The organism is Thiocapsa imhoffii, assembly GCF_016583985.1.
GTDB lineage: Bacteria > Pseudomonadota > Gammaproteobacteria > Chromatiales > Chromatiaceae > Thiocapsa > Thiocapsa imhoffii.
Genome location: NZ_NRSD01000004.1, coordinates 115,344 through 230,686 on the forward strand (window position 1 = coordinate 115,344; position 115,343 = coordinate 230,686).

The 115,343-nt window shown below is 62.9% G+C and carries 102 protein-coding genes and 1 riboswitch (1 of these 103 only partly in view); of the genes, 55 read left to right on the forward strand and 47 right to left on the reverse strand.

All coding sequences use genetic code 11. From position 1 onward, the window contains the following. Both CKO25_RS05760 and CKO25_RS05765 read left to right on the forward strand, forming a co-directional pair. On the forward strand, nt 1–221 hold the final stretch of the coding sequence (locus tag CKO25_RS05760) for a glycosyltransferase (protein WP_200386965.1). It extends 2,434 nt beyond the left edge of the window; only the last 221 of its 2,655 coding nucleotides appear in the window; its start codon lies beyond the left edge, outside the window; the stop codon is at nt 219–221. Nucleotides 222–519: 298 nt separating this feature from the next. Further along, on the forward strand, nt 520–915 hold the full coding sequence (locus CKO25_RS05765) for a septal ring lytic transglycosylase RlpA family protein (RefSeq protein ID WP_200386966.1): 396 nt from the start codon (nt 520–522) through the stop codon (nt 913–915). A gap of 74 nt (nt 916–989) precedes the next feature. On the opposite strand, the gene CKO25_RS05770 is transcribed toward CKO25_RS05765, so the two are convergent. Both CKO25_RS05770 and CKO25_RS05775 read right to left on the reverse strand, forming a co-directional pair. Beyond that, a complete protein-coding gene (locus CKO25_RS05770; protein WP_200386967.1) occupies nt 990–2,015 on the reverse strand; it encodes an ABC transporter permease in 1,026 nt (341 codons plus the stop codon). A gap of 28 nt (nt 2,016–2,043) precedes the next feature. Next, complete coding sequence (locus tag CKO25_RS05775) at nt 2,044–2,925, reverse strand: ATP-binding cassette domain-containing protein (RefSeq protein ID WP_200386968.1); 882 nt, start codon at nt 2,923–2,925, stop codon at nt 2,044–2,046. A 233-nt stretch (nt 2,926–3,158) separates the two neighbouring features. Between CKO25_RS05775 and CKO25_RS05780 the strand changes: the two genes are divergently transcribed. From CKO25_RS05780 to CKO25_RS05790, 3 genes are all read left to right on the forward strand, one after another. Continuing rightward, the gene (locus CKO25_RS05780; RefSeq protein ID WP_242467442.1) at nt 3,159–4,049 is read left to right on the forward strand and encodes an alpha/beta hydrolase; all 891 of its coding nucleotides are present in this window, start codon (nt 3,159–3,161) and stop codon (nt 4,047–4,049) included. Between the two features lie 340 nt (nt 4,050–4,389). Beyond that, the gene (locus CKO25_RS05785) at nt 4,390–5,046 is read left to right on the forward strand and encodes a thiol:disulfide interchange protein DsbA/DsbL (RefSeq protein WP_200386970.1); all 657 of its coding nucleotides are present in this window, start codon (nt 4,390–4,392) and stop codon (nt 5,044–5,046) included. 19 nt (nt 5,047–5,065) lie between these two features. Next, the gene (locus CKO25_RS05790) at nt 5,066–7,690 is read left to right on the forward strand and encodes a PEP/pyruvate-binding domain-containing protein (RefSeq protein WP_200386971.1); all 2,625 of its coding nucleotides are present in this window, start codon (nt 5,066–5,068) and stop codon (nt 7,688–7,690) included. Nucleotides 7,691–7,811: 121 nt separating this feature from the next. On the opposite strand, the gene gdhA is transcribed toward CKO25_RS05790, so the two are convergent. From gdhA to CKO25_RS05820, 6 genes are all read right to left on the reverse strand, one after another. Then, nucleotides 7,812–9,161, reverse strand: a complete 1,350-nt coding sequence (gene gdhA / locus CKO25_RS05795; protein WP_200386972.1) for an NADP-specific glutamate dehydrogenase — start codon at nt 9,159–9,161, stop codon at nt 7,812–7,814. Nucleotides 9,162–9,424: 263 nt separating this feature from the next. Then, the gene (locus CKO25_RS05800) at nt 9,425–10,744 is read right to left on the reverse strand and encodes a TldD/PmbA family protein (protein WP_200386973.1); all 1,320 of its coding nucleotides are present in this window, start codon (nt 10,742–10,744) and stop codon (nt 9,425–9,427) included. Beyond that, on the reverse strand, nt 10,741–12,183 hold the full coding sequence (locus CKO25_RS05805) for a TldD/PmbA family protein (protein ID WP_200386974.1): 1,443 nt from the start codon (nt 12,181–12,183) through the stop codon (nt 10,741–10,743). Before CKO25_RS05805 ends, CKO25_RS05800 begins: the two co-directional genes overlap by 4 nt. Before the next feature lie 99 nt (nt 12,184–12,282). Then, complete coding sequence (locus CKO25_RS05810; protein ID WP_200386975.1) at nt 12,283–13,665, reverse strand: DUF945 family protein; 1,383 nt, start codon at nt 13,663–13,665, stop codon at nt 12,283–12,285. Beyond that, on the reverse strand, nt 13,662–15,647 hold the full coding sequence (gene dxs, locus CKO25_RS05815) for a 1-deoxy-D-xylulose-5-phosphate synthase (RefSeq protein ID WP_200386976.1): 1,986 nt from the start codon (nt 15,645–15,647) through the stop codon (nt 13,662–13,664). The genes CKO25_RS05810 and dxs overlap by 4 nt, the downstream gene beginning before the upstream one ends. Before the next feature lie 222 nt (nt 15,648–15,869). Continuing rightward, a complete protein-coding gene (locus tag CKO25_RS05820; RefSeq protein WP_207162026.1) occupies nt 15,870–17,168 on the reverse strand; it encodes a glutaredoxin family protein in 1,299 nt (432 codons plus the stop codon). A gap of 193 nt (nt 17,169–17,361) precedes the next feature. On the opposite strand from CKO25_RS05820, the gene CKO25_RS05825 reads away from it, so the two are divergent. Further along, entirely contained in the window at nt 17,362–17,775 is a 414-nt protein-coding gene (locus CKO25_RS05825) for a DUF2177 family protein (RefSeq protein ID WP_200386978.1), read from the forward strand. 73 nt (nt 17,776–17,848) lie between these two features. Here CKO25_RS05825 and CKO25_RS05830 read toward each other — a convergent pair whose 3' ends face one another. From CKO25_RS05830 to rpoE, 5 genes are all read right to left on the reverse strand, one after another. Then, nucleotides 17,849–19,267, reverse strand: coding sequence for a DegQ family serine endoprotease (locus CKO25_RS05830; RefSeq protein ID WP_200386979.1), 1,419 nt, complete (start codon nt 19,265–19,267; stop codon nt 17,849–17,851). 65 nt (nt 19,268–19,332) lie between these two features. After that, nucleotides 19,333–19,797 (reverse strand): SoxR reducing system RseC family protein, encoded by a 465-nt coding sequence (locus tag CKO25_RS05835; RefSeq protein WP_200386980.1) that lies wholly within the window; start codon nt 19,795–19,797, stop codon nt 19,333–19,335. 15 nt (nt 19,798–19,812) lie between these two features. Beyond that, entirely contained in the window at nt 19,813–20,778 is a 966-nt protein-coding gene (locus CKO25_RS05840) for a MucB/RseB C-terminal domain-containing protein (RefSeq protein ID WP_242467444.1), read from the reverse strand. Beyond that, nucleotides 20,762–21,340 carry a sigma-E factor negative regulatory protein gene (locus tag CKO25_RS05845; protein ID WP_200386982.1) on the reverse strand — a complete coding sequence of 193 codons (579 nt, stop codon included), beginning with the start codon at nt 21,338–21,340 and terminating at the stop codon, nt 20,762–20,764. The genes CKO25_RS05840 and CKO25_RS05845 overlap by 17 nt, the downstream gene beginning before the upstream one ends. Nucleotides 21,341–21,517: 177 nt before the next feature. Next, nucleotides 21,518–22,096, reverse strand: a complete 579-nt coding sequence (gene rpoE, locus CKO25_RS05850; protein WP_200386983.1) for an RNA polymerase sigma factor RpoE — start codon at nt 22,094–22,096, stop codon at nt 21,518–21,520. A gap of 273 nt (nt 22,097–22,369) precedes the next feature. On the opposite strand from rpoE, the gene nadB reads away from it, so the two are divergent. The 5 genes from nadB (at nt 22,370) to CKO25_RS05875 (ending at nt 30,748) form a co-directional block, all read left to right on the forward strand. Then, nucleotides 22,370–24,013 carry an L-aspartate oxidase gene (gene nadB, locus CKO25_RS05855; protein ID WP_200386984.1) on the forward strand — a complete coding sequence of 548 codons (1,644 nt, stop codon included), beginning with the start codon at nt 22,370–22,372 and terminating at the stop codon, nt 24,011–24,013. A gap of 268 nt (nt 24,014–24,281) precedes the next feature. Further along, the gene (gene ppsA, locus CKO25_RS05860) at nt 24,282–26,657 is read left to right on the forward strand and encodes a phosphoenolpyruvate synthase (protein ID WP_200386985.1); all 2,376 of its coding nucleotides are present in this window, start codon (nt 24,282–24,284) and stop codon (nt 26,655–26,657) included. Between the two features lie 421 nt (nt 26,658–27,078). Then, entirely contained in the window at nt 27,079–27,936 is an 858-nt protein-coding gene (locus tag CKO25_RS05865) for a cytochrome c3 family protein (protein WP_242467445.1), read from the forward strand. Beyond that, nucleotides 27,933–28,586 carry a cytochrome b/b6 domain-containing protein gene (locus CKO25_RS05870; RefSeq protein ID WP_200386987.1) on the forward strand — a complete coding sequence of 218 codons (654 nt, stop codon included), beginning with the start codon at nt 27,933–27,935 and terminating at the stop codon, nt 28,584–28,586. The genes CKO25_RS05865 and CKO25_RS05870 overlap by 4 nt, the downstream gene beginning before the upstream one ends. Continuing rightward, nucleotides 28,583–30,748 carry a nitrite reductase gene (locus CKO25_RS05875; RefSeq protein WP_200386988.1) on the forward strand — a complete coding sequence of 722 codons (2,166 nt, stop codon included), beginning with the start codon at nt 28,583–28,585 and terminating at the stop codon, nt 30,746–30,748. The genes CKO25_RS05870 and CKO25_RS05875 overlap by 4 nt, the downstream gene beginning before the upstream one ends. A gap of 32 nt (nt 30,749–30,780) precedes the next feature. On the opposite strand, the gene CKO25_RS05880 is transcribed toward CKO25_RS05875, so the two are convergent. From CKO25_RS05880 to CKO25_RS05895, 4 genes are all read right to left on the reverse strand, one after another. Continuing rightward, nucleotides 30,781–34,995 carry a response regulator gene (locus CKO25_RS05880; protein ID WP_200386989.1) on the reverse strand — a complete coding sequence of 1,405 codons (4,215 nt, stop codon included), beginning with the start codon at nt 34,993–34,995 and terminating at the stop codon, nt 30,781–30,783. Beyond that, on the reverse strand, nt 34,992–37,442 hold the full coding sequence (locus CKO25_RS05885) for an ATP-binding protein (protein WP_200386990.1): 2,451 nt from the start codon (nt 37,440–37,442) through the stop codon (nt 34,992–34,994). Before CKO25_RS05885 ends, CKO25_RS05880 begins: the two co-directional genes overlap by 4 nt. A gap of 147 nt (nt 37,443–37,589) precedes the next feature. Continuing rightward, nucleotides 37,590–37,751 (reverse strand): hypothetical protein, encoded by a 162-nt coding sequence (locus tag CKO25_RS05890; protein ID WP_200386991.1) that lies wholly within the window; start codon nt 37,749–37,751, stop codon nt 37,590–37,592. 103 nt (nt 37,752–37,854) lie between these two features. Further along, a complete protein-coding gene (locus CKO25_RS05895) occupies nt 37,855–39,315 on the reverse strand; it encodes an NAD(P)/FAD-dependent oxidoreductase (protein ID WP_200386992.1) in 1,461 nt (486 codons plus the stop codon). 270 nt (nt 39,316–39,585) lie between these two features. Between CKO25_RS05895 and CKO25_RS05900 the strand changes: the two genes are divergently transcribed. Further along, the gene (locus tag CKO25_RS05900) at nt 39,586–41,319 is read left to right on the forward strand and encodes a potassium/proton antiporter (protein ID WP_200386993.1); all 1,734 of its coding nucleotides are present in this window, start codon (nt 39,586–39,588) and stop codon (nt 41,317–41,319) included. Nucleotides 41,320–41,348: 29 nt separating this feature from the next. On the opposite strand, the gene CKO25_RS05905 is transcribed toward CKO25_RS05900, so the two are convergent. Then, nucleotides 41,349–41,612 (reverse strand): ferredoxin, encoded by a 264-nt coding sequence (locus CKO25_RS05905; protein ID WP_200386994.1) that lies wholly within the window; start codon nt 41,610–41,612, stop codon nt 41,349–41,351. Nucleotides 41,613–42,032: 420 nt separating this feature from the next. Here CKO25_RS05905 and CKO25_RS05910 point away from each other — a divergent pair, with 420 nt between their 5' ends. The 7 genes from CKO25_RS05910 to CKO25_RS05940 all read left to right on the forward strand — a co-directional run bounded on the left by CKO25_RS05910 (nt 42,033) and on the right by CKO25_RS05940 (nt 47,995). Beyond that, nucleotides 42,033–42,533 carry a hypothetical protein gene (locus CKO25_RS05910; protein ID WP_200386995.1) on the forward strand — a complete coding sequence of 167 codons (501 nt, stop codon included), beginning with the start codon at nt 42,033–42,035 and terminating at the stop codon, nt 42,531–42,533. Nucleotides 42,534–42,793: 260 nt separating this feature from the next. After that, nucleotides 42,794–44,284 (forward strand): ribonucleotide-diphosphate reductase subunit beta, encoded by a 1,491-nt coding sequence (locus CKO25_RS05915; RefSeq protein WP_371829699.1) that lies wholly within the window; start codon nt 42,794–42,796, stop codon nt 44,282–44,284. Beyond that, nucleotides 44,284–44,922 (forward strand): hypothetical protein, encoded by a 639-nt coding sequence (locus tag CKO25_RS05920; protein ID WP_200386996.1) that lies wholly within the window; start codon nt 44,284–44,286, stop codon nt 44,920–44,922. Before CKO25_RS05915 ends, CKO25_RS05920 begins: the two co-directional genes overlap by 1 nt. Nucleotides 44,923–44,987: 65 nt before the next feature. Beyond that, nucleotides 44,988–45,257, forward strand: a complete 270-nt coding sequence (locus CKO25_RS21060; protein WP_242467446.1) for a nucleotidyltransferase family protein — start codon at nt 44,988–44,990, stop codon at nt 45,255–45,257. 66 nt (nt 45,258–45,323) lie between these two features. Beyond that, nucleotides 45,324–46,595, forward strand: coding sequence for an RNA-binding domain-containing protein (locus CKO25_RS05930; protein ID WP_200386997.1), 1,272 nt, complete (start codon nt 45,324–45,326; stop codon nt 46,593–46,595). Further along, the gene (locus CKO25_RS05935) at nt 46,592–47,299 is read left to right on the forward strand and encodes a hypothetical protein (RefSeq protein ID WP_200386998.1); all 708 of its coding nucleotides are present in this window, start codon (nt 46,592–46,594) and stop codon (nt 47,297–47,299) included. The genes CKO25_RS05930 and CKO25_RS05935 overlap by 4 nt, the downstream gene beginning before the upstream one ends. Nucleotides 47,300–47,629: 330 nt before the next feature. Beyond that, complete coding sequence (locus tag CKO25_RS05940; RefSeq protein WP_200386999.1) at nt 47,630–47,995, forward strand: hypothetical protein; 366 nt, start codon at nt 47,630–47,632, stop codon at nt 47,993–47,995. Nucleotides 47,996–48,075: 80 nt separating this feature from the next. On the opposite strand, the gene CKO25_RS21585 is transcribed toward CKO25_RS05940, so the two are convergent. The 4 genes from CKO25_RS21585 to leuS all read right to left on the reverse strand — a co-directional run bounded on the left by CKO25_RS21585 (nt 48,076) and on the right by leuS (nt 52,561). After that, a complete protein-coding gene (locus CKO25_RS21585; protein WP_276569014.1) occupies nt 48,076–48,207 on the reverse strand; it encodes a hypothetical protein in 132 nt (43 codons plus the stop codon). 38 nt (nt 48,208–48,245) lie between these two features. Then, nucleotides 48,246–49,280: a DNA polymerase III subunit delta gene (gene holA / locus CKO25_RS05945; protein WP_200387000.1), complete on the reverse strand. Its 1,035-nt coding sequence runs from the start codon at nt 49,278–49,280 to the stop codon at nt 48,246–48,248. A gap of 24 nt (nt 49,281–49,304) precedes the next feature. After that, nucleotides 49,305–49,820: an LPS-assembly lipoprotein LptE gene (locus CKO25_RS05950; protein ID WP_338115074.1), complete on the reverse strand. Its 516-nt coding sequence runs from the start codon at nt 49,818–49,820 to the stop codon at nt 49,305–49,307. A gap of 89 nt (nt 49,821–49,909) precedes the next feature. Next, nucleotides 49,910–52,561, reverse strand: coding sequence for a leucine--tRNA ligase (gene leuS / locus CKO25_RS05955; protein WP_200387002.1), 2,652 nt, complete (start codon nt 52,559–52,561; stop codon nt 49,910–49,912). 229 nt (nt 52,562–52,790) lie between these two features. On the opposite strand from leuS, the gene CKO25_RS05960 reads away from it, so the two are divergent. From CKO25_RS05960 to CKO25_RS06035, 16 genes are all read left to right on the forward strand, one after another. After that, nucleotides 52,791–53,330, forward strand: a complete 540-nt coding sequence (locus CKO25_RS05960; protein ID WP_200387003.1) for a zinc ribbon-containing protein — start codon at nt 52,791–52,793, stop codon at nt 53,328–53,330. A gap of 161 nt (nt 53,331–53,491) precedes the next feature. Beyond that, nucleotides 53,492–53,593: riboswitch (glycine riboswitch) on the forward strand. Nucleotides 53,594–53,912: 319 nt separating this feature from the next. Further along, nucleotides 53,913–55,013 (forward strand): glycine cleavage system aminomethyltransferase GcvT, encoded by a 1,101-nt coding sequence (gene gcvT / locus CKO25_RS05965; protein WP_200387004.1) that lies wholly within the window; start codon nt 53,913–53,915, stop codon nt 55,011–55,013. An 87-nt stretch (nt 55,014–55,100) separates the two neighbouring features. Then, a complete protein-coding gene (gcvH, locus tag CKO25_RS05970; RefSeq protein WP_200387005.1) occupies nt 55,101–55,493 on the forward strand; it encodes a glycine cleavage system protein GcvH in 393 nt (130 codons plus the stop codon). 198 nt (nt 55,494–55,691) lie between these two features. After that, complete coding sequence (gene gcvPA / locus CKO25_RS05975) at nt 55,692–57,059, forward strand: aminomethyl-transferring glycine dehydrogenase subunit GcvPA (protein ID WP_200387006.1); 1,368 nt, start codon at nt 55,692–55,694, stop codon at nt 57,057–57,059. A gap of 167 nt (nt 57,060–57,226) precedes the next feature. Beyond that, on the forward strand, nt 57,227–57,724 hold the full coding sequence (gene tpx, locus CKO25_RS05980) for a thiol peroxidase (RefSeq protein ID WP_200387007.1): 498 nt from the start codon (nt 57,227–57,229) through the stop codon (nt 57,722–57,724). Between the two features lie 154 nt (nt 57,725–57,878). Next, the gene (gene gcvPB / locus CKO25_RS05985; protein ID WP_200387097.1) at nt 57,879–59,330 is read left to right on the forward strand and encodes an aminomethyl-transferring glycine dehydrogenase subunit GcvPB; all 1,452 of its coding nucleotides are present in this window, start codon (nt 57,879–57,881) and stop codon (nt 59,328–59,330) included. 15 nt (nt 59,331–59,345) lie between these two features. Continuing rightward, on the forward strand, nt 59,346–59,717 hold the full coding sequence (locus CKO25_RS05990) for a diacylglycerol kinase (protein WP_200387008.1): 372 nt from the start codon (nt 59,346–59,348) through the stop codon (nt 59,715–59,717). A 104-nt stretch (nt 59,718–59,821) separates the two neighbouring features. After that, a complete protein-coding gene (hslV, locus tag CKO25_RS05995) occupies nt 59,822–60,367 on the forward strand; it encodes an ATP-dependent protease subunit HslV (protein ID WP_200387009.1) in 546 nt (181 codons plus the stop codon). 170 nt (nt 60,368–60,537) lie between these two features. Next, nucleotides 60,538–61,869, forward strand: coding sequence for an ATP-dependent protease ATPase subunit HslU (gene hslU, locus CKO25_RS06000; protein WP_200387010.1), 1,332 nt, complete (start codon nt 60,538–60,540; stop codon nt 61,867–61,869). A gap of 53 nt (nt 61,870–61,922) precedes the next feature. After that, a complete protein-coding gene (locus tag CKO25_RS06005; protein ID WP_200387011.1) occupies nt 61,923–62,285 on the forward strand; it encodes a gamma-butyrobetaine hydroxylase family protein in 363 nt (120 codons plus the stop codon). 272 nt (nt 62,286–62,557) lie between these two features. Further along, nucleotides 62,558–63,307: a bifunctional demethylmenaquinone methyltransferase/2-methoxy-6-polyprenyl-1,4-benzoquinol methylase UbiE gene (ubiE, locus tag CKO25_RS06010; protein ID WP_200387012.1), complete on the forward strand. Its 750-nt coding sequence runs from the start codon at nt 62,558–62,560 to the stop codon at nt 63,305–63,307. Then, a complete protein-coding gene (locus CKO25_RS06015; protein ID WP_200387013.1) occupies nt 63,304–63,945 on the forward strand; it encodes an SCP2 sterol-binding domain-containing protein in 642 nt (213 codons plus the stop codon). Before ubiE ends, CKO25_RS06015 begins: the two co-directional genes overlap by 4 nt. Next, entirely contained in the window at nt 63,942–65,603 is a 1,662-nt protein-coding gene (gene ubiB / locus CKO25_RS06020) for a ubiquinone biosynthesis regulatory protein kinase UbiB (RefSeq protein WP_200387014.1), read from the forward strand. The genes CKO25_RS06015 and ubiB overlap by 4 nt, the downstream gene beginning before the upstream one ends. 58 nt (nt 65,604–65,661) lie before the next feature. Beyond that, the gene (gene gshB / locus CKO25_RS06025) at nt 65,662–66,645 is read left to right on the forward strand and encodes a glutathione synthase (RefSeq protein WP_200387015.1); all 984 of its coding nucleotides are present in this window, start codon (nt 65,662–65,664) and stop codon (nt 66,643–66,645) included. 267 nt (nt 66,646–66,912) lie between these two features. Beyond that, nucleotides 66,913–68,010, forward strand: a complete 1,098-nt coding sequence (locus CKO25_RS06030; RefSeq protein ID WP_200387016.1) for an FAD:protein FMN transferase — start codon at nt 66,913–66,915, stop codon at nt 68,008–68,010. Between the two features lie 8 nt (nt 68,011–68,018). After that, a complete protein-coding gene (locus CKO25_RS06035) occupies nt 68,019–69,074 on the forward strand; it encodes an energy transducer TonB (RefSeq protein ID WP_200387017.1) in 1,056 nt (351 codons plus the stop codon). A gap of 138 nt (nt 69,075–69,212) precedes the next feature. Here the strand turns inward: CKO25_RS06035 and CKO25_RS06040 are convergent, their stop codons facing one another. Both CKO25_RS06040 and CKO25_RS06045 read right to left on the reverse strand, forming a co-directional pair. Next, nucleotides 69,213–69,608 carry a HEPN domain-containing protein gene (locus tag CKO25_RS06040; RefSeq protein WP_200387018.1) on the reverse strand — a complete coding sequence of 132 codons (396 nt, stop codon included), beginning with the start codon at nt 69,606–69,608 and terminating at the stop codon, nt 69,213–69,215. Further along, complete coding sequence (locus CKO25_RS06045; RefSeq protein ID WP_200387019.1) at nt 69,601–69,921, reverse strand: nucleotidyltransferase domain-containing protein; 321 nt, start codon at nt 69,919–69,921, stop codon at nt 69,601–69,603. Before CKO25_RS06045 ends, CKO25_RS06040 begins: the two co-directional genes overlap by 8 nt. 351 nt (nt 69,922–70,272) lie before the next feature. On the opposite strand from CKO25_RS06045, the gene CKO25_RS06050 reads away from it, so the two are divergent. The 7 genes from CKO25_RS06050 to waaA all read left to right on the forward strand — a co-directional run bounded on the left by CKO25_RS06050 (nt 70,273) and on the right by waaA (nt 77,111). Next, the gene (locus tag CKO25_RS06050) at nt 70,273–70,836 is read left to right on the forward strand and encodes a YqgE/AlgH family protein (protein ID WP_200387020.1); all 564 of its coding nucleotides are present in this window, start codon (nt 70,273–70,275) and stop codon (nt 70,834–70,836) included. A gap of 94 nt (nt 70,837–70,930) precedes the next feature. Continuing rightward, the gene (ruvX, locus tag CKO25_RS06055; protein ID WP_200387021.1) at nt 70,931–71,350 is read left to right on the forward strand and encodes a Holliday junction resolvase RuvX; all 420 of its coding nucleotides are present in this window, start codon (nt 70,931–70,933) and stop codon (nt 71,348–71,350) included. Beyond that, nucleotides 71,347–71,934: a bifunctional pyr operon transcriptional regulator/uracil phosphoribosyltransferase PyrR gene (gene pyrR / locus CKO25_RS06060; protein ID WP_200387022.1), complete on the forward strand. Its 588-nt coding sequence runs from the start codon at nt 71,347–71,349 to the stop codon at nt 71,932–71,934. The genes ruvX and pyrR overlap by 4 nt, the downstream gene beginning before the upstream one ends. Next, the gene (locus CKO25_RS06065; RefSeq protein WP_200387023.1) at nt 71,931–72,938 is read left to right on the forward strand and encodes an aspartate carbamoyltransferase catalytic subunit; all 1,008 of its coding nucleotides are present in this window, start codon (nt 71,931–71,933) and stop codon (nt 72,936–72,938) included. Before pyrR ends, CKO25_RS06065 begins: the two co-directional genes overlap by 4 nt. Then, nucleotides 72,931–74,274 (forward strand): dihydroorotase, encoded by a 1,344-nt coding sequence (locus tag CKO25_RS06070; protein WP_200387024.1) that lies wholly within the window; start codon nt 72,931–72,933, stop codon nt 74,272–74,274. Before CKO25_RS06065 ends, CKO25_RS06070 begins: the two co-directional genes overlap by 8 nt. Before the next feature lie 139 nt (nt 74,275–74,413). Further along, nucleotides 74,414–75,775 carry a bifunctional D-glycero-beta-D-manno-heptose-7-phosphate kinase/D-glycero-beta-D-manno-heptose 1-phosphate adenylyltransferase HldE gene (gene hldE / locus CKO25_RS06075; RefSeq protein ID WP_242467458.1) on the forward strand — a complete coding sequence of 454 codons (1,362 nt, stop codon included), beginning with the start codon at nt 74,414–74,416 and terminating at the stop codon, nt 75,773–75,775. Between the two features lie 7 nt (nt 75,776–75,782). After that, nucleotides 75,783–77,111: a lipid IV(A) 3-deoxy-D-manno-octulosonic acid transferase gene (gene waaA, locus CKO25_RS06080; protein WP_371829700.1), complete on the forward strand. Its 1,329-nt coding sequence runs from the start codon at nt 75,783–75,785 to the stop codon at nt 77,109–77,111. A 147-nt stretch (nt 77,112–77,258) separates the two neighbouring features. Here waaA and CKO25_RS06085 read toward each other — a convergent pair whose 3' ends face one another. From CKO25_RS06085 to CKO25_RS06095, 3 genes are all read right to left on the reverse strand, one after another. Further along, nucleotides 77,259–77,846: an isochorismatase family protein gene (locus CKO25_RS06085; protein ID WP_200387026.1), complete on the reverse strand. Its 588-nt coding sequence runs from the start codon at nt 77,844–77,846 to the stop codon at nt 77,259–77,261. 183 nt (nt 77,847–78,029) lie between these two features. Continuing rightward, complete coding sequence (locus CKO25_RS06090) at nt 78,030–78,350, reverse strand: rhodanese-like domain-containing protein (protein ID WP_200387027.1); 321 nt, start codon at nt 78,348–78,350, stop codon at nt 78,030–78,032. A gap of 51 nt (nt 78,351–78,401) precedes the next feature. Further along, the gene (locus tag CKO25_RS06095) at nt 78,402–79,067 is read right to left on the reverse strand and encodes a protein-L-isoaspartate O-methyltransferase family protein (protein ID WP_200387028.1); all 666 of its coding nucleotides are present in this window, start codon (nt 79,065–79,067) and stop codon (nt 78,402–78,404) included. A 181-nt stretch (nt 79,068–79,248) separates the two neighbouring features. Here CKO25_RS06095 and CKO25_RS06100 point away from each other — a divergent pair, with 181 nt between their 5' ends. Further along, nucleotides 79,249–80,670: an NAD(P)H-binding protein gene (locus CKO25_RS06100; protein WP_200387029.1), complete on the forward strand. Its 1,422-nt coding sequence runs from the start codon at nt 79,249–79,251 to the stop codon at nt 80,668–80,670. 122 nt (nt 80,671–80,792) lie between these two features. Here CKO25_RS06100 and CKO25_RS06105 read toward each other — a convergent pair whose 3' ends face one another. Continuing rightward, nucleotides 80,793–82,124: an ABC1 kinase family protein gene (locus tag CKO25_RS06105; protein WP_200387030.1), complete on the reverse strand. Its 1,332-nt coding sequence runs from the start codon at nt 82,122–82,124 to the stop codon at nt 80,793–80,795. 494 nt (nt 82,125–82,618) lie between these two features. Between CKO25_RS06105 and CKO25_RS06110 the strand changes: the two genes are divergently transcribed. Then, nucleotides 82,619–84,493 carry a DEAD/DEAH box helicase gene (locus tag CKO25_RS06110; protein WP_200387031.1) on the forward strand — a complete coding sequence of 625 codons (1,875 nt, stop codon included), beginning with the start codon at nt 82,619–82,621 and terminating at the stop codon, nt 84,491–84,493. 188 nt (nt 84,494–84,681) lie between these two features. Beyond that, on the forward strand, nt 84,682–85,536 hold the full coding sequence (locus CKO25_RS06115; protein WP_200387032.1) for an SIR2 family protein: 855 nt from the start codon (nt 84,682–84,684) through the stop codon (nt 85,534–85,536). Nucleotides 85,537–85,578: 42 nt separating this feature from the next. Here CKO25_RS06115 and purE read toward each other — a convergent pair whose 3' ends face one another. Next, nucleotides 85,579–86,106 (reverse strand): 5-(carboxyamino)imidazole ribonucleotide mutase, encoded by a 528-nt coding sequence (purE, locus tag CKO25_RS06120; protein ID WP_200387033.1) that lies wholly within the window; start codon nt 86,104–86,106, stop codon nt 85,579–85,581. Continuing rightward, nucleotides 86,103–87,257 carry a 5-(carboxyamino)imidazole ribonucleotide synthase gene (purK, locus tag CKO25_RS06125; RefSeq protein WP_200387034.1) on the reverse strand — a complete coding sequence of 385 codons (1,155 nt, stop codon included), beginning with the start codon at nt 87,255–87,257 and terminating at the stop codon, nt 86,103–86,105. Before purK ends, purE begins: the two co-directional genes overlap by 4 nt. 172 nt (nt 87,258–87,429) lie before the next feature. On the opposite strand from purK, the gene CKO25_RS06130 reads away from it, so the two are divergent. The 8 genes from CKO25_RS06130 (at nt 87,430) to CKO25_RS06165 (ending at nt 96,806) form a co-directional block, all read left to right on the forward strand. Next, entirely contained in the window at nt 87,430–90,249 is a 2,820-nt protein-coding gene (locus tag CKO25_RS06130) for a monovalent cation/H+ antiporter subunit A (RefSeq protein ID WP_200387035.1), read from the forward strand. A 13-nt stretch (nt 90,250–90,262) separates the two neighbouring features. Next, nucleotides 90,263–90,604 (forward strand): Na+/H+ antiporter subunit C, encoded by a 342-nt coding sequence (locus CKO25_RS06135; protein ID WP_200387036.1) that lies wholly within the window; start codon nt 90,263–90,265, stop codon nt 90,602–90,604. Beyond that, nucleotides 90,601–92,148, forward strand: coding sequence for a monovalent cation/H+ antiporter subunit D (locus CKO25_RS06140; protein ID WP_200387037.1), 1,548 nt, complete (start codon nt 90,601–90,603; stop codon nt 92,146–92,148). The genes CKO25_RS06135 and CKO25_RS06140 overlap by 4 nt, the downstream gene beginning before the upstream one ends. Next, nucleotides 92,145–92,639, forward strand: a complete 495-nt coding sequence (locus CKO25_RS06145; protein ID WP_200387038.1) for a Na+/H+ antiporter subunit E — start codon at nt 92,145–92,147, stop codon at nt 92,637–92,639. Before CKO25_RS06140 ends, CKO25_RS06145 begins: the two co-directional genes overlap by 4 nt. Then, nucleotides 92,633–92,902, forward strand: coding sequence for a K+/H+ antiporter subunit F (locus CKO25_RS06150; RefSeq protein WP_200387039.1), 270 nt, complete (start codon nt 92,633–92,635; stop codon nt 92,900–92,902). The genes CKO25_RS06145 and CKO25_RS06150 overlap by 7 nt, the downstream gene beginning before the upstream one ends. Before the next feature lie 160 nt (nt 92,903–93,062). Next, nucleotides 93,063–93,437, forward strand: coding sequence for a Na+/H+ antiporter subunit G (locus tag CKO25_RS06155; protein WP_200387099.1), 375 nt, complete (start codon nt 93,063–93,065; stop codon nt 93,435–93,437). Between the two features lie 7 nt (nt 93,438–93,444). Continuing rightward, on the forward strand, nt 93,445–95,409 hold the full coding sequence (locus CKO25_RS06160) for a hydantoinase/oxoprolinase family protein (RefSeq protein WP_200387040.1): 1,965 nt from the start codon (nt 93,445–93,447) through the stop codon (nt 95,407–95,409). Between the two features lie 209 nt (nt 95,410–95,618). After that, entirely contained in the window at nt 95,619–96,806 is a 1,188-nt protein-coding gene (locus CKO25_RS06165; RefSeq protein WP_200387041.1) for a DesA family fatty acid desaturase, read from the forward strand. A 129-nt stretch (nt 96,807–96,935) separates the two neighbouring features. On the opposite strand, the gene CKO25_RS06170 is transcribed toward CKO25_RS06165, so the two are convergent. Then, on the reverse strand, nt 96,936–97,562 hold the full coding sequence (locus CKO25_RS06170) for an MlaC/ttg2D family ABC transporter substrate-binding protein (RefSeq protein ID WP_200387042.1): 627 nt from the start codon (nt 97,560–97,562) through the stop codon (nt 96,936–96,938). A gap of 418 nt (nt 97,563–97,980) precedes the next feature. On the opposite strand from CKO25_RS06170, the gene CKO25_RS06175 reads away from it, so the two are divergent. Further along, a complete protein-coding gene (locus tag CKO25_RS06175; RefSeq protein ID WP_200387043.1) occupies nt 97,981–98,385 on the forward strand; it encodes a PaaI family thioesterase in 405 nt (134 codons plus the stop codon). Nucleotides 98,386–98,504: 119 nt separating this feature from the next. Here the strand turns inward: CKO25_RS06175 and urtE are convergent, their stop codons facing one another. From urtE to pdxH, 16 genes are all read right to left on the reverse strand, one after another. Next, complete coding sequence (urtE, locus tag CKO25_RS06180) at nt 98,505–99,200, reverse strand: urea ABC transporter ATP-binding subunit UrtE (protein ID WP_200387044.1); 696 nt, start codon at nt 99,198–99,200, stop codon at nt 98,505–98,507. A gap of 237 nt (nt 99,201–99,437) precedes the next feature. Then, nucleotides 99,438–100,283, reverse strand: coding sequence for an urea ABC transporter ATP-binding protein UrtD (urtD, locus tag CKO25_RS06185; protein ID WP_200387045.1), 846 nt, complete (start codon nt 100,281–100,283; stop codon nt 99,438–99,440). Beyond that, nucleotides 100,280–101,365 (reverse strand): urea ABC transporter permease subunit UrtC, encoded by a 1,086-nt coding sequence (gene urtC, locus CKO25_RS06190; RefSeq protein WP_276569015.1) that lies wholly within the window; start codon nt 101,363–101,365, stop codon nt 100,280–100,282. The genes urtD and urtC overlap by 4 nt, the downstream gene beginning before the upstream one ends. Before the next feature lie 226 nt (nt 101,366–101,591). Beyond that, nucleotides 101,592–103,226: an urea ABC transporter permease subunit UrtB gene (gene urtB / locus CKO25_RS06195; RefSeq protein ID WP_200387046.1), complete on the reverse strand. Its 1,635-nt coding sequence runs from the start codon at nt 103,224–103,226 to the stop codon at nt 101,592–101,594. Nucleotides 103,227–103,325: 99 nt separating this feature from the next. Then, nucleotides 103,326–104,627, reverse strand: a complete 1,302-nt coding sequence (gene urtA / locus CKO25_RS06200; protein ID WP_200387047.1) for an urea ABC transporter substrate-binding protein — start codon at nt 104,625–104,627, stop codon at nt 103,326–103,328. Between the two features lie 801 nt (nt 104,628–105,428). Continuing rightward, on the reverse strand, nt 105,429–105,764 hold the full coding sequence (locus CKO25_RS06205; protein ID WP_200387100.1) for a helix-turn-helix domain-containing protein: 336 nt from the start codon (nt 105,762–105,764) through the stop codon (nt 105,429–105,431). Nucleotides 105,765–106,005: 241 nt separating this feature from the next. Beyond that, nucleotides 106,006–106,986, reverse strand: coding sequence for a LysR family transcriptional regulator (locus CKO25_RS06210; protein WP_200387048.1), 981 nt, complete (start codon nt 106,984–106,986; stop codon nt 106,006–106,008). Nucleotides 106,987–107,237: 251 nt separating this feature from the next. Then, nucleotides 107,238–108,407 carry a twin-arginine translocase subunit TatC gene (gene tatC / locus CKO25_RS06215; RefSeq protein WP_200387049.1) on the reverse strand — a complete coding sequence of 390 codons (1,170 nt, stop codon included), beginning with the start codon at nt 108,405–108,407 and terminating at the stop codon, nt 107,238–107,240. Nucleotides 108,408–108,646: 239 nt separating this feature from the next. Next, nucleotides 108,647–109,090, reverse strand: a complete 444-nt coding sequence (gene tatB, locus CKO25_RS06220; protein ID WP_200387050.1) for a Sec-independent protein translocase protein TatB — start codon at nt 109,088–109,090, stop codon at nt 108,647–108,649. A 36-nt stretch (nt 109,091–109,126) separates the two neighbouring features. Next, nucleotides 109,127–109,387, reverse strand: a complete 261-nt coding sequence (gene tatA, locus CKO25_RS06225) for a twin-arginine translocase TatA/TatE family subunit (RefSeq protein ID WP_200387051.1) — start codon at nt 109,385–109,387, stop codon at nt 109,127–109,129. Between the two features lie 186 nt (nt 109,388–109,573). Continuing rightward, nucleotides 109,574–109,891, reverse strand: coding sequence for a phosphoribosyl-ATP diphosphatase (locus CKO25_RS06230; RefSeq protein WP_200387052.1), 318 nt, complete (start codon nt 109,889–109,891; stop codon nt 109,574–109,576). A 5-nt stretch (nt 109,892–109,896) separates the two neighbouring features. Further along, nucleotides 109,897–110,292 carry a phosphoribosyl-AMP cyclohydrolase gene (hisI, locus tag CKO25_RS06235; RefSeq protein ID WP_200387053.1) on the reverse strand — a complete coding sequence of 132 codons (396 nt, stop codon included), beginning with the start codon at nt 110,290–110,292 and terminating at the stop codon, nt 109,897–109,899. Nucleotides 110,293–110,505: 213 nt separating this feature from the next. Beyond that, a complete protein-coding gene (gene hisA / locus CKO25_RS06240) occupies nt 110,506–111,246 on the reverse strand; it encodes a 1-(5-phosphoribosyl)-5-[(5-phosphoribosylamino)methylideneamino]imidazole-4-carboxamide isomerase (RefSeq protein ID WP_200387054.1) in 741 nt (246 codons plus the stop codon). 84 nt (nt 111,247–111,330) lie between these two features. Next, complete coding sequence (gene hisB / locus CKO25_RS06245; RefSeq protein WP_242467448.1) at nt 111,331–111,951, reverse strand: imidazoleglycerol-phosphate dehydratase HisB; 621 nt, start codon at nt 111,949–111,951, stop codon at nt 111,331–111,333. A 36-nt stretch (nt 111,952–111,987) separates the two neighbouring features. Continuing rightward, a complete protein-coding gene (locus CKO25_RS06250) occupies nt 111,988–112,614 on the reverse strand; it encodes a histidine phosphatase family protein (RefSeq protein WP_200387055.1) in 627 nt (208 codons plus the stop codon). A 257-nt stretch (nt 112,615–112,871) separates the two neighbouring features. Then, entirely contained in the window at nt 112,872–113,531 is a 660-nt protein-coding gene (gene pdxH, locus CKO25_RS06255) for a pyridoxamine 5'-phosphate oxidase (protein ID WP_200387056.1), read from the reverse strand. A gap of 225 nt (nt 113,532–113,756) precedes the next feature. Here pdxH and aceA point away from each other — a divergent pair, with 225 nt between their 5' ends. Further along, nucleotides 113,757–115,061 (forward strand): isocitrate lyase, encoded by a 1,305-nt coding sequence (aceA, locus tag CKO25_RS06260; protein WP_200387102.1) that lies wholly within the window; start codon nt 113,757–113,759, stop codon nt 115,059–115,061. The last annotated feature ends 282 nt before the right edge of the window (nt 115,062–115,343 follow it).

Sequence of the window (115,343 nt, forward strand, 5' to 3'; positions counted from 1 at the left end):
TCGCCGCCGGCCTCATGATGCTGCGTTATGACTCCTACATGCTCGATCTGCGCGTCTGGGTCGCCGTCCTGCTGGTGCAGTCGATTCCCTACTTCGCAGCGGTGGTTGTTTCGCTGATCAGCGCGGCACAGTCCCTGCCAGCACAACTCGTGGGGCCGATGCAGGATATGACTGACCCAGACCTCCTCAGCAAACCCTCGGCGTCCAACCAGGACAACTGAGCGGCAGGTGTCAGCACCTCAGTGGCCACGCGACAGAGCGGCGGGGGCGCTGCGGCCAGCCAGACTTGCGCCGCATTGAGGCGGTGAGTGGCTCATGGAGGACGAGCGAGCGTCGCCGACCCCGCGCTGGGACAACACAGCAACGACCGGGGATCGAACACAGATCGGTTCGAATCGCGTATCCTAGGGTTTACCCTATATCGTATTTCATCTATACTTCGCCGCAAGTTCATTAACAGACCGAGTCTCGCGCGCCCCCTTTGGGGTTGCCGGGCACTTGGGAAAGCGGTTGAAGCCTATGATCAAGACCATCCTCGTTGCCTCCGTTGGCATTCTGCTGTTCGCCTCCGGTCCCAACGCCGAGGCCCGCATCAAACCTGGCCACACTCAAAGTGGAATCGCCTCCTACTACCACGACAGCCTCCATGGCCGAAAGACCGCCAGCGGTCAAATCTACAACAAGAACATCCGCAGCGCGGCACACAAGACACTCCCTCTCGGGACCAAGGTGCGCGTGACGGATACCAAGACGGGCAAAAGCGTCGTGGTACAGATCAACGACCGTGGCCCCTTTATCAAAGGGCGCATCATCGATCTCTCGCGCAGTGCCGCACGCGACTTAGGAATCATCAAACGAGGGATCACACCGGTCAAGGTTGAAGTCTTGAGCGTTCCGAGAACGCGCAGTTCCTGATCCCCCTCGACTCCGCGGGATCGTGCCCAAGGATGGGCCATCCCCACTCCCCCCGAGTCATCCTCAATGCCTGGCTACTCCCACCGAAAGAGCCAAGCCGCGACCACCAACAAAACCAGCGCCGCCCCACTTAAGATCAGGATCTGGGGTAGGACTTGGACCACCCCCGCACCATCAAGCATCACGGCCCGCGCCGCGGCGACCAAGTGAGTCAAGGGCAACAGGTTCGAGACCGCTTGAGCCGCGCCACTCGCACCCTCCATCGAAAACCAGACTCCAGACAGCAGCAGCATGGGCCAGGAGACTAGGTTTAGCAGTCCGTCCGCCACCTCTTCGGTGCGCAGGCGTGCCGCCACGATCAACCCCACGCTGATCAAACAGAGTGCACCGGCGACGTAGACCAGGGCGAGCGCGACATAGGAGCCGCGCATGGTGAAATCCAACAACAAACTGGCGCCAAGATAGACGACCAGGCTCGCTACCAGCACCACCATCAGACGGGACAGCACCTGAGCCGACAGAAACTCCAGGGGGCTCAACGGCGTTGCTTTCAAGCGCCGCAGGACACCGTTCTTGCGATACCGCACGATCACCCAGCCAACCCCCCAGAGACTCGAGAACATGATGTTCATCGCCAGGATCCCCGGTAAGACCCAATCGACGTAGCGCACTGCCGTACCACTGACAACCCGCCGCTCGGCCTCGAGTCCGTCGTCCGTCGTCCCGTTCGCGGAGCGAAGCAGACGCTCCACGACATACCCCTTGGCCGAATCCGCGTTGACCCAATAGACAGGCTGGGGCCATCGCGGATCCCACAAGAGATCCAACTGATGGCGCTCGACCTTCGCGATCGCCTCCTCCACCGTGTCGAAGTGAATCCACTGGATGTAACGCGTCTGGAGGAACAGCGAGTCGTCTGGAGGCGCGCCCGGGTCCACCACGACGCCGACCTGGAATAAATCACGTGGTTCGCCACTGAAGATGAACGCGAAGGCCAAGACCATCATGATGGGCATCAGGATGTTCCAGGACAGGCCCGCGCGGTCCCGATAGAACTCGCGATTACGCGCAATGAAAATGGTCAGTATCCGTCGCCACATGACTCTGTCTGGTCGTTCGCTCGGGGCCTTAGGAGCGCAGCGCGTGCCCCGTCAATTTCAGGAAGAGATCCTCGAGATTGGGGGTCGCGACCCGCAACTGCGTGAGATCGGCGCCACTCTGTTCCAACTGTATCAGCATCGCCGGCACGTCATCCGTGTAGAGTTCGAGCCGCTCATTGCGGCGAATCCCGCCGGGTGGCAGCGCGCGCGTCGCTGGCCAAGCGGTTGTGGGGAGGCGAATCACGGCGGCTGGAAAATGCGCCTGCACCATGCGGTGCGGTTGTCCCTGCGCAATGATCCGGCCATGATCGACGATCGCGACGCGGTCGCAGAGACGCTCAGCCTCTTCCATGTAGTGCGTGGTGAGCAGAATGGTCTTGCCCCGCCCACGCACGGTTTCGATCAAGTCCCAGAAGTTTCGCCGCGCCTGTGGATCGAGTCCCGTGGTGGGTTCATCGAGGAACACCAGATCCGGATCATTGACCAACGCGATGGCGAGTAACAGGCGCTGACGCTGCCCTCCCGAAAGTTTGCGCGTATCACGGTCGAGGATCTCGGTCAGATTGCACAGACGAATCAGTTCCGCGCAATCCGCGCGCCGTCGATAGAGACTGGCGAACATCGCGAGTGACTCACCGACGGTTTGGAACTCTTGCAGCGCGGTGGCCTGGAATTGAATACCAATCGACTCGGCGTAGGTCCGATCAAGCGGCCGCCCACGGTACAGAATGGCCCCGGACGTTGGGGTCTGAATGCCCTCGAGCATCTCCAGTGTCGTGGTCTTGCCGGCACCATTCGGTCCGAGTAGACCGAAACACTCGCCACTCTCGACCTGAAAACTGATGCCATCCACGGCACGCACACCCGGATAGATCCGAACCAATGCATTGGCTTCGAGCACGATGTTCACAGGGCAGCAGTATACGCGCTTCGACCCAGTCACGGCATCGGGAAAGCGGCCGTCCTGTCACGGCCCCAAAGGTCTCGAACCGGGTTGCCGCCAGGCCAGGGTCACGCCGGCCCCCGCGCCTGTTATGGCTGGCCTGCCTAGTGCTGATCGCCAGCGGCTGCGCCGCGCCACAGCTCGTGCCATCCGCGCCCCAGAACCGGCTGCCCGCAGGCCTGGACGCGGACCAGGCACGCATGGACGACGGCTATGTCCTGCCCGTGCATCGCTGGTCAGTGGCGCAGGCGCCTCCGCGCGCACTGGTCCTCGGACTGCATGGGTTCAACGACTATGCCAACGCCTTCGCGCCCCTCGGGCGCGACCTGGCCGAGCTTGGGATCATCACCTATGCCGTCGATCAACGTGGCTTCGGCGCCTCCGCGCTTCCCGGGCGCTGGCATGGGAGTGAGCGGCTGAGCGCCGACCTCCGGATCCTGATCGACTTGTTGCGCCAAGCGTATCCTGATCTGCCACTCTATCTCGCCGGTGAAAGCATGGGGGGCGCGGTGATCCTCGCGGCCCTGGCGGAGGGTTCGCTCGCGGTGGACGGAGTGATCCTGATGGCACCAGCGGTCTGGTCGCGACAGACGATGCCTTGGTATCAACGGCTAGCCTTGGATGCCGCGGCCCACACGGTCCCCTGGCTGAAGCTGACCGGCGAGGGCATCCGGATCAGCCCATCGGATCACCTGGAGATGCTCCGCGCCCTGGGCGCGGACCCACTGGTGATCAAGGCGACCCGCGTCGACGCGCTCTGGGGGATCACCGATCTGATGGACCGTGCGAGCCTCGCAACGCTCGAACCTGGGATGCCGATTCTGTTGCTCTATGGCGAACAAGACCACATCATCCCGGCGAATGCCTTCTGCCAGTTCCTGTCCACTCAACCCGCAACCGCGCCTGACCTGACCCTCGTCCTCTACGAGCAGGGTTGGCATATGCTGACGCGAGATCTGCAAGGCCCACGCGTGCGCGCCGACATCGCGGCCTGGATCGCAACGCCCGCTGAGCCACTCCCCTCGGGAGAGACAACCTTCGTCACCGGCGCGCGGATCGCTCAGTTATGCGACCGCGCCACCGCGCCCTGAAGATATCGGATCCGCCAGCACGGGGCGACTGGAGCGCCTTGGACAGGCCATCGGCGATCAGGCGGGCCTCCCCGTCAGAGGCATGTCCTTGGCTGACAGCCGCACCCGAGCCCCATATACTGAACCACATTGCTATTGCGTTTGACGGGGCCATCGGCAAGCTGGTCGCCGCAACATCCGAGGCAGCGAATCGCACGTGATGGGTCCTTGCTGATGGTCCACCGGGTTCCCGTCTCCGTGCGCGCCGCTGAGACGAAACCAACGGGCCACGACAGGTTCCAATCGCAGCACCGGACCATATCACGAAGACCGCATCAACCCAGTTTTGACGGAGACCACGATGGCTTTGAACCGACGCCGTTTCACACAAACCCTGCTCGGCCTGATGGGAACCGCGCTGATGCCAGTGTCCGCCAGCGCCACCGAGTTGGTGCAAGGTCGCGACTGGCGGGCGATCTCGCCTCCGCAGCCGAGCGGCAACCCGGGGGAAATCGAAGTCATCGAGTTTTTCTCCTATGGCTGCCCCCACTGCATGGACCTTAATCCAGTCATCAAACCCTGGGGCGCCAACTTGCCCGCGGATGTGACCTTCAAGCAGGTTCCGGTCACCTTTGGTCGTGCCGCTTGGGCCAATCTCGCACGGCTTTACTATGCCTTGGAATACAGTGGCGATCTCGAGCGGCTCGACCAGGCCGTTTTCGAAGCCCTGCATCAGGACCGTATCAAACTCTTCACCGAACGAGACATCTTCAAATGGGTCGAGAGCCAGGGCGTGGACCTCGAGACCTTCGAGCCGCTGTTCAACTCATTCGCGGTTGAAACCCAGATCAAGCGCAGCGACAGCCTCGTGCAACGCTACGATGTCACGGCCGTGCCCATGATCGCGGTTGATGGACGATTCGTCGTCGTCGGCAATGACGCACGCACCTTTGCCGATCTCCTTGTGATCGCCGACGCACTCATCGATAAGGCACGGGATCAACCCGCGGTCGGCTGAGCACACAGCCCCTAAGTTGATGCCACACAATCCTGCAACCGCTGATGCAGACGACCCGGAGCGTGTCTCCACGGGGCTCGCACAACTCGATCGCGTCCTCGACGACCTGCGCATCGGCGACAATGTCGTCTGGCGCATCGACGATGTCGCGGACTATCGCCAGTTCGTCGATCCGTTCGTCTCACAAGCGGTTGCGGGCGAGCGGTCGATCATCTATTTCCGCTTCGGTCAACATCCACCACTGGTCACCCCAGGGCCGGGCATCAGGATCGTGGCGATCGATGCCCTGCGGGGCTTCGAGGCCTTCACCCGCCACGTCTACCAGCTCATCACGGATCATGGACGCGGCGCCTTCTATGTCTTCGATTGTCTCTCCGATCTGCTCTCGGCCTGGGCCACCGACCTCATGGTCGGCAACCTCTTCCAAGTCATCTGTCCCTATCTCTACGAACTCGATACGGTGGCCTATTTCGGACTGCTCTCCAGCAGTCATTGCTATACCACCATGGCACGCATCCGCGAGACCACTCAGGTCTTGATCGACGTGCGACACGCCGATGGCCAGTGCTACGTGCAACCGGTGAAGGTCTGGAAGCGCCAGTCGCCGACCATGTTCCTGCCGCATGCGCACGACGGTGAAGCCTTTCGCCCAGTGATCGACAGCAGTGACGCCACCCGACTGCATGCACGCCTGGAGCAACGAAAAGGCGAAACCTCGCAGCGGCAACTCGACTATTGGGATCGGCTGTTCCTCGATGCCGCGGAGGTGCTGCAACAGGATGAGGAGGGGGAGCGACGGGATCAGATCATCGAGCAACTCTTTCAGATCCTGATCAGTCGCGATGAACGCATCATCGCGCTCGCCCGTCGCTATCTGCGGCTGAAGGATCTGATCGATGTGCGCGCACGCATGATCGGGAGTGGTTACCTTGGCGGGAAGGCGGTCGGCATGCTCCTCGCCCGGCGCATCCTGCTCGCGCACGACCACGCACGCTGGCAACAACACCTCGACCCGCACGACTCCTTCTTTCTGGGATCCGACGTCTACTATTCCTTTCTGGTCCACAATCGCTGGTGGGACCGGATCATGCGACAACGGACCCCGGACGGCTATTTCGCAGAGGCGCGCTCATTGCAACTGGATATGTTGCAAGGGCGCCTACCCGATGAGATCCGTTTGGATCTAGAACGGATGCTCGACTATTTCGGCCAATATCCGATCCTCGTGCGCTCAAGCAGCCTGCTCGAGGACGGCTTTGGCAATGCCTTCGCCGGCAAGTACGAGAGCCTCTTCCTCGTCAACCAAGGCGCGCCCGAGGATCGACTGGAACAACTCGAACGGGCGATTTGTCGCGTCTTCGCCAGCACCATGAGTGAGGACGCCCTCGCCTATCGTCTCCAACGCGGCCTCGCCGAACTCGAAGAGCCGATGGGACTGCTGCTGCAGCGCGTCTGCGGTCGTTATCACGACCGCTATTACTTTCCCGATGTCGCGGGGGTCGGCGTTTCGCGCAATATCTTCGTGTGGGAGGAATCCATGGACCCGGGTGCCGGAATGACGCGACTCGTCATGGGTCTCGGGACCCGGGCCGTCGATCGCATCGAAGGTGATCATGCCTGCGTCGTCGCCCTCGATCAGCCCCACAAGCGCCCCTTCCGCGATCACGCCGATGCCGCACGCTTCTCGCAGCATGACATCGATGTTCTGGATATCTCGGAAAACCGCTTACGCACCCTGCGCGTGCGTGATTTGAGTGACGACCCCGAACTCCCATTACGCTGGTGCGCCGAACGCGATCGCGATGCCACACAACGCGCACGCGAACGAGGCAGCTCCCAGCAGGTGTGGCGACTGTCCTTCGCGCCCCTCCTGCGCGAGACGCCCTTCGTCCCCTTGCTGCGGGAGATGCTGCGGACGCTCGAGGCCGCCTATGCTTATCCCGTCGACATCGAGTTCACCGTCCATCTCGCGGCGGACGGCACACCCTCGTTCAGCTTGGTGCAATGCCGTCCGCTCCAAACCCTCGGGCTGAGTCAACGCGTCGCCCTCCCTGAGAGCGTCCCCGAGCGTCGTCTCTTCTTCGCCACCGATGGACGTTTCATGGGTGGCAATATCGATCAACCGATCCAGCGGATCATCCAAGTCGAGGGGCCGCGCTACAGTGCCCTTACCCAAGCCCAGAAATTCGCGGTCGCGCGCCTGGTCGGACAACTCAACCGTCGCATCCCCGATCGCAGCGCCTGCCCGACATTGCTCATCGGGCCCGGCCGTTGGGGCACCAGCACCCCGGAGTTGGGCGTACCGATCCGTTTTGCTGATATCAGCCGGATCGCCATCATCGCCGAGGTCGCGGAACTTGGTGATGGCATGGTTCCGGACCTCTCCTTTGGATCGCACTTCTTCCAGGACCTGGTCGAATCCCAGATTGCCTATGTCGCACTCTTTCCCCAAGAACAGGACAGCCGCTATCGGGCGGAATGGCTCGAGGCACTCCCGCATTCCCACCGCCTGACACTGGATCTGGACGAGCAGGTCGATGAGGCCGTCGCGCAAACCGTCCGACTGTTTGACGTTGGCGAGACCGGGTTACGCGTCGTGGCGGATGTGCTGAGTCAACGACTCCTCTGCTATCAGACAGACTGAGCCGTGCTCGGCCTCGTGCAGCCGCGAACGCCAATGGGAAAAAGAGGGGCAGGGAGTGGCACGCGGTCGCGGCCTTGATGCGGAACGCGGCACTCCCAGGCAGGGACGTTGAGAACCTGATTTAGACGAGCCCAAGGGCCGCCATGGCCTGACCAACCTTCAAGAAACCGGCGATATTGGCACCGACCACATAGTTCCCCTGGGCGTCGAACTCTTCGCTGGTCTCATAGCAGTGACGATGGATATTCACCATGATTTGCTGCAGCCGCTGCTCGGTATGCTCGAAGCTCCAAGAGTCGCGGCTCGCATTCTGTTGCATCTCCAGGGCGCTCGTCGCGACCCCGCCAGCGTTAGCGGCCTTGCCCGGGCCGAATGGGATACCAGCCTCGAGCAAGACACGGATGCCCTCGGGCGTGGTGGGCATGTTCGCGCCCTCGGCGACCGCGATACAGCCGTTCTTGATCAGACACTGCGCATCCTTCGCGGTCAATTCGTTCTGAGTCGCGCAGGGAAGTGCGACTTGGCAGGGGATGTTCCAGATGCAGCCATCCTCGAGATAGGTCGCGCTGGTCTTCTCCTGGACATAAGAGGTCAGGCGACGGCGTTCGATCTCCTTGATCTGCTTGAGTAAATCCAAATCAATGCCATCTTGATCGACGACCACCCCATTAGAGTCCGAACAGGCAATGACGCGCGCGCCCATTGCCATTGCCTTCTCGATGGCATAGATGGCAACGTTTCCCGAACCCGAGACGATGCAGGTCTTCCCCTCGATCGATTCGCCACGCACCTTAAGCATTTCTTCGAGGAAGAAGATGGTCCCGTAGCCGGTTGCCTCGGTGCGCGCGCGACTCCCACCCCAACTCAGCCCCTTGCCGGTGAAGACGCCCGACTCATAACGATTGGTGATGCGCTTGTATTGGCCGAACAGATAGCCGATCTCACGCTGCCCGACGCCGATATCGCCTGCCGGGACGTCGGTGTGCTCACCAATATGGCGGTAGAGTTCGGTCATGAGACTCTGACAGAACCGCATGATCTCGGAGTCGGATTTTCCCTTGGGGTCGAAATCGCTCCCGCCCTTGCCACCGCCAATCGGCAGTCCCGTCAGGGCATTCTTGAAGATCTGTTCGAAGCCGAGGAATTTGATGATGCCCAGATAGACCGAGGGATGAAACCGCATCCCGCCCTTAAAGGGGCCGAGCGCGCTATTGAACTCGACGCGAAATGCGCGGTTGATCTGGATCTGGCCACGGTCATCCTGCCAGGGCACTCGAAAGATGATCTGGCGTTCCGGTTCACAGATGCGTTGAATGATCTTCTGATCGGCAAGTTCGGGGTATTTCACCAGCACGGGGCCCAAGGTCTCGAGGACCTCGCGTACCGCCTGATGAAACTCCGTCTCGCCTGGATTCCGGCGCAACACATCTTGATAGATTGGCTCAAGCTTTTCGTCGAGACCTGCAACCATGGTGATCTACTCCAACAACAGCCCGGCGCCCGCGGGCACGCTGCACCCACTCGGCGCTCGGACCAATGGAACCAGCGCGGCACGAGCACCAGCGCACTGGATCGCTCACCGCATCTCACGCCCAGCTCGACGAACAACGCACGCTCACTGCTCAAACAGGCGATCGGCATCACGTCTGCACAACCCGACGCACACCGCGCCAGACCTTTTCGGACGGGGTCTCATCATGCCTCAATTGGTTAGAGCCGCGCTAGAGTGCGCGCTCACAGCGTGAGATCAATGCCGGCGACGAGGATCCCAGGCAACACGGCGCTGTCACTGGAGCGCCCATCGTAGGTCTGAGGCGACATCAGCAGTTCACGCGCCGCCGTCAGGTCCTCGAGCCGGTCACCGAGGAGATGATAGAGGCTATCGTCGAAGCGCATCACCTTCACCGGCGCCACGATCTCGCCGTTCTCGACCCAATAGGTTCCAAAGCGGGTCATCCCGGTGACACGACAGTCGTTTGGATCGGACCAGTTGCAGTACCAGAGGTGACCGATCCAGAGTCCGGTGCCGAGACGAGCCAGGATGTCGCACTCCTCGAGCGCACCCGGAGCCAGCGCAAGCGACGCGGGCGCCCCGCTCGACGCGTTCACTGCCGCACCGAATTCCCGCGCGGTCCGCGCATCGACTAGGCAACCTGCGAGCTGCCCAGCCGTGATGAGATCTACGTGCGGTGGCAGCAGAAAACCTTCGGGCGTGAAGGTCGGGACGAGCCCCCGCTTGTGCTCCTCGCGGATACTGATCCGCGGATCAAAGGCCCGCTCACCACGCACCATGCGTAACAAGGGGGTTTGATGCGTGCGATGACTCTTGAGATCGAAGCCACCCCAGGCAAGCATGTCCATAAGTTCCTGCACCGCGCTAGGAGCCAGATAGGCACGATAGCGCCCCGGCTCCAGGGTTTTGGCAGGCCGTGCCATCGCCCGCAAACCATCCGTGAGCGTTGCGAGCCGCCGTCGCAGACAGTCCGGCTCCCAGCGAAAGCCGCTGTAGACCCCTTTAACGGCCTTGTCCCCCTCCAGATAGAGACTCCAGTCCAAATGGAAGCTCACACTCTCGTGCCAATGACGATGCCCCAATGAGCTGGCCAGACCGTCCGCCATCTCACCACTCGCCCAAATCCCGACCAGATCCAGACCATCGGCCGCCGCGATGAGGGTCTCGACTGCGCTGTGCGATGCGGGCGCGCACGCTGAGGCGCGGCGCTCACTTCTCGTCGGCTGCAATGACAGATTGAGGTAGGGATCCTCTGGAACATGCGCCAAGCGCGCGCGCAAACCCGCGAGCAACGTCCGCGCACGCGCGAGATCCTGATCAGGGTCACCGCTGAGATCGCAACTGCCCTCAACCTGCTTGGCGCCACCACTCAGGGTCAAGGTGAGCGCGAGCGCGCGAACGTGACCGGCTTGACGAACCCGATTCTGGTTGAGTCGCACGAAGTCCGAGGATTCACGCGCAAGGTTGGCAAAGAGAATCTCGTTGCCGCATAGGCCGTCGCACAGCTGCTCGGCAAAGCCAAAAAAGGCCTCCATCCTCACTCGCCACCCCCGAACACCGCAACCGACCGGAAGAGGCATGGCGGCGCCGCATGCCCCACATAAACGGATTGATTGGGCTCACCCTTGCCGCAGTTGCGCACACCACGCACCTCAAGCGTCTCTGGACCACCCACGCCGTCGAGGCTTCGCCAGAAATTCGCGGAGATGCCACGATATCCGGGATTGCGTACCACGCCCGCGAGTTCGCCATTCTCGATCAGGCGTCCCCATTCACAGCCGAATTGGAATTTGTTGCGACTATCGTCGATCGACCACGAGCGATTGGTGTCCATCAGAATGCCGCGTTCAACACGCGCGACCAGATCCGCGAGCGATCCCGCGCCCGGTTCGAGATTGAGATTGCCCATGCGGTCGATCGGCGGACGATCCCAACCACTGGCCCGCGCATTCGCGGTTCCCGGCAATCCGGTTCGCGCTTGCGAGAGCGCGCCGCCGAGCGGACGCTCAAGGATGCCGCGGCGGATGAGATATTCGCGCCCTGCTGGAGTCCCCTCATCATCGGCCACCCCCGAAACCAGCTCATTGGCTACGGTGGGGTCGAAGGTCACGTTCAAGAGGTCCGAACCATACCGGTAGTGACCGAACATCTCAGGCGTCACGAAACTCGTCCCCGCGTAATTGCGCTCGTCACCGAGGATCCGATCCAGTTCCAAGGGATGACCGATGCTCTCGTGGATCTGCAGAACCATCTGACTCGGGAGCAGGATCAGATCGCGGGTGTCGCGCGGACAATCGGGGGCGGCGAGCAGGGCGAGCGCCTCTTCAGCGACCACCGGTGCCGCTTGGAGCAGACGCACCGCCGCGACGCGCTCCCAGCCGCCTTGTTGCGGCCAGTCCGCCCCGCCGCCGTGACGCCGCTGCGTCTGGCTGCCGGCATGCGCGACCGCGACCAATCCCGGATGCACGAAATCCAAGACCTGCGAGACCCGTCCGCCAGCACTGGTCACGAGCAACTGGGACACCTGGCGACGCGTCACCCATGCCGCGCGATCGACGATGCGTTCATCGATGGCGAGGGCTTGATCGACCTCCCGCAGCACCGCCAGTTTCTCTCCGATCGAGAGGCTCTCCCAGGGCTCCTGGATGGCTGTGCGATAGTCCGCGCGCGTGCTCGGGCACGGGCTGAGTCGGGCATCGAAGAGCCCTAGACGCGCATGCAGGCGCGCCCAGTCAGCTGCACGCGCGGCGGCGGCTCGCAAACCCGCGGGGCTCAGGTCGCTGGTCGCGCCATAACCGACCCCACCCTCCAGCATCAGGGTCACCATGGCACCGCATGACGTCCTGCAGCGACTCGGTTCGACGACCCCCTGCCGGATCTCGAGATGGTCATGTTCCTCCTCGACCAAACGCAGCGTCCAAGCGTCGCAGGCGGGCGCCTGGGCCTGAAAGATCTCGGCAATCTCACAAAGCTGTTCCATCGGATTCCGAATGCAGGTGAATTGAGTGCGATCGACTGGTGCTGGGTTCACTCTCGATGTCTTGAGCGACCGTGTCAACCAGTCTCGGGACAACCCTGATCAGGGCAACGGGACCGTCTTGCCATTCACGGTCAGGAGTCCGTCTCCCAGGCGCCATGCCGAGCGAAGCTGTCCGGCATCGCGCGTGATCCAGCCGTCAGCGACCCAGGCCGCGATGGGCGCTCGGATCGCCGCGCGTCCATCCGAGCCGGTCTCCGGTTGCCGTCCCCCATCCAGCAGAAAGTCTTCCGGGAGTTCGAGTTCACCCTGCCCTCGTAACTGCGAGAGCCAAGCGAGCGGGCGCCAGCCCGGCCAAGGGCTCGGGGCGACCGCATCGTCAAGGCCCAGGTCCAGACGCCCACTGATCAGACCCTGCGGCGTCTCGGCATGAACCGGAGCCAATTCGAGACGCAGACCCTCACGCGTCCATCGCGGAATCATGGCCGCCAGCATCCCCAGTGCCATCTGGCCCCGAAGCTCTGGCGCTACACCGCTCGCGCGCAGCACGGCAAGTTCCTGAAACCACTGCGCGAGCGCCGCGGCGTCCAGTCGTTCGAGCGCGAGCCCAAGCGTGGCCTGGCTCAGCGAGTGGTCCGGGGTCACGATCCGCTCGCTCTCGAGCCGCAGCCGCAGGGTCACGAGATCCGTTGGTGCCGTTGGCTCCGCCCACTGCCGCAGCTCCAACCTGGTCCCCTCCAGCGCGAGCGCGGGTGACTCGGGCGGGCCCTCGCCGAAGCGCCCCCGCGCCAGCGCGAGCCGGGCCGTGCGCTCGGGGTGCCCCTGATCCCCGCGCACCTGCTCCACGTCGAATCGGATGTCACTCAGATGAACCACCTCGTCCCATTCAAGGGGTTCGGCCCGTTCGACTCCTTCGGCACGCGCCACCGCCGAGCCAAGCAGGCGCAGCGCCGGGATCTGGAAGCCGGCGAGGATGCGCGAGCCTTCAAAGCTCCCGTGCAGCGTCCCGGTACTTGGACTCACCGCTAGGCCCCAGGAGTCATCGGTCGCGATCGTCTCGAAGGCTGGCGCCGCAAGCTCGACCCTGATGGAGCGATCGGCCATGAGATCACTCGTCAACATCAGCGGCGGGACCTCGATGGGGAGTCCAGCCAGTTTCAATTCAGAGTGAAGACGTGCGAAACGGGGGGGGAAAGAGGGCGGGAGCCAAGCCAGCGGACCCTGCTCGAGCACCGTGTCGAGACGCATGAGCAGAGGCCCTCGTTCCATCACCCCTTCGAGCTCCATCGCCAACTCCAGGGTCGCGCGGGAGGAGAACCAGCCGGCCTCATAACGGTTCTCGATGACCCCCGGGTCAGGCAAGGCCGCGATGAGGTCACGACTCAGGGCGTGATACCCCCCATGCGCCAGCAATCCCAGCACGGGGGGGACCAAGGCGACGATCAGGATCCCGGCAAGCGCGACCGCGCCGAGGATGCGTCTCATCCGCCCCCGGAACCTTGCTGTCGGACCGCGCGGGGTGATGTCATGGCTGGATCCGGCGTACTCTCAGTCGCCGGCAACAGGCGATGCAGGTCGAAACGGCTGAAGGCAGCGCGCACGGAGGCCTCGATGCCCGCGGCATCCAGGCCGCATTCCGCCAGTTGCTGAGCGTGTTCGGCGTGCTCAATATAGCGGTCTGGCAGCCCCAGATGCACGCACGGCGTGGTCAGCCCCTGTTCAGCCAACCACTCGGCCACGCTGCTGCCGGCGCCCCCGGCGATGGCATTTTCTTCCACCGTGACCAGCAGATCGTGGCTGGTCGCGAGCGCTTCGATGAGCGCGCCATCGAGTGGCTTCACGAAGCGCAGATTTGCCACCGTGGCATCCAAGGCCGCGGCCGCCTGCAGCGCCGGGGTCACCATACTGCCGAAGGCAAGAATCGCGATGTTCGCGCCCTGGCGACACACGACCCCACGACCGAGCTCGAGCGCATCGGCCATCGGATCGATCGCAACGCCCGGACCAGTGCCGCGTGGATAGCGCACGATCGCCGGGCCTGGATACTCATAAGCGGTGCGCAGCATGGCACGACATTCGTTCTCGTCCGCGGGCGCCATGATGATGAGTTTCGGCAGCGGGCGACTGAAGCTCAAATCGAAACTTCCCGCATGGGTCGCCCCGTCCGCACCCACCAATCCGCCGCGATCGACCGCGAAGGTGACATCGAGATCTTGCAGGCAGACATCGTGGATGAGTTGATCGTAGGCACGTTGCAAGAAGCTCGAATAGATGGCAACCACCGGCTTCAGGCCGTCACAGGCCATGCCCGCCGCCAGTGTGACGGCATGCTGTTCGGCGATCCCGACGTCGAAGAAACGATCCGGAAACCGTTTCGCGAACTGCGTCAACCCCGAGCCCTCGCACATCGCCGGCGTGATGCCGACGAGCCGCGCATCACGTTCGGCCGTGTCGCACAGCCAACCGCCAAAGATCTGGGTGTAGGTCGGGCCTTTCGACGCCCCCTTGCGCAACTCACCGGTGCGGCGATCGAACGGCGTCACCCCGTGATAGGTCACGGGCTGTCCTTCAGCCGGTTCATAGCCGTGGCCTTTCTGCGTCACCACGTGCAAAAAGCGCTGCCCCGGCATCTCTTTGATGTTGCGAAGCGTCTTGACCACGGCATGGACATCGTGACCATCGATTGGGCCGATGTAATTGAATCCGAGTTCCTCGAAGAGGGTACTGGGCATCAGCATGCCCTTCATATGTTCTTCCCAACGTCCAACCAGATGGCGGAGCTGGGGCATCCCCCGCAGCGCGGTCTTACTGCCCTCTCGCATCGTGGTATAGAACTTTCCTGATAAGAGGCGCGCGAGATGATTGGTGATGGCCCCGACGGGGGGGGAGATGGACATCTCATTGTCGTTGAGGATCACCACCAAATCGATGTCCATCGATCCGGCATGATTGAGTGCCTCGAAAGCCATGCCCGCGCTGAGGGCGCCGTCGCCAATGATGGCGACCACATCGCGCCGTTCGCCGAGTCGCTGAGCGGCGAGCGCCATTCCGAGCGCGGCGCTGATCGAGGTGCTCGAATGGCCAACGCCGAAACAGTCGTAATCGCTCTCAGAGCGTTTGGGAAAGCCGGACAGGCCACCCTGTTGTCGCAAGGTTCGCATCCGATCGCGACGCCCGGTCAAGATCTTGTGTGGATAGGCTTGGTGCCCGACATCCCAGACCAACCGATCGAACGGGGTTTCGAAGACATAGTGCAAGCCAATCGTGAGTTCGACCACACCCAACCCCGCGGCGAGGTGTCCCCCTGTTTCGGCAACGGTGTCCACCAGAAATCCGCGCAACTCATTCGCCACCGCTGACAACAGATGCTCGGGCAGGGCACGCAGATCGGCCGGGGAGTCGATTGAGGCCAACAGCGGGTAACGATGCAGGGTGAGACCTGAGTCAATGACGGGCTGGTCGGGCATGATGGGGTCTTCGCAGCTGGATGGGACGGTCGGCTAGTTTAGACGAATCCACACGTCACTGCGCAAGACAACAACCCGCCAACAACTCGGGTCATCCGCGGATTCTGCACCACAATCGGGTGGCGCAGGGCTGCCGGCGCCCGCCGGAATGATCAGAATCGGCGACCAGACGGCAGCGGGCAGGGACGCGGGCCATTCCAAGGCCGTGCCCCATGACCGGCCTCAAGCCGCGGTCATGCGCCGCTCGAACAGGGCGAGGAGACCGGCCACCGCCACAGCGAAGAGCAGGAGCATCCCCCCGAAGATCGGGTTGATCAACAGCTCGGGCGCGATCAACATCAGGCACCCGAGCCCCAGCATCATGAGGCCCGATACCAGTTTCAAGACCCGGCCTTGACGTTCCGAGAGCTTGCGCGCACCCAGCACAAGGCTGAAGAGCAGAACGATCACCAGGAGCGGCGTCACATAGATCAGGTTGTACAAGGCCAGATAGCCATAGTAGGTTGCGGACGGCAGCTCCTGAAGGGTCAGGGTCCGCGTATAGATCATCGGAAAGCCGGCGGTGCAGAGCAACTCGTAGCTGTTAGCGGCCAACGCCAGGACCATCGTCCCGACCAAGAGCGCCCCGAATCGATCAGCCGACAGGAGGCCGCGCATGCGTGTGAACAGCCCAGGCTTGGCCTGTTCCGGAATCACCAGGCTCGGCCCCCGGCCGAACAGAAAATAGTCCTTGACATTCAAGGCACCAATCAGGAGTGCCACGATCCCCGCCGCCGTCGTGACCACGCCCGCGCCGCCGATGAGCAAAAACAGATTCAACCAGGCGGCCATGAAGACAAAATAGACCAATCCCGAGAAGAGCACGAAGATCCCGCCGACGAGCAGCATCCGTGCCCGACTGCGGGTATGCACCATCAGGCTCAGAAGGAAAAACAAGACGAAGAAGGCGCACGGATTGAAGGCATCAAGCCCAGCGATCACCAGCGTGAACAGCGGCAAGGACAGGTTTGCGCCCTCGAGTGAACCCAAGAACGGGAGCAGGACGGCCGGCTCTTCATCCACGGGGGCGTCCCAGGTCTCCGCGCTCGCCGCCTCCCGACAGGCGTGGGCGAGACGCAACAGACGTGCCCCGACCCCTTGGGCGTCATCGAAACCGGTGACCATGCGGCCACAGACGAAGAAGGCTGGAACGGAGCGCGCATCCTCCCCCAGCGCCGCGGCCAAGGCGACGTAGCGCTCGACGTGCGCACGCTCGGCACTCAGATCGAAGGAGTGAACCTCGATCCAGGGTGCGGATGTGGGAAGTGTCGCGAGGAATTGCAGCGCATCCAGGCAATGCGGGCAGGTCCTGGTCCAGAAGACCAGGAGTCGGACCTGCGTCACGCCGTCGGCGTCGCGCGTCACCCAATCGGCCGGTTCAAAAACCGCCGTGCCAACCGCGTCGCTCGAGAGGGCTTGGCTTGCGGGGACCAGGAGCCCAACGATCACGGTCAGCAACCGAATCCAAGATGTGATTGACATCACCACTCCTGTCGCCGAATGCCCCGCCGAGGGTCGAATGACGATGGCGCAACCCCAACTCAGTGTGGCAAGCCGCGAACGACGCGGATGATCTGCCGCGCCTCACCACACCCGCTCACTCGAATGTCGTCGAGAATCCGCACATGATCCATCCCGCGGCTCGCGCATGCCGCCCAACAACCGAGGTCAACCCATGCAAATTCTATTCTTTGCGAAACTCTACCTGCTGACCATCCCCGTGTTCTTCGTCGTCGACCTGCTCTGGCTCGGCGTCGTGGCGAAACACTTCTATCGCGACCACCTCGCACACCTGCTCAGCCCGGATGTCAACTGGACGGCGGCCGTCAGTTTCTACCTGATCTATATCGCTGGCATTCTCTATTTCGCGGTCGCGCCAGCACTGGCGCGGGAATCCCTCGGCCTAGCCTTGCTCAATGGCGCTCTGTTCGGCTTCTTCACCTACATCACCTACGAACTCACCAATATGGCGACACTGCCGAAGTGGCCACTGAAGGTCGTGCTGGTCGATACCCTGTGGGGCGTCGTCCTCTGCGCGAGCGTGGCCGCCGGCAGCTACCTCCTGGGCCGGTGGTTGCTCGGCGCCTGACCCGGTCAACAGGGCGCACGGAGCCCACCCAAACCCGGCGGGATATCAGCAGGATGCCGCAACGCCCGCTGGACTAAGGCACGCGAATGGCGTGGAACATCCGCCCGTCGCCACGCTGCACCAGCACCGCGACCGACTTGCCCGAAGGGATCTCATCAAGGATCTGGTTGAATGAGGCAAGGTCAGTCACCGGGCGATGATCGAATCTGATGATCAGATCGCCCGCACGCAGCCCGGCGAGGTCCGCAGGCCCGGTCTCGACGCCTTCGACGAGCACCCCGCCGGACGGCACATTCAGCTCCTCGCGTTGTTCGGGCGTCACGTCCCGCAAGAAGAGACCAAGCGGATTGGCAACGGCGCGCTGCGGTTCGCGCTCGGTCGTGGCAAGTTGTTCCTCATCGGGGAGTTCACCGATCTCCACCGTCAACTCTTGCAACTCGCCGTTGCGCAAGACCTGCAAGGTAACGGTCTCGCCGACCGGGGTCAGACCCACCATTGGTGGCAGTGCGCTCGAGGTGGGGACATCGCGCTCGTTGAAGCTCAGGATGATGTCACCCGCTTCGACCTTCGCGGCCTCGGCGGGACTCCCTGGCAGGATCTGCGCGACCAAGGCACCGCGCGGCTGCATCATGCCGAAGCTTTCGGCCAGTTCGCGCGTCACGTCCTGGATCAGGACACCCAGCCAACCGCGACTGACCCGCCCGGTCGTCTGCAACTGGCTGGCGACATTCATGGCCACATCGATCGGGATCGCAAAAGAGAGACCCATGAAGCCGCCGGTCCGGCTGTAGATCTGGCTGTTGATGCCAACCACCTCGCCGTCGAGGTTGAAGAGCGGGCCGCCGGAATTGCCCGGATTGATGGCGACATCAGTCTGGATAAAGGGAATATAGTTCTCGCTGGGGAGGCTGCGTCCCTTCGCGCTGACGATCCCAGCGGTCGCGGAGGATTCAAAGCCGAATGGTGAACCAATGGCCAGGACCCACTCCCCCACCTTGAGTTCCTTCGAGGAACCGATCTTGACCGCGGGGAGACCCTCGGCATCCATCTTGATCAAGGCAATGTCACTGCGTTTGTCGGTGCCCACGAGGGTCGCGAGGAACTCTCGGCGATCGCTTGTGCGCACGATGATCTCCTCCGCGCCCTCCACGACATGGGCATTGGTCAGGATGAATCCGTCGGACGAGACGATGAAACCGGACCCGAGCGAACGCGACTGGAAATCGTCTTCTGGGAAATCCCCCTCCTCGCCGAAGAAGTGGCGGAAGAAATCCTGCAGCGGGCTGTCCTCGGGAAGATCCGGAACCGTGTAATCAGGCAGACGCGGAGCCGTCACCGGGGCCTGCTTGGTGCTGATATTGACCACGGATGGACTGTTCTCGGCCACGAGATCGACGAAATCAGGCAACATGCGGCTAGCCGCAAGGCCAGGCACGAGTGCTGTGCACAGCAGGACCGGGAGAACGGACGACAGGATGCGTGTGGGAGGCATGGAGGCTCCGGGATCAGGAGGATTCGGTCAGAACGATGGCAGCGCGGACAAGCTCGCCGGATACCTTAGTGGAGGCGCTGGAGAATGACGACCTGGTGCTCCGGGCGCTTGCTCGACCCCGCACTGTAGCCGCGCAGCCAGAGTAATGCTAGAAGGAAACCGATGAGTCCACCGATCACGCTTGGCAGGTCGGCCATTGAACCATCCAGGGAACGGTTCAGCAGCAGTCCGTTCATCCAGGTCCCCACCAGAGCACCCAGCACGAGTCCGAGGATCGGGACGAGGTAGACGGCCAATGCCGCGGAGAGCAGACCTGCTTCCGAAATGCCGACCAAGACCCGTTCGCCGACCCCTGCTCGCACCTCATTCAGCGCCCTGAGTTGGGTCACGCGGCGTCCGAACAGGCGCTCGATCAAGGAGGTACCGCAAGCGCCGTTCGCGACACAGCCGCCGCAGGCCGAGCGGCGTTGCGTTCGCACTTCGGCGAACTCCCCGTCGAGCGCAATGATGATGCCCTGCTCCTCGATCATCTTGAACTCATTGCGTCAATCCGATGCCGCTCGCACGAGTCGCACCCCGGACACAGCCGACTCGACGGTCGCCGACGGCACCTCACCGACCGCCGTCACTTGGTAGCCGTCGACTTGGCGCCCGGCGGCGTGCACCGCACCGATGTGCGTCAAGCCCGTCAAGCCATCACGCGTATCGGGCTCGATGTAGATCGAGTAGGCCGACAACCGATCGGTGAAGAGAAAGTGCTCGACAGGCTCACCGGACGGGTGATCCATGATGCTTTGTCGAACAAGCTGGAAGCCCGTGGGACGGTCTTCGAAACGCCACCGTCCTTGGGTCTCGGTGGCTGGGGCCCCGCGCAGTCCGTCCTCTTCGGGAATGGGGATGGCCTGCGCGGCAGGATCGACCACGATCGAGGTGAACATCAACTGTTCGAGTGACTGGCCATCCTGATCGATGAGATCGGACTTCAGTGGGAGAAACCACTCGCGGTCGATGAAGAAGCGATACCCATAACGCAACCGATCGCGTGGAATGATCCCAACGACCTCAGCCTCGCGACCGGCGACCCGCGCGACCCCCTGCAACTCGATGCGATAATGGTCGAGGATGAGCGCGGGTGAGATGCCATCGGTATTGAGCAGCCCGGTGGCCGCGGTCGGACGCTTGACCGAGAGCGGCTTCCCGTCGGGCAACTCGCATTGCACCTGATCCTGTTCGCGGGTCACCGCCCGCATGGGGCCGTTCAAAGCCATTAAGCGTTCACGAACCTGGCCCGCCTCGATCCGATGCACCAAGTGCAGCGACTCGAGCTGGTTGTCGTGCGAGTAGACCAGAACCCCCTCGTAGTTGAGCGTACGCAGTGCCTCGGACATCCGTTCGAGCAAGTCGCTCGCATACGCGGTCACCGGATCGGCCGCGACGCCCGCGGCGCCTGATAACAATCCAATCAGGACCACTTGCGCAGCGGTCTGGCGCCAGCTAGCGACGCACTTCATAGCCGACGAAATTCGCATATGGTAGTAAGCCCTTCGCCCCCGTCGACGGGGCTGCCTCCTGGTGGTTGACGAGGAAGAAGTCGAGTTTATCGCTCAACTCCGGGCGGTCCAGATCCCAGCGTTGGTGTGGCGGCATGCCGATGAGGTGCTGAGCCGTTAAGCTCGCGGTTGGGTTGGCAACCGGCGGCAAGGTCGACGAACTGCTGAAGAGCGTGGGCACGACGAAAACCGCGAAGACGGCTGCGGCAGCGGCCAGCGCGATCCCCGCCACGGGCCTGACGGGTACGCGCTGGCCCGGATTCAGGGCACGTAGGGTGCGTGAGGCACCGGGGGCCAGCTGCGTGGGCTCGTCCCGGACCCGCTCGCGCACACGCACCGCGATTTCGCGGTGCGCGTCGACAACGGGCTCGCCCCGAATCGCCAGACCGATCAAATGATAGCGCTCCCAAGCCGCGCGCCATTCCTGGCGCTGCTCGAGTGCATCGACGACGCGGGTCGCGTCGGCGGAATTGAGTTCGCCATCCTGGAACTCGGAGAGATGTTGACGTAGCCCGTCGCTCATTGCTGCATGTCCGCACTGAAGTGAAGTCGAATGACGATCGTAGCGGCCCACTGCGGGGTGCACGATCGCGGGATGGTCTCCCGCGCGTTGGTCAGGCCCCCGTCTGAGCCGACCTCGCTCTCGGATGGGCCCGCTCTGAACCCGACCTGCTCTCGGCTTTTTGACGGCCGATCCCCCTCAAGGTTCGAGCAAGGGTCGTAAGCGTTTATCGATCGCCTCACGCGCGCGAAAAATCCGTGAGCGTACCGTGCCGATTGGACACTCCATGGCCGTTGCAATCTCCTCGTAGCTCATGCCTTCGAGTTCGCGCAATACGATCGCGGTGCGCAGGTCGTCTGGGAGGTCATCGAGCGCACCCTGCACCGTCTGGGCAATCTCATCGGTCAGCGCATGCCGCTCGGGGGTTCCGGCCTCGCGCAGCCGCGTGCCCATGTCCATTTGCTCGGCGATCTCGGCTTCCACATCGTCTCCAGGCGGGCGGCGGCCCTGCGCGACGAGATGGTTCTTGACTGTATTGACCGCAATGCGATACAGCCAGGTGTAAAAGGCGCTCTCGCCGCGAAATCCTGGCAAGGCGCGATAGGCCTTGAGAAACGCATCCTGACTGACATCCATGACTTCGCTCGGATCACGAATGTAGCGCGAGATGAGATTAGCCACCTTTTGCTGATACTTGATCACGAGGAGGTCGAATGCACGCTTGTCGCCTTTCTGCGCCCGCGCGACAAGTTCCTGATCGGCTGTACGTTCAGACATGGACGCGAGCCTCGGCGCCGCCGATCAGCGTTTCCGTTGGCATGGACAATTCCCCGATTCGGAAGTTCGTGAGCCCTTTCAGGTGCGGCCGAGACACCACAAATAAAGCAACAAACCTTGATCCCGGCCATGAAATCGGTGAGTTTACGGTGAAACGATCCGGATGGCTTCATCTCGACACGCGCGATGGCGAAACCGGGATCGCTCAGCCTAACCCTGTCATCGATCGCATGCCATCGAACAGGCCTTCTCCACAGATGCGAGCGCCCGATCATGTCCGCAACAGATGACCAATATGATGTCCTGATTCTCGGCAGTGGCGCGGCTGGTCTCAGTCTCGCGTTACGCCTGCCCGAGGCCCTGTCCGTCGCGGTCGTCTCCAAGCGCGAACTCACCGAGGGCAGCACACTCTACGCCCAGGGCGGCATCTCGGCGGTCCTCGACGCCACCGACTCGATCGAGTCGCACGTTCAGGATACTCTCGCAGCAGGCGCCGGGCTCTGTGATCGGGGCGTGGTCCAGCAGATCGTCGAACGTGGCCCGGACAATATCCGCTGGCTGCTCGACCAAGGGGTTGAGTTCACGCGCGATGCCGCCAGCGCGACCACGGGCGGCTACCATCTCACCCGCGAGGGCGGACACACCCACCGGCGCGTGATCCACGCCGCGGACGCCACCGGACAGGCCGTTGCCACCACGCTCGAGTCACAGGTCCGCGGCAAAGCAAACGTGACCCTGCACGAGCAACACATCGCTGTCGACCTCATCACCTCAAAGCATAGTACCGACAAGACGCGCGACGCGCGACGCGATCACCGCTGTCTGGGCGCCTACATCCTGGATCTGCGCACGGGTCAGGTGGCCGTTTACCTCGCCCGTTTCGTGGTCTTGGCCACGGGCGGCGCCAACAAGGTCTATCTTTATACCAGTAATCCCGACGTCTCGACCGGTGATGGCATCGCGATGGCTTGGCGCTCAGGGTGCCGCGTCGCGAACATGGAGTTCATGCAATTCCATCCAACCTGCCTCTATCACCCGCAGGCCCGCTCCTTTCTCATCACCGAGGCCCTGCGGGGCGAGGGAGCTCGACTCCTGCTGCCCGACGGTGAACGCTTCATGCCGCGCTTCGATCCACGGGCCGAGCTGGCACCGCGCGACATCGTGGCCCGTGCCATCGACCACGAGATGAAACGGCTCGGGACCACCTGCGTCTATTTAGACATCTCACATCGCCCGGCGGACTTCGTCATCGCACACTTCCCCACCATCCACCGCCGCTGCCTCGAGCTCGGCATCGACATCACGCGCGATCCCATCCCGGTCGTGCCAGCTGCTCACTATACCTGCGGCGGCGTCATGGTCGATGGGCATGCACGCACCGACCTCCCAGGTCTCTACGCGAGCGGAGAGACGGCCTACACCGGCCTGCACGGAGCCAATCGGATGGCGAGCAACTCCCTGCTGGAATGCCTGGTCTATTCCGAACTGGCGGCGCTGGACATCGCGCGCGAGGCCCGCACAACACCACCGCCCCCGGACGTGCAACCCTGGGACGAGAGCCGCGTCACCGAACCGGACGAGGAGGTCGTGGTCACCCACAACTGGGATGAATTGCGCCGCTTCATGTGGGATTACGTGGGAATCGTCCGCACCAATAAACGTCTGCGCCGCGCCAAGCGCCGCGCCGATCTGCTACAACAGGAGGTGATCGAATACTACAGCCGTGTCAGGGTCAGCAACGACCTGATCGAATTGCGCAACCTGCTCGAAGTCGCCGACCTCATCATCCAATCGGCATTGCGTCGGCGTGAGAGCCGCGGCCTTCACTATACGCTCGATTTTCCAGACAAGGACCCGAGTCAATGCGCACCGACCATCCTGATCCCAGACAGCTACCGGCCTCGCCCCGGGGCTTGAACAAGGTGGCGAACCGAGAGCAATCGCCCGGCACCTCAGCATCGACGCCGCCAGGCGCTCCCGGACCGGGCGGCCGCGACCGGGGGGCATCGGCGTCGACAATCCTGAGCATTGATGCACGCGCAAGACGCCTCGTGATCCGTGGGATATATTTAGAAATTCTATCGTTTGATATGCGATGCGGCAGCACGGCTGCCATCACTCACCCTGCGCCGTGCGACCTCTCGCCGCGACCAACAGAGATCCATCGATCGGAGTATCTAGCACTATGACCGACTATGTCCGCTGGCTGAGCGAGCTCGGAATGGAGGATGTCCCCGTCGTCGGCGGTAAGAACGCATCGCTCGGCGAGATGATCCAGAACCTCACGGACCTCGGCGTCCGCGTCCCGGGCGGCTTCGCAACCACGGCGGATGCCTATCGCGAGTTCCTCGCGAAGGACGGTCTGGATGAACGCATCCAAGCGGTCTTGGATGAACTGGACGTCGACGACGTGACGGCGCTCGCCGAAGCAGGCCCGCGCATCCGCGGCTGGGTCATGGAGCAGCCCTTCCCCGCCGCGCTCGAAGCGGCGATCGATGCCGCCTTCGCCCGCCTCACCGCCGAGGCCGGCAGTGACGCGGTCTCCTGGGCCGTGCGCTCCTCCGCGACCGCCGAGGATCTGCCTGATGCCTCGTTCGCTGGGCAACAGGAGACCTTCCTGAACGTCAAGGGCCTCGATCACATCAAGCACCGCGTGAAGGAGGTCTTCGCCTCGCTGTTCAACGATCGTGCCATCGCCTATCGCGTGCATCAGGGCTTCGAGCATCGCCATGTCGCGCTCTCGGCTGGCATCCAGCGGATGGTGCGCAGTGACCTCGCCGCCTCGGGCGTCATGTTCACCCTCGACACCGAGTCAGGCTTTCGTGATGCCGTCTTCATCACGGCCAGTTACGGCCTCGGAGAGATGGTAGTCCAGGGCGCGGTGAACCCCGACGAGTTCTATGTGCACAAGTCCACGCTCGCCGCCGATCGGCCCGCGATCCTGCGCCGCAGTGTCGGCGACAAGGCGATTCGCATGGTCTACGACGAGACGGGCGGGGCGAGTCCGGTGCGCACCGAGGACGTCCCGGAGGCACTCCGGCAGTGTTTCAGTATCACCGACGAGGAGGTCGAACAACTCGCCCGCCAGGCGGTGCTGATCGAACAGCATTATGGTCGCCCCATGGACATCGAGTGGGCAAAGGACGGCAACGACGGTCAGCTCTACATCGTGCAGGCGCGACCCGAGACGGTGCAGAGCCGCTCGGGCAACGTGATCGAGCGCTATGTGCTACGCGAGCGGGGACCCGTGCTGACGACCGGTCGCAGCATCGGCAGCCGCATCGGCGCCGGCACCGCGAAGATCGTCTCGAGTATCGCCGATATGAACCGTGTGCAGCCGGGCGACGTGCTCATCACGGATATGACCGACCCGGACTGGGAGCCGGTGATGAAGCGCGCGGCGGCGATCGTAACCAACCGTGGAGGTCGCACCTGCCATGCCGCGATCATCGCGCGCGAACTCGGCGTGCCCGCCGTGGTGGGCTGTAATGACGCCACCGAGGTGGTCACGGACGGCCAGCCGGTCACCGTGAGTTGTGCCGAAGGCGACACCGGTCTGATCTACGATGGACAGCTCGCCTTCGACTACAAAACGGTCGAACTCTCGGCAATGCCCGAGATCCCGATCAAGATCATGATGAACGTCGGCAACCCGGATCGTGCCTTTGCCTTCGCCGCCACGCCAAATGCCGGGATCGGTCTCGCCCGGTTGGAATTCATCATCAATAACATGATCGGCATCCACCCCAAGGCATTGCTCGAATTCGACCAGCTTCCCGCGGATCTCAAAGCCCAGATCGCGCCACGGATCGCTGCCTATACCAGCCCGCGCGAGTTCTATGTCGCCAAGCTCGCCGAGGGCATCGCGACCCTCGCCGCCGCCTTCACGCCCAATACGGTCATCGTGCGCATGTCGGACTTCAAGTCCAATGAGTACGCCAACCTGATCGGCGGAACGCGCTACGAGCCCGAGGAAGAAAATCCCATGATCGGCTTCCGCGGTGCCGGCCGCTATGTCGCACCGAGCTTCGTCGACTGCTTCGAGATGGAATGCGAGGCACTGAAGCGGGTGCGCGACGAGATGGGACTGACCAACATCGAGATCATGATCCCCTTCGTGCGCACCCTCGGCCAAGCCAAGGCCGTCGTCGAGGCCCTCGCCGCACAGGGCCTCGAACGCGGGAAAAATGGTCTGCGGCTGATCATGATGTGCGAGTTGCCATCCAACGCCGTGTTGGCCGAGGAGTTCCTTGAGTATTTCGACGGCTTCTCGATCGGCTCGAACGACATGACCCAACTCACACTCGGTCTCGACCGCGACTCAAGCTTGGTGGCCGAATACTTCGACGAGCGCGACCCGGCGGTGAAGAAGATGCTCTCCATGGCGATCGCCGCCTGCCGCAACCAAGGCAAATACGTTGGCATTTGTGGCCAAGGTCCGTCCGACCACAAGGACTTCGCCGATTGGCTGCTGAAGGAGGGGATCACGAGCATCTCGCTCAACCCCGACACCGTGATCGATACCTGGATCTACCTCGCCGAGCAAGCCAAAACGCTCTAGCGCTTCGGTTCACAGCCTCCCCTGCCGGTTCGGATCACGCCGCGCGCGGCGTGATCCGAACCGCGTCGACACGCATCCACCGGGATCGCCCGCGAATCCGTGCCCAGGGCCATGCCTGGAGTTGGGTTCCTTCTCGCGGGACCTTTTGGCCTCCCCCGTTATCAAAGAGACCGTTGCTGTTTGCGCCGTCGACGGAGTCCCTCAGGCGACACAGCTAGAATTGACAGCTGGACACACTATGACCTCGAAGGGCACGCGTACAACCGCACTGACAGTTGAATTGAGACCATTCCCAAAGCCGGTCGCGACCATGCCGTCGTCGCGTGGAGTTCGGTTGTTGTTCTGGTGTGTGTTGGGCCTCCTCGTCGGTATCCCATGGACCACGGGCGCGACCACGACGTCAGCACCGAGCGCCGCGGCGATGGCGACGACTGACCCTGAACTGGAGCGCATCGCCGCCGAGCAGCACAACTGCCTGCGTTGCCATGCCATGCCCACGCTCGCCTACCGCAGCCCAACGGACGGCGAGATCGTGGATCTCTCAATCGATCGCAACGCACTGGCTCATTCAGCGCATGCCGAGCTCTCATGCGTTGAGTGCCATCACCGCAGCTATACCCGCTACCCTCACCCGCGCCGCGCCGCGCCGCGCGACTTCGATTGCCTCGGCTGCCACCGCGATGATGCTGATCCGCGCTTCGCCTGGGATCACATCGAGACGGAGTTCGCCCACAGCGTCCACGCCCGCTCCGAGGCTCCGAACGCGGAGGGTTTCAGTTGCCAGTCCTGTCACCATCCGCATCGCTTCCGCACCACGCAGATCGGCGACCCTCTCACCTGGATCGTGCAGGAGCACAATCAGGTCTGCCTATCGTGTCACACGCAACTCATCTCAGCGGCGAGCGCAAGCCATGACTGGCTCCCAAACCGCGCCGCGCATTGGGATGCGGTGCGTTGCGTGGATTGCCACACTCCCGCTGACGACCATGCCAATCATCGCATCCTCGCGGCGGAGGACAGTCCGCGCGACTGCGTCGGCTGTCACTCAGCCGACGCACGTCTGCTTGCTCGGCTCTACCACTTCCGCTCCGAGGAAGACATCGCGCGCACGGGCTTGATCGCCAAAGCCATCTACAACGAGTCCTATGTCGTTGGGATGAGCCGGAGTCCGCTACTCGATCGCCTGAGCCTGGCCATTCTCGTCCTGGTCGTCCTGATGCTGACAGCGCATGGGGTGGGTCGTTACTTGGTCCATCGGGAACACAAGAGGTCATCATGACAGCCCACTATCTCTACCCGGCTTGGCTGCGCCTCTGGCACTGGGCCAACGCGGTCCTGTTCGTGCTGCTAATCGCCTCGGGCGTGAGCATGCACTTCGCGGGCCCTGACTGGCTGATCCCATTCGCCACGGCGCGCGTGATCCACAACACGACGGGCATCCTGCTCACGATCGGCTGGATTGGCTTCATCGTGGCCAATGCACGCACGTCCAATGGACACCACTATCGATTGCACTTCCGAGGTCTGATCACGCAGTTGGTGGCCCAGACCCACTACTATTTAATCGGGATCTTTCGCCGGGAACCACACCCGTTCCATGTCAGCGAGACGATGAAGTTCAACGTCTTGCAACAGTTGACCTATCTGAGCGTCATGTACGCACTGATGCCGCTGCTGATCATCAGCGGGTGGGCCTTTCTCTACTCGGTCTATCTTCCCGAGACTGTATTCGGTATCGGCAGCGTCTGGATCGTCGCCATGACGCATGTCGTCGTGAGTTATCTGCTCGCTCTTTTTTTGCTTGTTCATCTGTACATCATCACGACCGGCGAGACGGTCTTCGCGAATCTCCGCGCCATGATCACGGGTTGGCATCGCGACACCACGCCTGGACACGACTCGCCCCAGCCTCCGCGTGAGACGCCATGAACGCTGTAGCCCATGCCTTGCTCCACTCCCGGCTGATCCGCCGACTGGCCATCGCCGTCGCGATCCTGCTGTTCGTTCTCCTGGCGTTCTACAAGTTCGTCTATCCGGTCGTCTTCGATGCCTACATCGGCAAGTCGAACGCCCCGCTTACCTATGAGAGCAGCCAGCCCCTGACCCCTGCACAGTTTGACGCCCTGGCCGAGGAATTGTCACAGGAGGCGCGCCGCACGGCCGCCGAGGCGATCGTCAGCGAGACCGACAACGCCTTCGCACGTCTGGTGAAGGTCGAGATGCTCATGAATACGCCCTCCTTCATCCGCGAGCACGAACCGACCCATCTGAAATATTTCCGCGAGGCCGGCATCCTTCAGTACGAGGGACCCAAGACCTGCCTACAGTGCCATGCGACGATTCAGGTGCAGCATCACGACGGCCGCCTCTCACGGGTTGATACGCTTGATGATCTCGTCAACTCGGTCCACTTCAAACTCCAGAGCGACACCGGTAGTGGATTCTCGACCGTCGGCTACGACGGCCGCCTGGTGAACGCCGAAGGCAGCCGACCGATCCCGGTTGGGAAGATCAACCGAGCCTGCGGCATCCCCGGCAGTTTCTCCTGGACCGGCTGGGCCGCGCTGATCGAGAGCCGCCCTGAAGCGGCCCATGGCGAGATCGAATTGCGCAGCGAGGGTTGCGGTCAATGCCACATCGGCGGCAATTACCAACCCGCGAGCGAAAAGATGATGCCGATTGGTGACGTGCCTGACGTCGCGAAAGAGGGGATCGACTGTCTCATCTGTCACTCGGGCGAATACGACATGAACCAGCGTTATGTGATCCAAGACCGGGTCGGTCTGCGCTGGAACCAAGATCGGAGTCTGCGCGCGGCACTCACCGTCGGGCGCGTCACCACCCGCAATTGTCTCAACTGCCATCAGCACAACATGGGCGGCGACGCCTATCTCCATAATGAGGCCGCGCAAGCGCTCGGCGACCGGCATCGCCGTTTACTCCACTCGGGTGCCAAGCGTGGGAACCCCTTCAGCCCCGAGGACGACGTGCATGCCGCCGCCGGGCTGCAGTGCACCGATTGTCATGTTCCAGAGGGACACAAGATTCCACGTGGCCGCATGGGGGTGGATCTGGTCGCCAACGACCTACCCGATGTCGAGGTCTCCTGCGTCATGTGCCATACGATGGCGCCACACAATCGTTCCGAACATCGAGCGCTCCTCAACGGTCATCTCGATCGGCTGGCCTGCGAGACCTGCCATATCACCGAACTCCAGGACCAAAACGTCGTGTTGCGCGACTGGGTTCATCCAACCTGGGATGCCGAGGAAGGCATCTTCACACCGACCGATGTCTATCGCTCGGGTGAGGTCAACAAGGGCTTCACCTTCATGTGGTTCAACGGCAACGGGACCTTTCTCGCCAACGCCCTAGGCAATCATCCCGATGGCTCGGACGAGTACGACCCGCTCATGCAGCAACTGGCCAAGATCGACGACCCAGAGGTCATCGCGGCGGTGCGGGACAAAGCCATCGAACTGCAGGCGACCTATCCAGACATTGATGTCGACGCCTATGTGCGCGCGGCCACCGACCCGCTCTCGCAATTGACCCCCGAGCAACTCGCGCAACGGCGTGCCATGATCGATGAGAATCTGCGCGAACACATGAACGAGGGAACGAGCAAGATCTATCCCTTCAAACTCTTCAACGCCATGATGTACGAGGATCTTGGCAACCAGGGTCCGTTCGGCGCCATGATCCTGCCATTCGATTACAAGAGCTATTACGAAACGGGTGATGCGGCTGCGTCGGTCAAACAGGCGATCCAGGACCCAATCGTCCAGCGGATGTACCAGACCCCCTTCAAGCTCTACATGATGGATGAATTCATGGCGTATTTCGGGGTCGCGGACGGCTGGCAGACCAACTATCCGCTCGTCGAGGGTGAACTGCGTGGGGTCGAACCGCGTTGGATGCGGCAGATGGGCTCCCTGATGGTCAACCACGGCATCCAACCCCAAGGACGAGACTGTATCGAGTGCCACGCGCCGAATGGCATCCTGGACTATCGGGCGCTCGGCTATTCCGAAGAGCGGGCGGCGGAACTCGAAGACCTCGACATCGTGACGAATCTCCAGCCGAATTGAACCGGGTGTCCGCCGCGCACGACGGCGGACTGCTAGGGCAATGCCACCGGGGCCGCGTACACACGATTGCGCCCGGCATGCTTGGCGTCATACAGTCGTGCATCGGCCTGATCCAGCAACTGCGCGGGCTGATTCATCTCGTCCGGCACGAGCGCCGCGACCCCAACGCTTACCGTTAGATGATCGGCGGTCGGCGAATCCAGATGCGGGATCCGCAAGGAGGCGACCGCCGCGCGCATCTGCTCCCCCCGTTCGGCCGCGGCCGCAAGACCCAGTTCAGGCAGGAGACAGACGAACTCCTCGCCACCATAACGGGCAACGAGTTCGCGATCGCGTCGCGCCAGCGAGGCAAGCGTAGCCGCGATCGCCTTGAGCGCCGCATCCCCCTCGAGGTGACCGTGGTGATCGTTGTAACGCTTGAAGTGATCGACATCGAATAACAAGACCGCCAGCGGTCGTTGGTCACCTTGCGCACGGTCCCATTCGCGTGCGAGATGCTCATCGAATGCGCGCCGATTGGCGATTCCGGTCAGACCATCCACATAGGCCATATCGCGCAAGAAGTCAGCTTGCGCCTTGAGTGTCAGATGGGTGCGAACGCGCGCCCTGACCACGGCGGGGTTCACGGGCTTGCTGATGAAGTCCACCCCACCGGCTTCCAACGCCAAGGCCTGATCGAGCGCATCGGTCTGCGCGGTGACGAAGAGCACCGGAACATCGCGTGTCTCAGGCCGTTCCTTGAGTGCGCGACAGACACTCAGTCCATCCATCTCCGGCATCATCACATCGAGCAAGATCAGATCTGGCGGATTCTGATGACAGAGATCCAAGGCTTGCGCGCCACTGGTGGCGATGAACACCTCACAATCGTCGCGAAAAATCCGATACATCGCATCGATTTGGCTTGGTTGATCGTCCACGATCATCAGGCTCGAGCGTCGACTCTGCGGCCAGAGCGGAATCTTCGGCTGAATCGGCTGCACGAACGCCTCCCCCGTGATGCGCGCGTCCAATGCCTGGGAACGCGCGGGCGCCTCCTCGAGCGGCCCCACAACGGCATCCCCTGATCGCTGAGCGCGTGAGAGCTGAGCGAGCAACCCCGGCAATGCCGCCTGCGTCGCCGCGATGGCCTCGGTGAGGGAACCGATCAGCTCCGGGGTCATCTCACGTCCCTGCTTCATCGCTTGCTCGACCCGCGTGGCCATCTCGGCCAACCGCACCGCGCCGACCGTTCCGGCCGAGCCCTTGAGCGTATGCACAATCCGGTGGGTCGTGTCTCGATCCGCCACCGAGCGCAATCGCGCCCCGATCCCCTCGAGGTCTTGGTCCAGGTCATCACGAAAGCGTCCGAGCAGATCGCGATAAAAGCCGACATCATCCATGGCGTACTTCAGACCTTGCCGCGGGTCGAAGATCGCTGCACGCTCCTGATCGCTCGCAACGACGCTGGGCCGCGGCTCATCGAGGGGTGCTGCTGGGACGGGTCTTGGAGCGTCGACTCCAGCGGGCAGGGTGCTGAGCGTGACCGGTCCGGATCCAATCGGTTCCGCGCGCGGCTCGATGCCAACCACCGGAGGGTGGAGCCACTCGCTCAAGGTATGATAGAAGACGGCACGATCGATCGGCTTCGCCAGATGGGCGTTCACCCCAGCGGCTCGGGCTTGGCGCTGATCCTCCTCCATGACGGCGGCTGAGAGGGCGATCACCGGCAGATCCGGATCGAGATCCCGGATGCGCCGTGTGGCCTCGATCCCATCCATGATCGGCATTTGCAAGTCCATCAAGACCAGATCGAAGGATCCGGTTTCGACCAGGGCCACGCCCTCCGCGCCATTGCTGGCCAGACTCACCCGCGTGCCGGTCTTCTCGAGCAGACGCCGCACCACTTCTTGATTCAGTGGCTTGTCCTCAACCACCAAGATCGTTCGTCCACGCAGGTCCGGAATCTCTACCGCCGCGGCTTGGTCGTCCTGGGTGGATCCCTGCACCACGCGAGGACTCCCCTCCGGAACGCTCGGATCCGCCGCGCACGCACGGCCCAGAACGACGGTGAACCAGAAGGTTGACCCTTGGCCATCGACGCTCTCCACCCCGGTCTCACCACCCATGAGCTCCGCCAATTGACGCGAAATCGCCAACCCCAACCCAGTTCCCTCGGGGCGGCGAGTATTGGATACCTCCAATTGGGCGAACGGGCGAAACAAGAGCCCCAAGCGGTCAGCCGCGATCCCGATCCCGCTATCGCGCACACTGAAGCGGAGTTGGAGACGGTCCACCTCGCCACCGTCCCCCACACGGGCATCGGGAATGCCTGCGACCCGAATTTCGACCAACCCCGTGTTCGTGAACTTGACCGCGTTGTCCGCTAAGTTGAGCAGGATCTGACGAATCCGCCCGACATCGCCGATCAAGGCTCGGGGCACCTCGGGTGCGATGTCGAACGAGAGCGCCAGCCCCTTCGCCGTGGCGCGGCTCTCCAGGATGGCGTGGAGGTCCACCAGCAGGGTCTCCAGATTGAAGGGGCGTTCCTCGATCACGAACTTCCCAGCCTCGATCTTCGAGAGATCGAGGATGTCATTGATCAAGGTGAGCAGTGACTCGGCGCTGACGAGCGCACCTTCGGCGAAGTGACGTTGCTCCGCGTCGAGCGGAGTCTCAAGCAAGAGCCCGATCATGCCGATCACGCCGTTCATCGGGGTGCGGATCTCGTGACTCATACTGGCGAGGAACTGGCTTTTGGCGAGGTTCGCCTTGTCAGCCCGGGTGGCCAGGACCGTGGCCCGCTCGGTCGCCCGTTTCAGCTCCTCGTTCAGTTGCTGACGCGCGCATTCCTGATCTTTTCGTGCCGAGATATCACGCGCCACCGCATAGACTTTCCCGTCGTGGATCCGGGCGCTCCACTCAATCCAGCGGAATGAGCCGTCCTTGCAACGATAGCGATTGACAAAATCGCAGACCTCGCGGCCCTCAATCAATTCGTACGCGGTCTCGCGCGTGGCCTCCCGATCCTCTGGATGGACGAAATCCATGAAGGGTCGCCCGACGATCTCGGCGATCGGATCACCGAGCACGCGCTCCCACTCCTGATTCAGACGCAGGAAGTGACCGTCCAAGTCACTGATCGAGAGCAGATCGCGACTGTACTGGAAGTAGCGATCGAGTTCCTCGCTCTTCTCTTGCAATAAGCACTCGACTGATTTGCGTGCACTGATGTCGAGATGGGTACCGAACATCAACAAGGGCTTGGGTGGATCATCATCGATCCAGGTGGCAACCTGACCACGATCGAGCACCCAGACCCAATGGCCCTCACGATGGCGCATTCGGACTTCGACTTCATAGTCGGACAATTCACGCTCGAAGTGACGCCTGAGCAGATCGTCCGCGCGCGCGACGTCATCCGGATGGCAGAGCTCACGCCAGGTGTCGATCGTGACTGGGGCCAGTTCGTCGAGCTGATAGCCCAGCATCTGTGCCCAGCGCTCGTTGAACACCACGGCGCCGGTCTGGACGTTCCACTCCCAGGTACCGACTCTCGCGCACTCGATCACCAACGCCGAGCGCTGCTGCTCGCGCGCGAGGGCGGCATTCATCGCGATCCGCTCGGTCAGATCGATGATCATCACCACGAGGCTACAGTCGTTGGACGCAGTGCCCTCGCTGGACAAGGCCGCTGCGGCCAGGGCGCCGTGAAAGACCTGTTCCCCCTGCCCATCCCAGAAACGCAACTCCGGAACAAAGGCCTTGCCCTGTTGGCAAGCCTGGCGCAGGGCGTTGTCCAAGACACCCGCATCCGCCGCGTCGACCATCCGCGTGAGGAATTGACGACGCATCGAGCGAACCCGCAAGCCAAACCGCTCGGCCGCCATCTGATTGCATTCCTGGATGGTGCCAAAGCGATCGATCACGAAACCAATAATCGGCATGTCCGAGAACAGCCGCAGGTACCGCTGGACGGCTCGCTCGGTCTCGAGTTGAGCCGTCCGCAGCTCTTCGTTCTGGATCTCAAGTTCGGCTTGATAGATCCGCAGATTCTCGATCAACTCCAAGGGATCGACTTGTGCATGGTCTTGGATGAGTTGGCGCGTGGCCCAGTCGAGTTGGCCGCGCGCCAGGGCCGCGCGGGCCTGGCTCAGGCGCCGCGGCCCCGCATCGCTCGGCTCCGCGTCAGCGTTTGGAGCCGTCTCCGGACCGAGCGCTTGACCTGGATCCTTGGCATCGGGCAAATCGGATCTTGGAGGCTTCATGTCACGGACTCTCGTTCAGATTGCTCCGCGACCGTGTGACCGCTCTCGCCTCCCAGTGGCTCAGTGCGCCGCGCCGCGAGCGAGGACAGTTCGGTGATCAGGACGGCGATCGCCTCGCCCGCGCCGGCGAAATCAAGCCGCCGCATGGCAGCGGACAAGGCGTGCAACGAGCCGGGCGCGCGTGGCAGACTCGCCAGCGCCGCCTGCAATTCGGCATGGGCTTCGGTCGCCCGCATGTTGCCCTGCGCGATCAGTTCCTGGATGGAACGCAACTGCTCGACCAGCCGCGCCGCCAGTTGGGCCTCCGCGGCAGGCGGCTTGGACTCAGGACCTGCGGCGGCATCCGGCGAGCTCCCTGCCGGAGTCTGGTCCTGACGCCCCGTCACCATCCGCTTCCTCACCTCCTCATCCTGATCGGCAGCGGCAGCCGCTGCCGGTGGCAACCATGCGCTCAGGGCCGCATAGAGCGTTGCACTATCGATCGGTTTCGCCAGGTGGTCCACCACCCCTGCCGCCCGTGCCATCGCCCGATCGTCCGCCATCGCCGCCGCCGAAAGTGCCACAACAGGTAGGGTCGGATCGCGGGCACGGATCAGGCGGGTCGCCTCGAAGCCGTCCATCACGGGCATCTGCAGATCCATCAGCACCAGATCGAAGCGTTCGTCCGCAGCCATGGCGACGGCCTCGGCTCCGTCCTGCGCGATCCTGACCTGGGCCCCGGTGCGCGCGAGCATCGCCAACGCGACCTCGCGATTGAGAGCATTGTCCTCGACCAAGAGGATCGTACAGCCTTCAAAGGACGGAATCAGTGGGCGCGACCGCGAGCCTGGATCGCCAGACGCCGTGCGGGCACGTGCCCGCGCATCACTCGGCCCACGCGCACTCATGCGGGCGTCCTCCCCCGCGTCGACCTCGGCCATTGGGAAGCTGACCTCGAAGATGAATCGACTCCCCTGCCCGGGCACCGACTCGACGCTCAGCTCCGACGCCATGCGCTCCAACAGGGATTGACTGATCACCAGCCCGAGACCCGTACCTCCATATTTGCGCGTGTTCGAGACATCGGCCTGAGTGAAGGCGTGGAAGAGCTTGCCGCGTTGTGCTGGATCCAGGCCGATCCCGGTGTCCTCCACGACGAAGCGCAACCGCGTCTGCGTGCGGTCCTGCTCGATCGCCTCGACCCTGAGCGTGACGCGACCCGCTTCGGTGAATTTGATCGCGTTACTCAGGAGATTCGACAGGATCTGCGCGAGCCGCAGCCGATCGCCGATCAGGATCGAGGGCACACTCGGGGCGCGTTCGACGACGAACTCGAGGCCCTTGTCATCACAGGCGGCGCGGAACGATCCGCCCATGTCGCCGATCAGGTCATCGAGGCTAAACGGATGCGGGTCCAGTTCCAATGTGCCCGATTCGATCTTCGAATAATCCAGAATATCGTTGATGATGGCCGTGAGCGTGCGCGACGCCCCACGGATCTTCGTCAGTCCATCACGCTGACGCGCGGGTAACGACGGACTCAGCAGCAGGTCACTCAGGCCCATGATGGCGTTGATGGGTGTGCGAATCTCGTGACTCATGTTCGCGAGGAACGCACTCTTGGCCCGGTTGGCTTGCTGTGCCTCCCCCATCGCTTGGTCCAGATTGCGGTTCTGGGCATCCAAGACCCGCGCGGTCTCCGTTAAATCTTCATTCAATTGACGCGTGCGCGCGGTGAGTTGCTCCAGTTTCCCCGCCTGTCTCCAGAGGAGGCCGCCACTTCCCCACAAGATCAACAGGACCAGGGCCAGAAAGCTCAGGTGGCCCACCCGCAAGGGGACGAGAGCCGCCTGCAAGGCATCCTGAAAGGGCTCATACGGCAAGGAAACACGAATTCCACCCCGAATCCCACCCAGAACGGCACCATGTTGTGCGTGACAGGCGAGACAGGGCTGTTCGGTGACCAATGCCCCCATGAAGCGAAAGACCGGTCGATCTGCCTCCTCAACCACTCCCACGTGCTCCCTGCCCCCGACGACGAACTGCTCCAGGGCCTGCTGCTCCCAGTCATCAGGGGCATTTTGCGGGTTGATCGGGTCGAGACTGGTGATCTTGAACTGCATCCCAGACTCGGTTTGGGCCATTTCCGAGAGCAATCGTGTCATGAACGCAGGATTGACCCGCGTGAGCGATTGACCGAATTGGGTCTTCACATCACGCTGCGGATCATCGAGATAGGGGTTTGGCTGCAGCGCCTCGGTGACCGGGACATAGACTCCCTGATGGAGGGCATTCCAACGGCGTGTGAGGATGAGTTGCTTGAAAAACGTCAGCCCGACCTCCCGAGCCAACTGTTCGTGATAGCGTTCGAGACGCTCCGCACTCAACACATACGACCACAGGGCCGCACCCAGCAAGAGGAGGGAGAAACCAATCAAGAAGGCCAACAGCTGTTGTCTGAGATTCATCCGCGGCCACTTCAAATCCATGCGCAAGGGAAGGTGACAGGGTGATGTCGATCCGAACCTAACTGATCGCCGATCCCAAGTCAGGCTTCGCACGCACCGCGCATGGGCGCCCCCGAGGCTTGCCTCGGGGCCGATGCTGGGACCGAACTAGGACCGATGCGCCCGCATCATCAGCTTGAGAATCTTCAAGTTGATGACCACGAAACGGATGGCTTGCCAGACCAGCGACGTGCGCATGTAGCGCGTGAAGCGGGTTGGGACCGGCGGATAATAGGCTTGTTGGTAAGGCTCGCGATTCTTGGCAGCCATGGCGGAAGCTCTCTTGGTCGTGTCGGTCGAGCTCTGGGGATCTCGTTCCCCAGAGCTCGACACCAGGGTTAGGACGTGCAGCGCCGGACCGACGCCGCGCCGATCAATCCGGCAAAATGGACCAGCCGGGGCGCAACTTCGCCTGATAGATGAAGACATGATGCAAGATGTACTTCATCCAATGCCCCGCCAATCCGATCTCCCCAAACGTTAGATTCATGTCACGGCCATAGTCCGGATAGGTGTCGTAATCGGGCACCACGGGAAAGACCGTCATGGTCGCGGCCGTCCCCTTGAAGATGTCCGACCCCGTCGAGGCGACGCACGCGGCACCGATCTCAGCGAGGGAGGCCGTCTGAGTGGGTGCGGACGCGCCGGCGAGCATATCGCGAATACTGGTAGCAACCGCCTTACCAATGGCGGCCGAGGGCATGCCGGTCCGCGGTGGTGTCGGGTTAATCGGCGTCCCATTGATGCTCTTCATCGGCTTACTGATGAGGTGCGGCGGCGCGAAGGCGATCCCGACGGCAAAGATGTTCGGGTAGTCAGGGGTCTGATAGGTGCGCGGCCAATCGCTGGGGGCCCAGTCCTCATAGGGTTTCACGCCATAGTCGGCATCCACCTTCATGAAGCCATTAGGTGCGAACAACTGGGTCGTGATGTCGGCGTTGGACTTGTCAAAGGCCTGCAGTGGAACCCCGGCGAACGGCGGGATGAGCATCGCGAAGTCGAATGCGAGTTCCCCGGTGGTCCCGTCCAAGAGCTCGTAGTGGATCAGGCCCGGTTCGATCTTGGAGACATGCGCACGAGTGATCCACTCGATTCCGCGCTCGACCATCATGGACTCAGCAAAGACCTTGCCACTGGTGATGTAGCCACCGCGCTTGATGTGCACCCCGCCCATTCCGAAGTCGCCCAGCTCGTATTCGTTGCTGATCCAGACCAGGCGCGCCTTGTCGCGGACCCCTGCCTTACGCAAGGAATGATCGATGTTATAGATGTACTCGAACGCCGCGCCCTGGCAGGTACACATGCCATGTCCAGTGCCGATCACGAAGGTCTTCGCCGCACCGGCCTTCATGGCCGCGATCGTCTCCTGTAGGTGTTGATTCGCCTCCAGGGCATGCGCTGGCGTGCAGACCGAGAGCGTGTGGCCTCCATCCGGTCCGAGTCCAGGCGTCGCACCGAAATTCAGCTTCGGACCCGTGGCATTGACGAGATAATCGTACTCGACCATCTCGTGTTCACCCTGGCGCCCTGCTTCCGTGTACTCGATCGTGACATAGGGAGAGGCATGCTCGGCGTCCCCGTCGGGGTGGATGGACAAGGCCCGAGCCAGGCGAAACTCGACCCCGAGCTTCTTGTAAATCGGTTTCAACGCAAAGGTCACCTGCTTCTCCGTCATTTCGCCGACCCCGACCCAGATGTTCGAGGGGATCCAATTCCAGTTCGGATTCGGTGACACCACGGTGATCCGATGCGGTGAGTCTTTCAGCCATTTGCCCAGATATCGCGCAACGGTATGGCCGGAGATACCCGCGCCGAGGATAAGGATTCGTGCCATTCGCTTCTTCTCCCAGTGGGATGGTTTGGATTGCCCGACCCGCATGGGCTGACATGCTCACGCTAACAAGGCCATCCGACCGAGACAAAGACATGGATCAATGGTTTGAGCGGAACTCATGCCCGAAACAGGGAATGAAACCCGCTCCTGGACCGTCAAGGATGGGCCAGTCTCCGAGTTCAGCGGTCGAGAATATTGGCTTTTGGTCTTTTTTTTGCTTAATCTTCGACCCTGGTTTCACATCCCCCATCAGCCAGCTCACGCACATCGATGGATCTCACCAATCAAATCATCCTAGTCGTGTCCTTGGTGCTCTTCGCCAGCATCCTCGCGAGCGTCGTGACCAGTCGGCTGGGGGTTCCCCTGCTACTCGTCTTCTTGCTCATCGGCATGATGCTCGGAGAACAGGGGCCGGGCGGGATCCAGTTCGATGATGTTCAGCTTGCCCATTTGTTCGGCAGCCTCGCCCTAGCCATCATCCTCTTCGATGGCGGACTCATGACCCCCTTTCGCAACTTCCGCGTCGGGCTCAAGCCCGCACTCGGACTCGCCACGGTGGGGGTGGTGATCACGGCCGCTGTGACGGGCTGGTTCGCCACCTGGCTGCTTGACCTGCATTGGATGGAGGGGCTGTTACTGGGCGCGATTGTCGGCTCGACCGACGCCGCCGCGGTCTTCTCACTGTTGCGCTCGCAGGGACTTGAACTCAAACAACGTGTTGGCGCGACCCTCGAGATCGAGTCCGGCAGCAACGACCCGATGGCCATCTTCCTGACCATCGTGCTGATCGAGCTGATTGTGAGTGGTGAGCAAGATGTCGGTGTGGTGATGCTATTCGAGTTCGTGCGCCAGATGGGACTCGGCACCCTGTTCGGTATTCTCGGCGGACTCGGACTGGTGCGTCTCATCAATCGACTCGAGATGTCACCCGGCCTCTATCCGCTGGCCGCCATGGCCGGCGGCCTGAGCATCTTCGGCATCACCTCAATTTTGCACGGCAGCGGCTTTCTCGCCATCTATCTTGCCGGCTTGATCGTCGGCAATCGGCCATTGCAGGCGAGCCAGTACATCAAACGCTTCCATGACGGCGTCGCGCGACTGGCTCAGATCGGCATGTTCCTGATGCTCGGGTTGTTGGTGACCCCCTCGGACTTGTTGTCGGTCGCGATCCCGGCACTCCTCTTTGCCGCCGTCTTGATTCTGGTTGCCCGTCCCCTCGCCGTCTGGATCTGTTTGCTGCCCTTTCGCTTTCCCTGGCGCGAGCAGGTCTTCGTCGGCTGGGTTGGCCTGCGTGGGGCCGTCCCCATCATCCTCGCGCTCTTTCCGCTCTTGGCCGGGATGGATCAGGCCCAGACCTATTTCAACATCGTCTTCTTCGTGGTCCTGGTCTCCCTGCTGATCCAAGGCTGGACCGTGGCGGCCTCGGCCCGCTGGCTCGGTCTCGAGGTGCCGCCGACCAGTCATGTGATCCAGCGGGTCGAACTGGACATCCCCGGCCAACGCGAGTTGGAGCTGGTTGGCTATTGCCTGGGTAAGGACTCTTCCGTGTTGGTCGATCAACGCACCGGCATGCACCTTCCCGGCAGTGCGCGGCTGGTTGCCGTCCTGCGGGGGAAACACGTCCTGGAGACCTGCGACCTGGGGTCACTGCAGGCGCAGGACTCGGTGTATCTGATCGCGGATCCAGCCGACCTCGCAGAATGCGACCGCCTGTTCGCGGCCAGCACCGCCCCGGCGCGCCTGTCCGACCAAGCCTTCTTCGGCGAATTCGTGCTCAATGGCGACGCCCGTGTCAGCGACCTTGCCGCGGCTTACGGCCTCTCCTTTCCCGACCTCGCCGCGTCAGCGGACAGCACCATCGATGCCTACGTGCGACAGGCGCTGCATACTGCCCACCCCGTGGTCGGCGACCGCCTGCAACTGAAGACGGTCGATCTCGTCGTGCGCGAGGTCGATGGCGATCGCATCCTGAAGGTTGGCCTGAAGCTGCACCCTATGCCCTGAAGCGGTAACGAGGCAGGGCATCCAGCCGGCTACCAATTCGTGGTGGCCTGAAGCGCGGCGCGTGCCTCCTCGGTCGGAAACAGCACCGCGCCTTCGGCGTCGAGCAGGGAAATCGCCAGGGTTGGGCACCCTTCCGCCGCCGCCCGCATCAGATGCTGATCGCCCAGTCGGCCGGTTGGCAATGCCTTCAGATCATCGCCAATGTCGTGCTCTCGAAAGGCGTCGGGGCAGGCGACCCAGCAGGTCCCGCAGCCGATGCAGGCAACTTCGACAACCTCAATCTTATTTATCATCGATCAACGGATTCCGTATCGGTTTCATGGTGTGGCCGAGGCCGTGGACACAGCGCGGATCGCAGACCCGCGCCGCGGTTCGCCCCAGCCGCGAAGCCTGGTGCTGAGGCACTGATGAATTGGGATTGTATCCTGATCAGCTCCGTCGAAACGATTCTGGCGTCAGGGTCATGATGAAACAGCCCCCACACTCACGCCGCGCGCACTGGACGGTCGCTCGGGCCTGACGAAACGCGCCGTGCGGTGTACCTTAAGTTCCCAGCCCATCGTCCCACCTCATCGGGCCGGGTTGCTTGGGCCGCGATAGCGCATTGCGCAGCCACGTAAGCCTGATTCAGACCAACCGCCGCGGCTGCAGCCGTGGCGATTGGAAGGTGACAGGCCCGATGAGCGGGATCATCTGTCTTTAGGAGACGCTTCATGACCGACACCCCATTCGAACTCGTCGACATCCAAGATCCGTATCACTTCAGTGACAGCGACTGGTTCCAGCATTGTCGTCAGACCGGCTCGCCGTTTGTTCTCGTCCGCCGGGGGGAGCAAACCGCTGACGTCCTGTGGGACTTCGTCACCCTGCCGGTTGCTTGCGATGCCCTACTGCGGGAGCGCCTGTCCGAACTCGAGCGCGATGCCCGTGCCATCTTCGAGCGCCACGCCACGGAAGAGTCCTTTCTGCGTGTCAAGCCGACGCTCATCGGCTTCGATCGTCTTCCGTACGAACAGGCGACACTTGCCGCAACAGCGTTGCATGACTTGATCGCCCGCTATCTGCCGCTGGCTTGGCACGAGGACGAGGCTGAGGCTGAGGCTGAGACGGAACCGGCCGCGGACACCGCGCATTGGACATCCACCGAGGAGGCGATGAGCACCGAGCCGCGGACCCTTTGGGTCGAAGCGATGGAGGCCCCCAGCGCCGCCTAGCCCGCGACGCCCGAGACCGAAACGCGACAGGATGACGCCGCGACCAGCCCCGCCTGAACACCCTGCGCAAGGCCCTGAAAACACTACATCAGGTGTGCCTGAGCTGTGCGCAACACAAGATGTTGTGCGCGTCTGACTTGTGTCTGAACCCGCCCACCCCTACACTGAGGAACGCGGGATGAGACCCGTGAGGCAGACTATCCCTGCCTGAAGTGCAACGCCACCACCGGCCTCATGATGCGAATACGAGGAGATCAGACATGCTGAACTGGGACGACCCCTTAGCCGCCGCGACCCCCCTAGTGCGTCAGCCCACGCGCCAGTCGCCGCGGCACCTCCAGGACCAGCACCTGGATGACGCGCATCAGGACCATGATGGCCAGATCCCTGACTGGATGCGCGACACCAGCGAGCCTCACCTCGGCCACACAACAACGCCTCAACCCCATCGCGCGCAAGCCACTGCGTCTCAGCCGGCGCGCGCCGCGCTCCAGCAGATCGGCGACAGACCCGCGGGCGTGCGCCCGGGACAGGGACTCGTCAGCAACTCCGATCTGATGGCCACCGCCGGGGCGGCTCCGGTGGTGGCTCCAGACCCCTTCGCGCTGCCCCCGGCGCAGCAAGCGGAACTCCCGATCCACGACACCCTCCTCCCGCCCGACCACCACACCGGCGCGGAGACGGGCGAGGGAGTCGGCGGGGCCACGGGACTGGAATCACTGGAGATGGGCGCCGGGCGGGTCCGCGTCGATGACAAGAAGATCATCAACTGCCGCGCCGATCTCAATCAGCTCGTCCCCTTCAAGTACGACTGGGCCTGGCAGAAATATCTCGACGCCTGCGCCAACCATTGGATGCCGCAAGAGATCAACATGAACGCGGACATCGCGCTCTGGAAGGATCCCAACGGGCTGACCGACGACGAGCGCACCATCATCAAGCGCAATCTCGGTTTCTTCTCGACCGCGGACTCGCTCGTTGCCAATAATTTAGTGCTCGCCGTTTATCGTCACATCTCCAACCCCGAGTGCCGTCAATACCTGCTGCGCCAAGCCTTCGAGGAGGCCCTGCACACGCACGCCTACCAATACGTTGTCGAAAGCCTGGGTCTCGATGAGGGCGAGATCTTCAACATGTATCGCGAGGTTCCATCGGTCGCCCGCAAGGCCGAGTGGGCGCTGCCTTACACACAATATCTCGCCGATCCCCATTTCTCGACCGGTACGCCCGAGAACGATCGCAAGCTGCTGCGCGAGTTGGTTGCCTTTTACGTGATCTTCGAGGGCATCTTCTTTTATGTCGGCTTCGTGCAGGTGCTGAGCATGGGTCGGCGCAACAAGATGACGGGGACCGCCGAGCAGTTCCAGTACATTCTGCGCGACGAATCCATGCACATGAACTTCGGTATCGACGTCATCAATCAGATCAAGATCGAGAATCCGCATCTCTGGACCGAGGCGTTCAAGCAGGAACTCGTCACCATGATCCGTGATGCCGTCGCCATGGAGTCCCAATACGCCCACGACACCATGCCACGGGGCGTGCTCGGGCTGAATGCCCCGATGTTCGCCGAATACCTGCAATTCATCGCCAATCGCCGCTGCGCGCAGATCGGGCTTCCCGAGCAATACCCAGGCGCCACCAATCCCTTCCCATGGATGTCCGAAGTACTTGATTTAAAAAAGGAAAAGAACTTCTTCGAGACGCGGGTTACCGAGTATCAAACCGGTGGCGCGCTCAACTGGGATTGATGCGCGTCTCGACCCTGGTCGAGGGCATCAAGGAATCCGTCACCGGGAGGCTGCTGGCCTACATCGGCCCTGGCAAGAAGGGCGCCGAGATCCGCGATCAGTTCGACGCGCCGCCCTACGGCTGGCCGCGCGACGCGATCGAGGCCCAGCGCAGCCTGCTGGTCGAGCCGGATCCGGTCCGCCCGCTGCTCGACAAGGTCGTCGATCTCGTGCGACAGGCCCTCAAGGCCAAGCTCGACGCCTACCGGGCGCTCTTCCGGGAGCAGGAGGACCAGCTGGCGGAGGACGCCGACTGGAACCGGCTCAGCGAGACGCAGCGCGCGGAATTGATCGAGAAGCACCACCTTACGCCGCTGGCCGATGTACCGCTCGGCACGCCCGAGCAGCTTCAAGACGCGCTGGACGACTGCGATCTCGACCATTGGGTGTCCAAGACGCAGGCGTTGCCCAACCGCTTCGAGGCCGCGCGCCATGCGGCGGTGCAGTGGCTCAAAACTAACGTGGCGCATGTCAGCCTGCCAATGCGGCTGTTGGACTCTGGTGACGAAGCTCAGGCTTCGTCACCCGCGAGCAGAAGCTCCGCTTCGCGCATCGGCCGTCCGTGCCAACGCCTCACGAAGCAGAGCTTCATCGCCTAGGTTACGCAGCCGGAGCTGCGTGACCAGAAAAAACACTCGACACTCATTTTTGAGGACAGCATGTCATGGAGACCCGAATCGTCAAAATCGATGACTCGCTCGCCGTGTGGATTGCGCAAGAGTCGGACCAGGTTGGCGGCGACGACGACGACCTGAGGTCGATCGATGGCATGGTGGACAGCATTCATGAAGCCCGTCGTGAACCTTCTGGACGCTATTTCGGCGTTCAGTTCTATCTCGAGGATCTGCTCGGACGTCCGGTCGATCTCGTAACTCGCAAGTCTTTGCGACCGGAATTGGCACCTCATGTCGAGAGGGAGGCGCTCCATGTCTGATTCCACCTCCATCACGACACGCAGCCGGCTGATTCAGGGGTATCTCAGGATAGACCAGGACGATCCATGCTCAAGAGCGACTTACTGCAACTGATTGCCAACGGCGAGAACTCGGGCATCGAGTTCAAAAGGGACGATCTGCGCCCGGAGCAACTGGCCAAGGAGATCGTTGCGATCGCCAATCTGAAGGGCGGATCGATCCTGCTCGGCGTCGAGGACGACGGCAGCATCAGCGGCATCCAGCGGGCTGACCTGGAGCAGTGGGTGATGGACACCGTCTTCGGGCGGTACGTGCACCCGATGATCCTGCCGTTCTTCGAAGTCGTCGCGCTCGATGACGGCAAACGCGTGGCGGTGCTGACCCTCACTGAAGGCCCGGCCAAGCCCTATGCGGTGCGTCACAACGATCGTGAGGAGATCTTTGTCCGCGTCGGCAGCACGTCGCGCCGGGCGACGCGAGAGCAGCTTGCGCGGCTGTTCGAGAGCGGCGGGATGCTCCATGCGGAGCTGTTGCCGGTTTCGGGCACAGCGCTTGTGGATCTGGACCGGGCGCGGCTGGAGGACTATCTGGTCCGCATTGTCGGCGACCCGGCCGCGCCGACCGACAACGACGCCTGGCATCAACGGCTCATCGGACTGGGGTTCATGGTGGTCCGCAATGACGGACCACCGGTGTGCTCGATTGCGGGGCTGGTGCTCTTCGGTCACAGCCCTCGCCGGAAGACGCGATACGCCGGGGTTCGGTGGATGTCCTTCGACGGCACCGACATGACCTACCAGGCTCAGGACGACAGCGTGATCGACGGCCCATTGGTCGCGCTGTGGACCGGGGATCACAGCCAACCACCGGTCGCGCCGGGCCTGGTCGAACGCCTGACAGACCGAATGAAGCCCTTCATCCGGGTCCGCTCGGAGCAACTGCAGGACCATCTGCGTCGCGATGTGGGGACGCGGTTTGCGCCCGAGGCGGTACGGGAGGCTCTGCTGAATGCGCTCGTTCACCGCGACTGGACGCGCCCGATGGAGGTGGAGGTCGTGAACTACGCCGATCGGCTGGAGATCACCAGCCCGGGTGCGCTGCAGAACGCGATGACGGTGGAGAAGATGTTGGCCGGGCAGCGCTCCGCCAGAAACCCGGTGATCATGGAGGTGATGCGCGACTACGGCTATGTCGAGCAGCGCGGCATGGGTGTTCGGCGAAAGATCGTGCCCTTGACACGAGACTTTGCCGGGCGCGATGCGGTGTTCGAAGCTACGGATGACTTCCTGCGCGTGTCGCTGCCGGCACGGCGATCCTCAGACGAGAGAACACTGAACGCGGATCAGCCGGGACCATGACACCAGCCCCAACGCTTCTCGACGCCTTGGTCAGTCAGTTGATTGACGCCAGCAAGGTTAATGACTCGGTGCAGGTCAAGCCCGCCGCGGTGCTCTGGCCCGACGCGACCGGCGAGTGGACTGCCGCGCAGACCGCCGTGCGGCAACGCCTGCCGGGCTTGGTGACGCTCGGCGCGTACCGGCCGCAAGACGGCCAAGGCCCGGCGATCTGGATCAAGTGTGCCGTGGCGGGGGCGTTTCACGTTGACGCAAGTGAGCCCCAACCCTTGGTCGTGGCGCTGGGGCATCTGGCGGAGGTGGCCGAGCGCGGCAGACACCTGCCGAGCGGTTCGGATCCGGATCAGTTGGCCCGGAGTTATCTGGAGGGCGGTTGGCGGGTGGACGCCGCGGCGCTCCGGGCGCTGGGTGTCGTCCAGACCAAGGCGGATCTCGATGCGGTGTCCGCGGCGCTGCGGGCCCCGTCTATCTGCCCTGGCTCGCGGAGTCCACCACGCGGCTGCAGGCTGCCCTCATGGCCTCGGGCGGATTCAGCACAAGCGGCGAGTTCGCGGACGGGATGCCGGACCCCGCGCAAGCGGCCGATGGGGTCTGCACGGTCTTTGTCGACGGTCTGCGTTACGACGTGGCGGTCACCCTCAAGGAGCGGCTGGCCGCACTCGGTACGGCGACGCTGGCGGCGCGCTGGACCAGCCTGCCGTCGGTGACGGCATCGGGCAAAGCCTGGTGCTCGCCGGTGGCGCATCTGGTGTCCGGCGATCCGGCTGACCAAGCCTTCGAGCCGCGGGTCGCCGTCGACGGCAAGCCGCTCTCCGCGCACCACTTTCGCAAGCTGCTGGCCGATAACGGCATCCAACCGTTGGACACGCACGAGACCGGCGATCCATCGAGCAGGGCTCTGGACCGAGTCGGGCGATCTGGATCACTACGGGCACGCCCATGGGCTGCGCCTCGCCCGCGATCTCGACGCCCAACTGGCTCAGGTCCTGGAGCGGTGCTCGGAGCTTCGGCAGGCCGGGTGGAAGTGCCTGCGCATCGTGACCGATCACGGCTGGCTCTTGATGCCCGGCGGTCTGCCCAAGTCCGAGCTGCCCAAGCACCAGAGCGCGACCACCTGGGGGCGCTGCGCCGTCCTCAAGGACAGTGCGCACGCTACCCCGCTGACGTTTGGCTGGAGCTGGTTCGAGGCCGTCCCGGTCGCCTACGCACCGGGCGTCTCCTGTTTCATCGCCGGGAGGGACTATGCACACGGGGGCTTGAGCCTGCAGGAGTGTCTGGTGCCCGTGCTGACGCTGGAGGTCCAGGGTGGTGCGGCGGCGACGCCCGTTAACATGGCGACGAAACTCGACATCGAGTTCTACCAGGACGGGCGCGATGCCTTATTGAAGCCACTGCTGGACTGAAGGTCGCAATGTCGCGTCCAACCGATCGGGTACCCGCGAGATCGGCGGTCGTGCGGGATGTCGCCGCCAACCGTTGCGCCTCAGGGGTCCCGCGACTCGGGATCATCCTCGGTCGCGCTGCGCTGATCCCGTCCGGCGAGAAAGAGCCCGGCGACGCCCAAGCCCAGGAAGAGCAGCAGTGAGATGGCAACGAGTGTTCCGCCGAGATCCATATGGTCCGTCCTCGTGATGATGTGTCAGATTCCGCCGCTCAGCCCGCGAGCGGGCGCCCAGCCCGCAAACCACCCGCGGCGAAGCGATCGGCGATCACCGTGAGCAGGTGCCAGGGATCATCGGGCGCGAGCCCCTTGATCGCCTGATCGACCCGCTCGCACTCTTTGAGCAGCTCGTGTAACAGGCTCGGAGCCAAGCGCGTCACGGCGCGCTCGATCGCCTGCTGACGCTGCGGCGGCAACCGGGGCGCGTCGCGACCGGGCTGACCGCGCCCCCCTGCCGCGCGCTCCGCGCTCATTGCGGCGAGCATGCGCAGTTCGCGCGCCAAGACCCACAGCACCAGAATGTCCGCCGTACCCTCCGCGCGCAAGCCCCGGAGGACGCGCTGCGCGCGCGCGCGATCCCCCGCGAGGACCGCATCGGTGAGAGCGAAGAGGTCGAAGCGCGCGCTGTCGGCGAGATTGCCGAGCAGATCCGTCATCGCAATCGGCCCCGGATCAAGCAACAGGCGCTGTTTCTCGATCTCCTGCACGGCGGCCAGGAGATTGCCTTCGGCGCGTTCGGCCATCAGTTCGGCCACGCCGGCCTCCGGCTGGAGCCCCACACCACGCAACCGCTGTTCGATCCAACGCACCAACTCAGGCCCCTTGAGCGGCCAGACCTGGACCAGGGCACCGGCCGCTTCGACCTGTTTCGCCCATTGCGACTGGAGTTCCTTGCGCTCCAACGCAGGTGCGATCATGAGTAGCAGATTGTCTGGACAGGGACGTTGACAGTAAGCCCGGATGGCCGCGCCACCCTCCTTGCCGAGTTTAGCCGTCCCGATGCGCAATTCGATCAGCTTGCGGGTGGAGAACAGCGACATGGCATCCGCGCTGGCGGCGAGACTCGACCAGTCGAAGTGTCCATCCTGATCGAGGATCTCACGCTCGGAGAAGCCCTGTCGCCGCGCCGCCTCCCGCACCAGTCGCGCGGCCTCGCCCAGTTGATAGGGCTCGTCCCCGCAGATCAGATAGAGCGGCGCCAAACCACGCGCGAGTTGATCGGTGAGCTGATTGAAACGTAGGCGCATGACGAATGGGTCCCCGCGCCCAGATCAAGGCTGGGATGGTGATGTGTCGATCAGGGTGACACGCAGGCGCATGAGGATGCGATCCGCCGCATCGCGTGCGAAATCCTGATAGATCATCGCCTCTTCGAGCTGCTTGCCGAGGACCTCAACATCCGGGTTGTCGAAGTTACGCATGAGCTCGAGCGTCTGTGCCGGCACCAGCTCGGCGCCATCGGGCGCGATGGCGTCATAGGTCACGTAGTACAGCAGCTCGTAGGCCAGGACGCGGCCCGTTGTATCGACCGCCACCACGCGCGAGGCCTGCCTCTCGCTCAAGATCCGCACGATTAATTTGGCCTCGGCGGGGGTCGGCGCAAGCTGCACGGCGCCACCCGTGAGTTGGTCGAGCAGCGCCTCGCGCACGGGTGAAGCCCCAGCCTGGATATAGATGGGGTTGAGTGCCTCCGGGATCTCCACCACCCCGCGCAACTGAAAGCCGCAGCCGAGCGGGAGCAGGGGCAGCAAACAGATGACCAGCAGGGACAGAGCCGACGAGCACACGCGCGACCGGGCCCTGGCCGAACCGGTTGCCCGTGCCCGTGGGGGCCGCGGGCGTTGGCTCGGACGCGGGGGCGACGGCGCACGGGCGTTCATTTGGCGACGATGTTCACGAGCTTGTTGGGCACCAGGATGACCTTTCGCACCTCGGCCTCCGCGATGAAACGGCGGACCTTTTCGCTCGCGAGCGCGGCCGCCTCGATCTCGGCACGTTCGGCCGCCGCATCCACCTTGATGGTGTCACGCACCTTGCCATTGACCTGCACCACATAGTCGAGCATCGATTGTCGTAGTGCTGTCTCATCAACCTGGGGCCAGGTCGAGCGGAGGATGTCTTCGCCGAATCCCAATTCACGCCAGAGGTGATGGGTGAGGTGCGGCGCGATGGGCGCGAGCAGACGCAAGAGGATACTCACGCCCTCGCGCAGCAGGGATCCGCGAGCCGGCAGCTCTGGTGCAAGCTTGTAGAGGACATTCACGAGCGTCATGCAACCCGAAACCACCGTGTTGAATTGATGACGCTCGAAGTCGAAACACGCCTTGTTGAGCACCAGATGGATCTCACGTCGCGCCGTACTCCCGGTCTCGTCGAGTGCATCGGGCGCGACATCCGGTGCGGCCCGGATGGTGTCGGCCTCGCTCATGGCCAGCGACCACAACCGTTTTAAAAAGCGCGAGGCGCCTTCGACGCCTTCGTCGTTCCATTCGAGCGATTGATCCGGCGGCGAGGTGAACATGGTGTAGAGCCGCACGGTGTCGGCGCCATAACGCTCGGTCAGCGCTTGGGGATCGACGCCATTGTTCTTCGACTTCGACATCTTCTCCATGCCGCCGAATTGGACCGGTTGTCCGTCCGCACTCAGCCAGGCCCGCAGCAGCCGTCCCTTGTCATCGCGCTCGACCTCCACCTCGGCCGGATTGAACCAATCCTTTCGTCCATCCGGGCGCTCGCGATACCAGGTCTCGGCGACCACCATGCCCTGTGTCAGCAAACGCGCGAAGGGTTCGTCGGAGGCAACGAGACCCTCGTCGCGCATCAGCTTGTGGAAGAATCGGGCATAGAGCAAATGGAGTACGGCGTGTTCGATGCCGCCGACGTACTGATCGACCGGCAGCCAATAGTTCGCTCGCTCGTCGAGCATGGCCTGATCATTGTCGGACGCGCAATAGCGGGCGTAGTACCACGAGGACTCGAAGAAGGTGTCGAAGGTGTCGGTTTCGCGCGTCTCCCCATGAGGAAGGGCGGAGAAGGAGGGCAGCTTTTTCAGTGGCGATCCAGAACCATCGACCACCAGATCCTCCGGCAGGCGAACGGGGAGTTGTGTTTCGGCGCGTAATCCGCCATCGGGTTGATTCACCACCGGGATCGGACAGCCCCAGTAGCGCTGTCGCGAGACGCCCCAGTCACGCAATCTGAAGTTCACGCGTTTGCGCCCCCGGCCCTGCTCATCCAGCCAGGCCGCGATCGCCTCGCAGGCCTCGGCACTGTGCCGATGCGAGAAATCACCCGAGTTGATCAGCATCCCGGGCTGTGCGAAGCGTTCGTCCCAGCTCGACCAGTCGAGCGGCGCCTCGCTCGCTTCGTTCCGCAGCGCGACGATCGGCCAGCCGCCCGGCGTGGTCTGCTCCAGATCGAGTCGTCGTCCCGCCCAGTCCGCGGGGACGATCACCGGGCGGATCGGAATGCCGTATTTGTGCGCAAAATAGAAGTCACGCTCATCGTGCGCCGGTACCGACATGACGGCACCCGTGCCATAACTCATCAGAACGAAATTCGCCGCGTAGATGGGCACGGCCGCGCCGGTGACGGGATGAATGGCATTGATCCCGAGCGGATAACCCTTCTTCTCCATGGTCTCGATCTCGGCCTCCGAAGTGCCGCCCATGCGACAGTCCTCGATGAAGGCCGCCAGCGCGGGGTGATCCTGGGCCGCCCGCCGAGCGAGTGGATGCTCGGCGGCCACCGCCATGTAGGTCACGCCCATGAGGGTGTCGGGCCGGGTCGTGTAGATCTCCAAGGTCTCGTGCGCGCCCTGGATGCCGAAACGCATCTCGACCCCCTCGGAGCGCCCAATCCAGTTGCGCTGCATGGTGCGCACTTGCTCCGGCCAGCCCGCGAGTCCGTCAAGCGCATCGAGCAACTCTTGCGCGTAGTCCGTGATGCGAACGAACCATTGCTGGATCTCGCGTTTCTCGACCGGCGCGCCCGAGCGCCAGCCCTTGCCATCGATGACCTGCTCATTGGCGAGCACGGTCTGATCGACTGGGTCCCAGTTGACCGTGGCGTGGGAGCGGTAGGCGAGCCCCTTCTCCAGAAGACGGGTGAAGAGCCACTGCTCCCAGCGGTAGTACTTCGGATCACAGGTCGCAAGTTCGCGATCCCAGTCGTAACCGAACCCAAGCTGCTTCAATTGCTCGCGCATGTAGGCGATGTTCGACTGCGTCCATTGCGAGGGCGAGATCCCTTTTTGGATCGCGGCATTCTCGGCCGGCAGCCCAAAGGCGTCCCAACCCATCGGTTGTAGGACATTCTTGCCGAGCATCCGCTGGTAGCGCGCGATCACATCCCCGATGGTGTAATTGCGCACATGCCCCATGTGCAGCCGCCCGGAGGGATAGGGAAACATCGAGAGACAGTAGAACTTCTCGCGCGCAGGGTCTTCGACGGCCTTGAAGGATTGATGCGTGTCCCAGAAACGCTGTGCCGCAGCCTCGATGACCTGCGGTTGATAATCGGTCGGCATGGATTTTCGGTCTTCCGAATCAGGGCTGGCAGATGTCATACGCACTAGGATAACCCAGCGCGGTGCGGTGCGGTGAACCACACCGGGCCGGCCGTGCCGCGAGCGTACCTGGAGGGTGTCAGTGATACGGGTCGCCAGCCCTAACAGGGCTTGGCAAACTGCTATGCTCAGAGTCGGGGATCACGGCGCGACGCGGTGTCGCCCCGACAGAACGCTATGGAGACCGACCATGTCTGAACACGACCAGGACAAAACGACTGACAAATTAGTCGATGCCTATGAGCGAATGCTGAAGCAGGCTCATGACACGATCGAGAAGACACAAGAGCAAACGGGACCCAGGTTGCGTGAGATCCTGGAGAAAACGCGCGACAATATGGTCGAGCTCGGTGAGCTAACCCGTGAGGAAGCGCACAAGGTCTCGGAGTATATCCAGCGCGATATCGAGGATGCCGCCAATTATCTTGCCGAGACCGGCGAGGACATCCGGGACTGGTGGCGCTTCGATCTTCAACTCATCGAGCAACGGTTGATGGACGCCTTTGCCAAAGTCGCGGATCAAACGAGCCTGCAACTTGCGCAATGGGCCGAGAACGCCCGCCAACTGAGCCTCTATCAAGCGGGTGAGATCACGGGACCAGGCACCCTGGTCTGCGATCGCTGCGGGTCGGAGACCCATTTCGTCAAGACCGGACGCATTCCGCCCTGCGCCGACTGTGGCTCCCTGACCTTTAAGCGACGAGCGAACGAGGCCACATCCAAGGGTTGAGCGTCATCCCGCCAGCGTCCCGACCGCGCCCCGGCGAGGGCGCCGATCGACAGCGCGGAAGCCGCGTGGTCACGCGTCGCGGCAGGCGTGAACCCGGCAGTCGGGAAGTCTGTCGCGTCACTGGAAATCGAGCCGCGTCGGACTTATAGTCACGATTCGCGTCAAGTCCCGTGGGAGAGACCGACTTGGATCGCTATCCCGAGTCGGCGCCGAAGGCGCAACACTGCCCGGAATCGCTCAGGCAAACGGACCGCGGGGATGATGACCGACTCTGGAGAGTGGCCACACACGCCGTAAGCGTCGTGGCCCACCGAAGGGGCAGCAGCGACGGTACACAGCCGTCCGTCTGCAAACTCTCAGGTCTAGGACAGAGGGGCGGTGTCGGAGATCGGACTGAATAGTCACACTGGCCTCCCGTATCGGATCGCCTGACGATGCGGGTGGCGGGATGGACTGCTGTTCCGTCCGGATCGAACTCCGAGTTTGGGTGCTGTCGACACCAGCCCTCTATTCTGTCGCGCCCTTGCCTCCCCGTGAGGCATGACGCGCACGACCCGCCCTCGTGGCGAACGGAGAGTCCGAATGGGACTGCGTACCCCACTATTCTCGGAACACACGCGCCTTGGGGCGCGCATGATCTCGTTCGGCGGCTGGGACATGCCCCTGCACTATGGCTCCCAGATCGAGGAACACCATGCGGTGCGACGCGCCGCCGGCCTGTTCGATGTCTCGCACATGCGCGCGATCGACATCGCGGGTCCGGATGCCCAATCCTACCTCCGCATCCTCCTGGCAAACGATGTGGCCAAACTCACCCATCCCGGCAAGGCCCTCTACAGTTGCATGCTCAACCCAGCCGGAGGCGTGATCGACGACCTCATCGTCTACAACCGGGGTGCGCAGGGTTATCGAGCAGTCGTGAACGCCGCGACCACCGCCAAGGATCTGGCCTGGATGCAGGCGCAGACAGCGGGTCGAGCCGTCTCGATCCAAGCCCGTGATGACCTCGCGATGCTGGCTGTACAGGGTCCCGAAGCACGCGCGCGTGCCCACCCCTTGCTGCCAGCCCGGCTCCGGGACGCGGCCGCGGCCCTTGGTTCCTTCCAGGCCGTTGAAGACGATACCGAGGCCGGCTGGTTCGTGGGCCGCACCGGGTATACCGGTGAGGACGGCTACGAGATCCTCTTGCCGGCGGTGCACGCGAGTGTGCTCTGGCGAGGACTGCTCGAGGCACAGGTACAGCCCTGCGGTCTAGGCGCACGCGATACCCTGCGCCTTGAGGCCGGTCTGAATCTCTACGGTCAGGATATGGACGAAGAGGTCGGACCGCTCGACGCGGGTCTCGGCTGGACCCTGGCCTGGGAACCGGAAGAGCGGTCGTTTATCGGCCGCGAGGCCCTTCGTGCGCGACGGGATGATCCCGCGCGACACGACTTCGTGGGCCTGCTCTTAACCGAGCGCGGCGTGCTCCGCGCCCATCAGCGCGTGCTCATCGCGGGCGAACCCGTCGGTGAGGTGACCTCCGGGGGCTTCTCGCCCACGCTCGAGCGCTCCATCGGTCTCGCCCGCGTGCGCCCAGGGACGCCCGCAACCTGCTCGGTCGAGATCCGCGGCAAAGCGGTCGCGGCACGCATCGTCGCCCCGCCGTTTGTCCGTCATGGCCAGGTCCGTATCGATCAATGAAACCGCTCGACGGGCGCCGCCGTGAGCACTCACCCTGGCATCAGCCCCCGTCGTGCTGCCGACACACCCGAATGGAGACCACCACACATGAGCGACGTCCCCGCTGACCTGCGTTACACCAAGACCCATGAGTGGATCAAGGATCATGGCGATGGCACCGTTACGGTTGGCATCACCGACCATGCGCAAGAGGCGCTCGGCGACATCGTTTTCGTCGAAATCCCCGCATCGAACCGACAGGTCGACGCACAGGAGGCCTGCGCCGTCGTCGAATCGGTCAAGGCCGCCTCCGATATCTACTCACCACTCGCTGGCGAGATCATCGAGGCCAATGCACTCCTGAATGATACACCGGACGCCATCAACAACAGCCCCTACGACGAGGGCTGGATCTTCCGTTTGGCGCCGCGCGACCCGGGTGCCCTCACGGCCCTGCTCGACGCCGATGCCTATCGGCAGAGCGTCGAGGACGAGACCTGAGGAAGCCCTTATCCGGCCCTTAACGCCCAGTTCCTCGGCCTGACAATGCCGTCTCATCCGTTTCTCGCGCCGCACGCGGCCGGGGTCGCGAACCGCAACCACGCCGGGGTCTCACGGACCCCGGCGTGGTTGTCGACACTCAGCCCCGTTGACTTGTGACCAACCGCACGCGGCGCGTGCCGAATCCGGAAGCCCTCCATGCCGTTCGTACCTCACACGCAAGACGACATCGCCGCGATGCTCGCGGCGATCGGTGTTGAATCGATCGATGCGCTCTTTGACGAAATCCCGGAGGCGTTGCGCATCGGCACGCTCGCGGCGGTGCCCGCGGGGCTCGCCGAGATGGAGATCAGTCGTCTGATGCAGGCGCGCGCGCGTGCCGACGGTGAACCACTGTGCTTCATCGGCGCCGGGGCCTACGACCATCACATCCCCGCGGCGGTGTGGCAGATCACCTCGCGTGGAGAGTTCTACAGCGCCTACACGCCCTATCAGGCCGAAGCCAGTCAGGGCACCCTGCAATTGCTCTACGAATTCCAGTCCATGATGACGGCCTTGACCGGGTTGGATGTGTCCAACGCCTCGCTGTACGACGGGGCCTCAGGGCTTGCCGAGGCCGTCTTGATGGCCGTTCGCGCCAACCGCAAGGTGCGCTCGGACAAGGTCTTGGTGCCGCGGAACCTGCATCCGGCCTATCGTCGCACGCTCCAGAGCATCGTGACGCCGCAAGGCATCGAATTGGTGGATATCCCCTACGACGAGGAGGGTGGACACATCAGTCTGGAGGCCCTCAACGCCCTTGAGTCGCAGGGTCCTTTCGCGGCACTGGTGATCAATCAACCGAATTTCTTTGGCGTCCTCGAGGAGGTCGATGACCTGACCGATTGGGCGCAGGCCCGCGAGGCCCTGGTCATCGGGGTAGTCAATCCGATCGCTTTGGCCGTGCTCTCCCCCCCCGGCGACTGGGGTAGCCAGGGCGCCGACATCGCCTGCGGTGAGGCTCAGCCACTCGGCATGCCGCTCTCCTCGGGCGGCCCCTATGCCGGTTTTCTCTGCTGCCGCCAGGCGTTCGTGCGCCAGCTGCCCGGCCGGATCGTTGGCCGGACGGTCGATCTCGATGGCAAACCGGGCTTCACCCTGACACTCCAGGCGCGCGAACAACACATTCGGCGCAACAAGGCGACGTCCAACATCTGCACCAATCAAGGCCTCCTGGTCACCGCCGCGACCATCCATACCGCCCTGCTCGGCCCCGAGGGGCTCGAGCGGGTTGCCGCCGCCTGCCATGCCAACAGCCAACGTCTCGGTACACTGCTCTGTGAGATCCCGGGTGTCGAGCCCAGATTCAACCGGCCCAGTTTTCACGAACAGGCCTTGCGCATGCCGGCCCCGACAGCGGAGCTGCTGCGCGCGCTGGCCGCGCAGCAGATCCTTGGCGGCTGCGATCTCGGGCTGGATTATCCGGAACTCGACCCCGCGTTGCTCGTCTGTGCCACCGAGGTGCGAACCGAGGAGGACATGCAGACCTACGCGAGCACCCTCGCGCGCGTGCTCGCCCACGCCTAGTCATCCGCCGCCGGCACCATCAATACCCGCGCCCCCAGGCGTGGACCTAGCCCCTGGAGACGACCCGGCCAGGCGCCGACCCGGCGGGTGAGGCAACGGCTGAACAGGTTCGAGACGAATAGGGCACAATCATCCCCCCACCCCACCACGACAAGAGGTCAAGGCTCATGGCACAAACCGCACTGCAAGGCAATCCGGTTCGACTCGCTGGCGAACTGCCGGCAATCGGCGATCCCGCTCCGGACTTCAAGCTGGTTGACAAGGATCTTGGTGATCGTTCACTGGCTGATTTCGCCGGCAAGAAGAAGCTGCTGAATATCGTTCCGAGCCTCGATACGCCGGTCTGCGCAACCTCGACGAGACGCTTCAACACCGCCATGGCCGACAAAACGGATGCGGTCGCCCTGGTGATCTCGGCGGATCTGCCGTTTGCCATGGGACGCTTCTGTGGCGCCGAGGGCATCGAGAACGTCATCGCCCTATCGATGATGCGGTCGCGCAACTTCGCCAAGGACTATGGGGTGCTGATCGAGGACGGCCCCCTCGCGGGCATCACCGCGCGCGCCGTCATCGTCATGGATGCCGAGAATCGCGTCATCCATGTCGAACTGGTCCCCGAGATCACGCAGGAACCGGATTACGACGCGGCCTTGGCCGCGCTCTGAGTGACCCACGGGCGCGGGCCGTGGCATCCGGGATCGACCAGCCCTGCAGGGGTCGAGTGGACCCGCGCCAGCCCTGCCCACAGTCACCCCTCGAGCCGAGTCCGTGCGGTCGCCACGCGCGCGCGGACTCGGAGCAACGACGCAGGCCATCATCATGTTGATTCAAGAAGGTTCCAAGCCAGGGCGCCGCGCCACCGCACAGGCCCCACTGACGCGCCATGCGCTCGACGACCTGCCTGTGGCGCTCCGGCGCCGCGCGCGAGCAGCGCTTCCGGAAGTGTCCGAACTTCAAGCCGTGCGGCATTACACACGCCTGTCACAGCAGAACTTTTCGATCGACACCCACATGTATCCGCTCGGTTCCTGCACCATGAAGTACAATCCGCGCGCCTGCCATAGCTTGGCCATGCTGCCGGGTTTTCTCGCGCGGCATCCGCTCGCACCCGCGTCGCATAGCCAAGGCTTCCTCGCCTGTCTGTTCGAGTTGCAAGACATCCTCAAGGAGGTGACCGGGATGCACGCGGTCTCCCTGGCTCCCGCCGCGGGCGCACAGGGCGAACTCGCTGGCGTGGCCATGATTCGCGCCTATCACCGGGCCCGCAAGGATCTGGCACGCACCGAGATTCTGGTTCCAGACGCGGCGCATGGCACCAATCCAGCATCGGCGGTCATGTGTGGGTTCCAGGTCCGCGAAATTCCCACCGGGAGCGACGGTGACGTCGACATCGACGCCCTCACCCGTGCCGTGGGACCCCAGACGGCGGGGATCATGCTCACCAATCCAAGCACGGTCGGCGTCTTCGATCGCAATATTCAGCGGATCGCCGCGGAGGTTCATCGCGCGGGCGGTCTGCTCTACTACGACGGCGCGAATCTCAATGCCATTCTCGGCAAGGTGCGCCCCGGCGACATGGGTTTTGACGTGATCCACATGAACCTGCACAAGACCTTCTCGACTCCCCATGGCGGGGGTGGACCGGGCGCCGGCCCGGTGGGGGTCTCGGCCCGGCTCGAACCCTATCTGCCCGTCCCGCTGGTCACCCGGGAGGGGGCCCATTACCGCTGGCTCACCGAGGCCGACCGCCCCGAGAGCATCGGCCGGCTCACCGCCTTCGGTGGCAACATGGGCATTTTGTTACGGGCGTATGTCTATGCCCGCCTGCTCGGGCGCGAGGGCATGCGGCGCGTCGCCGAGTTCGCCACCTTGAATGCGAACTACCTCATGACACAGCTACGGGCCGCCGGCTTCAATGCGGCCTATCCGCAACGGCGCGCCAGTCATGAGTTCATCATCACGCTCAAGACGGAAGCGAAGGAATTCGGCGTCAACGCGATGGACTTCGCCAAGCGTCTCCTGGATTATGGCTACCATGCGCCCACCACCTATTTTCCGCTGTTGGTCCCGGAATGTCTGTTGATCGAGCCGACCGAGAGCGAGAGCAAGGAGGATCTCGACGGCTTCGTCGCTGCCATGATCGCGATCCGCGACGAGGCCCGCACCAACCCTGAACTCGTCAAAACGGCACCGCATCGCATGCCGGTCCGCCGTCTCGATGATGTTCGCGCCGCACGCCAACTGGACCTGGCCTGGTCGCCCCAAGCCTAAGAATCGGACGCGAAGATGCCAAAACCAAAGTCCAAGGGTCTGCGCCGGGTGGTCTATGCCTTCGGTTACTCGATGAAGGGCTTCAAAGTTTGCTTTGAGCTCGAAGAGGCCTTCCGGCAGGAGATCTTTCTACTGATTCCACTGATCCCGCTTGGCCTCTGGCTCGGCGAAACCCCGGTTGAGCGTGCCTTGCTGGTCGGCAGCCTGTTGATCGTGCCCATCGTCGAGTTGCTGAACTCGGCGATCGAGGCCAATGTCGACCGCGTTGGCATGGAGCGCAACGAACTCTCGGCACGCGCGAAGGACATTGCATCCGCGGCCGTATTCTCTAGCATTGTCTTTACAATCGTGATCTGGACCCTGATCTTGTTTCCAAGAATGTTCTAAGGCGACGCGACCGGACAGGCCTCATCGACCAAACGCACCCTGTTGGGTCTCGGTGATGACACCCAACTCAGCGGCATGATCAAGACAACAATCGAAACATGACGATGGATAGTTTTCGCGGGACGACGATTCTCTCGGTACGCCGTGCCGGCAAGGTCGTGATCGGCGGCGACGGCCAGGTCTCACTCGGCCCGACCGTGATGAAAGGCAATGCGCGCAAGGTTCGACGCCTGTTCAAGGGTCGTGTCCTGGCCGGTTTCGCCGGGGCTACGGCGGATGCCTTCACCCTGTTCGAGCGCTTCGAGGCCAAACTCGAGAAACATCAAGGCCACCTGACGCGTTCCGCGGTCGAATTGGCCAAGGACTGGCGCACCGACCGCATGCTGCGGCGGCTCGAGGCGCTGCTGTGCATCGCCGATGCCGAGACTTCCCTCATGATCTCCGGCACCGGTGATGTCGTGGAGCCCGAGCATGATCTGATGGCGATCGGCTCTGGCGGGGCCTTCGCTCAGGCCGCGGCGCGTGCGCTGCTCGAAAACACCGACCTCGGCGCCCGCGAGATCGTGGAGAGAGGCTTGAACATCGCCGCGGATATTTGTATCTACACCAATCACAATCTGGTGCTCGAGGAACTCGATGCGGTCGTCTAGTCTGACCCCGGGTCCGAGCGCCCCGGTGCCTATCGGCATGACCGCCCCGACCTCGCCCGGTCATCCAGGCACCAGCAGTGACTGCGCGATCACCACGGCCCCGAGCGCTCACACTCAATCAGAATTTCACCGGCTGCCCCCCAGGGTCGCTCATTCGAGGGACTGACTCGATGTCGGAAATCACCCCACAACGTATCGTCTCGGAACTCGACAAACACATCGTCGGGCAGGACGAAGCCAAACGCGCGGTCGCCATCGCCCTGCGCAACCGCTGGCGTCGCGCCCAGATCGCGGAACCCCTGCGCTCTGAGATCACCCCGAAGAACATCCTGATGATTGGTCCGACGGGCGTGGGCAAGACCGAGATCGCCAGACGCTTGGCCCGCCTCGCCGATGCGCCCTTCATCAAGGTCGAGGCAACCAAGTTCACCGAGGTTGGCTATGTTGGTCGTGATGTCGAGTCGATCATTCGGGATCTTGCCGATGTTGGCGTCAAACTCGCGCGCGAGCAGGAGATGAGTAAACTCGCCGGGCAAGCCGAATCCGCCGCCGAGGAGCGCATCCTCGACGCCTTGTTGCCACCGCCCACCAATTTCGAGGAGGAGAGTCGCTCCACGGTGGGCACCGCGACCCGTGAGAAATTCCGCACCAGGCTCCGGGCGGGTGAACTCGACGATCGTGAGATCGAGGTTCAGGTGTCCGCCTCACCGCTCGGGGTCGAGATCATGGCGCCTCCTGGCATGGAGGAGATGACCAACCAGTTGCAGGGTCTCTTCCAGAACCTGGGTCAAGGACGGATGAAGCGTCGCAAGCTGCGCATTCGCGACGCCCGCAAACTGCTGCAGGATGAGGAGGCGGCCAAGCGGGTGAATGACGAAGAGCTGAAATTGCGCGCCATCGATAATGTCGAACAAAACGGCATCGTCTTTCTGGACGAACTCGACAAGGTCACCAAGCGCGGCGAGGGCATGGGCGGCGCCGATGTTTCGCGCGAGGGCGTGCAGCGCGACCTCTTGCCCTTAGTCGAGGGCAGTACCGTGTCGACCAAGCACGGTGCCGTGCGAACCGATCACATTCTCTTCATCGCCTCGGGTGCCTTTCACCTCTCCAAGCCCTCGGATCTGATCCCGGAATTGCAGGGCCGTCTCCCCATTCGGGTCGAACTCAAGGCACTCAGCACGGAAGATTTCGTGCGGATTTTGACCGAGCCAGACGCCTCCCTCACGGATCAGTACCGCGCTCTCCTGGCCACCGAAGGTGTCAATCTGGAGTTCACCGAGGACGGCATCCGACGGATCGCGGAGATTGCCTGGCAGGTCAACGAGCGCACCGAGAACATTGGCGCACGGCGTCTCCATACGGTGCTCGAACGGTTGTTGGAGGATGTTTCCTACAATGCGTCCGAGCTCGCTCGAGTGACGGTGACCATCAACGCCGGTTACGTCGACCAAAATCTCTCGGGGCTCGCCGCCGACGAGGATCTCTCCCGCTACATCCTCTAACCCAAGACCCAACCTGTACGCCGGAGCCTGCCGCGCCGGCGCCGGAGACACTCATGCCCACGCCCACTGAACTCAATCTACACCAGCAGTCGCGAATCCTCGAGATCACCTTCGAGGACGGCACCCAGTTCAATCTTCCGTGTGAATACCTGCGCGTCTACTCCCCATCCGCCGAGGTCCAAGGCCACGGCCCCGGGCAGCGCGTGCTGCAACTCGGAAAGGAGGATGTCGGGATCGATCGGATCGAGCCGGTTGGGAATTATGCCATCTGTTTGCACTTCGACGACCAGCACAACACCGGTATCTATTCCTGGGAGTATCTCTATAAACTGGGATTGGAACAGGAACAACTGTGGGCCGAGTATCTCCAGGAACTCGAGAAAGCGGGACAGAAGCGTCAGGTTCGCCCCTCCTGAGGACGCGGTCGGTCCTTGGGGCACACCCTCTCCGCTGACCGGATCGCCAACCGGCGGTTACGGCCGTGCGCGGTATGCCCGAGCGATGCGGATGACCTCACTCGCACCTTGCCCCGAATCACCCGCCACGCGTCTCGATCGAACCCATCGGCGGCCTCGGGCGACTCTCGATCTGGCAATCGGGTGGCGAGGTCGCGGCTCGCTTTGTTGTAGACTGATGCGCCATTCAGGTGGCCCGTGGGCCGCGCGCGTTTCGATAGCAGGGACTCAGCATGTCCGATGACAAGACAACCCATTTCGGTTATGAACAGGTTCCCGTCTCGGAGAAGGCGAAGCGCGTGCGCGCGGTCTTCGATTCGGTCGCCTCCCGCTACGACCTCATGAACGATCTGATGTCGCTTGGCATTCATCGTCTCTGGAAGCGTCACACCATCGCGCTGTCCGGCGTGCGCCGTGGCCAGCGGGTGCTGGACTTGGCCTCCGGGACCGGTGATCTGGCCGAACGCTTCTCCGGCATCGTGGGCGCCTCGGGACTGGTGGTCATGTCCGATATCAATGCCTCCATGCTGGGCGAGGGGCGCGAGCGCATGATCGACCGTGGGCGGGTCGGCAATCTGCGCTTCGCCCTCATCAATGCCGAGGCATTACCCTTTCCCTCCGAGGTTTTCGACTGCGTCACCATCGGCTTCGGACTGCGCAATGTGACGGACAAGCAAGCCGCGCTCGAGGAGATGCAGCGCGTCCTGCGTCCTGGCGGGCGCGCACTGATCCTGGAGTTCTCGCACCCGGTCAACCGCCCACTGAGTCGCGCCTACGATCTCTATTCCTTCTCGGTGCTACCCGCGCTCGGGCGGCTCGTGGCGCAGGACCCAGACAGCTATCGCTATCTCGCCGAATCGATCCGCATGCATCCGGACCAGGACACGCTGCGCGCCATGATGGAGGTGGCTGGCTTCGAACGTTGCGATTATTTCAACCACAGCGGCGGCATCGTCGCAATCCATCGAGGGTATAAGCTGTGAGTGATGGTCTCAGGATCCCGGACGGCCTGCTCGCGGTCATCGAGCAGGCCCTGAATCGTTACATCGAGCTCGATCCAGAAGGCGCCGCCGCCTTCGCCGCGCTCGAGGGTCGCATCATCGCCATCGAGTTGAAGGGATTCGGCACGCGCGTGACCGTTATTCCCAGCGCACGGCGTCTGCAGTTGTTCGGTGACTATGGCGCCGAACCCGACTGTCTGATCCGCGGGACGCCACTTGGGCTCGCGCGCCTCGGGATGGCCGAGCGCAAGGAGTCGCAGATCGCGTCGGGCGAGGTCGAGATCACCGGCGACACCATGCTCGCACAGTCCTTCAGCAGTGCTCTTGCTGGACTCGACGTCGATTGGGAGGAACAGCTTGCCCGTGTCATCGGCGATCCCTTCGCGCATCAGATCGGCAATCAGGTGCGCGCCGCCGCGCAATGGGGCCAACAGACTGGCGAGTCCCTGACGCTGGACCTGCGGGAGTATCTTCAGGAAGAGGCGCGACTGCTGCCCACGGGTTACGAGATCACGGCCTTCCTCACCCAAGTGGATATCCTGCGCGATGATGTCGAACGCGCCGAGGCTCGGATCGAACGGCTCACGCGCCAATGGTCGGAGACCGGCAATCGGCCATGATTGGACCCCGTCAGGCGTTGCGGCTGTTCCGCATCAACTGGATTCTCCTGCGTCATGGGCTCGACGAGGTGATCCTCGCGACACACCTCTTTCGCCCACTACGCTGGGTCATGTATATCACCCCATGGCATTGGTTCCGGCGCAACCTCCCGGCCTACCCGGTGCGGGTGCGGCTCGCGCTGGAGGACCTCGGTCCGATCTTCGTGAAGTTCGGACAAATCCTCTCGACCCGGCGTGACCTCCTGCCCGATGATCTCGCCGTTGAACTCGCGAAGTTGCAGGATCGCGTCCCCCCCTTCGACGGCGCCGAGGCCCGTGCACTGATCGAAAAGTCCTGGGGATGCTCGGTCGATGCCGTGCTCGATGAGTTCAACCCCGTCCCCCTCGCCTCCGCCTCGATCGCGCAGGTCCATACCGGGCGCCTGAAGGATGGAACCGAGGTCGTGGTGAAGGTGTTGCGGCCCGGGATCGAACACACCATCCGGGGCGATCTCGGCCTCATGTACACCATCGCCCATCTGGCGGAACGGTACTGGAAGGATGGCCGGCGCTTGCGCCCGGTCGATGTGGTACGCGAATACGAGAAGACCATCTACGACGAACTGGATCTGCAACGGGAGGCCGCGAACGCCTCACTGCTCCGTCGCAACTGGATCCACAGCGAAATGCTCTATATCCCGGAGGTGTACTGGGACTGGACACGCCCCGGGGTGATGGTGATGGAGCGCATCTACGGCACACCCGTGAGTGATGTCGCCACCCTGAAGGCGCAGGGTGTAAGCATGCGACAGCTCGGCGAACGCGGCGTGGAGATCTTCTTCACGCAGGTGTTTCGCGACAATTTCTTTCACGCCGACATGCACCCGGGAAACATCTTCGTCGAACCCTCCGGGCGTTATGTCTCGATCGACTTCGGCATCGTGGGAACGCTCACCACGGAGGATCAGCGCTATCTCGCCGAGAACCTCCTTGCCTTCTTCGAGCGCGACTATCGACGGGTCGCGGAGTTGCATGTCGAATCCGGCTGGGTTCCTCCCGGGACGCGCGTCGATGAGTTCGAATCGGCCATTCGCACCGTGAGCGAACCCATCTTCGAGAAGCCCCTCGCCGAGATCTCGTTCGGACACTTCCTGGTGCGTCTCTTCCAAACCGCCAGACGCTTCGACATGGAGATCCAACCCCAACTGGTCCTGCTCGAGAAGACTCTACTCAATATCGAGGGGCTCGGACGCCAACTCTACCCCGAACTCGATCTCTGGACCACGGCGAAACCCTATATGGAACGCTGGATGAAGGAGCAGATCGGTGCCGTTGGGCTGTTCGAGCGGACCCGCCGGAACGTCATCTCGGTCGCCGATCAGACACCCGAGATTCCCCTAATGGCGTTTCGGATCTTGAGCACCTACGACAAGCGTCTGCGCATGGCCGAGGCCGAATCGCTGCGTGCTCAGAGTCGCGGCCGACGAACGCCGGCACGCGTGCGGGCCGATCAATCCGTGCTCGCGCTCGGCGGCGCAACCGTCTCGATCTGCGGCACGCTCATCCTACTGCTGGGACCGGGGCCCTGGCTCACGCCGACGAGCGGGATCGCACTGGTCGGAGCCTGCTATCTGTCCGGCGCGGCCCTCTTCCTCTCCGCGCTGCGCGCGAAGGCGTAGGTGCACAGAGGCGGGCTGGGTGATCCAACACAAGAGACCGCTGCGCTAGGAATCCATCATGTCGATCGAACTTGGTGTCGTCATGGATCCGATCGGATCCATCAAGATCCAGAAAGACAGTACCTTCGCCATGTTGCTGGCCGCGCAACGACGGGGCTGGCCGATCTGGTACATGGAACTGGCGGATCTGTCGATGCGCGATGGTCAGGCTCTCGGCCGCATGCGCGGGCTCGAGGTCATGGATGATCCAAACGACTGGTATCGCTGCGGCGCCGTGGTGGAGCGCCCCCTCGCCGAACTCGCGACGCTGCTGATGCGCAAGGATCCACCCTTCGACATCGAATATATCTTCGCAACCTATCTGCTCGAACAGGCTCACGCGGCCGGATGTCTGGTCGTGAACGATCCCCGCAGCCTGCGTGACGCGAACGAAAAGATCTTCACCACCCTCTTCCCGCACTGCACGCCACCGACCCTGATCACCCGTCGAGCCGAGCAGATTCGCGATTTTCATCGCGAACATCAGGATGTCATCATCAAGCCGCTCGATGGAATGGGTGGAGCATCGGTCTTTCGGGTGCGCCCGGACGATCCCAACCTGAGCGTCATCATCGAATCCTTGACCGCGCGGGGGCAGCGCTTCTGCATGGTGCAGCGCTTCATCCCCGAGATCCGTGACGGCGACAAACGCGTCCTGATGGTCGATGGAGCGGCCATTCCCTATTGCTTGGCGCGCATCCCGGCGCCTGGCGAGACCCGTGGCAACCTCGCCGCGGGCGCACGGGCGCGGGCACAACCCCTGAGCGAGCAGGATCACTGGATTGCCGCACAGGTCGGCCCCGAGTTGCGTGCCCGGGGCATTCTCTTCGCGGGACTCGATATCATCGGAGAGGCCCTCACCGAGATCAATGTCACCAGCCCCACCTGCATTCGCGAGATCGACGCCGCCTATGCAACCGACATCGCCGGCACCTTGCTGGATGTCATCGAACGGAAGGTCGCCAACGGCTCGCGTCGCGATGGCGGACACCAACCGCCTTGAGCCGTCCCTCGAGATTGGATCAGGGTGGCCTGCAACCAGGCCGTCCCCATCACACCGGCATCGACCGCTGCCGAGTGCGGCAACAGCGTCTCGAGTTGACCGCTCACGCCAGGCGCCTCGCCCCGCTGATGGGCCGCCGCGGCGCGCCAGATCGGAGCATGTGCGGTGGGTGCGCAAGTGCTTGGATCCGCGCGCCGGGAGACCTGGCCTGACCATCATCCGGCGCGCCGAATGAGCGTGTCCGGCCACTCTTTCACGGAGGTGTTCATGCAGTCTTCACCCTCCCAGCACGGCTCTGGTCTCCGCCACGTCCGGCCAGTCTGGCTCCTTCTTGCAACGCTCATCCTCGCCGCCTGTGGCCAAGACACACCGGTGACGACCGCCCGCTTCCAAGCCTTCTCCACCTCGGTCGACATGAGTCTCGTGGGGGTGAACCGACAACAGGCCCGACAGGCCGCGGCCTTGATTCAGGAGGATTTCTTGTTCTTGCAGCGTGATACCCATGTCTGGCAGCCTGGTCCGATGGGCCGGCTCAACCAGATGCTGGCCACCTCGGAACCCTTCGTCGCGCCACCCTCGGTCATGCCCTTGGTGCGCTTGAGCAAGATTTATGAGGAACAGAGTGACGGCCTGTTCAACCCCGCGATCGGTCACCTGATGGATCTGTGGGGGTTCCATGCCGAGGCCGTGCGGAGTCGTCCGCCGCCACCCAGCCCGCAGATCAAACGTCTCGTCGAAGCGGCCCCGAGTCTACGCCAGATCGACATCGACGGACTCGAGCTGCGTGGCCACAACCCCGCAATCATGCTGGATTTCGATGCCCTCACCAAGGCCTATGCCTTGGATCTGGCGATCAACCATCTGCGTGATCTGGGCATCAAAAGCGCCATGATCCAGGCCGGTGGAGAGGTTCGTGTTATCGGGGACCGGGCCGGACAGCCCTGGCGGATCACCATCCGTCGTCCTAGTGGCGCTGGGGTGCTCGCCATCGTCCCGCTGCGGGGCGACGAGAGCCTCGTGACGAAGGCCGATTACGACCGGAACTTCGTCTTCAAGGGTGAAATCTATCATGCCATCATCGACCCACGGACCGGTTCGCCGGCGCGTGCCAGTCGCTCGGTGACCGTGCTCCACACGGATGCCACCACGGCGGCGGCGGCGGCCACGGCACTCTTCATCGCTGGCCCGACGGACTGGCAGCGGGTCGCGACCGACCTCGGCATCAGCCATGCGCTGCTGGTCGATGCCGACGGAGCCGTGCATATGAACCCCACGATGGCACAGCGGATCGAGCTGGTCGACGCCAGTGCGCAAGTCATCCTAGCGGAGGAATTCGGCGCCGACGAGCACCCCGTTGTGCCCTGAGACGGAGCATGATCAAGCCTGAGACGGAGTTGGCGCGGACGCCGACGAGCACAGCGGTGTTGCGGTTTCCACTGGCTCTCGCCATCGCCACGCTCTTGCATCTGGGCGTCCTCCTGATCATTCTGCGCGCGCCCATCCCGCCCAGCACCCCGCAGAGTGAAGCGGCCACGGAACTGGCCTTCGAGCTCTTCGACCTGCCCGCGGGCGGTTCGCCGCAGCCGTCCGAGACCCTGACGACACCGGACGTGCGTCCGGCACTTCCGGCTGAGCCGCTGCAAGACAGCGCATCGGTGCGCGCGGACACCGCCCCGATCCCTGTACTCGATCCAGCACCCGTGACTGAGTTGCTGCGCGCCCCCCCCCCCAAGAGCGTTGCTGCCGCACCGCTCGCTGACCCGCTCTCGGCGATCACGCCCCAGGAGGCCGCCACTCGCCAACTCCGGGAGCAAGACCGGAGCACGATCGATCAGGTCGAGCCCCTGCCCGCTCCATCAGAGATCCAGTCCGCTCGCACCTTGACGGAACGGGAGCTCGCAATTGATTTGGAGGCGACAGCGCCGACCGAGACGCCAGCCCCCGATCCGGATCCCCCAACCAGCCGTTCCCCAGTCATCGATGCAGCCCAGATCCTCGCGAGCCGAGACCAAGCGCTCGACGCGCTGACCAGTCGGCTCGATCAATCCGATGATGGAGCACTCGGTCGCGCTCGTCGCAAGAGCGTGAGTGCCAACACGCGCGAATTCAGATATGCCAGCTACCTCGAGGCCTGGGCGCGCAAGGTCGAACGGATCGGCAATCTCAATTATCCCCAGGCCGCGCGCGAGCAGCGCATGTTCGGAACGCTCGTGCTGCAGGTCGCGGTCCGCTCGGACGGCAGCGTCGAACAGATTCGGGTGGTGCGCTCCTCGGGTTTCGAACTCCTCGATGAGGCGGCAATCCGCATCGTGGAACTCGCCGCACCCTTCGCACCCTTCCCACCCGACATTGCCGCCGAGACAGATGTCCTCGATATCGTCAGGACCTGGCGGTTCTTACAAGGGGGGCGTCTCGGTTGGGAGCGCTAATCGCAGACCTCCTGAGTCAACAGGGCTAAATCAGCAGCGCTTTCCTCAGCGCACGCCCCGCCATCAAGCGCGTTCCCTCACCGGGAGATTGGAATGCTGTCACCATCTCGAAGCGTGGGAGCGAGCTCAACGATGGATCTATCCATAGAGCGCCATCCTGACGTGGTCGAGTATCCGTGTGGCGCAGTCGATGGCCTCCAACGCATCTGACAGATGCGGCTCGGTCGCGGCACCAGGATAGCGAAAAGTCGTTCCATAAGGGGTGAGGATTTCAGCCGCCTCCGCCAGTTGGCTGAAGGATGCATCCAACCCGACACAGGTGTCGATCAGCAGCACCAAGTCATGGACACGGCGAATGGGCCGCCCATGTGCAGCGAGATAAGCCTTGAGTGCCTTTTCGCCCGCTTGCTGGCAATGATAAACCGCTGTATCGGGATATGGGGGCGTACCGTCCAACAGTCGTGAGGCCGAAGCAAGGTCTCGCTCTGCCTTTGAGATCCATGCAGCAACCACGGCGGCCGCGGCGTCAGCCATACAAGACGATCCCATGCGACAGCACGTCGCGATCGAACGACGACGCCATACCGGCCTGACGGTCCGATTCCGTGCGGGTACGCACAACCACATCCACGGGGACATTCACGCCATGCAAGGCACGGTAAGCCCGGCGCGCCAGGCGATAGGACGGCTCCGACTGATCAGGCACAATCACATACAAATCCAGGTCGCTGTCGCTGTCAGGCTCTCCCCAGACATAGGAACCAAATAATATGACCCGGACCGGAGCGAGCGCCGTGACGATCCGATCAGTGACTTCGCGGATCTTCTTATCGTCAATGAGTTGCATCACGAAACCGCCAGAACATGTGCCCAGAGCCCAGTCTTCAAGCCGATCGACTGAGTGTCAACCACCTGAACGAGCGAATCCAGCCCGCTTGACGCTGAGGACAGGCGCTTAACTGAAGCTGGACGATACCAACTCTAGCCTCAATTTCGGCTTGATGGGCTGCTCCCTGGCTCCGCACCACAACTCGCTCCCATACTTCGAGATTGGGCAAGCATTCTGCCCCAGGTTCCGCCGAGCGTTCAGATGGGGCGCAATTCGGAAGCCGAACTGTCACATTCTCCCCTTGTGGGAGAACCCGATTGCGTGCACGGCGGGCTTGCTTGCCTTCTCTCCGATCGCGATACTAGAGGCATGTCCTATAGCACCACCCTCACCAACCACTTCCTGATCGCGATGCCGGGTCTGCAAGACCCCAATTTCTCGCGGACGGTCACCTATGTCTGCGAGCATACGGATCAGGGTGCCATGGGGATCGTGATCAACCGCCCTCTCGAGGTGAGGTTGGGAGAACTGCTCGAGCAACTCGAAATCACCGCGCAGTGGCCCGGCGCGGGTGACTTGCCGGTCTATCAGGGCGGACCGGTTCAGACCGACCGGGGCTTCGTCCTCCACTCCACGGGGCCGACCTTTGACTCGACCCTCAGCATCACCTCCGATATCAGCGTGACCACCTCGCGTGATGTCCTGGAGGCGATCGCCTCGGGCGAGGGACCGGAGGCGACTCTGATCGCACTCGGGTATGCCGGCTGGGGCAGCGGTCAACTGGAACAAGAGATGAGCGCCAATGCTTGGTTGAGCGGACCGGCGAGTGAGGAGATCATCTTTCGCATGTCGCCCCATGCCCGCTGGCTCGCGGCGGCGCAATTACTCGGCGTTGATCTCAATCTCCTCAGCGGGGAAGCCGGGCACGCATGAGCGCAATGCAGGGAGCCGCCGCGCGGACCTGGCTTGACAGGCAAGCTCCCCCCAGGCCGCCCGCTGATCCGCGGCAACTCCACCACCCGCGACCATGACGCGACTGCTGGGCTTCGACTACGGGCTGAACAAGATCGGGGTCGCGGTGGGCCAAACCCTCACCCGCTCGGCGAGCCCGCTGACCATCCTGCGAGCACGTCACGGCAAGCCCGATTGGCCAAGTCTCGCCGCCCTGATCGAGGAATGGCAACCCGAGGCGTTCGTCGTGGGCCTTCCCTTCAACATGGACGATTCCGAGGTCGACTGGTCACCGCGCGTCCACCGTTTTGGGCGCCAACTCGAGGGGCGCTTCAGACGCCCGGTTCATCTCGTCGATGAACGCCTGACGACGATCGAGGCGCGGCGACTGCTGCGCGAGGGTCACGCGGGGAACGCCCGCTCGCCCGTAGGGGTCGATGCCCTGGCGGCCGCCCTCATCTTGGAGACCTGGTTATCTGAACAGGATGCCGTATGAGTCACGACAAGCCGATCCTCTCCCCCGCGCCCGAACTCTGGAAGGACGGGCCCGCGATCGAGACCATCATTGCGCGCATGGCCGACGAACTGAGGGACTTGATCCAGGCGCGCGCGATCGCGGCTCCCCTGATGATCGGCATCCACACCGGTGGTGTCTGGGTCGCGGATCGGCTACACCGCGCCCTCGATCTGAGTGAACCGCTCGGTCATCTTGATATCTCCTTCTATCGCGATGATTTCACCCGGATCGGGATGCATCCACAGGTTCGCCCCTCCTATCTCCCCTTGGGCGTGGACGACCGCCACCTGATCCTGGTCGATGACGTGCTGCAGAGCGGACGCACCATTCGCGCGGCCCTGAATGTGCTCTTCGACTACGGGCGACCCGCCTCGGTGATGCTCGCAACCCTGGCCGAGCGCGATGGCCGCGAGTTGCCGATCGAACCGAATGTCGTCGGACTCCATGTCACCCTCGCGCCTGGTCAACAGATCAAGCTCAGCGGACCCGAACCACTCTTGCTCCTGCGCGGCGCGACGGCGAACGCACCGTCCCAGATCAATCAGGATCGAGCGCCCCGATGAGGAGCCCGCACCCGCAACTCGACCAGGACGGCAATCTCAAACACCTCCTGACGATCGACGGCTTGAACCGGGAGCTCCTGAGCGAGATCCTCGACCGCGCCGACGGCTTCATGAGTATCGCGCGGCAGGCGGTCAAGAAGGTCCCACTGTGTCGCGGCAAGGTGATCGCCAACCTCTTTTTCGAGACCAGCACCCGCACCCGGACCACCTTCGAACTCGCGGCCAAACGTCTCTCGGCCGATGTCCTCAATCTCAACATCTCGACCTCGGCCACCGCCAAGGGCGAGACCCTACTCGACACCCTACGCAACCTTGAGGCGATGCAAGTCGACATGTTCGTGGTGCGCCATGCCTCGAGCGGCGCGGCCCACTTCATCGCCGCTCATGTCGCACCCCATGTGAGCGTCATCAACGCCGGGGATGGACGTCATTCGCACCCCACGCAGGCCCTCCTTGATCTGTTCACGATTCGCCGCCATAAGGCTGATTTTAAAAGACTTCGAGTCGCAATCGTCGGAGATATCCTGCATTCGCGGGTTGCTCGCTCCCAAATTCTCGCCCTCAGAACCCTGGGGGTCGCCGAGGTGCGGGTGATCGGACCAGGGACCTTGATCCCAGCCTGCGCCGAGGAGGCGCTCGGAGTGCGCGTCAGCCATGACATCAACGAGGGACTGCGGGGCGTGGATGTCATCATCATGCTCCGACTCCAACGCGAGCGCATGACCAGCGCCCTACTCCCGAGCGAACACGAATACTTCCACCTCTATGGCCTCACCGAGGAGCGTCTCGCGATTGCGGATCCGCATGCGATCGTGATGCACCCAGGCCCCATCAATCGCGGTGTGGAGATCGACTCCCAGGTCGCGGATGGCCGGCACTCGGTGATCCTCGAGCAGGTCACCAATGGCATTGCCGTGCGCATGGCTGTCATGTCGATGTGTATCAGCACCCAGAATTTAGCACTGCAAGCGGGTGCTTACCCGGAGGGTGAGAGCCATGGCTAGCCCCGAACGGATCAGCATTCAAGGCGGACGTCTGATCGATCCCGCGCACGGCATCGACCGAGCGACGGATTTGCACCTTGCCGCCGGCCGGGTCCTGGCCATCGGCACCGCCCCAGCGGACTTCCAACCCGAGCGCGTGATCGACGCACGGGAGCGGATCGTCTGTCCAGGCTTCATTGATTTGAGCGCGCGATTACGCGAACCCGGACTGGAGCAGAAGGCCACGATCGAGAGCGAGACCCGCGCGGCGGCGGCGTCCGGGATCACCACCCTCTGCTGTCCACCGGACACCTGCCCGGTCATCGACACGCCCGCAGTCGCGCAGTTGATCCAACAGACCGCTCAGCGTCATGGCTTCGCCCGAGTTATCCCCGCCGGGGCCATGACACAGGGCTTGGAGGGTCAACAGATCACGGAGATGGCCGCGCTGCAACTCGCGGGTTGTCGGGTCTTGAGCCAGGCCGATCAACCCATCCGCAACGCCCTGGTACAACGTCGGGCGATGGAATATGCCGCCACCTTCGGTCTGACGCTGTTCCTCCGACCTCAAGATCCAGATTTGAGCCGTGGAGGCTGCGCGCACGAGGGTCGTGTGAGCACCCGTCTGGGACTGCCGGGGATTCCCGAAGCCGCCGAGACAGTCGCCATTGCGCGGGATCTGGCCTTGGCCGGCCAAACCGGTGCTCGCGTGCACTTCCGTGGTCTGTCCACCGCGCGCGCCATCGCCATCCTGCTCGCGGCACGCCGACGCGGCGTCTCGGCAAGCGCTGACGTCAGCATGCATCAACTCTTCCTCACCGAGGACGATCTCGATGGTTTCGATGCCAATTGTCACCTGATTCCGCCACCGCGCACGCGGACTGATCGCGACGCGCTGCGTCAGGCTCTTGCCGCTGGAGAACTCGCCGCGGTCTGCTCGGATCATCAACCGCATGATGCCGATGCCAAACTCCTACCTTTTCCGGAGACCGCCCCTGGACTCTCGGGACTCGAGACCTTGTTACCACTCGCCTTGCGCCTCGTGCGCGCGGGCGTCATGGATCTGTCCAGCATCCTCGCGCGCCTAACGACCGGCCCCGCGGGCATCCTCGGATGCGACCTCGGACACCTTGCCCCTGGCGCTCCCGCCGACGTCTGCATCTTCGATCCCACCGCAGCCTGGATCCCAACCCCGGAGACGATCCGCAGTCACGGCCAGAATAGCCCGTTCCTTGGAACCGAGATGCTGGGCCGCGTCGACCGGACACTGCTGGCCGGGCGCGTCGTCTTCGAGCGGAACGGGGCGGACTCAAGCGGACCACCCAATTCACCCCCACCCGCACCCCGAACAGGATAGGCTGGAGCGCCCCACTCGCGCGCCTGCCGCGGCGTCGCCAGACTCGGTCTCTCCCATCCCGGAGTCCATCTTGAGCCGATCCACATCCCGCCCCTTCCCGGATTTCAGTCGCGCGCGCATCCTGGTCGCGGGCGACTTGATGCTCGACCGGTATTGGACCGGTCAAACCGAGCGCATTTCCCCCGAGGCCCCGGTCCCAGTCGTCCATGTCGATCATATCGAGGATCGCCCAGGCGGTGCCGCCAACGTCGCGCTGAACCTCAGTGCGCTCGGCTGCCAGGTCATGATCATGGGGGTCACGGGTGCGGATGAAGCCGCCGACAGCCTTGAGGCAAGACTGCGAGCCGCCGCAATCGACACCCGCTTGCACCGCCGCGCCGATGTCCCAACCATCACGAAGCTGCGGGTGATGAGCCATCACCAGCAGCTCATTCGGCTTGATTTCGAGGCGCCCCTCACGCCGCTCGCCGACGACCCGCTCCCCGGCCGCCTTGCCACGGCCTTGCGAGAAGTCGATCTGCTGGTCCTGTCCGATTATGCAAAAGGGACGCTAGCCCATCCCGAACCGCTCATCGCCAGTGCCCGGGCGCAGGGTAAGCGGGTGCTGATCGACCCCAAGGGTCGCGACTATGCTCGCTATCGTGGGGCCACCTTACTGACGCCGAACCGGGCCGAACTCGAGGCGGTCGTTGGCCACTGTACACAGGATCTGGTCCTGCTCGAGCGCGCGCAACGACTCCGCCAGGAGCTTGAACTCGACGCCCTATTGGTGACCCTTGGTGAACGCGGCCTCCTGTTGCTGCGTCCCGACTGCGCTCCCCTCCAGTTGCCGACCCGCGCACGGGAAGTCTTCGATGTCACCGGCGCGGGCGATACCGTGATCGCGACCCTCGCGGCGGCGCTCGGGGCCGGCATCGAATTGACCGAGGCCTGCGCCCTCGCCAATTGCGCGGCCGGTCTGGTGGTGGGCAAGCTGGGAACCGCGACGGTGAGTCAGCACGAATTGGCCACGGCCTATCATGGCGTTGCTTGGCACGGCCTCCTCGATCCAGCGGCGCTGCTCGAGGCAGTCGCCACCGCGCGTGCGCGAAATGAACGGATCGTCATGACCAATGGCTGTTTCGACATCCTTCATGAGGGTCACGTCGCTTACCTGCAACAGGCCAAGCAACTCGGGGATCGGCTCATCGTCGCCGTCAACGATGACGACTCCGTGCGCCGTCTCAAGGGTGCGGAGCGCCCCATCAATCCGCTTGCCCAACGCATGGCGGTACTTGCCGGACTTGCGTCGGTCGACTGGGTCTGTCCCTTCAGGGATGATACCCCCGAGGCCCTCATCTGTGAGGTCAAGCCAGACGTCTTAGTCAAAGGCGGTGACTATCGCCCCGAGGAGATCGCCGGTGCGGCGTGCGTGCGTGCCAACGGCGGTGAGGTCCGGACACTCGACTTGCTGCCTGGGCGTTCGACGACCCGCATCATCGGGGCCCTGCGTGGACGCTGACCCAAAGATGCGCCCAACCGACCGCGCCGCGTCGCATCCACCAGGCACCGTCGCGATGGCGCGATGGTTCTATACGGCGATTCTTTACCTGCTGCTGCCCTTCGTGCTCCTGCGTCTCTATTGGCGCAGCCTGCAGGCACCCGCCTATCGCCGCGGGATCGGTCAGCGCCTCGCCCTCGCTGCCCGTCCCGCCCCGGCACAGGTCTGGATCCACGCGGTCTCGGTGGGCGAGGTCCAAGCCGCCGAACCGCTGATTCGCGCTCTACAACAGCGTCACCCGCCGGTCGGCGTGCTGGTGACCACCACCACGCCGACCGGTGCCGAGCGCCTGCGCGCATGCTTTGGAGATCAGGTTCCACACCATTACACCCCTTATGATCTCCCGAGCGTCGTCGAGCGGTTCCTACAGGCGCTCTCGCCCTCACTGGTCATCGTCATGGAGACTGAGATCTGGCCGAATACGCTCGCGACCTGCGCGGCCCGTGGGATCCCCATCGCACTGGTGAATGCACGGCTGTCCGAACGCTCGGCACGGGGTTATCGACGGGTGGGCGCGCTGACACGCGAGGCCCTGGGACAATTCGACCTCATCGCGGCACAAGCCGAGATCGATGCAGGGCGCTTCGTCGCGCTCGGGGCGCCACCCTCCCGGGTCCGGGTCACGGGCAATATCAAGTTCGACCTCCGCCTGCCTGCCAGCCTGCTCGATCGGGCTGAGGCCATGCGACGCTTTTGGGGTCCGGATCGCCCGGTTTGGGTCGCCGCCAGCACCCACGAGGGCGAGGACGAGCCACTGCTCGCAGTCCATCGTCAGATCCTCCGTGAGGTCCAAGGCGACGCCCTGCTGGTGCTGGTGCCCCGCCACCCGGAGCGCTTCGATCGCGTTGCCGAACTGGTGCAACGAGAGGACATGGCCCTGGCGCGGCGCAGCCGTCAGGATCCGGTCGGGCCTGAGACGCGGGTCTTTCTCGGTGACACCATGGGTGAATTACCCATCTTCCTCGCCGCCGCCGACGCCGCCTTCATTGGGGGAAGTCTCGTGCCCGTGGGGGGACACAATGCCTTGGAGGCCGCCGCGGTCGGTGTGCCGGTCGTGATCGGTCCACACCACTTCAATTTTGCTGCCATCACCCAGGTACTGCGCGAGGCCGGCGCCGCCGTGACGGTCACATCGAGTCCGGAACTCGCCACCTGCCTGACGGGCTGGCTCAATGATGCTGCCGAACGGACCCGGGTCGGTGAACTCGGCCGCAACGTGGTCAAGGCCAATCGCGGGGCAGTGGATCGGGTCATTGCGCTGCTGGAGGCTCACCTGCGCGATCCGACTGACGCCTAGTCGGCAACCCGCGTCAGCGCAACAGACGACGGGGCCCCAGACAAGGCGGGCCGGACGGATGTCCGACCCAACGGCATCGCCACTCCACAGCGTCCACTGCGGGTTGAAGCCCGGCGTCTGGCCGGGCTGCCCGGATGCGGACCTGACCTAATCGGTTTGCTTGAAGAGTGTCCACACCTCGCGAAACTGTGTATCCGAGGAATCCCCCAGCCATTCGAAACCAACCGACTCGGTGCAGACAACCTGGACCCCGCCATGTCGCATACGCTCTAAGATATTCTGCTTGAAGTCCAGTTTGCGCGAGATGATGGCGTCGGCGGGAACGAACACCTGATAGCCCCAACGCTGCAAGCCGGACACGGTCTGGAGGATACAAATATGTGCCTCCATGCCGACCACGATCAACTGACGGCGATCCGGGTGGCTAGCGATACTGCGCTCGAAGCCTGGTGCGGTGCAGCAGGAGAAGGCCGTCTTCTCGGTTGGTTCCGCCCCCTCGGGCATCGCCTCTCGAATCGTCTGAATCACGGGCCCAAGGCCCTTCGAGTTGTGCTGCGTCGCAATCACCGGGATGCCGAGCATCTTGGCCGCCGCGACCAGACGCTTGATGTTTCCGACCACCAGGTCGACTTCATCCGCGGGCATTGCAGACGCCAAACGCTCCTGTGCGTCGATGATCAGGAGTTGGGAGAACGCCCGCTGACATAGCGGGAGTTGGACTTGATGGATACTCATTCACTGCCCTCCGTTCTTGTTATGTTGGCAGCGCACACCAAGTCGCGCCGCACGCGCTCGAGTGTGCGGCAAATTCCCAACGTGAATCAAGGAAAAACAAGAAAACCGACCAGGGCGGTCGCGGCGGGCGGCCTAGGGCGCGCTGCGCTCCATCTGATCAGGCCAGAGACCCGGCCGGCCGGATCAATAGACCGGCATGCTCGGGTCCTGATCGTGCGCCCAAGCGGCCACCCCGCCCGTGAGGTTGATCACCCGGTTGAAACCCTGCTGCTGAAGGAAGCGGGCGACTTGGTAGCTGCGGATACCATGGTGACAGATGACAAGGATCTCGCGTGTGGGATCGAGCCGGGAGAGGGCCCCGGGAATCTGCCCCATCGGAATGGACAAGGCGCCCTCAATGTGACAGATCGCGAATTCCCAGGGCTCGCGCACGTCAAGAAGCACAGGCGCCTCTGGCGCTGAAGCCATCCACTGAGCGGCCTGGGCTGGAGTCATTTGCTGCATGGTGGACACCTGTTCGCTGGAACCCGAGGCCGGATCACCGCCTGGCTGCGTTCAGAATTCAAAGCCATCGGGCTCGGTCGCATTCACCAATGCCCGTGCCGTGGTCTCAAACAGACCAGCCCGACGATAGTCCGCCTTCTTCACGCGGGTGATGAGAACGGCCTCCATCGCCGGCTCCACCCCAAGGATACAGAAGAGTCGCCCGCCGACCGCCAGTTGGTCTTTGAGCATCGGCAGCGCGCGCTCGGTTGGCATCGAACCCGTCACGGCGATGACGTCGAAGGGGCCACCCGCGACCGGACCGGCGAGGGCGTCGCCGGTGCGAACCTCGACCGCATCGAAACCTTGCGCCGCGAGACGGGTGCAGGCCTCGGCGGCGAGCGCGGGATCAATTTCGATCGCGATGACGCGCGCGCCGAGATGGCTGAGGCAGGCACTGAGATAACCCGTCCCGGCGCCGATCTCCAGCACCCGCTCACCCGGTTGCACGGCCACGGCCTGGAGCAGCCGCCCGATCATCTTCGGGGCGAGCATCTCGGCGGCCGCGCCAATCGGGATCTCGATGTCCGCGTATGCGAGCCCCTGATAGGCGTCTGGAACGAAGGCCTCGCGCCGCACCGAGGCCATGGCGTCCAGCGCCCGATCGTCCAAGACATCCCAGGGCCGAACCTGTTGCTGGATCATGTTGAAACGGGCGCGATCGGTAGTGGTTTCCATGACGCATCTGTCCTCGACAGCAATTTTTATCGTGCATGATGGGGCAACAGTGAAGCCTAACTGAGGCGCTGGCCTTCCAGCAACCACCAACCCCACCCGTTTTCCGTGCATCATGGTATGCGGCTGGTCGATGATCGCCAGCGATGCTCTTGAGACAGCTTTCAAAGGATTTAGGATGGTGATGACGCAACCCCAACGACCCCGCGTCGCCATTGCTGGCGCCAGCGGCTTCATCGGCACCGCCGTCTCCAGCGCCCTTGCCGACGCCTACGAGGTCCGGGCGCTGACCCGCTCCCCCGCCCGCGCGCGCGCCCCGGACCCCGATCCCCACATCGACTGGCGACACTGCGACCTCTTCTCGGGTCCGGATGTCGTCGCCGGCCTCGCTGGCTGCGACTATGCCGTCTATTTGGTTCACTCACTGGCGCCGTCGTCGCGATTGACCCAGGCGAACCCTCGGGACATGGATCTGATCCTGGCAGATAACTTCGCGCGTGCCGCCGCCGCGAATGGCGTTCAACAGATCATCGTTGTCGGTGGCCTGATCCCCGAGAGTTTTCGGATCTCACCACTGCTTTGGAGCCGCCGCGAGGTCGAATTGGTCCTAGCCTCGCGCGGGACCGCGGTGACGGCCCTGCGCGCCGGGCTCGTGGTCGGCGCGGGCGGGTCCGCTCCGCGCCTGCTGGTCGATCTGGTGCGACGCCTACCCGTGCTGGCCCTGCCGCCCTCGGCACGCTCCTTGACTCGGCCGATCGCGCTGGAGGACCTCGTCCGAGCCGTGCAACTCTGCCTCGGCGAGCCTGAGACCTATCGTGGTGCGTTCGACATCGGGGGGCCTGAATGTCTGAACTACGAGGAGATGCTGCGCCGCACGGCCGAGGTTCTGGGCGTGCGGCGCTTGATCATCACCTTGCCTTGGCTGCCGATTTGGATCGCGGCGGCGACCGCGCGCGCCTTCAGTGGCGCCCCTTCGGAGGTGGTCGGACCCGCGCTGGAGAGCCTCCCTCAGGATACGGTGATTCGTGACAACCCGGTGCAACGCGCGATCGATTCCGGCGCCATGCCCTTTCGTGAAGCCCTGAAAGCGGCGCTCGCACCCAGCCACAGACATCTGTGCGCGAGCCCGCGTCAACCGATCCAAGGACAGGACCGCGAGCTGATCAGAGAGGCGCGACGGGTGCGCTCGATCCAGCGCATCATTCTGCCCCCGGGACAGGACGCACGTTGGGTCGCGGGCAACTACTTCCGCTGGCTTGGCACCTGCTGTTGGCCGTTCGTCGCCACTCGCCTCGATGCGACCGGCCGCTGCGATGTCACCATCCGGTTTCCCCGCCTGCATCTGTTAAGCCTACAACGTCGCGCCGAACTGAGTGACCCGCAACGCGAGGTCTACGCAATCACCGGTGGACTCCTAAGTCGCCCCGACAGCCTGGGTCACGCCCGGTTCGAGTTCCAGACGTTGCTTGATGACCGCTACACCATGGCGGCCATCCACGACTATGCCCCGGCATTGCCCTGGTATGTCTATCGCTGGACCCAAGCCGTCGCCCATCTCATGGTGATGCGACGTTATCAACGTCGCTTAGCGCGCCTGGCACGCTGAGCATGGCACCCGTGCGGATCAACCCGGACCTGCCTGACCAGCCTCTCGTCGCGGTCCCGCCATCGCCAGGGCGGTGGCTGATCGATCAGCAGGGTTCCGGGCGATGCCGCGCACGCTGGACGTCAGTCGAGATAGGAACTGAGCATGGCCGTGAGATCGACCCGGGCACGCAGGCGCCGACAGAGCATGAAGGCACCCATGAATTTGCGATGCAAGAACATGGTTTCCGGTGCCGGAACACTGCTGAACACCCCGGAATAGAACATCTCGCGTCCCCGTGCGTAGACGCGCTCGAAGAGATCGGATGACCCGAAATCGTACAACCCGGGCGAGCGTAGCGGCTCACTGGCGAGACTGAGCAGGTTGAGCAGGGCATCGATCTGCGCGCTCGGATCATCGCCGCTGACATAACCAATCGCAATCGCGGCGGTGCGCATGGCCCCGCGGTCATCCGCAAGCGCGGCGCGTGCGAGCGCCCGATAGGCGGCGATGAGATCCTCTGAAACCGCAACCGCCGCACCAAAATCAAGCAACACAATGCGCCCGGTGTTGGCATCGTAGAGATAGTTGCCAAAATTGGGATCGGACTGAACCAGCGCGAAGGCGAACAGTTCGCGCATCGCCAGCCGGGTGAGTGCGGTGGCGGCCCGATCCCGCTCCGCGGCACGATAGCGCCCGTCGGCGAGTTGATCGACCGGAACCCCATCGGCGAAGTCCATGGCAAGGATGCGTGTGGTCGAGAGGTCTCGGTGAACCTTGGGCACGAAGAAGTCCGCGTCATCGCCAACCCAGTTTGCGTAGGTCTCGAGTGCATTCGCCTCGGCGAGATAGTCGGCCTCGCGATGCAATTGCGCCCGCGCACTCTCGAAATAGGGCGCGAGATCGACCCCGGATGGCGCCATGCCCAGTGTTCGCGCGAGCAGCGCGAGATTGGAGATGTCGCTGTCGATGCTTTCGCGAACGCCAGGGAATTGGATCTTCAACGCCAGGCGGCGACCATCGCGCGTCTCGGCCCGATGCACTTGACCGATCGAGGCCGCGGCGATGGGCGTAAACTCCAACCGCCGGAAGCGTTGATTCCAATCCGGCCCGTATTCGCGATCTAAGACGGTGGTGAGTTGACTCATGGGCATCGGCTCGGCGCGTTCACGCAGGCTGCTCATAATCTCAGCGGCCTCGGGCGTGAAGATGTCCGAGCCGTCCATCGACATGAGCTGCCCCATCTTCATCACGGCTCCTCGCATCCGCGCGAGGCGCTGGGTGAAGCGCTGCGTGTGCGCGGGCGACAGCACGATGCGAGCAGGATCGTCACTGCGCCGTGTGCGGGCCAACTCGATCAATCCCTTCACGCCGATCCCGGCAGCGAGGTCACCCGTGGCTCGACCAAGATGCCACAACCGACTGATCCGGGTGCTGGGCACGGCGATTCCCGGGCGCTGGGCGGATGGCGACATGCTGACTCCTCGTTGTGATGAAGATGGAGAAGCGGGACTGAGCCGGACTCTTGTCTCGATCCCGTCCAGACCAAACGTTGGACATGGGTTCGATTGATCCCGAGTGCAACGCGGATTGCGATGCCACCGCGCGCACCGACCCCGTCCGGAATTGGCGGCCTCCTGGTCACGCAAGGTTGACTTTGGACCTAACTTCAAGGCTACTGTCTTCTCGCGTCAGGATGCGGGTCACGGGTCCGTCTGGTCGGAGCACCCTCCAGATGGGTACCACGAGGGGTCGTCGCCCGGTTTCGAACACGAGCGAACAGGAGACGCGCTACCCGACAGCACGCACCAATCGCGGCTTCGATTCGTCCGCTCGACGCACCGAGCAGGGGTCATCAGGCTTGATCCAAGCGCCGTGCAGGCCGACAATGCTCGGTTACCTTGCGAATCGACTCCAATGTCCGGCAATCCGTTCGCAACCCGCATCCTTTTCTTCCCGAGGCTTCACGATGGACACTTCCGACACGAGTCTTGGCTTCAGCCACCTCGGCCTTGCCTCTCCAATCGCCCAGGCGGTCAATGATCTCGGCTACGAGACCCCGACCCCTATCCAGCGTCAGTGCATTCCTCATCTCCTCGCGGGCCGTGACCTGCTCGGGCAGGCGCAGACCGGAACCGGCAAGACCGCCGCATTTGCCCTACCCTTGCTCAGCCGGATCGATCCGCATCAGCCCGGAGCGCAGGTCCTGGTCCTGACGCCAACGCGCGAATTGGCGCTGCAAGTCGCCGAGGCCTTCCAAGGCTATGCACAGCATCTGGCGGGGTTCCTCGTGCTCCCCATCTATGGCGGCCAGGGCTATGGACTGCAACTGAGCCAACTGCGCCGCCAACCACAGGTCATCGTGGGCACCCCCGGACGGGTGATGGATCACCTCAAACGCGGCACTCTCAAGCTCGATGGCCTCAAGACGCTCGTCCTGGACGAAGCCGACGAGATGCTGAACATGGGCTTCGCCGAGGACATCGACTGGATCTTCGAGCAAACGCCCCCGCAACGGCAGGTCGCACTCTTCTCCGCAACCATGCCAACCGCGATCCGCCGCGTCGCGCAGCGGCGACTCAATGACCCGGTCGAGGTCCACGTCGTTGCCGACTCCGAGACGGTCGATACCATCGAGCAGCATCACTGCGTCGTCACCCGCTTCCACAAGCTCGACGTGCTCACCCGCATCCTCGAACTCGAAACCTTTGACGGGATGTTGATTTTCGTGCGGACCAAGCATGCGACCGTCGAACTCGCGGACAAACTCAAGGCTCACGGGTTCGCCGCCGAGGCGCTCAATGGCGACATGAATCAGGAGATGCGCGAGCGCACGGTCGAGCGCCTGAAACAAGGGCAGCTTGACATCCTGGTCGCAACCGACGTCGCCGCGCGCGGACTCGACGTCGAGCGCCTGAGCCATGTCGTCAACTATGACATTCCGACCGACCCCTCGGCCTATGTGCACCGCATCGGCCGCACCGGACGTGCCGGGCGAACCGGGCGCGCGATCCTGTTGGTCGAACCGCGCGAGCGTGGTCTGTTACGAGCCATCGAGCGCACCATCCGCCGCACCGTCCCGGCCATGCAGCCGCCCTCGGCCTCGCAACTGAGCGAATCGCGGATCGACCGTTTCACCCTCGAACTGCGCAAGACCCTCACCGAGCAGGATCTCGATTTCTTCTATCGGCTGGTCTCTCGTCTGAGTTCGGAGCACGAGTTGGACTTGATGGACATCGCCGCCGCCTTGGCCTACCTCAACCAGCGTGATCGACCGCTTGATGTAAAAACCGATCCACCCCGCCCGCCCGCCGCCGAGCGCAGCACACGCGAGAACAGTCAGCGTGGCGAGCGCCGCCGAGAGGGACGGCCCGAAACACGCCGCGAGACGAATCGCGAGTCGCCCCGTCGACCGGCTCGCAACAGCGAGGGCCTCACTCGTTATCGGATCGAAGTCGGACACCAGCATGGAGCCACGCCGCGGGACATCGTCGGCGCCATCGCCAACGAATCCGGCCTGGAGGGCCGCTACATCGGTCGCATCGATATTCGCCAAGAGTATTCGTTGGTCGACCTCCCCGCGGAGATGCCACGGGAGATTTTCAATCATCTGAAGCGCGTGTTCGTGCGGGGTCAAGCCCTACGCATCGCGCTAGCGGATCACGCGGCGGATCACTCGGGCGAGCGCGAATGGAGTCCCGGCGAGGTGCGTGACCGTCGGCCCCGGGCACCGAACGACGCCACGTCGGGCGAGCGCCCCCCCCGCTCCGACCGCCCCTCCTTCGAGCGCCAACGGCAGGAACCGGGCTTTCATCAAGAGCGGCGGCGCAAACGCACGGACTGAAGGGGCGCGGTGTCGCAAAACCGACAGGCATCCGTCGCTGACCCGACGCGGCCCGCATCCCCCTCGGCCCGGACCAACCCGGGATGAGGAGCGAGAACCCGGCATCCAAAGATGGTGCGATCTTTGCCTGATCATTCCAGTAATCGGTGATCAGGCCATAGAACGCGACCAACTCAAGGAACCACGGCATGCTGCAACGACTCGCAAGCGCCCTGAGGCAAGGCGAACTGGTGCCCTTTTTGGGGCCAGGCGCCCTCGCCGGGGCCCAGGATGTGCTGACCAACGAGCCGATGCCGGCCGACAGCGAGAGTCTCATTCTCGCTATGAATGGCGGCAAACCCATGTCGCCCCGCCTGATGTGGGAATTTTCCCGTGCCGCCATGAATGTCGAACTCAAGCGTGGGCGTGGCGCCGTCACCCGTTTTCTCGACACCACCTACGGACAGCGCACCTGGACCCGCGCGCCCTTGCACCAATGGCTGCGGGACATTCGTCCCGGCTACGTGATCGACATCAATCGTGATACCCAGTTACAGGATTCCTATCAGGACGTCCCGCATCTCCTGATCCGCGGCATAGCCCGGATCGGTGGCACCGATTATCGCTTTCGTCTGCATCACTATGATGGCGTGCGCTATCGCGAGATCGAACTCGACGAGGCCGATCCCGCTGTCCCGATTCTTTTTAAGCCACTTGGCAGCCCGCGACCCGACGCGACCTACATTGCATCCGATGCGGATTTCGTCGACTACCTGACGGAGTTGATGGGTGGATTCGGGATTCCAGCCTTCCTCAAGAAGAACCGGAGAGGACGGCGCTATCTGTTCCTGGGACTGCGGTTTCTCCGCGATACCGAACGCATGATCGCCGCGGATCTCATCCATGATGCGGGCACCCCGACGGGTTGGGCGCTCATCCCCGATCCGACCGACAAGGAGCGCCGGTTTTGCCACGCCAAGGGGATCGAGATCGTCACAGCCGATTTCCCGGAACTGCTCGCGGCGGCTGAGCGACCCGATGATCCGGACGCACCACAGCCGTAACCCGAGGCGGTCCATCCGGGGCGCCCGACAGAAGACTGGGTATCAGTCGCCCCGCGCCATGCGCTCGACCTTCGCCATCACGCTTGCCTCGAGCGCTTGCTTGAAATGCATAATGCGCTCGCGCACCACCGCATCCGAAGCGCCGAGGATCTGCGCGGCGAGAATGCCGGCATTGCGCGCACCATTGATCGCCACGGTGGCTACCGGAACCCCGGCGGGCATCTGCACGATGGAGAGCAACGAGTCCTGGCCCGAGAGACTCGCGGTTTTTACCGGCACTCCAATCACCGGGAGCGGCGTGATGGCCGCGGCCATGCCGGGCAGATGGGCCGCCCCACCGGCACCGGCGATGATGACGCGCAAGCCACGCGCGACCGCATCCTCGGCATAGCGATAGAGACGGCGCGGCGTGCGATGGGCCGAGACGATCGTCATTTCGAAGACGATCCCGAGTTCGCGCAGGACGGTCGCGGCCTCCTGCATCACAGGCAGATCGGAATCACTGCCCATGATGATCCCCACCTGCGGGACAGCGGCATCAATGGATGCGTGGCCGTTCGATCCGGTCATGGATGGTTCTCTCCTGAGATCTCAATGAGTTGCCGCACGACCTCCGCCTGCTGGCGGGCCTGTGCGATATCATGGCTCAAGATGGTCACGTGACCCATCTTGCGATAGGGCGCGGTCGCGGCCTTACCATAGAGGTGGATACACACACCCGGGATGGCCAGGGCCTCGGCCATGCCACGAATGACGGGGCGACCATGATGACCCTCCGCACCCAGGAGATTGATCATGGCCGCGGGACAGAGCTGTTCGGTCGAGCCCAGTGGCAACCCCACGATCGCGCGCAGATGTTGTTCAAACTGATCCGTGACATTGGCCTCGATCGTGTGATGCCCGGAGTTGTGGGTCCGGGGCGCCACCTCGTTCACCAGCAACTCACCATCATGCGTCAGGAACATCTCAACCCCGAAGATGCCCACGCCGCCCAACGCCTCGACGGTCCGCACCGCGAGTCGCTCGGCCGCCGCGGCGACCTCCGCGGGGATCTGCGCGGGTGCCAGCAGCAGATCGAGCACGTTCTTCCCTGGACGGAAACACATCTCCACGGTCGGGTAGCAGCGATGATCGCCGTCGAGACCGCGCGCAACGATGACCGCCAGTTCCTTCTCAGCGGGAATGAAGCGCTCGACCAGCGAGGGCACCGGAAGCTGCATCGCATCGTCTTCGGGGCCTTTCAGAATCGCGACACCGCGCCCATCGTAGCCGCCGCGACATGCCTTTTGGACCAGCGGGTAGCCAAAAGCCGCGAAGGCCGCCGAGGAGGGCTCGGGCATCGACTCGAACGCCGCCGTTGGGATGCCCGCCGCGACCAATGCTCGCTTCTGCGTCAGCTTATCCTGGAGCAACGCCAAGACGGTGGGCGCGGGATGGATGTTATGGCCCTCGTGGGCGAGTTGGATGAGGGTCTCGGCATCGATATCCTCGATGTCGAAGGTCACCACGTCACAGGACTCGGCCAGTTCGCGCAGTTTGGAGGGATCGTGGTACGAACCAACGATCTGATGCCCGGCGACCTGGCCGGCGGGACAACCCGGGGTGGGATCCAGAACCACGCAGTTGCAACCGATCCGCTTCGCGGCCTTAGCCATCATACGGCCAAGTTGCCCGCCGCCGATGATGCCGATACGTGCGATAGGAAGGGGGAAGACGTCCATCGTGCGAATGATCGGTGGTTCCGATGGAATTGGAAAGCCCCCGTGCGCGAAAATTAGCCTGCCACATGGCTCCGGGATGCCAAATCCAGCGCATCACGCGACCGCGCGCGCATTCAGACAATGATATCCTTGGCCCGAGCGTCAACATCCTTCGGTGCAGGTCGTCGCGCACATGAACCTACTTTTCGTTGTCCTAATCCCCTTCGTCGGGGCCGGCTTGGCGGCCTGGGTCTCACGATTCGGACGGCTTCAGTCCGCATGGATGGCCGGCGGTGTCGCCGTTGCCGCGCTGCTCGCCCTGAGTCCATCGATCGCCGCCCCCTTCCTGGGCGAGACCGTCATTCAGCGGATTCCCTGGCTCCCCGGGTTCGGATTGGATCTGATGTTCCGACTCGATGGCCTCGGGTTGCTGTTCGCTTTAATGATCCTGGGCATGGGGCTGTTGATCATCCTCTATGCGCGCTACTACCTGGCCGAACGCGACTGCATGGGCCGGTTTTATGGCTATCTTCTGTTGTTCATGGGCTCGATGCTCGGGATCGTCCTCTCCGAGAATCTGATCCTGCTGCTGATGTTCTGGGAACTGACGAGCCTCTCGTCCTTTCTGCTGATCAGTTATTGGCAACACCGCGAAGATGCCCGGACCGGCGCCCGCATGGCGCTGACGGTCACGGGCCTCGGCGGCGTCGCCATGCTGGGCGGGTTCGTTTTACTCGGCGAAATCGCTGGGAGTTATGAGCTGTCGGTGATCCTCGCCTCCGGGGACTTGATCCGCGCCGACCCCCTCTATACGCCCATGTTGGTGCTGATCCTGCTTGGAGCCCTGACGAAATCAGCGCAGTTTCCCTTCCATTTTTGGCTTCCGCACGCGATGGCCGCCCCCACGCCCGTGTCGGCCTATCTCCACTCGGCGACCCTGGTGAAGGCCGGGGTCTTCTTGCTCGCCCGGCTCTTTCCAGTCCTCTCGGGCACGGTGGAGTGGTCGATCCTGGTCATGAGCGCTGGGCTCGCGACGCTGCTGCTCGGCGCCTACTTCGCGCTCTTCAAGCATGACCTCAAGGGATTGCTCGCCTACTCGACGATCAGTCACCTCGGCCTGATCACCCTGCTGTTCGGCATCGGCACACCGCTTGCCGCGGTCGCCGGAATCTTCCACATCATCAATCATGCCACCTTCAAGGCCTCGCTGTTCATGGCGGCCGGCATCATCGATCACGAATGTGGGACGCGCGACATGCGCCGCATCAATGGGCTATGGCGTTACATGCCCTACACGGGCACGCTCGCCATGGTCGCCGCCGCCGCGATGGCGGGGGTTCCGCTGTTCAATGGATTCTTGTCCAAGGAGATGTTCTTCGCCGAGGCGGTGGATTTCTCCGCCGGCTCGCCGTGGCGACTCTTCCTGCCCGTCGCAGTCCTGATCGCCGGCATGCTGGCCGTTGCCTACTCACTGCGCTTCATCCACGATGTGTTTTTTAATGGCGACCCGATCGACCTACCCAAGACGCCGCATGAGCCCCCACGCTGGATGAAGGTGCCGGTCGAGATCCTGGTCGCGGTTTGTCTCCTCGTCGGCATTCTGCCCGCCTTCACGGTCGCGCCACTGCTCTACGTGGCCGCGGTCGGCGTCCTGCAAACCACTCCGCCCCACTATGACCTCGCCATTTGGCATGGCATCAACGCCGCGCTCATCATGAGCCTGATTGCCTTGATCGGCGGCATCCTCGTCTATGCCGGCCGCCAACCCTTGTTCCGGTTCGCGGAGCGACTCGAAGGCCGCATCGACGCCAAGGCGATGTACGAGCAAGTCCTACAAGGCGTGCTTGAGCTTGCCGGAGCGGTGACCCGCACGCTCGACACGGGCTCCCTGCAGCGTATGATCCTCGTGTTTGTCCTGACCGCCCTGCTACTTGGCACGATTGGCTTCTTAGGCGGCGGTGCGCCGCTGACCGGTACGCGCGCAACCTTGCCGGTCGATGCCGTCAGTCTACTGATCTCGATGGCGTTGATCCTGGTTGCCATCTGGACCCTGATGCTGCATCGCCGCCGTTTCACGGCCTTGATCGTCATGGGAGCCCTGGGGCTCTTGGTCTCGCTGATCTTTGTCAAATTCTCCGCCCCTGACCTCGCCTTGACCCAGCTCTCGGTTGAGGTCGTCACCATCGTGCTGCTCCTCTTGGCGCTCTATTTCCTGCCACAGTACAGCCCGGCCGAATCGAGCCCAGCGCGGCGCATCCGTGATCTCGTGGTCGCGGGTCTTGCGGGGACGGGCGCAAGCCTCCTGACCTGGTCGATCCTCACCCGCCCCTACGACAGTATCGCGGACTTCTTCCTCGCCAACAGCATGCCCGGTGGTGGTGGGGGCAACGTCGTGAATGTCATCCTGGTGGATTTTCGTGGCTTCGACACCTTGGGCGAGATCTCCGTCCTCGCGCTCGCAGGCTTAGGGATCTACGCCATGCTCCGCGATCTTTACCTCCCAGGGCCCGTCTGTGATTCGCGCGGCCACCCGTGGAATTGGGATGTGCATCCACCCATTATGGCGGCCTTGACGCGGCTCCTGTTGCCGCTCGCCCTGCTCGTGTCGGTGTTCATCTTCCTGCGCGGGCATAACCTCCCCGGCGGCGGCTTCATCGCGGGGCTGATCACCGCGGTCGCGTTGATCATGCAATATTTGGCGAACGGTGCGGAGTGGACACACAATCGCATGACCTCGAACCTGCACCCACTCATCGGCGCCGGACTCCTCATCGGCACCGCAACCGGACTGGTGAGCATGCTCTTGGGCTATCCCTTCCTCACCTCAGCCTTTACCCACGTGCATTGGCCACTCATTGGGGACTTTGAACTCGCCTCGGCCATCGCCTTCGATCTCGGCGTTTATCTGGTCGTCGTCGGTGCCACACTGCTCATCCTGGTTCATCTAGGTCTGATGCACAACGCCAGCCATCCCGCCCCGGCGGATGCACCAGCATTGCCCAACCACTCCTGAGGAGCCTGAGCCGATGGAAGTCCTGATCACCCTGATCATCGGTGTCTTGACGGCCTGTGGGGTCTACCTGGCACTGCGTGCACGCACCTTCCCCGTGGTGTTGGGGTTGACGCTCTTGTCCTATGCCGTCAACCTCTTTCTGTTCGTCACGGGCCGCCTCACGGTTGGATTGCCCGCCGTCATCGCCGAAAACAGCGCTGGTTACGCCGATCCGCTCCCCCAGGCCCTGGTCTTGACCGCCATCGTCATCAGCTTTGCCATGACGGCCTTCATCATCATGCTGGCCCTCAAGGCCCGCGCTGAACTCGGGAACGATCATGTCGACGGTCGTCCGGACCCTGGAGCGCACTCATGAGCCACCTCGTGATTGCGCCGATCCTCTGGCCGCTCCTCGCTGGAACCTTACTGCTGCTGGTGCGACGCGCCGTGCCTCTCACGTTGCGCCGCCGTTTGAGCCTTGCGGCCCTACTGATCGAGATCCTGCTCGTCGCCCTGCTGGCAGGAGCCGTCGTGATGAGCGGCGAGATCCTGACCTACGAGCTTGGAAATTGGCCGGCACCCTATGGGATCGTCCTGGTCGCCGACCAGCTGAGTGTCTGGATGCTCCTGATCACGAGCCTCCTGGCCTTTTTTGCGATGCTCTATGCCGTGCGCGGCACCGACGCGGGGAGTCGGCATTTCCACCCCCTGTTCCAGTTGCAACTATCTGGTCTGAGTGGCGCCTTCCTCACCGGCGATCTCTTTAATCTATTCGTGTTCTTCGAGATTCTGCTGCTGGCATCCTACGGGCTCCTGCTGCATCGCGGGGGACCTGACCGGGTGCGTGCCGGACTGCACTTCGTTGCCCTCAATCTCGCTGGTTCGACCTTGTTTTTGTTCGCCGTTGGCACCCTCTATGCGACGCTCGGCACACTCAACATGGCCGACCTCGCGCTGAAGGCGGCGGCGACGCCACCCGAGAACCTCGGGGTGGTGCGCGCCGCTGGACTCTTGCTGTTCGCCGTCTTCGCGCTCAAGTCGGCGCTCATTCCACTCTATCTCTGGCTCCCCGCGGCTTACTCCGCGACCTCGGCACCCGTAGCCGCGCTGTTCGCCATCATGACCAAGGTCGGCGCTTACAGCATCCTGCGGGTTGACACCTTGATCTTCGGCTCGGCGGGTGGCCCGCTTGCGGATCTGTTCTCGCCCTGGCTGCTCCCGCTCGCACTCACCACCATGGTCGTCGGGGCCTTGGGCGTGGTGGCCGCGCACGAACTCCGGCGCCAGGTGGCCTACCTGGTCGTGGTTTCGGTCGGCTTCCTACTCACCGCAATCGGACTCGGCACCCAGGCCAGCATCGGTGCCGGTCTCTACTATCTGGCCCATTCCACCTTCGCCGCCGCGGCTTTCTTCTTGCTCGCCGACCTCATCGCCATGGGGCGTGGCGCCCTGCAGGATCGGCTCGACCCTGGCCCCATCATCCCCAACGCGGCCCTCATCGGCGGACTTTTCTTCATCACCGCCATCCTGATCTCTGGGCTGCCACCCCTGTCGGGCTTCATTGGGAAGTTCATGGTCTTGCGCGCGGCGGTCGCAACCCCGGCCGCGCCCTGGGTGTTTGGGATCCTGATCACGACAGGGTTACTGGGCATCGTGGCGCTGGCACGCAGCGGAAGTCTGCTCTTTTATCGGGCCGAGACGCTCGTGATCGAGCGCGGCAGCGTGACCACCCGCGCACCGGTTGGACCGAACTGGGGACGCATCCTGCCCATCATTGGCTTGCTGACGCTCTGTCTGCTGCTGGTGATCGCGGCTGGACCCGTCACTGACTTTACCCAGACCACGGCCGCGCAACTGCTGCAACCGCAGCTCTACATCGACGCCGTGCTCGGCGTACCTGAGGGGGATTTCACGCCATGAAGCATTCCCTGCTCCCGCATCCAATCCTGACCCCGGTGCTGGCGTTGATCTGGCTCTTACTCGTCAACAGCCTAGCCCCTGGACAGATTTTTTTGGGTCTGTTGCTGGGCTGGGCCATCCCCATTTTCACGCTCCGCTTCTGGCCGGAACGGGTTTACATCGCCAAGCCACTGACATTGCTTCGGTTCCTGGCCATCGTGCTCTATGACATCCTGATCGCGAACATCGCGGTTGCCGGACTGATCCTGGCTGGCACCAAACAGACGCGGCCCGCGTTCGTGCGGGTGCCACTCGCGCTGCGGAGCGATCTCGGCATCAGCCTGCTTGCAAACACCGTGTCGCTCACACCAGGCACCGTCTCGGCATGGCTTAGCCCCGATCGCTCGCACCTGATCGTCCATGGTCTGCAGGTGCATGATCCCGCAGCACTGGTCAGCGAGATCAAGACCCGTTACGAGGCACCCATCAAGGAGGTCTTCGAACCATGCTGAGTCTCGCCGTGTCCATTGCCTTCGCGCTCGTTGCCGCAGCGGTGGTCTTAAGTCTGTGGCGCTTGCTGAAAGGTCCAGACAAACCGGATCGCATCCTCGCGCTCGATACGCTCTATATCAATACCATTGCCTTGCTGGTGCTGCTTGGCATCCATCTCGGTAGCTCACTCTATTTCGAGGCGGCGCTCCTGATCGCCATGATGGGTTTCGTCGGGACGGTTGCACTCTGTAAATATATCCTGCGCGGCGACATCATCGAGTAAGGAGAGCCGCGCGAGCGGGACGGACCGCAGCCTCAGGACCGTGCGAGCGCCGTGCCCGACCCTGGCCTGGCGGCGAACGAAGTGGGGTCCGCCGCGCCGCCCTCGCAGCAGTGCCGCACGCCGGACATTGATGATCACCAACCTTGGGTGTGGTTTGAATATGATCGATTTCATGCTTGCGATTCTGATCCTCATCGGCGCGGCCTTCACCTTCGTCGGATCACTGGGCCTGGCTCGTCTGGAGGATTTCTACTCGCGCTTGCATGGCCCGACCAAGGCCACAACCCTCGGTGTTGGGGCGTTGCTAATCGCCTCGGTGCTCTACTTCAGCACCCGCGGCGAGGGGTTGAGTCTGCACGAGATCCTGGTGACCCTCTTCCTCTTCATCACGGCCCCGGTCAGTGCCCACCTGTTATCGAAAGCAGCCCTGCACCTGCGTGTGCACTCGGTGGCACGGCCACCCGCCGAGGCCGAGGACCCCATCGCTGATCAGCGCGGCAGCAGCGCGGCCCATCCACCCGAGCAGGCATCATGAGCCTGGCATGACCATCCTGGGCGTCGACACAGGAGGAACCTTCACGGACTTCGTGCTGTGGAGCGAAGGACGCATCCGCACCCACAAGGTGCTCTCGACCCCCGCGGCCCCGGAGCAGGCGATCTTGCAGGGGATCGCTGAACTCGGCCTCACCCCCGCTGGGCTCAACCTGATCCACGGCAGTACGGTCGCAACCAACGCCGCACTCGAGGGTCAGGGTGCGCGCACCCTCTATGTCACCAACCGCGGTCTCGCCGATCTCCTGAGCATCGGCCGCCAGGCACGGCCTGATCTCTACGACCTCCAACCCCCACCGCGTCACCCACCCGTCCCACGCGCCCTGTGTTTCGAAACCGGAGGGCGGGTTGGGGCGGACGGGAGCGAGGTCGAGCCATTGCGGGCGGACGATTGTGCCGCGCTGCAGCGGGCGGTCGCACAGCTCGCACCCGAGTCGGTTGCCATCAATCTGCTCTTCTCTTACCTCGACGATCGCGCCGAGCGGGCGCTGGAAAACGCGCTGCCGGAGGGCCTATTCGTGGCACGGTCTTCCGAGGTTTTGCCGCTGGCGGGGGAATACGAACGGGGTATCGCAACCTGGCTGAACGCGCGCCTCGGCCCCCTCGTCGCACGTTACATCGAGCGCCTCGTCGGTGGCCTGACGGGATCTCGGGTATCGGTGATGCAGAGCAGTGGCGAGGCGGTGAGTGCCGCCCAAGCGGCACGTCATACCGCACGCCTGCTCTTGTCGGGTCCCGCCGGCGGACTCGCCGGCGCGGCCTTCGCTGCCAGCGCATCAGACGTGCCCCGCCTGCTCACTTTCGACATGGGTGGAACCTCGACCGATGTCGCCGTCATCGAGGGTGAACCACGCCTCACGACCAGCGGCCGCATCGCCGATCTGCCCGTGGCGCTCCCGATGGTCGATATGCACACCATCGGGTCCGGTGGTGGCTCCATTGCGCGGCTCGATGCCGGGGGCATGCTGCGAGTCGGCCCGGCATCGGCGGGCGCCACGCCTGGGCCTGCCTGCTATGGTCGCGGTGGGCGGCACCCGACGGTCACGGATGCCAATGTGATCCTAGGCCGCCTCGACGCGGCAGGGTTCCTCGATGGTCGCATGCCGCTCGATGTCAGAGCCGCGCAAGCGGCCTTCGCGGATCTCGCCGAGGCGATGGGACTGACCATCGAAGACGCCGCGCTCGGTGTCATCCATCTGGCCGACGAACAGATGGCGCGCGCTCTGCGCGCCATCTCGGTGCGACGTGGACTCGATCCGCGCGACTTCACCCTCGCCTCATTTGGAGGTGCTGGTGGTCTCCATGTCTGTGCCCTCGCCGAGGCACTCGGAATGACACAAGCCATGGTTCCCGTGCATGCCGGGGTCCTCTGTGCCCTCGGCATGGTCGTCACCCCGCCGGGGCGCACCTTGACCCGGACCCGTCTCGGCCCGCTGAACGAGGCGGACGCGCCGGGTATCTCGGCAGCCCTCGACGAACTCGAACAAACCGCGGTCGCTGAATTACAGGCCGAGGGTCTCCATCCAAGCCACCTACGCGTCGAGAAAACGCTCGATCTGCGATACCGCGGGCAAGCACAGACGCTGAACCTCCCCTGGATCAGAGTGTCTGATACTTGTGAGCACTTCCACCAACAACATCAGCGGATCTATGGTCATCGCCTCGATCTGCCCGTCGAATTGGTGAATCTGCGGGTGCGTGTCCGGGGACCCGTGACACCGCTCGACCTCCCGCAACCACGAGGTGGCGAGACGAACACTAATCGAGCTCAGGTCGCAGTCGGATGCGCGACACCCATCCCGATCCGCACGAGCAGGTCGCTGGTCGGTGCGTCTCCCTTGAGCGGACCCGCCATCGTCGCCGATGCGTACAACACGGTTTGGATCGCGCCCGGTTGGCACGCCACCGTGGATCAGCGGGGAAACCTGAACCTCGCATCCCACAGCCGACGCTGAACCTGAGGTCGTCCTCGGTAGGGGACCCGGCTTGAACCCTAGCTGTATCGACACGCCATAGCGACCGTCCGAGCGGTTCTGGCGCTGCACATCAGGATGGAGCGAAACGCGTCGAGCCCGTTCCGCCGTTCGCATGTCCATGTTGAACATTCACTGTTTCAACGATCGCCCCTTCACCAGCCACCGAGAACCGCTCGGCAGGAACCCCCATGACCCTATACGGAGTCCTTGATGTTGGCATCGCCGGCGTCGTCCTGATTACGCTCGCCATGACCCATGTCACGATCCTGAGCGTGACGCTTTATCTGCATCGCGCCCAAGCGCATCGGGCGCTCGATTTGCACCCAGCACTGGCACATTTCTTTCGCTTCTGGCTTTGGCTCACGACCGGGATGGAGACCAAGGAGTGGGTCGCCGTTCATCGACGCCATCATGCGAAATGCGAGACCCCTGATGATCCACACAGCCCCCAAGTCCTCGGACTATCGCGGGTGCTCAGAGAAGGGACCGAACTCTACATGCAAGCCGCTCGCGATGGCGAGACGTTGACACGCTACGGACGCGGCACCCCTGATGACTGGATCGAACGTCATCTCTACAGCCGCTTCTCGGTGCTCGGTGTGATCCTCATGTTGGTCATCGATCTCGTCTTGTTCGGGATTCATGGCCCGATCGTCTGGGCAGTGCAGATGCTATGGATTCCTCTCCTCGCCGCGGGTGTGATCAATGGCCTCGGCCATGCGGTTGGCTATCGAAACTATGAACCCAAGGATGCCTCTCGAAACATCCTGCCTTGGGGGATCCTGATCGGCGGCGAGGAACTGCATAACAACCATCATGCCTTCCCGAGTTCGGCTCGGCTCTCCTCGAAGTGGTGGGAATTCGATATCGGATGGATGTATTTGCGATTCTTCAAACTGCTGGGATTGGTGCACATTCGACGCCTTGCACCGACTCCGGTGGTGATTCCGGGGCGACCGCGCATGGATCTCGACACCCTGCGCATCGTGATCATCAGCCGTATGCATGTCTTTGCCCGCTATGCGAAGGAAGTCATCGGCCCCGTCACCCACGCGGAACTCTGCCGCGGGACTGAAGATTGCCGACGCCTCGCCCGCCGCGCACGGAAGCTTCTGAGCAGCGAGGGGTCACGACTGGATCAACAGGCGCGACACCATCTCGAGCAGTTGCTGGAGCGTCATGAAACACTGGCGACCGTCTACCTGTTTCGCGAACGGCTCAAGGAGGTGTGGGATCGCCAGGCACTCAGCCAGGAGGCTTTACTGAACGCGATGCAGGAGTGGTGTCAACAGGCTGAAGCCTCTGGTATCCAAGCACTCGAACGATTCTCGAATAACCTCAAGGGCTACAGCGTCAAGGCCGGGGTTGCAGGATAATCGAGCCTACCGCCGTGTGGTGACCGGCACAAGGCGAGGTACCCCTGAAATCGTCGCCGCAGGCTCGACGCCTCAGGAGGTGTCGCTCGCGCCGCGTGCCGGGAACATCGAGCCGACGTTTCAAGGCCCTCAACGTCGCGTGTTATTGCGCGCGGTCATGTCCTCAAGCAAACCGTCGATCCCTCGCCGCTGGGCAACTGCGGTGAATTGGTTGCGATAGGATGCAAGCAGGCTGATGTCCTGTACGGTGACATCGTAAGCTTGCCAGCGGCCATTGCGGAGTGCCATCCGGTAATCAACCCTAACCGGTGTTCCGCCAGGCTGCTGGATCTCGGTGCGCACGAGCGTTCGCGTTGCCGACGCATCGAGTTGCATCGGGAGGAACCGAATGTCCCAAGCACTGAGGCTGTCGAGCGCCGAGGCATAGGTCTGGATCAACAAACGCTGGAATTCCGCCTGAAAGACGCGGCGCTGTTCCGGGGTCGCATCGCGCCAGTAGGGGCCGAGTGCGAGCGCTGAAATACGCTGAACATCAACATGCGGCAAGAAGACCTGATCGACCAATCGGTACACATACTCTGGATCCTGCTTGAGCCGATCGCGATCCTCGCGCAAGACCTGCATCAGGGTATCCGACACCTCCTGAATGATGCGCTGTGGCTCATTGAGCGCACTCTGTGCCGGAGCGGCAACCAGCAGCAGAGCCTGCAGCAGAATGAGTTTGAGCCAAAGAGCTGGGGACGTCTTGTTCATCATCGTGCCTCGTGCGATCAATCATGTGAACAGTGGTGATGGCTGCTGAATCGAGTCCGTTCGCGCCCTCTCGGCATTGGCATCACCCAGGATGGCCGCCGACCGAGGGGGTCTCAGGACGACCCAGTGGTGTTGGCTGCAGTCGGGAACCGAACTAGGACGCTCGATCCAATGCGCCTGAACGATCCGATCCGGCTCGCGCGCTGGACGTTACATTAGGTCTGCGGGGATCAAATTTGTTCGGAAAAAAGTAGCCTCCGATGCGGTGATTCGGACTGGAGTCCCGCCCGGCATACCACGCTCCCGCGGCCTGCGGATTGTGCTTGGGCCGGGCCCGCAGCGGACTCGGGGTCTTGCGGACATCGCCAGAGTGCGTTGCTTTAAGATGAGTCAGTCTCAGTTCGAGCGGGAGCTCATCAAGATGAACTTAACGAAGATTCAGCAATTCTTCCTCAAGGATCGCTTTGCCGAACATGTCGGAATTGAATTGGTCGACGCGGCACCTGGACGTGCGACGGCCCGGTTGGAGATTCAGGATTACCATCTCAACGCGGTCGGTCTGGTGCACGGCGCGGCGATCTTTGCTCTGGCCGATCTTGTCTTCGCCGTCGCCTCGAACGCGCATGGAACCGTCGCGCTCGGGATCAACGTCTCGATTGCATACCTCAGCGGGACTCGCGGGCCTCTGCTCGTTGCGGAGGCCGAGGAAGTCTCAAGGAATCCGAAATTGGCTACTTACATTATCCGGATCAGAGATAAAAGTGAGACCCTGATTGCGCTCTTTCAAGGCACGGTTTATCGCAAGCGCGACCCCCTTGAGCCTTGAGCATCCGCAAATATCGGGGTGCGCCCCTCCCCGCTCGTTAACATCCACCAGCGAACATGGATCCGTCAGCGCGCAGTCGATCGTCCGAAGCGCGGAGGGCGTCGCGCGATCATGCGTGCCTAGACGCTGAGGTGCTGCTTGACGAGAGCATCCGTCAATTCAGGGATGGCGCCGGTCGCCATCAAGCGGCCACGATCAAGGATGACGAAGCGATCAGCGACCCGTCGCGCAAACGGCAATTTTTGCTCGACGAGGATGACCGTCAGATCCAAGTCGGTCATTAAACGTCGGATGATATCGCCGATCTCGTGAACGATATTGGGTTGAATCCCTTCGGTTGGCTCATCGAGGATCAGCAGCTTCGGATCGATCACCAGCGCTCGGCCAATGGCCAACTGCTGCTGTTGCCCGCCAGAGAGATCACCACCACGGCGCTGCAGCATGTCCTTGAGCACCGGGAAGAGCTCGAAGAGATAACCCGGGATCTGCTTGGAGCGATCGGGGCGGGCCCCGAGGCCGATCCTGAGATTCTCCTCAACGCTCAGCAGGGGGAAGATTTGACGACCCTGGGGAACATAGCCGATACCGAGCGACGCACGCCGCTCCGCACTGAGTTTGGCTAAATCTTGGCCACGATACAGCAGCGATCCAGATCGTAACGGCAAGAGTCCCATGATGCACTGCATCAGGGTCGTTTTACCGACACCATTTCGCCCCATCACACAGGTGCATTCTCCCGGCGTGATCTCGATGTCGAGATCCCACAGGGTATGACTTTCGCCATAGAACTGATTGAGTCCACTGATCTGAAGCATCGTCCACCCTGTCCTATCGAACACCGCCCTCTCGGTTGATCCGATCAACGTCCGCAACCGCCTCGATTGGTGACCTGAGCGGTCTCAGTGATGCCACACACACCTGATGCACCAACCTCAGCACCGTCCCAAACCGCGCAAGGCATCTGAATCCGATGATCCCTGCTTGAGCGTGCGTGCGAGCATCAAAAGCGCGAACCCGTCAGGTAACCCCGTCCGCGGCCCGCGCGACACGGCTTATTCGCCGAGATAGACCTCGATCACGCGTGGATCGTTCTGTACCTCATCCATGCTCCCTTCGGCGAGCACCGCGCCCTGGTGCAACACCGTCACCCGCTTGGCGATCGAGCGAACGAAGTCCATGTCATGCTCGACCACCACCACGGAATGACGGCCCTCCAGTGACAACAGCAACTCCGCTGTGCGATCCATTTCCTGATGCGTCATGCCGGCGACCGGCTCATCGACAAGCAGCAGTTGCGGGTCCTGCATCAAGAGCATGCCGATCTCAAGCCATTGCTTCTGACCGTGCGAGAGCGCACCGGCATCCTGGTCGAGCAGCTCTTGCAGCCCGATCGTCGTCAGGACCTCGTGAATGCGATCACGCTGTTCCCCCGTGAGGCGAGCGAACAGGGTTGGAAAGACGCGCTTGTCGCCCGCCATCGCCAGTTCGAGATTTTGGAACACCGTGTGCGACTCGAAGACAGTCGGCTTTTGAAATTTACGGCCGATCCCCAGCGCCGCGATCTCCGGCTCGGAGAGTTGCAGCAGATCGATACTGCGTCCGAAGGACGCCGTGCCCCCGTCAGGACGCGTCTTTCCCGTGATAATGTCCATCATGGTGGTCTTGCCGGCACCGTTAGGACCAATCACACAACGCAGTTCGCCCGCATTGACATAGAAGTTCAGATCATTGATCGCCTTGAACCCGTCAAAGCTGACATGCAACCCCTCCAGGTAGAGGATCACGCCCTGACTGACATCCAGTTCCAGGTCCAGTGTGGAGTACATGAACCGCCACTGCCGATCTCGACGCATCGACTCGCGCAGTTGCTCCACCGGCTTGCGTGCTGCTGGATTCATGGAGTGACCCTTGCCGTGCGCTCGCGCGGGCGTCGCACACGCCACCAGGTGACGGCCTGGCTGAACAAGCCCGCGATGCCTTTCGGTAAGAAAAGCGTCACCAGGACGAACAGCGCACCCAGCGCAAAGAGCCAGGCCTCGGGGAAGGCGCCAGTGAAATAGGTCTTACCGTAGTTGACCAGGACCGCCCCAATCACGGCGCCATAGAGTGTCGCACGCCCCCCAATCGCGACCCAGATCACCAGCTCGATCGAATTCAGAGGCGAGAACTCCCCCGGATTGATGATGCCGACCTGGGGAACATAGAGTGCCCCGGCAATCCCAGCGAGCATGGCTGAAAAGGTGAAGATTGCCAGTTTCACATGATCGACCCGGTACCCGATGAAGCGCGTACGGGCCTCGGCATCTCGAATCGCGACGGCGACGCGACCCAATCGCGAGGTGACGATGAAACGGCAGGCAAGATAGCCCAGGGCGAGGGTCAGGGCAGAGGCGAGAAAGAGTCCGATCCGAGTCGTGTCGTTCGTCAAATCGAATCCCAGGATGTCCTTGAAATCGGTCAGACCATTGTTGCCACCAAACCCCATCTCGTTGCGGAAAAAGGCAAGCATCAAGGCATAGGTCAGGGCCTGCGTCATGATCGAGAGATAGACTCCGGTCACCCGCGAGCGAAAGGCGAGATAGCCGAAGACGAACGCCAAGACCCCAGGCACCAGGATCGCCATCAGGACCGCGAACCAAAACATGTCGAAGCCCTGCCAGAACCAAGGCAGTTCGGTCCAGTTCAGAAACACCATAAAATCCGGCAGGACGGGATGACCGTAGACACCCCGATCGCCAATCTGCCGCATCAGATACATGCCCATGGCATAGCCGCCCAGACCAAAAAAGGCGGCATGCCCCAAGCTAAGAATACCCAGATAGCCCCAGACCAGATCGACCGCCACGGCAAGCAGGGCGTAGGTCAGATATTTGCCGAGCAAGGTCACGGTGTAGGTCGAAACGTGCCACGGGTTCCCTTCCGGCACGACCAAATTCAGGATCGGCACCAGCACCGCCACCAGTAGCAGCACCGCAAGCATTGCCTGACCACCACGGTCATCCCTCAGCAGCCTCCCTAAGACCATGTTTCGACTCTCCCAAACCCGATCGATTGGAATCTCCACTCATCGCTGATCACAGCTCACCGACGAAACCAGCCTGTGATGACAGGGACCAGAGCCGGCACGCGGCCAAGTGATCCCCTCCGGATGCCCTGTCAGATCACGTCTCGATCATTCCTGTCAGCGACTCAAGGCGACCGCTGCGCTAGCCGTCCGCCGCTCGACCACGTTGTGGAAAGAGACCACGCGGACGTTTCTGAATGAATAGGATGATGAAGACCAGGACCAGGATCTTGGCCAAGACCGCACCGGCCCAAGGTTCCATCAGCTTGTTGGCAACCCCCAGCGTCAAGCCGGCCACCAGTGTTCCCCACAGATTGCCGACGCCCCCGAAGACCACGACCATGAAGGAGTCGATGATGTAGGCCTGCCCCATATTGGGGCCGACGTTGGTGAGTTGTGACAAGGCGACCCCCGCGACCCCGGCGACTCCAGCACCCAGACCGAAGGTCAGTGCATCGACCCGACCCGAACGCACCCCCATCGAACGCGCCATCGCCCGGTTCTGAGCAACCGCGCGCACCTGCAACCCCAGCGCGGTGCGTTTCAAGATCACGAGCAAGGCAAAGAAGACCAAGAGGGCAAAGATCAGGATGTAGAGCCGGCTGTAGGTCAGCGCGAGTGCCGGATTGATTTGGAGCGATCCGCTCATCCAGGATGGATTCTGCACCGCGACATTCTGTGCCGAGATGGTCGTGCGAACGAGTTGCTGCAGGATCAGGCTGATCCCGAACGTCGCCAGCAGGGTCTCGAGCGGACGACCATAGAGAAAGCGGATCACGGTGCGCTCGATCAAAATGCCCATGAGCCCTGCGACGATGAAGGCGGCGGGGATGGCAACGAACAGTGAATAGTCGATCCAGTGCGGCATCGCTTGCTGCACCAGATAGGTGGTGTAGGCACCGATCATGATGAGCTCGCCGTGCGCCATGTTGATCACGCCCATCACCCCGAACGTGATGGCCAAACCGATGGCAGCCAGCACCAGGACCGACCCCAAGCTGAGTCCGAAGAAGAGCGTTTCGGCGGCCTCATTGAGCGAGCGCATCCGCTCGATGTGGGTGCGCGCCCGTTCCGCCGCGTCCCGAACTTCCGGATCGGTTTCTGCCGACAGCAGACGATTCAGACCATTGCGTGCGGCCGGATACAGACTGCCGGAGAGCCGATCGATCCCCCGCAAGCGGATCTCGGTAGCGGGATCCTGCAGATCAGCCAACGCCAGACTCAGGGTCAGATAATCACGCACCTGGCGGTTCTCTTCTTCCTCGAGCTGATCACGGATGGCCTGGATCACCAGCGGGTTCGGGTCGCCGAGCATCTGCTGTGCGGCCCTGAGACGAACCGCTGGATCGGGGCTGGCCAAGGTCAAGGCCGCGATCGCCGTGCGCAACTGCGTGCGCATGCGATTATTGATGGCAATCTTCTTCACCTCGCGCCGCGACGCCTCGCCGAGCTCCGACCCATCGAGCGCGTCACGCAGCCGATAGTCGCCCGCGCTGGGCGAGACCAAGACGAGCGCGCGATCCGCGTCGCGGACATAGAGCTGACCCGCGGCCAGAGCCTGGAGTAGCGCCGCCGCGCGCGGATCACCGCTCGCGGCAATGACGTCGACTGCGGCCTGCTTCACCGCGAAGGATGGATCACTCAGATCGATCAGCGCGGCCTCGAATGACACCGTCTCCGACCCCTCGGCGCTGACCCGCGTCACCGCGAACAAGCACAAGAGGACCAACAACGAGCTGATCCAGATACCGCGGTGGAGCGGAATTCTCGTAGGCATGCTCTTCATCATCCAAGGGGTGGCATGTTGGTGGCGCGGTCACGCCGCGCTGCCGGGCGGTGCGAGATCCGGTTCGCGACACCGGATCTCGCAGGCTCCTCACTCTGCCTCGCTGCCGAGACAGGTCTGAGTCACCGTGTTGAAGTTTCCGCACATGATGGGCGGTGTCCAATCGGCGATCAGATCCTTGGATCCCTCGAGATAATCCGACCAGGCATCACCTGGAACCTCCTCATCGGTCTGCCACACCACCGCGAACTGACCATCCTCCTGAATCTCACCGATCAGGACAGGCTTGGTGATATGGTGGTTTGGCAACATCCTCGCCGTCCCCCCCGTCAGGTTCTGCGTTTCCAGCCCGATGATTGCGGCCTGTACCGCATCCGTGTCCGTGGTCCCGGCCTTCTCCACCGCCTGGACCCAGAGGTCGAAACCGATCTTGTGCGCCTCCATCGGATCATTGGTCACGCGCTTGTCGTTCTTGATGAAGCCGTGCCAGGTCTCGATGAATTCGGCATTGTTGGGGTCGTCGACGCTCATGAAGTAGTTCCATGCCGCGAGATGCCCGACCAAGGGCTTGGTATCAATACCCGAGAGCTCTTCTTCACCGACCGAGAAGGCGACGACCGGAATGTCGTCGGCTGTCACACCCTGATTGGCGAGCTCCTTGTAAAACGGAACGTTCGCGTCCCCGTTGATGGTCGAGACCACGGCGGTCTTTTTCCCCTCGGAACCAAATCGCTTGATGCGAGCAACGATCGACTGCCAGTCCGAGTGGCCGAACGGGGTGTAATCGATCATGATGTCTTCATCGGCGACGCCATTCTGCTTGAGATAGGCCTCGAGAATGCGGTTCGTGGTGCGCGGATAGACGTAATCCGTTCCAGCGAGCACCCAGCGTTCGATGCCGAGCTCATCCTTCAGATAATCGACCGCTGGAATCGCCTGTTGGTTGGGTGCGGCGCCAGTATAGAAGACGTTTTTCGAGGACTCCTCGCCCTCGTACTGCACGGGGTAGAAGAGAAGTCCATTGAGTTCCTCGAAGACGGGGAGCACGGATTTCCGAGACACCGACGTCCAGCATCCGAAGACCACATCCACCTTGTCTTGCGTCAAGAGTTCACGGGCCTTCTCGGCAAACAAGGGCCAATCCGATGCCGGGTCCACAACCACGGCCTCCAGGGGCCGGCCCAACAACCCCCCTTTCTTGTTCTGCTCCTCGACCAGCATCAGAACCGTGTCCTTGAGTGTCGTCTCACTGATGGCCATGGTGCCGGACAGCGAGTGGAGCACGCCGACTTTGATCGGTGGTTCCGCGGACTGAGCCGGGGTCAGGGCCATGAGTGCGACGGCACAGGCCGCACTGAGCAGGGTCGTTTTGATCGGATTAGGCTTCGACATGCAGTGGAGCTCCTCTGGGCTAGGTCGTCATGAATCGCAGCGTGAGAGTCGAGTTTCCGCAACCCGATAACAAGAATCACGCCAACGATGGTCGCCGGCGGCAGAAACGTGTCTCGTGTACCCCATCGACATCACAGGATGGGATCGAGTGCACGCGAACACCGACTGCTCGACACCCTCGAGACCGCACCCGCTCCAGCGCGGACGACGCGCGAGAGCACGGTAATCCTAGCGGGCACGAAGGGATCCGACCCATCAACCGGGTGCCCGAGATGGTGGCAACAGTGGAGCGTCAGCCGCGCACCGAAAGCGCGAAAACAGCGTCCGGGTCGCAACCCGCACCGCCAACGTCAAGAATAGGAACCGGTCTCTGCCTCGATCGCGTCAACACGCGCACCGGCATAGTGCCCTCTCATGAGTTAAGAGGGCGCATCACCCAGCATCCGCACCACAATAGAACAAACTAGACAAACGGGTGGTGGCGACACCGCTTCCAACGCCGCCATCCTGGATTCGGAGCTTTGCGATCCAGACAGATTGTGTGCGGTCATCGAGACGAAGCCACCCCGACGATGCAGGGCGATTACAGTAGGATGCTGGGCAACCACGGGCGCAAAGACACACCCGCACGTGATCATCGAGCCTCGATGATCACTAGCACCGGCGCACACTAGGAGAGATTCGGATTGAGGCCAACAACGAGGCTGACCTCACAGGATGGAGGCGTGATCCGCGCGGAGGATGGCGCGCGAGGGCACGCCATCCCGATCAATCAGCGACACCAAGAGGCGGTCGCCGAACTTACTCGACGGCAAAACTCGGTTGATCGGATGCAACCTTCATGATGGTGTCCCGACCGCGGTCGTCAGCCTTGCGGTAATAAAGGACAAGGTCACGCTCGCGCGGCGTCAACGGGTCCGTGTCTTCGAGACAGAGCAGATAGGTCGGGGTCACGGTGCCGAGGGCGACCGCTAGTTCCTGCGCTTCTTCGAGCCCCATCCGGCGAATGCCTTGCTCGTAGTTGCTGATGCGCGACTTCGAGAGCGACTCAGTCCGCGCGGAGAGCTCCGACAGACTCAGCTTCTGATCATGACGCGCGGTTCTCAGGCGTTGCCCGATGCGTTTGGTGAGATCGATGTTTCTTGGGTTATTAGTCACGACAATATTTCAGTGGTTAATCAATGGCTCATTCTCATTCAAGAGGTGTGTCCAGGGCGCTCCCCGGAGCAAGTCCTCCATGGCTTCACCAATTACTATACACGGGGTGATAGATTTTTGCAGTCCTTCATGAAAAACCGGGCGCAATGTGTTCGGATACGGGCTCACGGCACCGCACTTGTCGAATTGGATCGCAGTCATCCGGACGTCTCCGGGAGACCTAGCCGAGACAAGCATCCTCCCAGGTCGCGACGTCGCCCACGGTTTGGGGCGTTGCCTCGACGATTCGATCGGCGAACACGCGGTCCAGTGTTCTCATGAAGCACTTGGTTTGGGGCGACAAAAACTTGCCGCGTCGCTGAACGATCCCATAGCTGCGTTTCGGGAAATACTGATGCAGCGGAATGCGACTCAGCTTTTCCTCACCGGTGAGACAGACGTCGGTGACAATGGAGATCCCGAGGCCGAGTTCGACATATTTCTTGATGACCTCCCAACCACCCGCTTCGAGCGTCACCCGATACCCGAGGTTGTGCTGCTTGAAAACGAGATCGACGAGACGCCAGGTGCTTAAGTGCCGTGGCGGCAGGATCAGGCCGTAGGGGGCGATCTCCTCGAGCGTGACGGATTCCTGATGTGCCAGGGGATGATCCAAGGGCGTGATCAGGGTCGGGCTGAAGGTCACGAAAGGGCGGTAGGTGATATCGTCCGGGATCTCCATCATGGAACCAACGGCCAGATCCACCTCGTCGGCTCGCAACATGGCCAGACCATCGCGCCCGGTGACGTTGTGCATCTTCAGGTCGATACCGGGATATTGGTCGACAAAGACCCGCACGGGATCGGGCAGGATGTAGAGGATCGTCGATTCGCCAGCCGCGATGTTCAACACGCCATGGTCAACACGTCCGCACTGAGTCGCAAAGGTCTCGTGCAGTTTGTCCATCCCCTCGACCAGCGGTTCGGCCATCTGAAACAACAGATCACCTTCAGGTGTCAGCTTGATCTTCGGGCCGCGGCGCTCGAACAGGACGGTGTCGAACTCACGCTCAAGCGCTTGGATTTGCAATGACACGGTCGGCTGACTCAAAAAAATCTTCTCGGCGGCGGCACTCACGCTGCCGGTGCGCGCGGCGTGGCAAAACGCCCGAAGTTGTTTGAGTCGGTTTTGTTTGTAGTGAATCTGGGATGCGGAGCCCATGAGGATCTGATTCGTTTGGTGGTTTCTTGTTTCTATAGTATCTCAGCATTGCCATTGAAAGAAACAATCATGTCACAGTCGTGATGTCGCCTGAACCAGGCCCGCCGCATTCCGGTCTCTCCTGTTCAGCGTCCACGCGTGATGGAGCGGAGCGCGTCCAGTCGTGAGTCTGCATCACCCAGATTCCCGCACGTTGAGCGTCCATCCAGGTGCGGAGCGCTCGCGACGCGCACGCTGGTTTTCCGGTTTGGTCATGCTTCGTCGAGTTGGTGAAGGATATTCCGCGCGACGCGGCGCTGATCATCGTCACCTTCCTCGAGTACTTCGTAGAGCACGGTGCGCGCGGCAAAGACACTGCCGAGTTCGCGCAACCGATTCGCGCGGCGGAGCTTCGCCTCGACCGAATTGATGTCCTCTGAGAGCGGACCCAAGGGCGTCGCGGGGTGCGCCGACGACGCGGCCGGAGTCTGGGGCAGATCCTCGGACTCCATCCGGTCCAACTCCTCGTCCATTTCCTCCTCGGTGAGCGGGCGCCACCGATCCGGATCATCGAAATGGGGATCGAGGTCACGACCAACCTCGGCTGCCGCCGTCTTAGCCGAGGTGGCTCCCGGTCGGTGCGGAGGCGTCGCCGAAGGCTCGCCCGGCGCTGCGTCGGCCTCATCCTCCGACCCCTGCCCACGTCGTCGGACGAGGATCTTCGAGGCGACGATGCCCACCTCGTACAGCAACCACATCGGAACGGCCAAGAGGGTCTGCGAGATCACATCAGGGGGCGTCAACAGCATCCCGACGATGAAGACACCAACGATGACATAGGGGCGAATCCGCGCCAAATCGGCCGGTGTCGTGACCCCCACCGCGACCAGTAGAAAGGTCGCGATCGGAATCTCGAAGGCGATCCCAAAGGCGAAGAAAAGTGTCAGCACGAAATCCAAATACGCCGAGATGTCGGTCATCATGGCCACGCCCGCGGGCGTCGAGGCGGCGAGGAAACCGAACACCAAGGGAAAGACCGCGAAGTAGGCGAAGACGATGCCCATATAAAACAACAAGATACTCGACAACAACAGCGGCGTGGCCAGGCGTTTTTCGTGCGTATAGAGACCGGGCGCGACGAAGCCCCAGAACTGATAGAGCAGATAGGGCATGGAGAGAAAGACCGCGGCCACCAAGGCAAGCTTGAAGGGGGTCAGAAAGGGCGCCGCGACCTGGGTGGCGATCATGGTGTTGCCGTCAGGCAATTTCGCCATGAGCGGCGCGGCGACGAATCCATAGATCTCGTTCGCAAACGGAAAGAGCAGCAAGAAAATGAGCAAGATGGCGATCGCCATGCGGATCAAGCGATCTCGCAGTTCGATCAGATGTGAGACGAACGGCTGTTCGGCGCCCAGTTCGTCAGGCTGCTTCGCGGGGGGCATAGGAACAATGATCTCGCGCTGGTTGGAGGTCGGCGAGGGCGCCGAGCCTGACGTGGTCTGATTCACGAACCGAGAGGACGATCGCGGCCACTCACCCACCGGTCATCAGCGCGTGGGGGAGTTTCGAGTCAGCACGCCATCATCGATCGCTCTGACGGTTTGGGCGTGGTCGAGGTCGCGTGAGTGCAGCTGGAGCCCGGAGCGGCCAGACTGACCGCGTTTTCGATCCGGGGTCCGTGTCAGGTCGAGGTCGGCTTCTCACCCGGGTCGCTGTCACTCCCAGCACGTGGATCACGATCGGCACCGGATCCCGTTTGCGCCGGGATCGTGGCAGGACCCGCGGAGGGGGAACCGGATGGGACGCTGGCCGTCGTTTCCTGATCGCGCTCCCTGGACGGTGTCCGCCTCGACGATGCCGGATCCTGAGCGGGCCGATCACCCATGATCGTCTCCTCGAGAATCGTCTCGAGGGGACGACTGCGCGCCTGCTTGTCAAGGATCGCCTTCAACTCGTCGGCCTTGAGTTCGCGTCGAATCTCATCCTGAACCGATGACAGGGTTCGCCGTGCCCGGCCGATCCAGAGTCCAGCGATGCGCGCGACTTTCGGGAGTCGCTCCGGGCCAATGACCACCAGCGCCACGACAGCGATGATGACCAACTCCCAAAAACCCCAGTCGAACATAGCGTCCCTCAGGCCGTCGAATGCGTCTGTTGCACGTTAGGCGGATTTCTCCGGCGCCTTGGTCTGGCTCGGTTTGGCAACGTCGCCATCGGCGACCCGTTTCTCGCCCGTCTGCTCAAGCGATTTGGGATCCGCATCCTGCTCGGCCTTCTCGGTCTCGGACATGGCACTGCGGAATCCTTTGATTGCATTGCCCAGATCCGACCCGATCCCCTTCAGTCGCTTGGTGCCAAACAGCAGCACCACGATGAGCAGGATGATCAAGAGTTGCCAGATACTGATTCCACCAGCGCCCATGTTCTCCTCCGGACCGCCACGTTCGAGCGGTCAACGCATGTGATCAAAACCGACGGCGGTGATGCCATCGATGAAATTCTCGGCCATGCGGATCCCCTGACCCTTCGGGAATCCGAAGCCTGCGGATCATACCGCAAACCCCATCCTCGCGGTTAGCGCCGCGCATGCCGAGGGGCCGCGGCATCATCAGGAGTCACGATTGGCCTTCTCGGTTAGGCCTGAGAGTCCGAAACGCCGCTCCAACTCCGCCGCCACGACCTCCGGACCAAGCCCGCGATGCGCAAGCAGCACCAGGGTATGAAACCAAAGATCGGCGATCTCGTGCACCAACCGCTCCGGATCACCGTCCTTCGCGGCCATGACGGTTTCGGTTGCCTCTTCCCCGATCTTTTTCAAGATCGCGTCCTCGCCTTTGGCATAGAGGCTCGCAACATAGGAACTGCCGGCCTCCGCACCCTTGCGCGCCTCCAACACCTCACCCAATCGCGCCAGAACATCATCCATCGTCGTTACCTTTTCCCATAGATGGCTTCAGGGTCCTTCAAGACCGGCGCAATCTCGACCCAATGTCCCGCCGCATCCAGTTCACGGAAGAAACAATTGTGGCGGCCGGTGTGACAAGCGATACCCCCGCGCTGTTCGACCTCCAGCAAGATGACATCTCCATCACAGTCGAGGCGCAGCGCATGGACCACCTGCTGATGGCCGGACTCCTCACCTTTGTGCCAAAGCCGTCCGCGTGAGCGTGACCAGTAGACCGCATGCCCCGTCTCGCGTGTCAGACGCAGTGCTTCCGGATTCATCCAGGCCATCATCAGGATGGTCCCGGTTCCACGCTCCTGTGCGATGACAGGAACCAACCCGTGGGAGTCCCATTTGACGACATCGAGCCAATCTTCAGTCATGCTGCCCAGTCCTCTTCAGATCGCATGGGTGACGCGTCAGCGCACCCGGATGCCGCACCCTCCGCTCGCCTGGCGCCGCCGTGGTGAGACGTCCCAATCCTCGGGCCGCCGGGTGTGATGAGGCACCTTGCCGCGCCCCCACTGAGTGAATACTGGCGTCCCACGCCAGCTGCGACAACCGCGCCAATCACCGGACTGCCGCGGATTCGGCGGTCAGGATCGGGTCAACCGATCGGCGAGACGCTGACCCTCAGCAAAGTCGAGCGTCCCCTCATAGATCGCTCGCCCCGTGATGGCACCCACAATCCCGCAACTGGCGACCTCGGCCAGGGCACGCACATCATCGATCACCGTGATGCCACCCGAGGCGATAACCGGACGCCCGATGGCCCCGGCCAGTGCACGGGTCGCCTCGACGTTCGGCCCACTCATCATCCCATCGCGCCCGATATCGGTGTAGACGATCGCCGCAACGCCGGCATCCTCGAACCGCCGGGCAAGCGACTCGACCTGAATCTCGGTGACCTCCGCCCAGCCCTCGATCGCAACACAACCGTCCCGCGCATCCAACCCGACCATCACCTGGCCGGGGAAGGAGCGACAGGCTCGCTCGACGAAGACCGGCTCCTTGACCGCCTGCGTACCGATGATGCAGTAGGTCACGCCGGCATTCAGATAGGCCTCGATCGTCGCCTCGTCACGGATGCCGCCCCCCACCTGGATCGGCAGCTCGGGAAAGGCCTCGACAATCGCCCGAATCGCCGCGCCATTGACGGGCATCCCCGCGAAGGCCCCATTGAGATCGACCAGATGGAGACGGCGTGCCCCCTCATTGACCCAACGCCCAGCAGTGTCGACCGGATCGTCGGAGAAGACCGTCTCCTCATCCATCCGGCCTTGGCGCAGCCGTACACATCGTCCGTCCTTCAAATCGATCGCGGGAATCAGCAGCATGAAGTTGGTCTCTCGCTATCGGAATCGTTCACGCGTCGCAGTGCGGTGGCTCGCCGTGCGCGCATCGACCTTCGCACTCGGCGCCTAGAGCGAGCCCTTCGTCGAGGGCGTCATACCGGTCATGCGCGGGTCGGGCTCGACGGCCATGCGCAGCGCACGACCGAATGCCTTGAAGATCGTTTCCGCTTGATGATGCGCATTGTCCCCGCGCAGGTTGTCAATGTGCAACGTGATGGCCGCGTGGTTGACCAGGCCTTGGAAGAACTCTCGAAAGAGGTCGACGTCAAATCCCCCGATCATGGCACGGGTGAAGCTGACGTTGAACGTCAACCCCGGGCGTCCCGACAGATCAACGACCACCCGCGACAGGGCCTCGTCTAGGGGTACGTAGGCATGCCCGTAGCGGCGCACGCCGTGCTTGGTGCCAAGTGCCCGAGACAACGCCTGGCCCAGGGTGATGCCGATGTCCTCGACCGTGTGATGTGCATCGATCTGCAGATCGCCCGCGGCCTGGATGTCGAGATCGATCAGACCATGCCGAGCCACTTGATCGAGCATGTGGTCGAGAAACGGAAGACCGGTTTGCAAGCGACTGCTGCCCTGACCATCGAGATCGATGCTCACGCGAATCTGCGTCTCCAGGGTCTGGCGCTCGACCTCTGCCGTGCGAACCATTCCCGTGCGATCGATACGCTCTGTCTTCATGGGTTGCTCAGGTGTCCTGATCCTTGCGAATCGGCATTAAACCATAGGCGCTTGCGGCAAGATAAGACCCGGGGTCACGCGCAACCAGAGCGCTTCGCCGTTCTTGCGCTTCATCTCGAGGGTCTGATCGATCGGCAGACCCATGATCTGCCGGGTCAAAACGTCCATTACCCAACCGTGCGTGACCAGCAGAACGGCTTCGCCGGGATGCTGGCGAGCAATCTCGCCAACGCCCCGTTGCACCCGCTCGACAAAGTGTTCCAAGGACTCACCCTGCTCGAACTCACAGGCAGGGTCGCGCCGCACAATGCCCTCGTGCAAACCCGGATGGCGCCGCGCGATTTCGCGCTTACTCATGCCCTCAATTCGCCCGAAGTGACGTTCCTTGAGATCGGCGTTCGCGCGCGGGGGCGGCAATCCCCAAGCCACCGCCAGAATCTCCGCCGTCTGCGCCGCCCGCTGCAATGGACTCGTCCAAATGCAGGTGAAGCCAGCATCACGCCAGCGTTCGGCCATCATCCGCGATTGCATGGACCCGGTCTCGTTGAGGGGGACATCGATCCAACCCTGTAGAACGCCGGTGACATTCCAATCCGTTTCGCCGTGCCGAACAACGCAGATCGCTGCCGGCTCGTTCGGGTTGCTCGGGTTGCTGTCGTTCATGACTCGTTGCTCGCATGGCAATGATCGCGGCCGCTCCGCTCGTGTAAGGGGCTCGAGTGCGCTGCACGACACCCGCGATCGCACACTTGAGAGGCCACCTGTGAATCACCGGATCTTGGAGCGTACGCGGCACATGCGCGAGGAGTTCGACGTATCGAAACCATGCCACCAGGCTCCATCACCATCGCGCGACGGCATCGGCCGCTGCATCAAGTAGGGGGTGGAGGGAGCCACTCTCTCAGGTTCACAGGTTCAGCTTAGGGCGCAAGCCGCTCGATCCGCCAGGATGCCGCCTCCTCCTCGCCCGAGACGGGATCGACCCGGCTGTAGAGGAAACGATCATGGAGGCGGCTGTCACGGCCCTGCCAAAATTCGAGCGACTCGGGGACGATGCGATAACCGCCCCAAAAGTCCGGCAGTGGGATCTTGCCTTCCCCGAAACGCGATTTCATCTCCGCAACTTTTGCCTCGAGCAAGGCCCGTGAGCGAATGACCTGGCTCTGCGGGGATGACCAGGCTCCGATCTGGCTGCCCCGCGGCCGCGTCACGAAATATTGCAGTGACTCCGCACTGGTGATGCGCTCCACCCGACCCTGGATCTGCACTTGCCGCGCCACGGCCAGCCATGGAAACAGCACGGCGACCCGAGGATTGACCTCCATCTGCTCGGCCTTGCGGCTGTGATAATTCGTGAAGAACACGAAACCGCGCTGATCATAGAGCTTCAGCAAGACCGTGCGCACGAACGGCTGGCCGCTTGCGGCAACGGTACAGAGGGTCATGCCGTTGGGCTCCGGCAGCGCCAGTTCGATCGCGGCCTGATACCACTGTTCGAACTGGCGCAGCGGATCAGGGTCTAGGTTCGCGCGGGTCAGACCGCGCGACATGGCTTCGTCTCGGAATGCGTTAAGATTCATTGGGAATGATCAAATACAATACAAAAAATTAGGATAATTGGTTCGCCAAATGATCGACTCGAAGGTAGTTTCACGATCTAAGACCGAGTTGAACGGTCAAACATCCGCGAGTGTCTTGTCGTCACCACTGTACGACGCGGTGTCCTGATGCCGCGCACCACCGAGCGGAACGGTCATTCACAATCGAATCGGAGCATCACCATGAGCACCCCCTCCACCCGCCCCATGTCACGGCTTGAGCAAATCGCGGCACTCAAACAGGATTGGGCCGAGAACCCCCGCTGGACCGACGTCTCGCGCGGCTACTCGGCCGAGGATGTGGTGCGTCTGCGTGGCTCCCTGCAGCCCGAGCATACCCTGGCGCGGCGGGGCGCCGAAAAACTCTGGGCACTTGTCCGTGGCGACGCGAAGAAAGGCTATGTCAACTGCATGGGCGCCTTGACGGGCGGTCAAGCGATGCAACAGGCCAAGGCCGGCATCGAGGCGATCTATCTCTCGGGATGGCAAGTCGCCGCTGATGGCAACACCTCGGAGACCATGTATCCCGATCAGTCGCTCTATGCCTACGATTCGGTCCCGACGATGGTGCGGCGCATCAACAACGCCTTCAAGCGCGCGGATGAAATTCAGTGGTCGAAAGGCATCGAAGCGGGCGATGCGGGCTACATCGACTATTTCCTCCCCATTGTGGCCGATGCTGAGGCCGGCTTCGGTGGCGTGCTCAATGCCTTTGAACTCATGAAGAACATGATCGCCGCAGGGGCATCCGGTGTCCACTTCGAGGATCAGCTGGCCGCGGTGAAGAAATGCGGACACATGGGGGGTAAGGTCCTGGTCCCGACCCGCGAGGCCGTACAGAAACTCATTGCGGCGCGTTTGGCAGCCGATGTCATGGGTGTTCCAACCCTCCTGCTGGCGCGCACCGATGCCGAAGCCGCCAACCTCCTGACTTCGGACGTCGATGATCACGATCGCCCCTTCGTCACCGGCGCCCGCACCGACGAGGGCTTCTACGTGGTGCGCAACGGTCTCGAACAGGCCATCAGCCGCGGGCTTGCCTATGCGCCCTACGCGGATCTGGTGTGGTGTGAAACCGGGACGCCGGATCTCGGGTTCGCGCGTGAATTCGCCCAGGCCGTCCTCGGTGAGAACCCCAACAAGCTGCTCGCCTACAACTGCTCTCCTTCCTTCAATTGGAAGAAGAACCTCGATGATGCCACCATTGCCAAGTTCCAGGACGAACTTGCCAGCATGGGTTACAAATACCAATTCATCACCCTCGCCGGCATTCACAGTATGTGGTACAACATGTTCGATCTGGCGTATGACTATGCCCGCGGCGAAGGGATGCGTCATTATGTCGAAAAGGTCCAGGCTCCCGAATTCGCCGCGCGCGAAAAGGGCTACACCTTCGTGTCGCATCAGCAAGAGGTCGGCGCGGGCTATTTTGACGACATCACGACGACCATCCAGGGTGGCGCCTCGTCCGTCACCGCCTTGAGTGGCTCAACCGAGGAAGCGCAGTTCTAAGCGCCTCGTCCAGAGCCGGCTCGCCGGCTCTGGACACACTTCGAATTACCCGCGACCCCCATTTGTCCGCACCCAGTATCGGTGGCTCGATCAGGCTCGGTGGCTCCCGCCGCGAGTGTGTCCGACCCTCATGCCGAACCACCTCGAAACGCTCGCACCCAGGCGCCCCCTCACGGCGCGATACCGATGGGAGTGCCGGTACGCCCCTGCGCAGGCACAACCCTTGATCCGGGCGGCTCGATCGCCAGCGCCCATCCTGCGCGGCGTCACTTTTCCCATGCT

Excerpts from the sequence above, each read along its gene's own strand:
- CKO25_RS05765 (WP_200386966.1), top strand. The coding sequence starts at position 520 with ATGATCAAGACCATCCTCGTTGCCTCCGTTGGCATTCTGCTGTTCGCC.
- CKO25_RS05770 (WP_200386967.1), bottom strand. The coding sequence starts at position 2,015 with ATGTGGCGACGGATACTGACCATTTTCATTGCGCGTAATCGCGAGTTC.
- CKO25_RS05780 (WP_242467442.1), top strand. The coding sequence starts at position 3,159 with ATGGACGACGGCTATGTCCTGCCCGTGCATCGCTGGTCAGTGGCGCAG.
- CKO25_RS05785 (WP_200386970.1), top strand. The coding sequence starts at position 4,390 with ATGGCTTTGAACCGACGCCGTTTCACACAAACCCTGCTCGGCCTGATG.
- CKO25_RS05790 (WP_200386971.1), top strand. The coding sequence starts at position 5,066 with ATGCCACACAATCCTGCAACCGCTGATGCAGACGACCCGGAGCGTGTC.
- gdhA (WP_200386972.1), bottom strand. The coding sequence starts at position 9,161 with ATGGTTGCAGGTCTCGACGAAAAGCTTGAGCCAATCTATCAAGATGTG.
- CKO25_RS05805 (WP_200386974.1), bottom strand. The coding sequence starts at position 12,183 with ATGGAACAGCTTTGTGAGATTGCCGAGATCTTTCAGGCCCAGGCGCCC.
- CKO25_RS05810 (WP_200386975.1), bottom strand. The coding sequence starts at position 13,665 with ATGAGACGCATCCTCGGCGCGGTCGCGCTTGCCGGGATCCTGATCGTC.
- dxs (WP_200386976.1), bottom strand. The coding sequence starts at position 15,647 with ATGCCCGACCAGCCCGTCATTGACTCAGGTCTCACCCTGCATCGTTAC.
- CKO25_RS05820 (WP_207162026.1), bottom strand. The coding sequence starts at position 17,168 with ATGTCAATCACATCTTGGATTCGGTTGCTGACCGTGATCGTTGGGCTC.
- CKO25_RS05825 (WP_200386978.1), top strand. The coding sequence starts at position 17,362 with ATGCAAATTCTATTCTTTGCGAAACTCTACCTGCTGACCATCCCCGTG.
- CKO25_RS05830 (WP_200386979.1), bottom strand. The coding sequence starts at position 19,267 with ATGCCTCCCACACGCATCCTGTCGTCCGTTCTCCCGGTCCTGCTGTGC.
- CKO25_RS05835 (WP_200386980.1), bottom strand. The coding sequence starts at position 19,797 with ATGATCGAGGAGCAGGGCATCATCATTGCGCTCGACGGGGAGTTCGCC.
- CKO25_RS05840 (WP_242467444.1), bottom strand. The coding sequence starts at position 20,778 with ATGAAGTGCGTCGCTAGCTGGCGCCAGACCGCTGCGCAAGTGGTCCTG.
- CKO25_RS05845 (WP_200386982.1), bottom strand. The coding sequence starts at position 21,340 with ATGAGCGACGGGCTACGTCAACATCTCTCCGAGTTCCAGGATGGCGAA.
- rpoE (WP_200386983.1), bottom strand. The coding sequence starts at position 22,096 with ATGTCTGAACGTACAGCCGATCAGGAACTTGTCGCGCGGGCGCAGAAA.
- nadB (WP_200386984.1), top strand. The coding sequence starts at position 22,370 with ATGTCCGCAACAGATGACCAATATGATGTCCTGATTCTCGGCAGTGGC.
- ppsA (WP_200386985.1), top strand. The coding sequence starts at position 24,282 with ATGACCGACTATGTCCGCTGGCTGAGCGAGCTCGGAATGGAGGATGTC.
- CKO25_RS05865 (WP_242467445.1), top strand. The coding sequence starts at position 27,079 with ATGGCGACGACTGACCCTGAACTGGAGCGCATCGCCGCCGAGCAGCAC.
- CKO25_RS05870 (WP_200386987.1), top strand. The coding sequence starts at position 27,933 with ATGACAGCCCACTATCTCTACCCGGCTTGGCTGCGCCTCTGGCACTGG.
- CKO25_RS05875 (WP_200386988.1), top strand. The coding sequence starts at position 28,583 with ATGAACGCTGTAGCCCATGCCTTGCTCCACTCCCGGCTGATCCGCCGA.
- CKO25_RS05880 (WP_200386989.1), bottom strand. The coding sequence starts at position 34,995 with ATGAAGCCTCCAAGATCCGATTTGCCCGATGCCAAGGATCCAGGTCAA.
- CKO25_RS05885 (WP_200386990.1), bottom strand. The coding sequence starts at position 37,442 with ATGAATCTCAGACAACAGCTGTTGGCCTTCTTGATTGGTTTCTCCCTC.
- CKO25_RS05890 (WP_200386991.1), bottom strand. The coding sequence starts at position 37,751 with ATGGCTGCCAAGAATCGCGAGCCTTACCAACAAGCCTATTATCCGCCG.
- CKO25_RS05895 (WP_200386992.1), bottom strand. The coding sequence starts at position 39,315 with ATGGCACGAATCCTTATCCTCGGCGCGGGTATCTCCGGCCATACCGTT.
- CKO25_RS05900 (WP_200386993.1), top strand. The coding sequence starts at position 39,586 with ATGGATCTCACCAATCAAATCATCCTAGTCGTGTCCTTGGTGCTCTTC.
- CKO25_RS05905 (WP_200386994.1), bottom strand. The coding sequence starts at position 41,612 with ATGATAAATAAGATTGAGGTTGTCGAAGTTGCCTGCATCGGCTGCGGG.
- CKO25_RS05910 (WP_200386995.1), top strand. The coding sequence starts at position 42,033 with ATGACCGACACCCCATTCGAACTCGTCGACATCCAAGATCCGTATCAC.
- CKO25_RS05915 (WP_371829699.1), top strand. The coding sequence starts at position 42,794 with ATGCTGAACTGGGACGACCCCTTAGCCGCCGCGACCCCCCTAGTGCGT.
- CKO25_RS05920 (WP_200386996.1), top strand. The coding sequence starts at position 44,284 with ATGCGCGTCTCGACCCTGGTCGAGGGCATCAAGGAATCCGTCACCGGG.
- CKO25_RS21060 (WP_242467446.1), top strand. The coding sequence starts at position 44,988 with ATGGAGACCCGAATCGTCAAAATCGATGACTCGCTCGCCGTGTGGATT.
- CKO25_RS05930 (WP_200386997.1), top strand. The coding sequence starts at position 45,324 with ATGCTCAAGAGCGACTTACTGCAACTGATTGCCAACGGCGAGAACTCG.
- CKO25_RS05935 (WP_200386998.1), top strand. The coding sequence starts at position 46,592 with ATGACACCAGCCCCAACGCTTCTCGACGCCTTGGTCAGTCAGTTGATT.
- CKO25_RS21585 (WP_276569014.1), bottom strand. The coding sequence starts at position 48,207 with ATGGATCTCGGCGGAACACTCGTTGCCATCTCACTGCTGCTCTTCCTG.
- holA (WP_200387000.1), bottom strand. The coding sequence starts at position 49,280 with ATGCGCCTACGTTTCAATCAGCTCACCGATCAACTCGCGCGTGGTTTG.
- leuS (WP_200387002.1), bottom strand. The coding sequence starts at position 52,561 with ATGCCGACCGATTATCAACCGCAGGTCATCGAGGCTGCGGCACAGCGT.
- CKO25_RS05960 (WP_200387003.1), top strand. The coding sequence starts at position 52,791 with ATGTCTGAACACGACCAGGACAAAACGACTGACAAATTAGTCGATGCC.
- gcvT (WP_200387004.1), top strand. The coding sequence starts at position 53,913 with ATGGGACTGCGTACCCCACTATTCTCGGAACACACGCGCCTTGGGGCG.
- gcvH (WP_200387005.1), top strand. The coding sequence starts at position 55,101 with ATGAGCGACGTCCCCGCTGACCTGCGTTACACCAAGACCCATGAGTGG.
- gcvPA (WP_200387006.1), top strand. The coding sequence starts at position 55,692 with ATGCCGTTCGTACCTCACACGCAAGACGACATCGCCGCGATGCTCGCG.
- tpx (WP_200387007.1), top strand. The coding sequence starts at position 57,227 with ATGGCACAAACCGCACTGCAAGGCAATCCGGTTCGACTCGCTGGCGAA.
- gcvPB (WP_200387097.1), top strand. The coding sequence starts at position 57,879 with ATGTTGATTCAAGAAGGTTCCAAGCCAGGGCGCCGCGCCACCGCACAG.
- CKO25_RS05990 (WP_200387008.1), top strand. The coding sequence starts at position 59,346 with ATGCCAAAACCAAAGTCCAAGGGTCTGCGCCGGGTGGTCTATGCCTTC.
- hslV (WP_200387009.1), top strand. The coding sequence starts at position 59,822 with ATGGATAGTTTTCGCGGGACGACGATTCTCTCGGTACGCCGTGCCGGC.
- hslU (WP_200387010.1), top strand. The coding sequence starts at position 60,538 with ATGTCGGAAATCACCCCACAACGTATCGTCTCGGAACTCGACAAACAC.
- CKO25_RS06005 (WP_200387011.1), top strand. The coding sequence starts at position 61,923 with ATGCCCACGCCCACTGAACTCAATCTACACCAGCAGTCGCGAATCCTC.
- ubiE (WP_200387012.1), top strand. The coding sequence starts at position 62,558 with ATGTCCGATGACAAGACAACCCATTTCGGTTATGAACAGGTTCCCGTC.
- ubiB (WP_200387014.1), top strand. The coding sequence starts at position 63,942 with ATGATTGGACCCCGTCAGGCGTTGCGGCTGTTCCGCATCAACTGGATT.
- gshB (WP_200387015.1), top strand. The coding sequence starts at position 65,662 with ATGTCGATCGAACTTGGTGTCGTCATGGATCCGATCGGATCCATCAAG.
- CKO25_RS06030 (WP_200387016.1), top strand. The coding sequence starts at position 66,913 with ATGCAGTCTTCACCCTCCCAGCACGGCTCTGGTCTCCGCCACGTCCGG.
- CKO25_RS06035 (WP_200387017.1), top strand. The coding sequence starts at position 68,019 with ATGATCAAGCCTGAGACGGAGTTGGCGCGGACGCCGACGAGCACAGCG.
- CKO25_RS06040 (WP_200387018.1), bottom strand. The coding sequence starts at position 69,608 with ATGGCTGACGCCGCGGCCGCCGTGGTTGCTGCATGGATCTCAAAGGCA.
- CKO25_RS06045 (WP_200387019.1), bottom strand. The coding sequence starts at position 69,921 with ATGCAACTCATTGACGATAAGAAGATCCGCGAAGTCACTGATCGGATC.
- CKO25_RS06050 (WP_200387020.1), top strand. The coding sequence starts at position 70,273 with ATGTCCTATAGCACCACCCTCACCAACCACTTCCTGATCGCGATGCCG.
- ruvX (WP_200387021.1), top strand. The coding sequence starts at position 70,931 with ATGACGCGACTGCTGGGCTTCGACTACGGGCTGAACAAGATCGGGGTC.
- pyrR (WP_200387022.1), top strand. The coding sequence starts at position 71,347 with ATGAGTCACGACAAGCCGATCCTCTCCCCCGCGCCCGAACTCTGGAAG.
- CKO25_RS06065 (WP_200387023.1), top strand. The coding sequence starts at position 71,931 with ATGAGGAGCCCGCACCCGCAACTCGACCAGGACGGCAATCTCAAACAC.
- CKO25_RS06070 (WP_200387024.1), top strand. The coding sequence starts at position 72,931 with ATGGCTAGCCCCGAACGGATCAGCATTCAAGGCGGACGTCTGATCGAT.
- hldE (WP_242467458.1), top strand. The coding sequence starts at position 74,414 with ATGCTCGACCGGTATTGGACCGGTCAAACCGAGCGCATTTCCCCCGAG.
- waaA (WP_371829700.1), top strand. The coding sequence starts at position 75,783 with ATGCGCCCAACCGACCGCGCCGCGTCGCATCCACCAGGCACCGTCGCG.
- CKO25_RS06085 (WP_200387026.1), bottom strand. The coding sequence starts at position 77,846 with ATGAGTATCCATCAAGTCCAACTCCCGCTATGTCAGCGGGCGTTCTCC.
- CKO25_RS06090 (WP_200387027.1), bottom strand. The coding sequence starts at position 78,350 with ATGCAGCAAATGACTCCAGCCCAGGCCGCTCAGTGGATGGCTTCAGCG.
- CKO25_RS06095 (WP_200387028.1), bottom strand. The coding sequence starts at position 79,067 with ATGGAAACCACTACCGATCGCGCCCGTTTCAACATGATCCAGCAACAG.
- CKO25_RS06100 (WP_200387029.1), top strand. The coding sequence starts at position 79,249 with ATGACGCAACCCCAACGACCCCGCGTCGCCATTGCTGGCGCCAGCGGC.
- CKO25_RS06105 (WP_200387030.1), bottom strand. The coding sequence starts at position 82,124 with ATGTCGCCATCCGCCCAGCGCCCGGGAATCGCCGTGCCCAGCACCCGG.
- CKO25_RS06110 (WP_200387031.1), top strand. The coding sequence starts at position 82,619 with ATGGACACTTCCGACACGAGTCTTGGCTTCAGCCACCTCGGCCTTGCC.
- CKO25_RS06115 (WP_200387032.1), top strand. The coding sequence starts at position 84,682 with ATGCTGCAACGACTCGCAAGCGCCCTGAGGCAAGGCGAACTGGTGCCC.
- purE (WP_200387033.1), bottom strand. The coding sequence starts at position 86,106 with ATGACCGGATCGAACGGCCACGCATCCATTGATGCCGCTGTCCCGCAG.
- purK (WP_200387034.1), bottom strand. The coding sequence starts at position 87,257 with ATGGACGTCTTCCCCCTTCCTATCGCACGTATCGGCATCATCGGCGGC.
- CKO25_RS06130 (WP_200387035.1), top strand. The coding sequence starts at position 87,430 with ATGAACCTACTTTTCGTTGTCCTAATCCCCTTCGTCGGGGCCGGCTTG.
- CKO25_RS06135 (WP_200387036.1), top strand. The coding sequence starts at position 90,263 with ATGGAAGTCCTGATCACCCTGATCATCGGTGTCTTGACGGCCTGTGGG.
- CKO25_RS06140 (WP_200387037.1), top strand. The coding sequence starts at position 90,601 with ATGAGCCACCTCGTGATTGCGCCGATCCTCTGGCCGCTCCTCGCTGGA.
- CKO25_RS06145 (WP_200387038.1), top strand. The coding sequence starts at position 92,145 with ATGAAGCATTCCCTGCTCCCGCATCCAATCCTGACCCCGGTGCTGGCG.
- CKO25_RS06150 (WP_200387039.1), top strand. The coding sequence starts at position 92,633 with ATGCTGAGTCTCGCCGTGTCCATTGCCTTCGCGCTCGTTGCCGCAGCG.
- CKO25_RS06155 (WP_200387099.1), top strand. The coding sequence starts at position 93,063 with ATGATCGATTTCATGCTTGCGATTCTGATCCTCATCGGCGCGGCCTTC.
- CKO25_RS06160 (WP_200387040.1), top strand. The coding sequence starts at position 93,445 with ATGACCATCCTGGGCGTCGACACAGGAGGAACCTTCACGGACTTCGTG.
- CKO25_RS06165 (WP_200387041.1), top strand. The coding sequence starts at position 95,619 with ATGACCCTATACGGAGTCCTTGATGTTGGCATCGCCGGCGTCGTCCTG.
- CKO25_RS06170 (WP_200387042.1), bottom strand. The coding sequence starts at position 97,562 with ATGATGAACAAGACGTCCCCAGCTCTTTGGCTCAAACTCATTCTGCTG.
- CKO25_RS06175 (WP_200387043.1), top strand. The coding sequence starts at position 97,981 with ATGAACTTAACGAAGATTCAGCAATTCTTCCTCAAGGATCGCTTTGCC.
- urtE (WP_200387044.1), bottom strand. The coding sequence starts at position 99,200 with ATGCTTCAGATCAGTGGACTCAATCAGTTCTATGGCGAAAGTCATACC.
- urtD (WP_200387045.1), bottom strand. The coding sequence starts at position 100,283 with ATGAATCCAGCAGCACGCAAGCCGGTGGAGCAACTGCGCGAGTCGATG.
- urtC (WP_276569015.1), bottom strand. The coding sequence starts at position 101,365 with ATGCTTGCGGTGCTGCTACTGGTGGCGGTGCTGGTGCCGATCCTGAAT.
- urtB (WP_200387046.1), bottom strand. The coding sequence starts at position 103,226 with ATGCCTACGAGAATTCCGCTCCACCGCGGTATCTGGATCAGCTCGTTG.
- urtA (WP_200387047.1), bottom strand. The coding sequence starts at position 104,627 with ATGTCGAAGCCTAATCCGATCAAAACGACCCTGCTCAGTGCGGCCTGT.
- CKO25_RS06210 (WP_200387048.1), bottom strand. The coding sequence starts at position 106,986 with ATGGGCTCCGCATCCCAGATTCACTACAAACAAAACCGACTCAAACAA.
- tatC (WP_200387049.1), bottom strand. The coding sequence starts at position 108,407 with ATGCCCCCCGCGAAGCAGCCTGACGAACTGGGCGCCGAACAGCCGTTC.
- tatB (WP_200387050.1), bottom strand. The coding sequence starts at position 109,090 with ATGTTCGACTGGGGTTTTTGGGAGTTGGTCATCATCGCTGTCGTGGCG.
- tatA (WP_200387051.1), bottom strand. The coding sequence starts at position 109,387 with ATGGGCGCTGGTGGAATCAGTATCTGGCAACTCTTGATCATCCTGCTC.
- CKO25_RS06230 (WP_200387052.1), bottom strand. The coding sequence starts at position 109,891 with ATGGATGATGTTCTGGCGCGATTGGGTGAGGTGTTGGAGGCGCGCAAG.
- hisI (WP_200387053.1), bottom strand. The coding sequence starts at position 110,292 with ATGACTGAAGATTGGCTCGATGTCGTCAAATGGGACTCCCACGGGTTG.
- hisA (WP_200387054.1), bottom strand. The coding sequence starts at position 111,246 with ATGCTGCTGATTCCCGCGATCGATTTGAAGGACGGACGATGTGTACGG.
- hisB (WP_242467448.1), bottom strand. The coding sequence starts at position 111,951 with ATGAAGACAGAGCGTATCGATCGCACGGGAATGGTTCGCACGGCAGAG.
- CKO25_RS06250 (WP_200387055.1), bottom strand. The coding sequence starts at position 112,614 with ATGAACGACAGCAACCCGAGCAACCCGAACGAGCCGGCAGCGATCTGC.
- pdxH (WP_200387056.1), bottom strand. The coding sequence starts at position 113,531 with ATGAATCTTAACGCATTCCGAGACGAAGCCATGTCGCGCGGTCTGACC.
- aceA (WP_200387102.1), top strand. The coding sequence starts at position 113,757 with ATGTCACGGCTTGAGCAAATCGCGGCACTCAAACAGGATTGGGCCGAG.